The organism is Ralstonia sp. NFACC01 (assembly GCF_900115545.1).
GTDB lineage: Bacteria > Pseudomonadota > Gammaproteobacteria > Burkholderiales > Burkholderiaceae > Ralstonia > Ralstonia mojiangensis.
Window position 1 is genome coordinate 459,066 of sequence record NZ_FOWV01000003.1, and the last position, 111,749, is coordinate 570,814.

Annotated in this window: 110 protein-coding genes, 3 tRNA genes, 1 pseudogene and 1 riboswitch (2 of these 115 cut by a window edge); of the genes and pseudogenes, 61 read left to right on the plus strand and 53 right to left on the minus strand. The window is 63.9% G+C overall.

Annotation, left to right across the window (positions count from 1 at the left end; translation table 11 throughout):
- The 5 genes from BM136_RS10110 to BM136_RS10130 all read right to left on the minus strand — a co-directional run.
- Positions 1–373: the 5' portion of an NUDIX hydrolase gene (locus tag BM136_RS10110; RefSeq protein ID WP_092971701.1), read on the minus strand. It extends 209 nt beyond the left edge of the window; the window shows 373 of its 582 coding nt (coding positions 1–373); its start codon is at positions 371–373; its stop codon lies off the left edge, out of view.
- 14 nt (positions 374–387) lie between these two features.
- On the minus strand, positions 388–1,425 hold the full coding sequence (locus BM136_RS10115; RefSeq protein WP_092971890.1) for a threonine aldolase family protein: 1,038 nt from the start codon (positions 1,423–1,425) through the stop codon (positions 388–390).
- 40 nt (positions 1,426–1,465) lie between these two features.
- Positions 1,466–1,654, minus strand: a complete 189-nt coding sequence (locus BM136_RS10120; protein ID WP_004629375.1) for a 4-oxalocrotonate tautomerase — start codon at positions 1,652–1,654, stop codon at positions 1,466–1,468.
- Positions 1,655–1,709: 55 nt separating this feature from the next.
- Positions 1,710–2,495: a class II aldolase/adducin family protein gene (locus tag BM136_RS10125; RefSeq protein ID WP_092971702.1), complete on the minus strand. Its 786-nt coding sequence runs from the start codon at positions 2,493–2,495 to the stop codon at positions 1,710–1,712.
- 75 nt (positions 2,496–2,570) lie between these two features.
- Positions 2,571–3,785: a YbfB/YjiJ family MFS transporter gene (locus BM136_RS10130; protein ID WP_092971703.1), complete on the minus strand. Its 1,215-nt coding sequence runs from the start codon at positions 3,783–3,785 to the stop codon at positions 2,571–2,573.
- 102 nt (positions 3,786–3,887) lie between these two features.
- Between BM136_RS10130 and BM136_RS10135 the strand changes: the two genes are divergently transcribed.
- The 3 genes from BM136_RS10135 (at position 3,888) to BM136_RS10145 (ending at position 7,036) form a co-directional block, all read left to right on the plus strand.
- Positions 3,888–4,796, plus strand: a complete 909-nt coding sequence (locus tag BM136_RS10135) for a LysR family transcriptional regulator (protein ID WP_092971704.1) — start codon at positions 3,888–3,890, stop codon at positions 4,794–4,796.
- Positions 4,797–4,871: 75 nt separating this feature from the next.
- Positions 4,872–6,266, plus strand: coding sequence for an NfeD family protein (locus tag BM136_RS10140; protein ID WP_092971705.1), 1,395 nt, complete (start codon positions 4,872–4,874; stop codon positions 6,264–6,266).
- A gap of 11 nt (positions 6,267–6,277) precedes the next feature.
- A complete protein-coding gene (locus BM136_RS10145; protein WP_092971706.1) occupies positions 6,278–7,036 on the plus strand; it encodes a slipin family protein in 759 nt (252 codons plus the stop codon).
- Between the two features lie 6 nt (positions 7,037–7,042).
- On the opposite strand, the gene BM136_RS10150 is transcribed toward BM136_RS10145, so the two are convergent.
- The 3 genes from BM136_RS10150 to BM136_RS10160 all read right to left on the minus strand — a co-directional run bounded on the left by BM136_RS10150 (position 7,043) and on the right by BM136_RS10160 (position 11,545).
- The gene (locus BM136_RS10150) at positions 7,043–9,151 is read right to left on the minus strand and encodes a TonB-dependent siderophore receptor (protein ID WP_092971707.1); all 2,109 of its coding nucleotides are present in this window, start codon (positions 9,149–9,151) and stop codon (positions 7,043–7,045) included.
- Between the two features lie 232 nt (positions 9,152–9,383).
- Complete coding sequence (locus BM136_RS10155) at positions 9,384–10,433, minus strand: purine-nucleoside phosphorylase (RefSeq protein WP_092971708.1); 1,050 nt, start codon at positions 10,431–10,433, stop codon at positions 9,384–9,386.
- Positions 10,430–11,545, minus strand: coding sequence for a purine-nucleoside phosphorylase (locus BM136_RS10160; protein WP_092971709.1), 1,116 nt, complete (start codon positions 11,543–11,545; stop codon positions 10,430–10,432). Before BM136_RS10160 ends, BM136_RS10155 begins: the two co-directional genes overlap by 4 nt.
- A 411-nt stretch (positions 11,546–11,956) precedes the next feature.
- Between BM136_RS10160 and BM136_RS10165 the strand changes: the two genes are divergently transcribed.
- Positions 11,957–13,777: an ArnT family glycosyltransferase gene (locus BM136_RS10165; RefSeq protein WP_092971710.1), complete on the plus strand. Its 1,821-nt coding sequence runs from the start codon at positions 11,957–11,959 to the stop codon at positions 13,775–13,777.
- A 79-nt stretch (positions 13,778–13,856) separates the two neighbouring features.
- On the opposite strand, the gene alaS is transcribed toward BM136_RS10165, so the two are convergent.
- The gene (gene alaS / locus BM136_RS10170; protein WP_092971711.1) at positions 13,857–16,499 is read right to left on the minus strand and encodes an alanine--tRNA ligase; all 2,643 of its coding nucleotides are present in this window, start codon (positions 16,497–16,499) and stop codon (positions 13,857–13,859) included.
- 207 nt (positions 16,500–16,706) lie between these two features.
- On the opposite strand from alaS, the gene BM136_RS10175 reads away from it, so the two are divergent.
- The 10 genes from BM136_RS10175 (at position 16,707) to BM136_RS10220 (ending at position 26,045) form a co-directional block, all read left to right on the plus strand.
- Positions 16,707–17,927: a CaiB/BaiF CoA transferase family protein gene (locus BM136_RS10175; RefSeq protein ID WP_092971712.1), complete on the plus strand. Its 1,221-nt coding sequence runs from the start codon at positions 16,707–16,709 to the stop codon at positions 17,925–17,927.
- Between the two features lie 32 nt (positions 17,928–17,959).
- Positions 17,960–18,412 carry a DUF2214 family protein gene (locus tag BM136_RS10180; protein ID WP_092971713.1) on the plus strand — a complete coding sequence of 151 codons (453 nt, stop codon included), beginning with the start codon at positions 17,960–17,962 and terminating at the stop codon, positions 18,410–18,412.
- Positions 18,413–18,707: 295 nt separating this feature from the next.
- Positions 18,708–19,130 carry a tripartite tricarboxylate transporter TctB family protein gene (locus tag BM136_RS10185; protein ID WP_252693457.1) on the plus strand — a complete coding sequence of 141 codons (423 nt, stop codon included), beginning with the start codon at positions 18,708–18,710 and terminating at the stop codon, positions 19,128–19,130.
- 19 nt (positions 19,131–19,149) lie between these two features.
- Positions 19,150–20,652, plus strand: coding sequence for a tripartite tricarboxylate transporter permease (locus BM136_RS10190; protein WP_092971715.1), 1,503 nt, complete (start codon positions 19,150–19,152; stop codon positions 20,650–20,652).
- 191 nt (positions 20,653–20,843) lie between these two features.
- Positions 20,844–21,842: a lipase family alpha/beta hydrolase gene (locus tag BM136_RS10195; protein WP_092971716.1), complete on the plus strand. Its 999-nt coding sequence runs from the start codon at positions 20,844–20,846 to the stop codon at positions 21,840–21,842.
- 60 nt (positions 21,843–21,902) lie between these two features.
- Entirely contained in the window at positions 21,903–22,925 is a 1,023-nt protein-coding gene (locus BM136_RS10200; protein ID WP_254775648.1) for a lipase secretion chaperone, read from the plus strand.
- Positions 22,926–22,987: 62 nt separating this feature from the next.
- Positions 22,988–24,739 carry a glutamine--tRNA ligase/YqeY domain fusion protein gene (locus BM136_RS10205; protein WP_092971718.1) on the plus strand — a complete coding sequence of 584 codons (1,752 nt, stop codon included), beginning with the start codon at positions 22,988–22,990 and terminating at the stop codon, positions 24,737–24,739.
- A 44-nt stretch (positions 24,740–24,783) separates the two neighbouring features.
- Positions 24,784–25,347 (plus strand): YceI family protein, encoded by a 564-nt coding sequence (locus tag BM136_RS10210; protein WP_092971719.1) that lies wholly within the window; start codon positions 24,784–24,786, stop codon positions 25,345–25,347.
- Between the two features lie 16 nt (positions 25,348–25,363).
- Positions 25,364–25,585 carry an RNA-binding S4 domain-containing protein gene (locus tag BM136_RS10215; RefSeq protein ID WP_092971720.1) on the plus strand — a complete coding sequence of 74 codons (222 nt, stop codon included), beginning with the start codon at positions 25,364–25,366 and terminating at the stop codon, positions 25,583–25,585.
- Between the two features lie 76 nt (positions 25,586–25,661).
- Complete coding sequence (locus BM136_RS10220; protein ID WP_092971721.1) at positions 25,662–26,045, plus strand: MAPEG family protein; 384 nt, start codon at positions 25,662–25,664, stop codon at positions 26,043–26,045.
- Between the two features lie 61 nt (positions 26,046–26,106).
- Here BM136_RS10220 and BM136_RS10225 read toward each other — a convergent pair whose 3' ends face one another.
- Both BM136_RS10225 and BM136_RS10230 read right to left on the minus strand, forming a co-directional pair.
- Positions 26,107–27,429 (minus strand): DUF3999 domain-containing protein, encoded by a 1,323-nt coding sequence (locus BM136_RS10225; protein ID WP_092971722.1) that lies wholly within the window; start codon positions 27,427–27,429, stop codon positions 26,107–26,109.
- Positions 27,426–30,287, minus strand: a complete 2,862-nt coding sequence (locus BM136_RS10230) for a DUF2339 domain-containing protein (protein WP_092971723.1) — start codon at positions 30,285–30,287, stop codon at positions 27,426–27,428. The genes BM136_RS10225 and BM136_RS10230 overlap by 4 nt, the downstream gene beginning before the upstream one ends.
- A 172-nt stretch (positions 30,288–30,459) precedes the next feature.
- On the opposite strand from BM136_RS10230, the gene BM136_RS10235 reads away from it, so the two are divergent.
- From BM136_RS10235 to BM136_RS10255, 5 genes are all read left to right on the plus strand, one after another.
- A complete protein-coding gene (locus BM136_RS10235; RefSeq protein ID WP_092971724.1) occupies positions 30,460–31,011 on the plus strand; it encodes a YaeQ family protein in 552 nt (183 codons plus the stop codon).
- Positions 31,012–31,053: 42 nt separating this feature from the next.
- The gene (locus tag BM136_RS10240; protein WP_012761517.1) at positions 31,054–31,407 is read left to right on the plus strand and encodes an FKBP-type peptidyl-prolyl cis-trans isomerase; all 354 of its coding nucleotides are present in this window, start codon (positions 31,054–31,056) and stop codon (positions 31,405–31,407) included.
- A gap of 63 nt (positions 31,408–31,470) precedes the next feature.
- Positions 31,471–31,546, plus strand: a tRNA-Cys gene (locus BM136_RS10245).
- A 136-nt stretch (positions 31,547–31,682) separates the two neighbouring features.
- Positions 31,683–32,423: a gamma-glutamylcyclotransferase gene (locus BM136_RS10250; RefSeq protein ID WP_092971725.1), complete on the plus strand. Its 741-nt coding sequence runs from the start codon at positions 31,683–31,685 to the stop codon at positions 32,421–32,423.
- Positions 32,424–32,434: 11 nt separating this feature from the next.
- Positions 32,435–33,229 (plus strand): ankyrin repeat domain-containing protein, encoded by a 795-nt coding sequence (locus BM136_RS10255; RefSeq protein WP_092971726.1) that lies wholly within the window; start codon positions 32,435–32,437, stop codon positions 33,227–33,229.
- Between the two features lie 50 nt (positions 33,230–33,279).
- Here BM136_RS10255 and BM136_RS10260 read toward each other — a convergent pair whose 3' ends face one another.
- A complete protein-coding gene (locus tag BM136_RS10260; RefSeq protein WP_092971727.1) occupies positions 33,280–34,986 on the minus strand; it encodes a long-chain fatty acid--CoA ligase in 1,707 nt (568 codons plus the stop codon).
- 210 nt (positions 34,987–35,196) lie between these two features.
- Here BM136_RS10260 and trxA point away from each other — a divergent pair, with 210 nt between their 5' ends.
- The 4 genes from trxA (at position 35,197) to BM136_RS10280 (ending at position 37,635) form a co-directional block, all read left to right on the plus strand.
- A complete protein-coding gene (gene trxA / locus BM136_RS10265; protein ID WP_092971728.1) occupies positions 35,197–36,042 on the plus strand; it encodes a thioredoxin in 846 nt (281 codons plus the stop codon).
- Positions 36,043–36,051: 9 nt separating this feature from the next.
- The gene (locus tag BM136_RS10270; protein WP_092971729.1) at positions 36,052–36,717 is read left to right on the plus strand and encodes a DsbA family protein; all 666 of its coding nucleotides are present in this window, start codon (positions 36,052–36,054) and stop codon (positions 36,715–36,717) included.
- An 80-nt stretch (positions 36,718–36,797) separates the two neighbouring features.
- A complete protein-coding gene (locus BM136_RS10275; RefSeq protein WP_092971730.1) occupies positions 36,798–37,214 on the plus strand; it encodes a bacteriohemerythrin in 417 nt (138 codons plus the stop codon).
- Positions 37,215–37,311: 97 nt separating this feature from the next.
- Positions 37,312–37,635 (plus strand): thioredoxin family protein, encoded by a 324-nt coding sequence (locus tag BM136_RS10280; RefSeq protein ID WP_092971731.1) that lies wholly within the window; start codon positions 37,312–37,314, stop codon positions 37,633–37,635.
- Positions 37,636–37,647: 12 nt separating this feature from the next.
- On the opposite strand, the gene tcdA is transcribed toward BM136_RS10280, so the two are convergent.
- Positions 37,648–38,550 (minus strand): tRNA cyclic N6-threonylcarbamoyladenosine(37) synthase TcdA, encoded by a 903-nt coding sequence (gene tcdA, locus BM136_RS10285; protein WP_092971732.1) that lies wholly within the window; start codon positions 38,548–38,550, stop codon positions 37,648–37,650.
- Between the two features lie 81 nt (positions 38,551–38,631).
- Between tcdA and BM136_RS10290 the strand changes: the two genes are divergently transcribed.
- Positions 38,632–40,917, plus strand: coding sequence for an AsmA family protein (locus BM136_RS10290; protein WP_092971733.1), 2,286 nt, complete (start codon positions 38,632–38,634; stop codon positions 40,915–40,917).
- A 22-nt stretch (positions 40,918–40,939) separates the two neighbouring features.
- On the opposite strand, the gene BM136_RS10295 is transcribed toward BM136_RS10290, so the two are convergent.
- From BM136_RS10295 to BM136_RS10305, 3 genes are read right to left on the minus strand one after another with little or no spacing between them, the layout of a single operon-like run.
- Positions 40,940–42,223 carry a cytochrome c gene (locus BM136_RS10295; RefSeq protein ID WP_092971734.1) on the minus strand — a complete coding sequence of 428 codons (1,284 nt, stop codon included), beginning with the start codon at positions 42,221–42,223 and terminating at the stop codon, positions 40,940–40,942.
- Position 42,224: 1 nt separating this feature from the next.
- Complete coding sequence (locus BM136_RS10300; protein ID WP_092971735.1) at positions 42,225–43,847, minus strand: GMC family oxidoreductase; 1,623 nt, start codon at positions 43,845–43,847, stop codon at positions 42,225–42,227.
- Positions 43,847–44,332: a sugar dehydrogenase complex small subunit gene (locus BM136_RS10305; protein WP_092971736.1), complete on the minus strand. Its 486-nt coding sequence runs from the start codon at positions 44,330–44,332 to the stop codon at positions 43,847–43,849. Before BM136_RS10305 ends, BM136_RS10300 begins: the two co-directional genes overlap by 1 nt.
- Before the next feature lie 204 nt (positions 44,333–44,536).
- Between BM136_RS10305 and pdxH the strand changes: the two genes are divergently transcribed.
- The 3 genes from pdxH to BM136_RS10320 all read left to right on the plus strand — a co-directional run bounded on the left by pdxH (position 44,537) and on the right by BM136_RS10320 (position 47,682).
- The gene (pdxH, locus tag BM136_RS10310; RefSeq protein ID WP_092971737.1) at positions 44,537–45,175 is read left to right on the plus strand and encodes a pyridoxamine 5'-phosphate oxidase; all 639 of its coding nucleotides are present in this window, start codon (positions 44,537–44,539) and stop codon (positions 45,173–45,175) included.
- A gap of 196 nt (positions 45,176–45,371) precedes the next feature.
- A complete protein-coding gene (locus BM136_RS10315; RefSeq protein WP_092971738.1) occupies positions 45,372–46,592 on the plus strand; it encodes an SAM-dependent methyltransferase in 1,221 nt (406 codons plus the stop codon).
- 4 nt (positions 46,593–46,596) lie between these two features.
- Positions 46,597–47,682, plus strand: coding sequence for a DUF72 domain-containing protein (locus tag BM136_RS10320; protein WP_092971739.1), 1,086 nt, complete (start codon positions 46,597–46,599; stop codon positions 47,680–47,682).
- Positions 47,683–47,697: 15 nt separating this feature from the next.
- Here the strand turns inward: BM136_RS10320 and msrA are convergent, their stop codons facing one another.
- Positions 47,698–48,258: a peptide-methionine (S)-S-oxide reductase MsrA gene (msrA, locus tag BM136_RS10325; RefSeq protein ID WP_092971740.1), complete on the minus strand. Its 561-nt coding sequence runs from the start codon at positions 48,256–48,258 to the stop codon at positions 47,698–47,700.
- A 181-nt stretch (positions 48,259–48,439) separates the two neighbouring features.
- Between msrA and BM136_RS10330 the strand changes: the two genes are divergently transcribed.
- A complete protein-coding gene (locus BM136_RS10330; protein WP_092971741.1) occupies positions 48,440–49,018 on the plus strand; it encodes a flavin reductase family protein in 579 nt (192 codons plus the stop codon).
- A gap of 12 nt (positions 49,019–49,030) precedes the next feature.
- On the opposite strand, the gene BM136_RS10335 is transcribed toward BM136_RS10330, so the two are convergent.
- Together BM136_RS10335 and BM136_RS10340 are read right to left on the minus strand one after the other, a co-directional pair.
- Complete coding sequence (locus BM136_RS10335) at positions 49,031–49,237, minus strand: DUF3079 domain-containing protein (RefSeq protein WP_092971742.1); 207 nt, start codon at positions 49,235–49,237, stop codon at positions 49,031–49,033.
- An 89-nt stretch (positions 49,238–49,326) separates the two neighbouring features.
- Positions 49,327–49,854, minus strand: a complete 528-nt coding sequence (locus tag BM136_RS10340) for an Lrp/AsnC family transcriptional regulator (RefSeq protein WP_092971743.1) — start codon at positions 49,852–49,854, stop codon at positions 49,327–49,329.
- Between the two features lie 148 nt (positions 49,855–50,002).
- On the opposite strand from BM136_RS10340, the gene kynB reads away from it, so the two are divergent.
- Genes kynB through kynA form a run of 3 tightly spaced genes read left to right on the plus strand, consistent with a single transcriptional unit; the run spans position 50,003 to position 52,807 of the window.
- The gene (gene kynB / locus BM136_RS10345; RefSeq protein WP_092971744.1) at positions 50,003–50,632 is read left to right on the plus strand and encodes an arylformamidase; all 630 of its coding nucleotides are present in this window, start codon (positions 50,003–50,005) and stop codon (positions 50,630–50,632) included.
- Positions 50,633–50,676: 44 nt separating this feature from the next.
- A complete protein-coding gene (gene kynU / locus BM136_RS10350) occupies positions 50,677–51,930 on the plus strand; it encodes a kynureninase (RefSeq protein WP_092971745.1) in 1,254 nt (417 codons plus the stop codon).
- Position 51,931: 1 nt separating this feature from the next.
- Entirely contained in the window at positions 51,932–52,807 is an 876-nt protein-coding gene (gene kynA, locus BM136_RS10355; protein WP_092971746.1) for a tryptophan 2,3-dioxygenase, read from the plus strand.
- 10 nt (positions 52,808–52,817) lie between these two features.
- Here the strand turns inward: kynA and BM136_RS10360 are convergent, their stop codons facing one another.
- Positions 52,818–53,642 (minus strand): IclR family transcriptional regulator, encoded by an 825-nt coding sequence (locus tag BM136_RS10360; protein WP_092971747.1) that lies wholly within the window; start codon positions 53,640–53,642, stop codon positions 52,818–52,820.
- A gap of 102 nt (positions 53,643–53,744) precedes the next feature.
- Between BM136_RS10360 and BM136_RS10365 the strand changes: the two genes are divergently transcribed.
- Both BM136_RS10365 and BM136_RS10370 read left to right on the plus strand, forming a co-directional pair.
- Positions 53,745–54,938: an acyl-CoA dehydrogenase gene (locus BM136_RS10365; protein WP_092971748.1), complete on the plus strand. Its 1,194-nt coding sequence runs from the start codon at positions 53,745–53,747 to the stop codon at positions 54,936–54,938.
- Between the two features lie 472 nt (positions 54,939–55,410).
- A pseudogene (locus BM136_RS10370) lies at positions 55,411–56,730 on the plus strand (NCS2 family permease); the annotation flags it as partial.
- A 147-nt stretch (positions 56,731–56,877) separates the two neighbouring features.
- Here BM136_RS10370 and BM136_RS10375 read toward each other — a convergent pair.
- Positions 56,878–57,516: a peroxiredoxin gene (locus BM136_RS10375; protein ID WP_092971891.1), complete on the minus strand. Its 639-nt coding sequence runs from the start codon at positions 57,514–57,516 to the stop codon at positions 56,878–56,880.
- 282 nt (positions 57,517–57,798) lie between these two features.
- Between BM136_RS10375 and BM136_RS10380 the strand changes: the two genes are divergently transcribed.
- The 3 genes from BM136_RS10380 (at position 57,799) to BM136_RS10390 (ending at position 59,167) form a co-directional block, all read left to right on the plus strand.
- Positions 57,799–58,125, plus strand: a complete 327-nt coding sequence (locus tag BM136_RS10380) for an ElaB/YgaM/YqjD family protein (protein ID WP_004629476.1) — start codon at positions 57,799–57,801, stop codon at positions 58,123–58,125.
- 140 nt (positions 58,126–58,265) lie between these two features.
- Entirely contained in the window at positions 58,266–58,643 is a 378-nt protein-coding gene (locus BM136_RS10385) for a phage holin family protein (RefSeq protein ID WP_092971750.1), read from the plus strand.
- Positions 58,640–59,167 (plus strand): DUF3318 domain-containing protein, encoded by a 528-nt coding sequence (locus BM136_RS10390; RefSeq protein ID WP_092971751.1) that lies wholly within the window; start codon positions 58,640–58,642, stop codon positions 59,165–59,167. The genes BM136_RS10385 and BM136_RS10390 overlap by 4 nt, the downstream gene beginning before the upstream one ends.
- Before the next feature lie 62 nt (positions 59,168–59,229).
- Here BM136_RS10390 and BM136_RS10395 read toward each other — a convergent pair whose 3' ends face one another.
- Positions 59,230–59,595, minus strand: coding sequence for a hypothetical protein (locus BM136_RS10395; protein ID WP_092971752.1), 366 nt, complete (start codon positions 59,593–59,595; stop codon positions 59,230–59,232).
- Positions 59,596–59,905: 310 nt separating this feature from the next.
- Here BM136_RS10395 and BM136_RS10400 point away from each other — a divergent pair, with 310 nt between their 5' ends.
- The 3 genes from BM136_RS10400 to BM136_RS10410 are packed head-to-tail and all read left to right on the plus strand — an operon-like array spanning position 59,906 to position 61,849.
- Positions 59,906–60,580, plus strand: coding sequence for an ABC transporter ATP-binding protein (locus BM136_RS10400; protein ID WP_092971753.1), 675 nt, complete (start codon positions 59,906–59,908; stop codon positions 60,578–60,580).
- Positions 60,577–61,386, plus strand: a complete 810-nt coding sequence (gene fetB, locus BM136_RS10405; protein WP_092971754.1) for an ABC transporter permease — start codon at positions 60,577–60,579, stop codon at positions 61,384–61,386. The genes BM136_RS10400 and fetB overlap by 4 nt, the downstream gene beginning before the upstream one ends.
- A gap of 1 nt (position 61,387) precedes the next feature.
- Positions 61,388–61,849, plus strand: a complete 462-nt coding sequence (locus BM136_RS10410; protein WP_092971755.1) for an NUDIX hydrolase — start codon at positions 61,388–61,390, stop codon at positions 61,847–61,849.
- An 11-nt stretch (positions 61,850–61,860) separates the two neighbouring features.
- On the opposite strand, the gene BM136_RS10415 is transcribed toward BM136_RS10410, so the two are convergent.
- The 18 genes from BM136_RS10415 to ydfG all read right to left on the minus strand — a co-directional run bounded on the left by BM136_RS10415 (position 61,861) and on the right by ydfG (position 77,288).
- Positions 61,861–62,763 carry a TauD/TfdA dioxygenase family protein gene (locus tag BM136_RS10415; protein WP_092971892.1) on the minus strand — a complete coding sequence of 301 codons (903 nt, stop codon included), beginning with the start codon at positions 62,761–62,763 and terminating at the stop codon, positions 61,861–61,863.
- 213 nt (positions 62,764–62,976) lie between these two features.
- Positions 62,977–63,462, minus strand: a complete 486-nt coding sequence (locus BM136_RS10420) for a nucleoside 2-deoxyribosyltransferase (protein ID WP_092971756.1) — start codon at positions 63,460–63,462, stop codon at positions 62,977–62,979.
- Positions 63,459–64,523 (minus strand): LacI family DNA-binding transcriptional regulator, encoded by a 1,065-nt coding sequence (locus tag BM136_RS10425; protein WP_092971757.1) that lies wholly within the window; start codon positions 64,521–64,523, stop codon positions 63,459–63,461. The genes BM136_RS10420 and BM136_RS10425 overlap by 4 nt, the downstream gene beginning before the upstream one ends.
- A gap of 90 nt (positions 64,524–64,613) precedes the next feature.
- Positions 64,614–65,588: an NAD(P)-dependent oxidoreductase gene (locus BM136_RS10430; protein WP_092971758.1), complete on the minus strand. Its 975-nt coding sequence runs from the start codon at positions 65,586–65,588 to the stop codon at positions 64,614–64,616.
- A 4-nt stretch (positions 65,589–65,592) separates the two neighbouring features.
- Complete coding sequence (locus tag BM136_RS10435; RefSeq protein ID WP_092971759.1) at positions 65,593–66,873, minus strand: MFS transporter; 1,281 nt, start codon at positions 66,871–66,873, stop codon at positions 65,593–65,595.
- Positions 66,874–66,932: 59 nt separating this feature from the next.
- The gene (locus tag BM136_RS10440) at positions 66,933–67,922 is read right to left on the minus strand and encodes a sugar kinase (protein ID WP_092971760.1); all 990 of its coding nucleotides are present in this window, start codon (positions 67,920–67,922) and stop codon (positions 66,933–66,935) included.
- A gap of 29 nt (positions 67,923–67,951) precedes the next feature.
- Positions 67,952–68,722 carry a sugar phosphate isomerase/epimerase family protein gene (locus BM136_RS10445; RefSeq protein ID WP_092971761.1) on the minus strand — a complete coding sequence of 257 codons (771 nt, stop codon included), beginning with the start codon at positions 68,720–68,722 and terminating at the stop codon, positions 67,952–67,954.
- A 273-nt stretch (positions 68,723–68,995) separates the two neighbouring features.
- A tRNA-Lys gene (locus tag BM136_RS10450) sits at positions 68,996–69,071 on the minus strand.
- 52 nt (positions 69,072–69,123) lie between these two features.
- Entirely contained in the window at positions 69,124–70,239 is a 1,116-nt protein-coding gene (locus BM136_RS10455) for a YeeE/YedE family protein (protein WP_092971762.1), read from the minus strand.
- A gap of 6 nt (positions 70,240–70,245) precedes the next feature.
- Positions 70,246–70,920 carry a 7-cyano-7-deazaguanine synthase QueC gene (queC, locus tag BM136_RS10460; protein ID WP_092971763.1) on the minus strand — a complete coding sequence of 225 codons (675 nt, stop codon included), beginning with the start codon at positions 70,918–70,920 and terminating at the stop codon, positions 70,246–70,248.
- A 162-nt stretch (positions 70,921–71,082) separates the two neighbouring features.
- A complete protein-coding gene (gene ybgF, locus BM136_RS10465) occupies positions 71,083–71,868 on the minus strand; it encodes a tol-pal system protein YbgF (RefSeq protein ID WP_092971764.1) in 786 nt (261 codons plus the stop codon).
- A 68-nt stretch (positions 71,869–71,936) separates the two neighbouring features.
- Entirely contained in the window at positions 71,937–72,458 is a 522-nt protein-coding gene (gene pal, locus BM136_RS10470; protein ID WP_004629508.1) for a peptidoglycan-associated lipoprotein Pal, read from the minus strand.
- Between the two features lie 29 nt (positions 72,459–72,487).
- The gene (tolB, locus tag BM136_RS10475) at positions 72,488–73,792 is read right to left on the minus strand and encodes a Tol-Pal system beta propeller repeat protein TolB (RefSeq protein WP_092971765.1); all 1,305 of its coding nucleotides are present in this window, start codon (positions 73,790–73,792) and stop codon (positions 72,488–72,490) included.
- Positions 73,793–73,859: 67 nt separating this feature from the next.
- Complete coding sequence (gene tolA / locus BM136_RS10480) at positions 73,860–74,888, minus strand: cell envelope integrity protein TolA (RefSeq protein WP_092971766.1); 1,029 nt, start codon at positions 74,886–74,888, stop codon at positions 73,860–73,862.
- A gap of 37 nt (positions 74,889–74,925) precedes the next feature.
- On the minus strand, positions 74,926–75,360 hold the full coding sequence (gene tolR, locus BM136_RS10485) for a protein TolR (RefSeq protein WP_092971767.1): 435 nt from the start codon (positions 75,358–75,360) through the stop codon (positions 74,926–74,928).
- 12 nt (positions 75,361–75,372) lie between these two features.
- Positions 75,373–76,065, minus strand: coding sequence for a protein TolQ (gene tolQ / locus BM136_RS10490; protein WP_004629517.1), 693 nt, complete (start codon positions 76,063–76,065; stop codon positions 75,373–75,375).
- Entirely contained in the window at positions 76,062–76,466 is a 405-nt protein-coding gene (gene ybgC / locus BM136_RS10495; protein WP_092971768.1) for a tol-pal system-associated acyl-CoA thioesterase, read from the minus strand. Before ybgC ends, tolQ begins: the two co-directional genes overlap by 4 nt.
- A gap of 69 nt (positions 76,467–76,535) precedes the next feature.
- A complete protein-coding gene (gene ydfG / locus BM136_RS10500) occupies positions 76,536–77,288 on the minus strand; it encodes a bifunctional NADP-dependent 3-hydroxy acid dehydrogenase/3-hydroxypropionate dehydrogenase YdfG (RefSeq protein ID WP_092971769.1) in 753 nt (250 codons plus the stop codon).
- A gap of 138 nt (positions 77,289–77,426) precedes the next feature.
- Positions 77,427–77,556, plus strand: a riboswitch (ZMP/ZTP riboswitch).
- A 134-nt stretch (positions 77,557–77,690) separates the two neighbouring features.
- Here ydfG and glyA point away from each other — a divergent pair.
- Together glyA and nrdR are read left to right on the plus strand one after the other, a co-directional pair.
- On the plus strand, positions 77,691–78,938 hold the full coding sequence (glyA, locus tag BM136_RS10505) for a serine hydroxymethyltransferase (RefSeq protein WP_027677962.1): 1,248 nt from the start codon (positions 77,691–77,693) through the stop codon (positions 78,936–78,938).
- 125 nt (positions 78,939–79,063) lie between these two features.
- Positions 79,064–79,528, plus strand: a complete 465-nt coding sequence (gene nrdR / locus BM136_RS10510; RefSeq protein WP_004629525.1) for a transcriptional regulator NrdR — start codon at positions 79,064–79,066, stop codon at positions 79,526–79,528.
- 34 nt (positions 79,529–79,562) lie between these two features.
- Here the strand turns inward: nrdR and BM136_RS10515 are convergent, their stop codons facing one another.
- Genes BM136_RS10515 through BM136_RS10540 form a run of 6 tightly spaced genes read right to left on the minus strand, consistent with a single transcriptional unit; the run spans position 79,563 to position 85,944 of the window.
- On the minus strand, positions 79,563–80,042 hold the full coding sequence (locus BM136_RS10515; protein ID WP_092971893.1) for a type IV pilin protein: 480 nt from the start codon (positions 80,040–80,042) through the stop codon (positions 79,563–79,565).
- A gap of 2 nt (positions 80,043–80,044) precedes the next feature.
- Positions 80,045–83,470: a pilus assembly protein gene (locus BM136_RS10520; RefSeq protein WP_092971770.1), complete on the minus strand. Its 3,426-nt coding sequence runs from the start codon at positions 83,468–83,470 to the stop codon at positions 80,045–80,047.
- Positions 83,470–84,060 carry a pilus assembly PilX family protein gene (locus BM136_RS10525; RefSeq protein ID WP_092971771.1) on the minus strand — a complete coding sequence of 197 codons (591 nt, stop codon included), beginning with the start codon at positions 84,058–84,060 and terminating at the stop codon, positions 83,470–83,472. Before BM136_RS10525 ends, BM136_RS10520 begins: the two co-directional genes overlap by 1 nt.
- Positions 84,057–84,800 (minus strand): PilW family protein, encoded by a 744-nt coding sequence (locus BM136_RS10530; protein ID WP_092971772.1) that lies wholly within the window; start codon positions 84,798–84,800, stop codon positions 84,057–84,059. Before BM136_RS10530 ends, BM136_RS10525 begins: the two co-directional genes overlap by 4 nt.
- A complete protein-coding gene (gene pilV / locus BM136_RS10535) occupies positions 84,797–85,354 on the minus strand; it encodes a type IV pilus modification protein PilV (protein WP_092971773.1) in 558 nt (185 codons plus the stop codon). The genes BM136_RS10530 and pilV overlap by 4 nt, the downstream gene beginning before the upstream one ends.
- Entirely contained in the window at positions 85,345–85,944 is a 600-nt protein-coding gene (locus BM136_RS10540; protein WP_254775649.1) for a GspH/FimT family pseudopilin, read from the minus strand. Before BM136_RS10540 ends, pilV begins: the two co-directional genes overlap by 10 nt.
- Positions 85,945–86,518: 574 nt before the next feature.
- Here BM136_RS10540 and BM136_RS10545 point away from each other — a divergent pair.
- The 12 genes from BM136_RS10545 (at position 86,519) to BM136_RS10600 (ending at position 96,365) form a co-directional block, all read left to right on the plus strand.
- Complete coding sequence (locus BM136_RS10545; RefSeq protein ID WP_092971775.1) at positions 86,519–86,710, plus strand: prepilin-type N-terminal cleavage/methylation domain-containing protein; 192 nt, start codon at positions 86,519–86,521, stop codon at positions 86,708–86,710.
- A 1-nt stretch (position 86,711) separates the two neighbouring features.
- Positions 86,712–87,641, plus strand: coding sequence for a PilW family protein (locus BM136_RS10550; RefSeq protein WP_092971776.1), 930 nt, complete (start codon positions 86,712–86,714; stop codon positions 87,639–87,641).
- A 47-nt stretch (positions 87,642–87,688) separates the two neighbouring features.
- Positions 87,689–88,249: a pilus assembly PilX family protein gene (locus BM136_RS10555; RefSeq protein WP_254775650.1), complete on the plus strand. Its 561-nt coding sequence runs from the start codon at positions 87,689–87,691 to the stop codon at positions 88,247–88,249.
- Complete coding sequence (locus tag BM136_RS10560) at positions 88,246–90,054, plus strand: pilus assembly protein (RefSeq protein WP_254775651.1); 1,809 nt, start codon at positions 88,246–88,248, stop codon at positions 90,052–90,054. The genes BM136_RS10555 and BM136_RS10560 overlap by 4 nt, the downstream gene beginning before the upstream one ends.
- Complete coding sequence (locus BM136_RS25750) at positions 90,054–90,452, plus strand: type IV pilin protein (protein ID WP_092971779.1); 399 nt, start codon at positions 90,054–90,056, stop codon at positions 90,450–90,452. Before BM136_RS10560 ends, BM136_RS25750 begins: the two co-directional genes overlap by 1 nt.
- An 8-nt stretch (positions 90,453–90,460) precedes the next feature.
- Positions 90,461–91,000: a GspH/FimT family pseudopilin gene (locus tag BM136_RS10570; protein ID WP_302848164.1), complete on the plus strand. Its 540-nt coding sequence runs from the start codon at positions 90,461–90,463 to the stop codon at positions 90,998–91,000.
- A gap of 18 nt (positions 91,001–91,018) precedes the next feature.
- The gene (gene ribD / locus BM136_RS10575; RefSeq protein WP_092971780.1) at positions 91,019–92,131 is read left to right on the plus strand and encodes a bifunctional diaminohydroxyphosphoribosylaminopyrimidine deaminase/5-amino-6-(5-phosphoribosylamino)uracil reductase RibD; all 1,113 of its coding nucleotides are present in this window, start codon (positions 91,019–91,021) and stop codon (positions 92,129–92,131) included.
- 6 nt (positions 92,132–92,137) lie between these two features.
- Positions 92,138–92,794 carry a riboflavin synthase gene (locus BM136_RS10580; protein ID WP_092971781.1) on the plus strand — a complete coding sequence of 219 codons (657 nt, stop codon included), beginning with the start codon at positions 92,138–92,140 and terminating at the stop codon, positions 92,792–92,794.
- Positions 92,795–92,921: 127 nt separating this feature from the next.
- Positions 92,922–94,061: a bifunctional 3,4-dihydroxy-2-butanone-4-phosphate synthase/GTP cyclohydrolase II gene (ribBA, locus tag BM136_RS10585; protein ID WP_045204605.1), complete on the plus strand. Its 1,140-nt coding sequence runs from the start codon at positions 92,922–92,924 to the stop codon at positions 94,059–94,061.
- An 80-nt stretch (positions 94,062–94,141) separates the two neighbouring features.
- Positions 94,142–94,642 (plus strand): 6,7-dimethyl-8-ribityllumazine synthase, encoded by a 501-nt coding sequence (gene ribH / locus BM136_RS10590; protein ID WP_004629552.1) that lies wholly within the window; start codon positions 94,142–94,144, stop codon positions 94,640–94,642.
- A 27-nt stretch (positions 94,643–94,669) separates the two neighbouring features.
- A complete protein-coding gene (nusB, locus tag BM136_RS10595) occupies positions 94,670–95,137 on the plus strand; it encodes a transcription antitermination factor NusB (protein WP_092971782.1) in 468 nt (155 codons plus the stop codon).
- Between the two features lie 43 nt (positions 95,138–95,180).
- Positions 95,181–96,365 (plus strand): pyridoxal phosphate-dependent aminotransferase, encoded by a 1,185-nt coding sequence (locus BM136_RS10600; RefSeq protein ID WP_092971783.1) that lies wholly within the window; start codon positions 95,181–95,183, stop codon positions 96,363–96,365.
- Positions 96,366–96,445: 80 nt separating this feature from the next.
- Here BM136_RS10600 and BM136_RS10605 read toward each other — a convergent pair whose 3' ends face one another.
- Positions 96,446–97,633, minus strand: coding sequence for a lytic transglycosylase domain-containing protein (locus BM136_RS10605; protein WP_092971784.1), 1,188 nt, complete (start codon positions 97,631–97,633; stop codon positions 96,446–96,448).
- Between the two features lie 538 nt (positions 97,634–98,171).
- Here BM136_RS10605 and ubiD point away from each other — a divergent pair.
- From ubiD to BM136_RS10625, 4 genes are all read left to right on the plus strand, one after another.
- On the plus strand, positions 98,172–99,683 hold the full coding sequence (gene ubiD / locus BM136_RS10610; RefSeq protein WP_092971785.1) for a 4-hydroxy-3-polyprenylbenzoate decarboxylase: 1,512 nt from the start codon (positions 98,172–98,174) through the stop codon (positions 99,681–99,683).
- A gap of 129 nt (positions 99,684–99,812) precedes the next feature.
- Positions 99,813–101,324: an NAD-dependent succinate-semialdehyde dehydrogenase gene (locus BM136_RS10615; protein WP_092971786.1), complete on the plus strand. Its 1,512-nt coding sequence runs from the start codon at positions 99,813–99,815 to the stop codon at positions 101,322–101,324.
- 80 nt (positions 101,325–101,404) lie between these two features.
- Positions 101,405–103,459 (plus strand): acetoacetate--CoA ligase, encoded by a 2,055-nt coding sequence (locus BM136_RS10620; RefSeq protein ID WP_092971787.1) that lies wholly within the window; start codon positions 101,405–101,407, stop codon positions 103,457–103,459.
- A 129-nt stretch (positions 103,460–103,588) separates the two neighbouring features.
- On the plus strand, positions 103,589–104,302 hold the full coding sequence (locus tag BM136_RS10625; RefSeq protein WP_092971788.1) for a hypothetical protein: 714 nt from the start codon (positions 103,589–103,591) through the stop codon (positions 104,300–104,302).
- An 84-nt stretch (positions 104,303–104,386) separates the two neighbouring features.
- Here BM136_RS10625 and BM136_RS10630 read toward each other — a convergent pair whose 3' ends face one another.
- Positions 104,387–105,592: an amino acid aminotransferase gene (locus BM136_RS10630; protein WP_092971789.1), complete on the minus strand. Its 1,206-nt coding sequence runs from the start codon at positions 105,590–105,592 to the stop codon at positions 104,387–104,389.
- Positions 105,593–105,623: 31 nt separating this feature from the next.
- Positions 105,624–106,550, minus strand: coding sequence for a DMT family transporter (locus BM136_RS10635; protein WP_092971790.1), 927 nt, complete (start codon positions 106,548–106,550; stop codon positions 105,624–105,626).
- Positions 106,551–106,669: 119 nt separating this feature from the next.
- On the opposite strand from BM136_RS10635, the gene BM136_RS10640 reads away from it, so the two are divergent.
- The 3 genes from BM136_RS10640 to trmB all read left to right on the plus strand — a co-directional run bounded on the left by BM136_RS10640 (position 106,670) and on the right by trmB (position 108,184).
- On the plus strand, positions 106,670–107,176 hold the full coding sequence (locus BM136_RS10640) for an Lrp/AsnC family transcriptional regulator (RefSeq protein ID WP_092971791.1): 507 nt from the start codon (positions 106,670–106,672) through the stop codon (positions 107,174–107,176).
- 74 nt (positions 107,177–107,250) lie between these two features.
- Positions 107,251–107,324 (plus strand) — tRNA-Gly (locus BM136_RS10645).
- An 86-nt stretch (positions 107,325–107,410) separates the two neighbouring features.
- On the plus strand, positions 107,411–108,184 hold the full coding sequence (gene trmB, locus BM136_RS10650; RefSeq protein ID WP_092971792.1) for a tRNA (guanosine(46)-N7)-methyltransferase TrmB: 774 nt from the start codon (positions 107,411–107,413) through the stop codon (positions 108,182–108,184).
- A gap of 25 nt (positions 108,185–108,209) precedes the next feature.
- On the opposite strand, the gene BM136_RS10655 is transcribed toward trmB, so the two are convergent.
- From BM136_RS10655 to BM136_RS10670, 4 genes are all read right to left on the minus strand, one after another.
- On the minus strand, positions 108,210–109,322 hold the full coding sequence (locus tag BM136_RS10655) for an NADH:flavin oxidoreductase/NADH oxidase (RefSeq protein ID WP_092971793.1): 1,113 nt from the start codon (positions 109,320–109,322) through the stop codon (positions 108,210–108,212).
- A gap of 119 nt (positions 109,323–109,441) precedes the next feature.
- Positions 109,442–110,323 carry an undecaprenyl-diphosphate phosphatase gene (locus tag BM136_RS10660; RefSeq protein ID WP_027677989.1) on the minus strand — a complete coding sequence of 294 codons (882 nt, stop codon included), beginning with the start codon at positions 110,321–110,323 and terminating at the stop codon, positions 109,442–109,444.
- Between the two features lie 52 nt (positions 110,324–110,375).
- Positions 110,376–110,969 carry a DUF1439 domain-containing protein gene (locus BM136_RS10665; protein ID WP_092971794.1) on the minus strand — a complete coding sequence of 198 codons (594 nt, stop codon included), beginning with the start codon at positions 110,967–110,969 and terminating at the stop codon, positions 110,376–110,378.
- A gap of 6 nt (positions 110,970–110,975) precedes the next feature.
- Positions 110,976–111,233, minus strand: coding sequence for a YkgJ family cysteine cluster protein (locus BM136_RS10670; RefSeq protein WP_092971795.1), 258 nt, complete (start codon positions 111,231–111,233; stop codon positions 110,976–110,978).
- Positions 111,234–111,414: 181 nt separating this feature from the next.
- Here BM136_RS10670 and BM136_RS10675 point away from each other — a divergent pair, with 181 nt between their 5' ends.
- Positions 111,415–111,749, plus strand: the beginning of a protein-coding gene (locus tag BM136_RS10675; protein WP_092971796.1) for a TetR/AcrR family transcriptional regulator. The gene runs 409 nt beyond the window's last position; 335 of the gene's 744 nt are visible here — the first part of the coding sequence; it begins with the start codon at positions 111,415–111,417; the stop codon falls past the right edge of the window.

Consider the following 111,749-nt stretch of genomic DNA (forward strand, 5'->3'; position numbering starts at 1 on the left):
CGCCGTCGGCCACCACGTGGTACGCAATGATCAGCTCATTCTTGCGGATGAACTCATACACACCGATCAGCGAGATCGATTGTGCGTCCAAGTTCGTCTCTTCCTTCAGTTCGCGGGCAATGCCTTCTTCAGGCGTTTCATCGCGCTCCAGAAAGCCGGTGACAAGGGCAAACATGCCTTCAGGCCATAGCGCGTTGCGCGCAAGGAACATCTGCCCGCGATACTCGACCACCGCCGCCAGGACCGGCAGCGGATTGTTCCAGTGGACAAAACCGCAGTCCGGCATCGGACATGCGATGCGCAAGCGGCCGGCGTTGTGCTGCTCGACGAGCGGCGTGGCGCATTGAGGGCAGAAGCGGTAGTCGGAGCTCATGGCAGAGAGATGCGTTAGACAGCTTGCTCACAGGCTGCGCGGATGTCGGCGGCAAAGGCTTCCACCGTCTCGGCCTCCACGTCCCACGAACACATCAGGCGGCAGCCGCCGGAACCAATGAATGTGTAGAAACGCCAGCCGCGTGCGCGCAGCGCCTCGATGGCGGGTAGCGGCAGCTCAGCGAACACGGCGTTCGATTCGGTCGGGAACATGATGCGCACGCCCGGCACATCGGCAATGCGCGCATGCAGAAGCTGCGCCATCGCATTGCCGTGACGCGCGTTGCGCAGCCATACGTCGTTCTCAAGCAAACCCAGCCACGGTGCCGAGATGAACCGCATCTTCGAGGCCAGTTGCCCTGCCTGCTTGACGCGATAGGCAAAGTCCTCCGCCAGGCGACGATCGAAGAAGACCACCGCCTCGCCGACCGGCAGGCCGTTCTTCGTGCCGCCAAAGCACAGCACATCCACGCCTGCGCGCCAGGTGATCTCCGACGGATGCACGCCGAGCGACGCCACCGCATTCGCAAAACGCGCGCCGTCCATGTGCACGCGCAACTGCCGGCGCTTGGCAATCGCGGCAATGGCGCGCACCTCGTCGACGGTGTAGACGGTGCCGACTTCCGTCGACTGCGTCAGCGAAACGACCTTGGGCTTCGGGTAGTGAATATCGGAGCGCCGCGTGACCAGGGCTTCAATCGCATCCGGCGTGAGCTTGCCGTTCTCGCCCTTGGCGGTCAGCAGCTTGGAGCCGTTGGAGAAGAACTCCGGGCCGCCACATTCGTCCGTCTCGATGTGCGCCAGCTCGTGGCAAATCACGGAGTGATACGACTGGCACAGCGACGACAGCGCCAGCGAATTGGCTGCCGTGCCGTTGAAGACGAAGAAGACTTCGCAATCGGTCTCGAACAGATCACGGATGCGGTCGCATACGCGCTGCGTCCAGGAATCATCGCCATAGGCCGGCTCATGGCCGCTGCCGTTGGCCTCCAGGAAATACTTCAGCGACTCCGGGCAGAAGCCCGCGTAGTTGTCTGAGGCGAAATGCTGCATGGGCTGCATGGCGGGCCGGCAAATGGGAGTGGAAGACAGGTTACTTCTGTTCGGACCACAGCACGCCGCCGGTGGCCCAATTTTCGCGCTTGATGTCGGTGATGATGATGTCGACGGCGCCCGGCGCGCAGCCCAGCGATTCACACGTGACGCGCGTCACTTCTTCGACGAGCTTGCGCTTCTGCTCAACGCTGCGGCCCTCGAACATCTCAATATGGAAAGTCGGCATGGTGTCCCCTATTTAGTGAATCGCTTTGACAGTCGCGGCGGATGTGTCAGTCGCCTCAGTCACGGTATGAAGCGTCGATTTTATCCAGTTTGCGCAAGAGCGCCGGCCACTCGATCACGCCTTCAATGGCGCCGCCATCTTCAAGCTGTTCTGCCGCGCGATCTGCCACTTGCGGCGCGGGCGAGACGACCTCGCCGCCAGCAAGCGCCTGAATCTGGATCTCGCATGCCTTGATGAGCGTGGCCATCAGCACATGCGCCTCGGCCACGGTACGGCCGATGGTGAGCGTGCCGTGATTGCGCAGCAGCATGGCGAAATAATTGCCAAGCGATGCGGTGAGACGCGCGCCCTCTTCCGGCGTAAAGGCAAGCCCTTCGTAATCGTGATACGCAATGCGTTGGTGAAACCGCAGCGCATGCTGTGACAGCGGCAGCAGCCCGCGCTTCTGCGCCGACACGGCAATGCCCGCCGTGTTATGCAGATGAATCACGCACTGCGCGTCAGGCCGCGCGGCATGCACGGCAGCGTGCAACGCAAAGCCCGTCACGTTGACGGACGGACGCGCAGCCGCATCGGGCCAATCGCCGACAAGCTGGCCGCGGCCATTGATCTTGACCAGGTTGGATGCGGTGATCTCGTCGAACGCGAGGCCGAACGCGTTGATCAGGAAGTGATCGGGCTCGCCGGGCACGGTGGCCGACAGATGGGTGTAGACAAGATCGTCCCAACCGTTGAGCGCGGCCAGTCGGTACGCGGCAGCAAGGTCGACCCGCGCTGCGCGCTCGGCCTGGCTGATCTCACCGCCGGGCGCAACGGCATCGGGGCGCAAGGCAAAAGACATGAGGCTCCTCGAATGGAGGAGGCATTCTAGAACGGGTGCGCTGACCGCGTTGTACGCGCCTTCACATGCCGCGCATCACGCACGTGCCGGGGCCGCCCGCTTGACCACAAGAAAGGTCGCCACCCCCGCCACGAGCGACACCGCTGCCACGGCCAGCGATGCATTGAAGCCGCCCGTGGCCGCAAACAACCGGTTCGCCAGCGGCGGCCCAACGATCTGGCCGATGCCGTACACGGCCGTCATGAGCCCCATCAGACGCGGCGCGGCATGCGGCCAGAGCCGGCGCGCCTCGCGCATGGCAAACAGCGTGATCGCGGTGAACGGCAGGCCGAGCAGCGTGCTGGAAAGCGCCAGCCCCGCCACCGTCGGCCAGACGATGCTGATGGTCACGGCAACCGCTTGCATGGCGTAGGCCGTGGCCAGCAGCGATCGGTTGTCGCGCGCCAGGCTGATCCGTGTGGAAAGAAACGCCCCGAGCGCTACCCCCGCACCGAACATCGGCCAGAACAGATCGGGCCAGACCGAACCTGCTGGCAGCACCTTGCGCGCGATCACAGGCAGGAACGTGGCGGTGATGATGTAGCCGAAGCCCGCCAGGCCGTAGGCAATCGTCAGCGCGCTGGTAGGCGCATCCAGCCCGGGTGCCGTGCCGGATGGAACCGGCGCCGGAGCGGCATGCGCATGGGCTTCAGGCCGGATGGTCGACCACACGGCCGTCGAGAGCAGCGCCGACAGCACGCCAAACGCCATCCATGCCGACGTTGCGTGCCAACCCAGCGCCACCATGCCGCTGGCCGCCAAGCCCGGAATAGCGATGCCAAGGCCCGGCCCACAGAAGATGATGCCGCCGAGCGCCGCATGGCCCAGCTCGGTCAGCCGATGAAGGCACCAGCCCGCCGTAAAGACAAACACCAGCGCGCTGGCCATGCCGGCCGCAAAGCGCAGCAGAAGCCACGCAGGCTGCCCTTGCAGGACGCCCATTCCGGCAGTGAGCAGCACCGTCGCAACCAGACCGATGCGGATGAGGCGCGCCGCGTCGCCACGCACGGCCATGCAGGCCAGCGCGCCAACGAAATAGCCCAGGTAGTTGCCGGTTGCCAGCCAGCTGCCCTGCGCCAACGTCAGGCTGCCGTCGTGGAGCATCATTGGCAGGATCGGCGTGAAGGCAAAGCGGCCGATGCCCATCGCCACGGACAGCGCCACCATGCCCGCAATCGCCACGCGCCAGGCGGTGGCCCGCTGGAAACGCGCGGCGGACAAGGCAGAGGTAGACGACAGCGTGTGCTCCATGGAAGGGCCCGGATGAGGAAATCGGCACTTCATCGTACGCAAGGCCGCTCATCCTGAAAAATGAATTATATTGAACGAACCCATTAGCATTTGAGATACATCATGGATCTGTCCTCGCTGGAAATCTTTCGGACGGTGGTGCGGGAAGGCGGCGTCACCCGGGCGGCCCAGCAGTTGAATCGCGTGCAGTCGAATGTGACGACGCGCATCCGCCAGCTCGAGACCTCGCTTGGCGTGCAACTGTTCGTGCGCGAGAGCAAGCGCATGGTGCTCACGCCCGCCGGGCAGACCTTGCTGACCTACGCCGACGACATCCTCCGCCTGGCTGCCGAAGCGCGCCAGGCTGTGCAGCCGAGCGAGCCGCACGGGCGCCTGCGCATTGCCTCGATGGAAAGCACGGCGGCCAGCCGCCTGCCGGCCTTGCTGGCCACGTTGCATCAACGCTGGCCGCGCGTGCAGCTCGAACTGGTGACGATGACCACGCGCCAGTCGCTCCAGGCGCTGTCGAACTTTGAAGTCGATTGCGCGTTCGTTGCCGAGACGGCGTGCCTGAATAACACGCGCGCCGCAATGACGACGCTGCCGGCCTTTGCGGAAGAGCTGGTGCTGATTGCTCACCGCGCCCATCCGCCCATCCGCCGCGCTGCGGATGTGCAGACCGCCGGCCTGCTCGCGTTCGAACCCGGCTGCGCCTATCGGCAATTGATCGAAGACTGGTTTGCAGCAGACGGCGTGGCGCCGTCGCGCGTGCTGGAGCTTGGCTCGTACCACGCCATCATCGCGTGCGCGGCGGCAGGCATTGGCGTGGCGCTGGTGCCGCGCTCGGTGCTTGAGCTGTACACGAACGCGCCGGAAATCAGCATCCACGCGCTGGAAAAGCCGGGCCGTGTCGACACGCTGCTTGCCTGGCATCGCGACATGGCAGGGCCCGCTCTACAGGCGCTGGTTCAGGTGCTGAGCGAGCCGCAACCAGCGCCAAGCGCACCCGCGCGCGAGGCTATTGCCGCCTAAACTGAAAGCGGATATCGGGACCGTGCCGCAGGTCTGATCAGGCAACAACCGCGGCAATCACGGACGGAGGCGCGAATGCGACCGTCGTTGCGGATGCGGCGTTGGACAGGATGGTTGGCAGCGGTCATCGCCGTGGTCTGGACCAGCCTTGCCGTGGCAGCCGCGCCGGTCGTGGTGTTGCCTGTCACCGGTGCCATCGGGCCCGCCAGCGCTGCCTATGTGATCCGCGGCCTGCAACAGGCGCGCGCTCAAGGTGCGCAGCTTGTGGTGCTGCAGATGGACACGCCCGGCGGCCTCGATGCGTCGATGCGCCAGATCATTCAGGCCATCCTTGCGTCGCCCGTGCCGGTGGCGGGCTACGTGGCCCCCGGCGGCGCGCGGGCAGCGAGCGCGGGCACCTACATCCTCTATGCATGCCACGTTGCCGCGATGGCTCCCGCCACGAACCTGGGTGCGGCGTCTCCCGTGGCGATCGGCATGGGCGGCCACGCTCCCAGCCCCGGCGACAGTGCCAAACCGGCCAGCGCGCCAATCGCCCCTTCCAGCAACGAAGACACCCTCGCCCGCAAGCAGATGCACGACGCGGCGGCGTACATCCGCGGGCTGGCGCAACTGCGTGGTCGCAATGGGGAATGGGCCGAGCGCGCCGTGCGTGAAGCCGTGAGCCTCGACGCGCCCGAAGCCGCGAGCCAGCACGTGATCGATCTTGTTGCGGCAAGCCTTCCTGATCTGCTCAAGCAAGTCGACGGCCGCGCGGTGCGCACGTCCGCCGGCGTGGTCATGCTGCATACGGCAGAGGCCACGATCGTCACGCTGGAGCCGGACTGGCGCAACCACTTCCTCGGCGTCATTACCGATCCGAGCCTGGCGCTGTTGCTGCTGACGGTGGGCGTGTATGCACTCATCTTCGAGTTCTCGACGCCGGGCATGGTTGTGCCGGGCATCCTCGGCGCAGTGTGCATCGTGGTGGCGCTTTACGGGCTGCAGATGCTGCCGATCAACTACGCGGGTCTTGCCCTCATCGCGCTCGGCCTAGGTTGCATGGTTGCTGAAGCGTTCCTCCCGACGTTCGGCGCGCTCGGCGTGGGCGGCATCGTTGCGTTCGTGCTGGGCGCAGTGATGCTCATCGACACGCAAACGCCGGGCTTTGGCGTGCCGCTGCCGCTCATCATCGGACTGGCCTTCGTGAGCCTGACCGTTGTTCTAGCGCTCTCCAGCTTGGCGGTGCGTGCACGACGGCGGCCGATCGTGACCGGCGGCGATACGCTCATCGGCATGACAGGCGAAGTGGTGGACGTCGATACTCCGGACGCCGATGCCGACAACGATGGCTGGGCGCGCATCCATGGCGAGCGCTGGCGCGTGCGCTGCGAAGGTGGCATTGCGCGTGGCGATCAGGTGCGTGTGATCGCCCGGCATGGGCTGACACTGATGGTCGAACCCGTCGCCCCCCTCGCCGCGTCTTCATAAGGAGAAGAAAAATGCTTTACGGCTTCTTCAGCGCAGGCGGCCTGATCTTCCTGGCCGTGCTGCTGATCATCGCCTCGTTCCGGGTGCTGCGCGAGTACGAGCGCGGCGTGGTGTTCCTGCTCGGCCGCTTCTGGCGCGTGAAGGGGCCGGGGCTGGTGCTCATCGTGCCGGCCATCCAGCAGATGGTGCGCGTGGACTTGCGCACGGTGGTGATGGACGTGCCGCCGCAGGATGTGATCTCGCACGACAACGTATCGGTCAAGGTCAATGCGGTGGTGTATTTCCGTGTGGTCGACCCGGAACGCGCCATCATCCAGGTGGCCAACTTCCTGGAGGCGACGAGTCAGCTTGCGCAGACGACGCTGCGCGCCATCCTCGGCAAGCACGAACTGGACGAAATGCTGGCAGAGCGCGAAAAGCTCAATCTCGACATCCAGAAGGTGCTCGACATCCAGACCGACCCTTGGGGCATCAAGATCGCGAACGTGGAGATCAAACACGTTGACCTGAACGAATCGATGATCCGCGCCATCGCCCGGCAGGCCGAGGCCGAGCGCGAACGCCGCGCCAAGGTCATCCACGCGGAAGGCGAGCTGCAGGCATCGGAAAAGCTGCTCGAAGCCGCACGCATGCTGGCCCAGCAGCCCGAGGCAATCCAGTTGCGCTATCTCCAGACACTCACGCAGATCGCCGGTGACAGAAGTTCGACGATTGTCTTTCCGCTGCCGATGGATGTACTGGGCGCAGTAAAGAAAGCCGCCGGCGGCTGACGCGCATCACAAATCAATCTTCATGCCGAGCTTGAAGAGCCGCGGCGCGCCCATCGACAGACGGTTGTTGCCGGCGCCCGCCCAGTAGCGCTTGTCGGTCAGGTTGTCGACATTGAATTGCAGCGTTGCGCGCTTGCCTGAGATGCGTGTCACGTAGCGCACGCCTGCACTGAAGAGCGTCGTGCCGCCCAGCTCCGCTTGGTTGGCGTCATTCACAGGGCGCGGGCCAAGGTAATAGGCGCCTGCATTGAACGAGACCGAACGCTGCATCGGCAGCGTGTATTCCGCAAAGACACTGGCGGTGCTGCGCGGCGTGTTCTCCGGCGTTTTTCCGTCGAGGCCGTTACCGACACCACGGAACTTCGCGTCCGTCCAGCCGGCGGAGGCCAGCAGCGACAGGTCCTTGGTGACGCGGCCCTGGGCAGTCAGCTCGATACCGCGAATGCGCTCGCGCCCGTCTTGCACGAAGACGTTCGCGTCGTTGGTGTAGCTCGCCGCACGGTCGATGTCGTACACGGCAGCAGCGAGCTGTGTGCCGGCCGGCGTCTCGTAGCGCACGCCCACTTCCTTCTGTTCCGACAGCGCAGGCGGCATGGCCACGTTGGCATTGGCGGCCGTGTTGGGCGCGCGCGCACCGGCTTCGAGGCCCTGTGCGTACGACGCGTATGCCGACAGCGCCGGCGTGAACTTGTAGATGACCGCTCCCAGCGGCGTGGTCTTGCTGGCCTCGTAGCGATTGGGCGCCTGCTCGCTGGTGTAGCGCGTGTAGCGCAGGCCGGCGATCACCTGCCAGTGCTGCGACAGCGTCATGCGATCCAGCGCGTAGACGCCCGTATCCACGGCGCGCTGCTCGGCGGTGAAGCCCGTGCCCGTGGTCGGCAACCAGCCGAGGTCGACCGGGTTGTACAGATTCTGCGCGCCGGAGAAGCGGTCCGAGTACACGGCCGCCTGGCGCATGTCGGATCGCGCAACGCCAAAGGTCAGGTCGTGCGTGATCCAACCCGTCTTCTCGGTGCCGGAAACATCCACCCGCACGTGGCTGGTATTCCAGCGACCGCTCTGACGCTGGCCAGAGACTGTGCCCGCGCCCGTCACCGCGTTGGTGAGGCGAAATTCGGAGAACGCCCGCGTGCGCGCCGTCTCCGACATGCCGCCCTCCACCGTCAGCAGCCAGGTATCGGCCAACACGTAATCGGCACGCAGCAACGCGTTGGTGTTGTTGCCGTCAAAGTCGGCCCACCCCGGTGAAATGCGTTTGGCCGGGTCGGGCATGGTGGGCAATGTGATGACGCCGTTCTTGGCAGCAGGCAGCGTCACCACCGATTGCTCCGTGATGACCTTGCGCGAGTATTCCACGTCGGCCTTCAGGCTCAGGCGGCTGTTGACCTTCCAGTCGAAAGCCACGGCGGCAAACTGCCGCGTGCCGTCAATGCCGCTCGTCGGCGACTGCAGCGAGCCGCCCGCCGCGTTGAAGCGGATGCCGTACTGATTGTCTTCACCGAAGCGGCGCCCGACGTCGAGCGTGCCGACGACGGTGCCGTTGCTGTCGAACTGCATGCCGAGCGTCGTCACCGGCGTGTTGCCCGCCCTCTTGGTCACGAGATTGACCACGCCGCCCGGCGTCGTGTAGCCGTAATACAGCGCCGATACGCCTTTCAGCACCTCCACGCGTTCCTTGTCTTCCAGCGGGATCGCCGTGAGTGCTGCCATCGGCATCGAGCCGTTGAAGCGGAAGTTGGTGCGGTTCTCCAGCGTCACGCCGCGAATGGCGAGGTTGTCGAACGTCTCGCCCGAAAGCTGCTGGCGCGTCACGCCCGCCGTATTGCGCAGGGCGTCGTACAGCGACGTGTCCTGCTGCGCGTCGAGCGCCTCGCGCGTGACCACGTTCACGGTGGCAGGAATGTCGCGCAACGCCATGCCGCGGAACGCCCCAACCTGCGCCGTGCTGGCCGCAAAGCCCCGCTGGCTGCCTGCCGTGACGGTCGTCTCGTTGAGGTCGACGGTAGCGCCACCTGCGGCCGGCTGGCCGACTTCGGCATGCGCCAATGTGGAAACGGCAAGAGGACTGGCGGCGAGCGCGCAGGACAAGGCGCGGGCCGTGAGATGACAGTTCATCGCAGGCAACAGGGTCGATCAGGATTGGCGAAACCGGACGCGCGGCAATGCGCTGAGAGAAGAGAAAACGCGCCGCAAAACATCACGCGGCGCGTTGATCCGTTGGCTGGCAGGTGGAACCCGCTGGCTCGCCCGGCAAGAGCGATGGTCAGCGGTCAGCAAGTTGCCTATCGCCACCCATTAAATGAGAATGATTCGCATTATATAGATTGAAATGTGATGTCAGCAACTGTTAATTCGCCGGCACCCCCTGTTTCCACTGGGGCCAGTGCTGCACGATGTCGTCCAACAACGGCTTGGCCGCATTGACGAGATTGTGCGTGGCCGGCACGAAACCACCCTGCTGCGCGTAGTTGATGAGCCCGTCGGAAGCGCTCTGGCCGTCGTACGGACGGTCGAAGTCGGACCCCGCGCGCAGCAGTGCCACGCGGCTGAAGTCAACCTTCCCGGCACGGGCGCCGCGCGTCAGCACTTCCAGTGTGGCGTTGTCTTCCTGCGCCGTCGTACAGTAGGTGCCCTTGTTGTCGGTCATCGTCTTCACCCAGTCACGCGCGCGCTGGCCGAGGTTGCGGCCGGCCCACCATGTATCAGCGGAGGCCACGTCGCATTGGATGACGGCGGGTGGTTGGTTGGCCGGGGCGTACGCATAGTTCTTGCGGAAGGCGATGGCCTCGGGGCTGTCTTCCAGCGTCGCCGATTTCGACAGCGTGTAGGCCTTCTGCAGCAACGTCTCGTTGAGCTGGAACACTTCGGTGCGGTAGTCCATCGGTGGCTTCTCGCCCGGGCCCTTGGTGCCGATGCCGAAGTAGCCGTATGGCCAGCCTGCCGGCATCTCGCGCGCATCGATCTCGTGCGAAAGGCCGTAATCGACCGCGTATCGCGCCCACGCCGCCGAGCCCACCGTGCCCTGCCCCGGATCGATGCCTGCAATGCCGGCAATCACAAAGTAGGTGTGCGAGAGGTCTAGCTTGCTGCGATAGAGCAGCGCGGAAATCGTCGACGCGGCATTTGCGTAGCCCATGCCCGTGGTGACCTGGCAGATGCCGTCGTAGTTGCACAGCATGTTCGGCGCATCGGGTGACAGGCCGGAGATATAGACCTTCTCCTTCAGGTCGTAGCGGTCGATAAAGGGTTGGGCTTCGCCCTGGAACATGTTGATGACGATGACTTTCACTCCGTCATACGCGCAACTGTTCAAGGTGAGCGCCGCGGCACCGACGGCGCAGAGCTTGGCGATCGTACGCAAACGAGGCATGGGCATCTTGAGTCGGGAATCGATCATGGCGAAGGCACTCCGTGTTTCCACACGCTCCAGCGCGTGACGATCTCGTTGACCAGCGGACCGCCCGCCAGATACAGGTTGTTGAGCGACGGCACGAACCCGCCCGAGTTGCTGTTGACCAGCGAGTCATACGGCGTCTGCCCCGGATACGGCCGGTCGAAGTTAGACGCGGTGCGCAGCACCGCCACGCGTTGCAGATCGAGCAGCCCGGCCTTCGAGCCGCGGGTTAGCGCCTCAAACGTGGCGTTGTCTTCCTGCTGCGTGGTGCAGTAGGTGCCCTGCCCGTCCGTCAGCAGCTTGACCCACGCAGCTTCACGCTCGCCCAGCTTGGCGCCGTGCCAGTAGGTGTTGCCGGCAGCGGTGTCGCATTGCACGACGGAGGGCGGCTGGTTGGCGGGTGCGCTCGGGTAGTTGGCGCGATAGGCCCGCGCGGTGGCGTTGTCGTCCAGCACCGCGCCCTTGGAGAGCGCCAGCGCCTTCTGCAGCAGCGCCTCGTTCACGCGAAAGACTTCGGTCTTGTAATCCAGCGGCGGCTTCTGCCCGGGGCCCTGCGTATTGATTCCGATAAAGCCGTTGGGCCAGCTGGCGGGCACCTCGCGCGCGTCGATCTCCCACGCGATGTCGCTGTCGACCAGGAAGCGCGCCCACGCAGCGCTGCCGAGCGTGCCCTGCGACGGGTCGATCCCAGCAATGCCGGCCACAAGGAAGTACGTGCGCTGCAGATCGAACTTGCCGCTGTAGATCAGCGCCGACACCGACGACGCGGCATTGGCCTTGCCCATGCCCGTGGTGAGCTGGCAGACGTCGCTGGCGTTGCAATGCACGTTCGGGTAGTCGATCGACAGGCCCGGCACCGGCACGTCTTGCGTGAGGCCAAGCTTGTCGATCCAGGGCTGCGCCTCGGGCGCGAACATGCTGATGATCAGCACCTTGACCTTGCGCGCGTGCGACTCCGGCGCAAGTTGCGCAACCGGTTGTGTCGATGCACCGACGCCAGCCGCCAGCAAAGCGCCAACCGCGACGGCACGCGCCAATCGTTTGCCTTTGCGCCCGAGCAGCCGGTGCGGCGGCTGCGGTGGCGGGGCGTCGACCTTGTCAGATAGGACGCTCATGGTTCTCCTCGGATTTGGGGATAGGGATGGGATCAACCCGTGCTGTGGGGAACAGCACGCGCCACCGATGCAAATTGCCTGCCAAGCGGCACACAATCCCTACACAATCGGCAACGTTTTCCCGGTATAGGCCATGGCGGGGCCTGTCTCCAGCCGGGCCGCGTTCCCGAGCTTGTTCTCACGGTGCAGACAAGCCCCAACGCGGGGCGTGCCGTGCCCGGAAAGTCGCGCTGCTTGCCCCACGGAAATCCGTTGCTCAGATTTGCGCCCGCGGCTCAGGGTCTCCGTAAGTTGTGCGTGATGTACTGCACACCGCTCCACCCGGACCGGATCGGGGCGTTCTGTCTGTCATCCAAGCCGATCGGCCCGCCACCTTCCGGGCCGCATCCAGCAAACCGGAAACCTCGCACCATGCAGGAACCCACACGCCCTGGACGGCGGAGCGCACACACGCCCGCCGCGACCACGCACGTGCGTGACTTCACAGCAAATCCTGCCCTGCTCGCCTCAGGTGGGGTGATCGCACCCGCGGCCCCATCAGTGCGCGCGTGGCCATGGCAAGCGTTGCGCAAATGGCTTCTCGTCGCGTTGATCGCCTGCGCCTACCTGCTGCCCGGCACCCTCGGCCACGACCCCTGGAAGCAGGACGAAACCTATACGTTCGGCATCGTCCAGCACATGGTGGAAACCGGCGACCCGATCGTGCCGGTCAGCGCAGGCCAACCCTTTGTCGAAAAGCCACCGCTTTATGCGTGGGTAGCCAGCACGCTGGTCTGGTTGCTGGCCGACGTGCTGCCCGCGCACGATGCCGCGCGGCTCGCGAGTGCGCTGTTTGCCGGACTGGCTCTTGTGTTCACGGCGCGGCTCGCGCGGACCGCCACAGGCGCATCTTCATGGACGGACGCGCGCGTGGTCGGCACGGTGGCGCTGTGCGCAAGCTCGCTGATCGTCGTCAAGCACACCCACGAGATGATCACCGACGTGGCGTTGCTGGCCGGCACTGCCATCGGCTTCTGCGGGTTGTTCGAATGCGCGCTGCCGGCAACGCGTGCTCGTGGCTCGGCATGGCTGCTCGGCATCGGTATGGGGATGGCGCTGCTGGCCAAGGGCGTATTCATCCCGCTGGTGTTCTGCATCACCATCGCCAGCGCGTGCGTGCTGCTTCCCGCGTGCCGCAGTCGCGCGTTTGTGCGACAACTCGGCACGGCGGTGCTGGTCTTCCTTCCATTCGCCACGGTCTGGCCGACGCTCCTCTACCTGCGCGCGCCAGACCTCTTCCACGTCTGGTTCTGGGACAACAACATCGGCCGCTTCCTGGGCTTTTCCGTGCCGGTCCTGGGCGCGGAGAACGACGATCCGTTCTACGTCTGGCATTCGCTGCTGACCATCGGGTTTCCAGCCGGCCCGCTCGCGCTCGTCGCACTGGCTGGCAGCGCGTGGCGGGATTGGCGTAAACCGCGTGTGGCGCTACCACTGGCGTTCGCGGCTGTGGGGCTGCTTGCACTCCAGGTCTCGGCGACAGCCCGCCCGCTGTATCTGCTGCCGTTCATCGTGCCGCTGGCGATGCTGGGCCAGCAAGCGATCGCGCGGCTGCCGATGCGCGCGCACGCCGTGTGGGACTACTTCAGCCGCGCGCTGTTCGGCAGCATCGTGCTGCTTGCGTGGCTGCTATGGGCCGTCATGACGGAAAGCACATCGCGTGCAGGCCTGCTCTGGCTCGACCGCTGGTTGCCGGTCGACTGGACCTTGCCGTTTGACCCCACGCTGGTGTCCGCTGCGCTCGCCTTGACAGGGGGATGGCTCTGGCTGCTGCCACGGCTGAAACAAGCCGGCGCATGCCGCGGTGCGCTCTCGTGGGCAGCCGGTACCCTGGTCGGCTGGGGGTTGATCGGCACCCTGCTGCTGCCCTGGCTGGACGAGGCCAAGAGCTATCGGTCTGTGTTCGACAGCCTCAGTGCCAAGCTGGCGCCGGCATGGCGCCCCGATGATTGCATGGCGAGCCTGCACCTTGGCGAATCGGAAGCGCCTATGCTGCGCTACTTCACCGGCATCCTGCACCGGCCCGTTGCACAATCCTCCGCCCACAAGTGCCGATGGCTGATCGTCCAGGACAGCCATGCGCACGCGCGAACGCCCGGAGAGGAATGGACCGAATTCTGGTCGGGCGCCCGCCATGGCGACCGGAATGAGCGGCTGCGCGTCTTCCGTCTGGAAACTGCGCCGCCTGGCTGATCGCCCCCAAAACAAAACGGCGCGCGCCCCGTTGCCAGGAACGCGCGCCGTTCGGCGCATCCGGTGCGAAGGCGTTACATCAGACCTTCTGCTGCACCCACGCTGCCACACCGGCCAGCGCCTGCGGCAGGTTGTCCGGCTCCGTGCCACCGGCCTGCGCCATGTCCGGGCGGCCGCCGCCCTTGCCGCCGACTTGCTGGGCGACAAAGTTGACCAGCTCGCCGGCCTTGACCTTGGCCGTGGCGTCAGCCGTCACGCCGGCGATCAGCGCAACCTTGCCGTCAGTCACGCTGCCCAGCACGATGGCCGCGGTCTGCAGCTTGTCCTTGAGCTTGTCCATGGTCTCGCGCAGCGTCTTGGCATCGGCGCCATCCAGCTTGGCGGCCAGCACCTTGATGCCGGCAACGTCCACCGCCTGGCTCACCAGTTCGTCGCCCTGGCTTGCGGCCAGCTTCGACTTCAGGCGCTCCAGCTCCTTCTCCAGCGTCTTCACCTGATCCTGCACCTGGCCGATGCGCTGCGTCAGTTCCGACGGCTGTGCACGCAGCGCGGCTGCCGCTTCGTTGATGCGCGTGTCGAGCGTCTGCAGGTAATGCAGCACGTTGTCGCCGGTGATCGCTTCCACGCGGCGGATGCCCGCTGCCACGCCCGATTCGCTCACAATCTTGAACAGGCCGATGTCGCCCGTGCGCGCCACGTGCGTGCCGCCACACAGTTCCCTCGACGAACCAATCGACAGCACGCGCACTTCATCGCCGTACTTTTCACCGAAGAGCGCCATCGCGCCATTCTTGACCGCATCGTCAAAGCCCATGAGCTGCGCGCTCGTGGCCACGTTGGCAAAAATTTCTGCGTTGACGCGCGCTTCGACTTCGCGAATCTGCAGCGGCGTCATCGGTGCGTTGTGCGAGAAGTCGAAGCGCGTCTTTTCCGCATCGACCAGCGAGCCCTTCTGTTGGACGTGGCTGCCCAGCACTTCGCGCAACGCCTTGTGCATCAGGTGCGTCGCCGAGTGGTTGCGCATGGTGCGCGCGCGGCGCACCGCGTCCACTTCGGCGGCCACAGCGTCGCCCACCTTCAGCACGCCGGTGCGCAGCTCGCCGTGGTGGCCGAACACTTCCGGCTGCACCTTGAGCGTGTCGGCCACGTCAAACCAGACGGTTGCGGCCTTGAGCGTGCCCTGGTCGCCAACCTGACCACCCGATTCGGCATAGAACGGGGTGTGGTCCAGCACCACCACGCCCGTCTGGCCCGGGTGCATTTCCTGCACCGATGCACCGTCCACAAACAGCGCCGTCACCCGCGCAGTTTCGCGCACCAGCTGGTCGTAGCCGTGGAACGTGGTCTTGTCGCCGGTGTAGTCGAGCGTGCCGGCGGCCATCTTGAACTTGCCGGCGGCGCGTGCCTGCTCGCGCTGGCGGTTCATGGCGGCATCAAAGGCCGCTTCGTCGACGATCACGTCGTTCTCGCGGCAGACGTCTTGCGTCAGGTCCAGCGGGAAGCCGTAGGTGTCGTGCAGCTTGAAGGCCAGTTCGCCGTCGAGCATCTTGGCACCCGAGGTCTTCAGCTCGCCCAGCGCGGCGTCGAGAATCGACATGCCGTGCTCGATGGTCTCGAAGAAGCGGGCTTCTTCCGTGCGCAGCACTTCGACCACGCGGTCGCGCGCCTCACGCAGTTCCGGATAGGCTTCGCCCATCTGCGCAACGAGGTCGTCCACCAGCTTGTGGAAGAACGCAGCGCGGCAGCCGAGCTTGTAGCCGTGGCGGATGGCGCGGCGGATGATCCGGCGCAGCACGTAGCCGCGGCCTTCATTGCCCGGGATCACGCCGTCGACGATCAGGAACGAGCACGCGCGGATGTGGTCAGCAATCACGCGCAGCGAATTGTTGGCCAGATCCTTGGTGTTGGTCTCGCGCGCGGCGGCGGCGATGAGCGCCTGGAACAGGTCGATCTCGTAGTTGCTGTGCACGTGTTGCAGGATCGCAGCCAGACGCTCCATGCCCATGCCGGTATCGACGCACGGTGCGGGCAGCGGGGTCAGCGTGTATTCGCCGGTCGCCGGATCGAGCTGGCGATCGAACTGCATGAACACGTTGTTCCAGATTTCGATGTAGCGGTCGCCGTCGGCTTCCGGGCTTCCCGGGGGGCCGCCCCACACGTCCGGGCCGTGGTCGTAGAAGATTTCCGAACACGGGCCGCACGGGCCGGTCTCGGCCATCTGCCAGAAGTTGTCGGAGGCGTACGGCGCGCCCTTGTTGTCGCCGATGCGCACGACGCGCTCGGGCGGCAGGCCGATGACCTTGGTCCAGATGTCGTAGGCCTCGTCGTCGGTCTGGTAGACGGTGGCCCAGAGCTTGTCGGCCGGCAGCTTGTATTCCTGAGTCAGCAACTCCCACGCCCACACGAGTGCATCGCGCTTGAAGTAGTCGCCGAACGACCAGTTGCCCAGCATTTCGAAGAACGTATGGTGACGCGCGGTGTAGCCGACGTTTTCCAGATCGTTGTGCTTGCCGCCGGCGCGCAGGCAGCGCTGCACGGAGGCCGCGCGCACGTACGGGCGCTTGTCGGTACCAAGGAAGACGTCCTTGAACTGCACCATGCCGGAGTTGGTGAACAGCAGCGTCGGGTCGTTGCCCGGCACCAGCGGCGAGGAGCGCACCACGGTGTGGCCCTTGCCCTCAAAGAAGGTCAGGAATTTTTGGCGGATATCGGAGGCTTTCATGTCGCGGGGTGCCGGAGTCAGCAAGGCGCCTCGGAGCATCCCGCTCCTGAGCGCCTTGGATTAGTGCAAACCGTTGATTATACGGGGTTCGCGCCCGGGTCGCGTCCATTCTGCGCCGCATTTTCCGCGCTTGGTCGCAGGGGGCTGCGACGCCGCCGGGGCGTGGTGTAGAGTGCACCCGATCCAATCGTGTCGATTTGTCAATCCATGGGCGCTCTGAGCCATCTCCGTGTTCTCGACCTGACCCGCGTGCTTGCCGGCCCCTGGTGCGCGCAGAATCTTGCCGATTTCGGCGCCGACGTCATCAAGGTAGAACGCCCCGGCGCCGGCGACGACACCCGCACATGGGGCCCGCCGTGGCTCAAGGACGAAGCGGGCGACAACACCGCCGAAGCCGCCTATTACCTCGCGGCCAACCGCAACAAGCGCTCGATCACCGTCGACATCAGCACGCCCGAGGGACAGGACATCGTCCGCAAGCTCGCAGCACATGCGGACGTGGTACTCGAAAACTACAAGGTTGGCCAGCTCAAGAAATACGGCCTCGACTACGCATCGCTCAAGGCGGTAAAGCCGGACCTCGTCTACTGCTCCATCACGGGCTTCGGCCAGACGGGCCCTTACGCCGCGCGCGCCGGTTACGACTTCATCGTGCAGGGCATGGGCGGCTTCATGAGCCTGACCGGCGAGCGCGACGACCTGCCCGGCGGCGGCCCGCAGAAGGCTGGCGTGGCCATTTCGGATTTGATGACCGGCATGTACGCCACCGTGGCCGTGCTGGCCGCCCTTGCCCATCGGGACCGCACCGGCGAGGGCCAGTACATCGACATGGCGCTACTCGATGTGCAGGTCGCCATGCTGGCCAACATGAATACCAACTACCTCGCCAGCGGTCAGGCGCCCAAGCGCTGGGGCAATGCACATCCGAATATCGTGCCGTATCAGACGTTCCAGGCCGCCAATGGCTGGATCATCGTGGCGGTCGGCAACGACGGCCAGTTCCGGCGCTTTGTGGATGCGGGCGGCATGCCCGAGCTGGCCGACGACCCGCGCTTTGCCACCAACCCGCAGCGCGTGGCCAACCGCGACGTGCTGGTGCCGATCCTGACCGAGATGGTCAAACGCTTCGGCAAAGGCGAATGGATCGACAAGCTCGAAGCCGCCGGCGTACCGTGCGGCCCGATCAACTCGCTCGACGAGGTGTTCGACAACGAGCAGGTGCAGGCGCGCGGACTGCGCGTCGACCTGCCTCACCCGAGTGCCGGTAAGGTCAAGCTGGTCGGCAGCCCGGTCAAGATGAGTGCCACGCCACCCAAGGCCGCGAGCCACCCGCCACTGCTGGGCGAGCACACCGAAACCGTGCTGCGCGACGTGCTCGACTTCTCGCCCGAGCAGATCGAAGCACTGCGCGCGCAAGGCGTCATCTAATCGCAACTTCTTCCACCCAAGACGAGGTCCTCATGTGGCTTGATGCGTTGCTGGCTTACCTGCATTACATATCGATCTTCACGCTGATCGTCTTTCTCACCGCCGAGGCCGTGGTGCTTCGCCCGGACATGACGCCCGAGATCCGCCAGCGCCTGGCACGTTATGACGCTGTGTTCGGCTTCGCCGCGCTGGCGGTGCTGATCACCGGGTTGCTACGCGTGTTCTACGGCGCCAAGGGCTACGGGTTTTACGTTCACAATCCGGTATTCCACGTCAAGGTCGGGCTGTTCATTCTGGTCGGGCTGATGTCGATCGTTCCGACCATCAACATCCTGCGCTGGAAGAAGCAAGGCAAGACGCTGCCCAACTTCGTGCCGACGCCCGCGGAAATTGCGAAGACGCGGCGTTGGGTCATGATCGAATCGCACTTGATCATCTTCATTCCGCTGGCGGCCGTGTTGATGGCGCGCGGTATCGGCATGTAAATGCACGGGGCCGCGCAACCGCATTGTCCGGCCCCAAGTTTTCCCCAGGGCAACGCTAGGGACAAACCCTGAATCGTTTGCCCAGGCGCCGCGCCGGGCCATGACACGGTCCATCCTCCCCTCCGCAAGGTGCTTGAAAGCCGGTCTGCTTAGCGTGCAAACTTGGTCGCCTTACAAGGCACAAGGCGGCCTGCCACACCCGGCGCAGCACGCCACCCCCAGGAGACCAGACTTGCAGAACGATCCACGAGGTCGTCCGGTGATCCGCAGTCACCAGGACTTTGCATCCGGCGTCATGTTCATTGTCGCCGGCGCAGCGTTTGCCATTCTGGCGCGCAGCTATCGCATGGGGACGGCAGGCAGCATGGGGCCGGGCTACTTCCCGTTCTGGCTGGGCGTGGTCCTCGTGCTGCTGGGCGTGGTGGTGGTCGTGCAATCGCTGTCGCGCAAGGGCGTAATCGATCGCATTCCGCGCTGGGACGTCAAGACGCTGCTGTGGGTTCTCGGCTCGGTGGTGCTGTTCGGGCTGCTCCTGCAACCGCTGGGGCTGGTGCTCTCGCTTGTGGTGCTCGTGCTGGTCTCCAGCATGGCGAGTCACGAATTCACGCTCAAAGGCGCGGTCGGCACTGCCATCGTGATGGTGGTGATGAGCCTCGCGGCCTTCGTTTACGGGCTCAAGCTGCAGTTCCCGGTGTGGCCCGCCTTCATCGGCAATTGAGCGGAACGCGGACGACACCATGGATCTCTTTGCCAATCTCGCGCTCGGCTTCTCCACCGCACTCTCTATCCAGAACCTGATCTACGCGTTCATCGGCTGCGTGCTTGGCACGCTGATCGGCGTGCTGCCGGGCCTTGGCCCCATCGCCACGATTGCGATGCTGCTGCCCGCCACATACGCGCTGCCGCCGGTGGCCGCACTCATCATGCTGGCCGGCATTTACTACGGCGCACAGTACGGCGGCTCCACCACGGCCATCCTCGTCAATCTGCCGGGCGAATCGTCATCGGTCGTGACCACCATTGACGGCTATCAGATGGCCCGACGGGGCCGCGCGGGTGTGGCGCTGGCCACCGCGGGTCTGGGCTCGTTCTTCGCAGGCTGCGTGGCCACGCTGGTGCTGGCGGCGTTTGCCACGCCGCTGTCGGAATTCGCGTTCAACTTCGGGCCGGCGGAGTATTTCTCGCTGATGGTGCTGGGCCTGATCGGGGCGGTGGTGCTGGCCTCGGGCTCGCTCATCAAGGCGATCGCGATGATCGTTCTAGGCCTGTTGCTCGGTCTGGTCGGCACCGACGTGAACTCGGGCACCGCGCGCTATTCGTTCGACGTGCCGGAGCTGGCCGACGGGCTGAACTTCGTGTCGGTGGCGATGGGCGTGTTTGGCTTTGCCGAGATCATCGCCAACCTCGAACAGAGAGAGCACCGCGAAACCTTTGTCGAGCACGTGCGCAACCTCTGGCCCAGCCGCGAAGACTTCAAGCGCATGATCCCGGCCGTGCTGCGTGGCACGGCGCTCGGCTCGCTGCTGGGCATCCTGCCGGGCGGCGGCGCGACGCTGGCGTCGTTCGCGTCGTATTCGTTGGAGAAGAAGACGTCGAAGTATTCACACGAGTTTGGCAAGGGCGCCATCGAAGGTGTGGCCGGTCCGGAATCGGCCAACAACGCTGCCGCGCAGACGTCCTTCATCCCGCTGCTCACGCTGGGCATTCCGCCCAATGCGGTGATGGCACTGATGGTGGGCGCGATGACCATCCACAACATCCAGCCCGGCCCCCAGGTGATGACCAGCAACCCCGCGCTGTTCTGGGGCCTGATCGCCTCGATGTGGATCGGCAACCTGATGCTGATCGTGCTGAACCTGCCGATGATCGGCGTGTGGGTGCGTCTGTTGAAGGTGCCGTATCGCTTCCTGTACCCGGCCATCCTGGTGTTCTGCTGCATCGGCGTGTATTCGGTGTCGAACACAACGTTCGATATCTTCCAGACGGCGCTCTTCGGATTGATCGGCTACATGTTCGTGAAGCTGCGCTGTGAACCGGCGCCAATGCTGCTCGGCTTCGTGCTCGGGCCGATGATGGAAGAAAACTTTCGCCGCGCGCTGCTGCTCTCGCGCGGGGATTTCTCCACCTTCGTCACGCGCCCGCTGTCGCTGGGGCTGCTGATTGCAGCGGGCATCCTGATCTTGTTGGTGGCTCTGCCGGCTATCAACAGGAAACGCGAGGAGGCGTTTCAAGAAGAGTAAGAGGCGCGACGTTGCTGCATCGCACCCTACGAAACCGGAGGCCCGCCCTCCGGTTTTTGTTTGCGCACGCGGCAGCGCAGCATTAGAGCCAAACTTCCACTCCAGTTGACGTTGGACACGGCGCTTCGGATAACGGAGGGCGATCGGCCCACAGAGGTCGACCCCCTATCCAATGTCCAGGAGACAACCGAATGTCACAGACTTCCCTGCTCCATGCTGTCTATGGATCAGCGCGCAGCTTCCTGCGCACACACGCTGCAGCCGCCGTCTTGGCCACATCCGCGCTCACCTTGGGTGCCGTCGCGCCGGCCCAGGCCGCCAGCACGTATGCCGCCACCAAGTACCCGATCGTGCTGGTGCATGGCCTATCGGGCACCAGCAAGTTCCTCGGCGTGGTCGATTACTGGTACCAGATCCCCGAAGACCTGCGCGCCAACGGCGCCAATGTCTACGTGGCCGATGTCTCCGCCTTCAACGATGAAACCGTACGCGGCGAACAACTCGTCAGCCAGATCCGCAGCGTGCTGGCCACCACGGGCGCCGCCAAGGTCAACCTCATTGGACACAGCCAGGGCGGACTGACATCGCGCTACGCGGCAGCCGTGGTGCCCAACCTCGTAGCCTCCGTCACCACCATCGGCACACCGCACAAGGGGTCGGAGTTTGCGGACTTCGTGGAGTCGACACCGGCGCCGTTCCAGGCCCTCGTCAATCTCGGTGCCGACGTGTTCGGCTCGGTGCTCGGCTGGTTCAACGGCAATAGCAATCCGCAGAACGGTTTTGCGGCGCTGCATATCCTGTCGACGTCGGGCGCCGCCGATTTCAACAAGGCCTTCCCGAGCGCGGGCTTGGCCAGCGGGTGCAACACCGGCAGCGCCACCGACGTGCGCAACGGCAACGTGCAGAAACTGTATTCGTGGACGGGCCGCTCCACCGCCACCAACCTTCTCGACGTGTTTGATCCGGTGCTGGTGTTCAGCGGCAGCGTCATGCAGGCGCGTGGCTCCGGAACCAACGACGGGCTCGTCTCCGTGTGCAGCGCGAAGTTCGGGCAGGTCTTGTCGACGGATTACGCGTGGAACCACCTGGATGAGGTCAACCAGTTGCTCGGCCTGATCGGCTGGGGCGCGGCCGACCCCGTTGCTGTGATCCGCACGCAGGCCAATCGACTGAAGACGGCAGGTCTCTAACCCTCTAATCGCCTAACGCCGATCGCCACGATGAAGCCCCAATCGCCATCGATACAACCCATGACGTTTGTTGTCGCCGTGCTGGTGGCGGTGTCGGTCGCGGGCGGGGTCTACTGGTGGCACACGTCGGTTGCATCGGACACACCTGTGGCTTCGCAACCGCAGGCGGCCAAGGGCGCATTCATCGGCAGTGTGGGCGGCGAACCATTGACGACGGCCGCGGCCGCACCCGAGTTGGCCGACACCCAGGCGCCGGACGGCCTGCACGTCGATGCGCACGGCCACCTCATCGTCGAAGCCGCTAACCGCGCGGTGTTCGACTACTTCCTCGACGTGCCCGCGTCGCTGCCCGAAGCACAGCGTGTGTCGATGGCCGAGGCGCATCTGCGCGCCAAGCTGATCACGCCGGCGCTGGCGGAGGCGCAATCGCTGTTGCAGCATTACCTGGCTTATCGCAAGGCAGCGGGTGAAAACGGCACCACCGGCCGCAACAAGCCGAGCCTCGAACAAGTCCAGCAGCGGCCGGAGCTGATCGCCACGCTGCGCCAGCAGTTGAGCGAGCGCACCGCGTTGCGCCGCCAATACCTGGGGGCGGACGTCGCCCAGGCCTGGTACGGCGATGACGACGCGATGGACGCCGCCGCACTCGACCGCCTGGTCGTGATGGCTGATCCGTCGCTCACGCCGGAGCAGCGCGCTGCCAGGATCGCCGCCATCGATGCCAACCTGCCGCCCTCGGTGCAGCAGGCGCGCCGCGATGCCTCCGCCCCGCTCAAGCTCGCCAGCGACATGGAAACGTGGACCAAACAAGGCATGAGCGAGGCCGAGATGCGCCAGCGCCTGTCAGCGCGCGGCGTGGACAGCCTCGTGGCCGACCGCCTCATCCAGGGCAACCGCGAAGAAGCCGACTGGCGCAACCGCTACGACGCCTACACGCGCGAACGCGATCGCATCAACGCCTTTACCGGCCTTTCGGAAGCCGATCGCGCCGCGCAAATCGCGCAACTCCGTCAGCAGACCTTCACCGCCTCGAATGAGCTGTTGCGCGCACAAGCGCTCGACGGCCTGGCCCAGCGCAAATAGCGTCCAGGGGCGTAAGCCGCCGGGCACTGTAAAATCGCGGGATTGCCGAATCACGCACTCCCATGAGCCAAGACAACGCCACCGCCAACGGGTCGACTGCCGCCGTCCCCACATCCAACTTCCTGCGCCAGATCATTGATGGCGACCTCACGCAAGGCACCTACGCCAATCGCAAGGACGCCACCGGCCAGCCGATCCCGCCGGTGGTCACGCGCTTTCCGCCGGAGCCCAATGGCTACTTGCACATTGGTCACGCCAAGAGCATCTGGGTGAACTTCGGCATGGCCAAGGATTACAACGGCCGCTGCCACCTGCGCTTTGACGACACGAACCCCGTCAAGGAAGACACCGAATACGTCGATTCCATCATCGACGCCGTGCACTGGCTCGGCTATTCGTGGAGCGATGCCGGCGGCGAGCACCTCTATTACGCTAGCGACTACTTCGAGCAGCTCTACGGTTTTGCCGAAGTGCTGATCCAGCGCGGCGCGGCCTACGTCGACAGCCAGAGCGCCGAGCAGATCGCCGCCAACCGGGGCGATTTCACCCGCCCGGGCACGCCGTCGCCGTTCCGTGGTCGCTCGGTGGACGAAAACCTGGCGCTGTTCCGCGACATGCGCGCGGGCAAGTACAAGGACGGCGAGCACGTGCTGCGCGCCAAGATCGACATGGCCGCGCCCAACATCGTGATGCGCGATCCGGTGCTGTACCGCATCCGCCATGCGCATCACCACCGCACCGGCGACGCATGGTGCATCTACCCGATGTACGACTTCACGCATTGCATTTCCGATGCGCTGGAGAACATCACGCATTCGCTCTGCACGCTGGAGTTCGAGAACAACCGCCCGCTGTACGACTGGGTGCTCGACCACCTGCGCGACGCCGGCGCGCTGCCCGCGCCGTTGCCGCATCAATACGAATTCGCGCGCCTGCACCTGACATACGCCATCACCAGCAAGCGCAAGCTGCTGCAACTGGTGACGGAAAAGCGTGTCGACGGCTGGGACGACCCGCGCATGCCGACGCTCGTTGGCATCCGCCGCCGCGGCTATACGCCGGAATCGATCCAGCTCTTCTGCGAACGCGTTGGCGTGTCCAAGGCCGACAGCTGGATCGACATGAGCATCCTGGAAGGCGCCGTGCGCGACGACCTCGATGCGCGTGCGCCGCGCTCGGTGGCCGTGCTGGACCCGGTCAAGCTCGTGCTCGACAACGTGCCGACCGATTTCAACGAGCCGTGTTCCGCACCCGTGCATCCGAAGCAGCCGGAACTCGGCCGCCGCGAATTCCCGCTCACACGCGAGCTGTGGATCGAGCGTGAGGACTTTACCGAGACGCCGCCCAAGGGCTACTTCCGCCTCTTCCCGGGCAACAAGGTGCGCCTGCGCTACGGCTATGTGATCGAATGCATCGGCTGCGACAAGGATGCCGACGGCAACATCACCGCCGTGCACGCCAACATCATTCCGGATACGAAGAGTGGCACGCCGGGTGCTGACAGCGTGAAGGTGAAGGGCAACATCCACTGGGTGAGCGCCGCACATGCGCTGGAAGCCGAAGTGCGCCTGTACGACCGCCTGTTCAGCGACCCGCAACCGGATTCGGGCGACAAGAACTTCCTGGATGCGCTCAACCCGGACTCCAAGAAGATCGTCACGGCCTTCCTGGAGCCGACGCTGGCAACGGCCAAGGCGGAAGACCGCTTCCAGTTCGAGCGCCATGGCTATTTCGTGGCTGACCGCACCGACTCACAACCGGGCAAGCCCGTGTTCAACCGCGTGGTCGGTCTGAAGGACAGCTGGGGCAAATAAGCACGGGCCCATGCACGCCATGGGCCTCTGACAACGGAGGCATCATGCGTGCATGGATCGTATTGCTGGCGGGGCTGCTTTGCGCTCCCGCCTTCGCCACATCATTTGCACCAGACCTGGCGCATACGTCCGTCTACTTCGGCGCATCGCATTTTGATCGCAGCACGATGCGCGGCCGCTTCGACAAGATCGACGGCGCCATCAACTTCGATGAAGCCAACAGCCAGGGCGGCATCGATTTCACCGTCGATGCTGCATCCGTCAACACGCGCCTGCGGGTGCTGGACGGTGTGCTGAAATCCGAGCAGTTTCTCGACGCCGCGCAGTTTCCGGTCATCCGCCTGCGCAGCGATCGCTTTGTCGTGGAAGGCAGCAAGCTTGTCGCCATCGAAGCCAAGCTGACGCTGCACGGCGTGACGCAACCTGTGCGGCTGGAGGTTCGCCGCTTCAGTTGCGGAGACGAGAAGATGCCCGGCAGCACACGCCACGTCTGCGGGGGCGATTTCCACCTCTCCATTGCCCGCAGCGCCTTCGGCATGACGCGCTTTCTGCCCGACGTGGGCGACCGCGTCGACCTCGACATCAGCGTGGAAGCCACGCCTCAATAAACCTCGCAATCCATCCATGCCCAATATCGACTTCGCCCTGACCACCGAATACATCGAGCTGCACAAGCTGCTCAAGCTCACCGGCGTGGTGGACAGCGGCGGCGCCGGCAAGGCGGTGGTCGCCGAGGGTGCGGTCACGGTCGACGGCCGGCCGGAATTGCGCAAGACCGCCAAGATTCGCGCGGGCCAGGTGGTCATGCTCGGTGATGTGCGCATTGCCGTGCAGAGTACCGACTAGCGCCTCAGGTGTTTGAAAACGCACCTTGTGCTACGGTGCGGCACCCTCACAACCATCCACATCCAGGAGACTGACCATGCCGATCGCCCTCTGGTGCGTTCTGGTGGCAGCGGTGTTGCCGATCGTGTGCGTCGGCATCGCCAAGGCCAAAGGCCCGCGGTACGACAACCGCAATCCGCGTGCATGGCTCGCACAGCAGACCGGCGTCGCGGGCCGTGCCGGAGCCGCGCAGCAGAACCACTTTGAAGCGTTTCCTTTCTTTGCGGTGGCCGTGCTGGTGGCCATCCTGGGCGGGGGCGTCATCGACCGCATCAACCTGCTGGCCATCGCGTTCATCGTGGTGCGCGTGCTGTACACGGTGTGCTATCTCGCCAACTGGGCACCGCTGCGTTCGCTGATGTGGTTTGCGGGCTTTGCGTTGTGCGTTGCGCTGTTCGTTCAACCCGCCTTCGTGCACTGAACATCCGCTCTGCCAACAAAAACGGCGCCCAGATGGCGCCGTTTTTGTTGGGCAATGCGGTTTAAGTCGATGCATCCGGCGGCACGGACGGCGCGCGGAACAACCGCCAGGCCATCCCGCCCAGCACCGCCACCGCCGCCAACAGCGTGCCCCACAGAACCCACTGGCGCTTGCGGCCGCCCGGGGGTTCTGCCGTCAGCGCGTCGGCAGGCGAATCGCTCATCGCGCCAAGCTGTGCATGCGCAATGGCGGGCGACGCACCCGCGAGCAAATCCGCGCGGGCGACCGGATTGCCGCGCGCCACTTCCGCCACCGCCAGCGTGAACGGCACATTGCCGCGCGCCGCATACGTGACCGTGGCCGGACGCCAGCCGATCGCCAACTGCGGCGCGCCGGCACCCAGGCCGCCGCTGCGCGTGTCAACTTGCAGACGCCAATAGCGCTCCCCTGTAGCCGGCACGGTGATGGCCGCGTTTTCCTGCTCGCCCTTCCCCTCAGCGCCCGATAGCCGGAACAGACGCGCAGAGGTCACCGGCCGCCAGGGCGCCTGGGCATCGGCACGCGCATACAGCGTCGCCTGCGCGATGGTGTTGGCTTGTGGCAGATGGATCTTCACGCGCTCGACCGGGAACACTCCGCCGGTATCGAAGTAGTAATCGCCAGCGGCGGGCGTTTGCACTGGCGCCAGACCTGAGCGCCACTGGATCGCGTTATCCGCGAGCGCGACCGGCGCACCGGCAGCCAGTTCTGCGCGCACGGCATCCGGCACAGGCGGTTTGCCTTGCCATGTCAGGCGCAGGTATTTCGCCCGCAGGCCGGTGAATTCGATGCGATCCTGCACCAGCGTGCTGCCCTGATTGGACAGACGGAACAGCGTGGCCTGGGCGACCGGGCTCCAGTGCTGCAAGTCATCGCTGGCCTGTACGCTCACACCGCTCTGGAATTCCGCAGCGGGCAACGCGACGATCAGCGCCGTCACCGTGTCACGAAGCTGGCTAAGGTCGACCACCCACGCGCGGACAGACGCCAGCGATGGCTGAGCGCCCGTTGCACGCAGCACGCCATCGGTGCCGAGCACGACACCGGCGGCACCGGGCTTCTGCGTATCGTCGATGGGCGTGGCAAACCAGTGCACGTCGTGCAGCGTGCGCGCCTGCGGCGCCGGATCGCGCGGGATGTCGATGGTGAACGGCACGGGCTCGCCGTCGCCATTGAGGATGCGCAGGTCGGCCAGGCTGGCCTCGTGCGCATGGGCATAGACGTCTTCGCTGAGCGTGACGGCGTAGTAAGGCGCGCCGGGCGTGCCGGTCAGCGCAAAGCGCTCGGCCCAGGCGGGGGCAGACAACAGCGACGCCGCAGCCATCGCAAGAACAACCTTCTTCACAGAACCTCCCCGGTTTCAGCTTCGGCGCTGGTTTTGGGCTTCGGCGGCAACGGCGACAGATAGCCGATCAGCAACAGCAGCACGCCAATCCCGATAAACGACACGATGCGCTCAACACCCGTGACGCGTGACAGGTCGAACAGGAACAGCTTGACCACCGTCACGCCCAGCAGCGCCCCGCCGGTGAACCACAGCGCGCGGCTGGCGCGCCGCGTGGCAAACACCATCACCGCCAATGCCAGCACCGTCCAGAACATCGACAGCGATGCCTGCACCAGCATGGAGGCGCCCAGATCGTCCTGCGTGTAGGGCACATGCGCCCAATGGTGCAGCGTGCGCAGCAGCACCGCGTTAGCCCAGATGAACAACGTCGCGCCGATGGCGTAGCCGATCACCATCGGCTCGGGCATGAGCTTCTGCAGCGCTACGCGGCGCATCCACAGCGCGATGGCAAGGAAAACCAGCAGTTGCGCCACGTCCAGCGGGTTGAGAATCGGCAGGTAGAACAGCGGCGCGGCATTGCCATCGCTGGCGGCGCTCGCCAGGCTCCACAGCCACAGCAGGGCAGCCAGCGGTGCAGCACCCCACAGCAGGTAGGCGCGCTCGAAGCGGGCGATGGGCCAGCGGATGCGCCAGCCTGCGCCCGCCAGCAGGGCAAGCAACGCGCCGTAGGCGTAGGCCCAGGCTGCGAAGCTCCAGGTGCCCTCGGGCACGTAGGCATCGAGGCGCCAGTAGCCTTCCGTTGCCAGTACGCCGCAGATCAGCCAGAACAGCACGGTATGCAGCGGCGCGAGGATGGTGTCCTTCACGTCGCGCTCCTGGCAGCGCAGCAGCACGAAGGTCAGCACCACGGCCGCAATCCACACCGGCCCGCCCCAGCCGGCCAGCGGTGACGGCACCCAATGCTCGATCGCAGCCAGCGAAATCAACGCGAGCACCGGCGACAACGCCAGCGCGGGCCATTCGGCCAGTGCCCAATCGAGCTTGCGACGCAGGCCGTGCGCAGCCCACGCTGTCAACATGTCGAAGGCCGCATACAGCGGAATGTCGGGCCGGTCGACTGTCTTGCTGGCGATGCGCCAGGACCAGCGGTCAATCTCGTTACTGCCGCTGCCGAGCCACCACAGCAAGCCCCACACCGACGCAACAATGCCGAGCACCGGCGCTGCCTTCAGCCACGCCCGCGCCTCCTCCTTGCCATGCAGGCGCCAGCCGCTAAACACGCCCGCCGCCGCAATCAATACCCCGCCGATATAGCGGCTATTGAGCACAGCCCAGCCGTTGTGCGGCGCCCAATCGAACACGGCATCCACGGCGAATGCTGCGCCCGCCGCAAGCTGCAGGAGCAGGCCGGCCGCCAGCGCCAGTCGACGCTGCTGGCGCACGCCCAGCCACACCACGGCGGCGCCTTCCAGCGCCCACACCGCGCTGGTGGTGCGCCCATCGAAGGCCAGCGGGATCGCCAGCGTGATAAAGATCACGCCCAGCGCGAACATCGCCTCGTACAGCAGCCCAAGGTTCGCGCGCCTGGGCGCCAGCCAGCCCGCAATCGCCAGATAGAACGCGGCCAGCGCAGTAGCGCTCCACGCCATCGCAAACGGAATGTGGTGCACCAGCCCTGCCTGCAACCCCATCGCTACCAACGGCGTGCCGAACACCAGCGTGCCGTCAACGTAGTTCGTCAGGCTGATATGGCGGCGCAGCGCAGTCAACAGCGCAATACCCACATACATCAGGAAGAAGAGGATCAGGAACGGCTCAGTGCTCGCCAGCAACGACGGTTGGTAACGCAGCACGCCCCACGCCGTGGCAATGCCGAAGGTAAAGACGAAGCCCAGTAGATTCAGCGCTCGCCACGCCCGGAACCACGCAATGGCGAAGATGCCCGCATTCAGCAGCGCGTAATAGCTGAACAGCGCCACATGGCTGCCCTGCCCCGTCGAGATCAGGATCGGCGCCAGGAAGCCGCCTGCACTACCGGTAAAGGCCAGCGCCGGCGCGTTCTGCTTGACGGCCAGCCCGGCGGCCAGCGCGCAGATCAGCACCAGCAGCGGAAACGCCATCCCCGGGCTCAGCAGCGGCACCAGGCGAGTGGCTGCAAACACCGTGAGATACAGCACGCCGACCCCGCCGCCCTGCAGCACGAGCGCATAGCCCGGACGCTTTTCGCGCAGGCGCCAGCCGATGCCCAGCAACACAATCGCCCCGACGGCCACACCCGCCAGGCGGAACTCAACGGGCAGCAGGCTGTTGTCCGCTGCGTACTTGAGCAGGAACGCCACACCGAAGAACAGGATCAGGATGCCGACCCGCACCACGCTGTTGCCGCCCAGCAGCCAGTCGCGGGCAGCGCCGACGGCGCGCTCGACCCAATCGGGCTCGTGCGGGGCCAAGACCGGCAAGGGTTGGGGAACAGGCTGAGGAGTCGGCTGCGGAGCCACCACCTGCGGCGCCGGCGCAGGCACGGCAGGTGTCTCCATGGGCGGTAGGGCCTCGACCACGACGGGCGGCAGTTCAACCGCAGCAGCCTCCACGTTGGCCGGCGCTGCAAACGTTCCACCTTTGATTTCAGCCATCTGCCGGCGCAGGAGCGAAACCTCGTGCTCAAGCTGCGCCACGCGCTCCTGTAACGTCGCAGGCTGTGGCGACACAGCAGCCTGGGCGGGCGCATGGCCGTGCGCGGCGCCGGCTGCGTCCGGCGCGTCGGGTGGATTTGCCCACTGCGCGCTGGCCCGCTTGTCCATGTACAAAATCAGCGATGCCAGTCCCAGACCGATCAACGCTCCAAAGAACGCCCCGACGACGCCCCCCGACAGGCCTCCGAGCAACAGACCCACGATTCCGAATATCCAACGCATCGTTCTGATTGTCCTGGTTTGGATAGGAAAAACATGCGCCGACTAGCGCACGCACCGCTCATATACCGCAAACAGCCGCCGTTGGGAATGCGCCAGGCCAATGCCGTCAGCTTCACCGGCCCGTGCGACAATGCGCGCTTTGCCCAAAACGGCCCGTCCGCCGACCACCCGCATGGCCCTGAAATCCACGATCTACAAGGTCGATCTGCAGATCGCCGACATGGATCGCCACTACTACGCCAACCACGCGCTGACCGTTGCTCGCCACCCCAGCGAGAACGACGAGCGCATGATGGTGCGCGTGCTCGCCTTCGCCCGCCACGCCAGCGAAACGCTTGCCTTCACGCGTGGCCTGTCCGAGCCTGACGAACCCGAACTCTGGCAGCGTGACCTGACCGACGCCATCGAGCTGTGGATCGACCTCGGCAACCCCGACGACACTCGCATTCGCAAGGCCAGCAACCGCGCCGAACAAGTCGCCGTCTATACATATAGCGGCAACGCGAGCCGCGTGTGGTGGCAACAAATCGAGACCAAGATCACGCGCTTTGCCAACGTGTCGGTGTACGAAATCGCAGCGGACACCGTGGCCGCGCTGGCCGCCATGGTGGAACGCACCATGCGTCTGCAAGTCACCATCCAGGACGGCGACATCTGGATCGCCAACGACGCGGACAACGTCCACGTCCAGCTTGAAACGCTCAAGGCCGCAGACGCTGCCTGAGCTTTTTCCGCTTATCACCCACGCCACTCCACGAGGCTCATCATGACCATCGAAACCACCGCAAGCGGCCTGCAATACGAAGATGTCGTCGTCGGCGACGGCGCTGAAGCCACGGCCGGCAAATACGTCACCGTGCACTACACCGGCTGGCTCTACGAAAACGGCCAGGCCGGCAAGAAATTCGACTCCAGCAAGGACCGTAACGACCCCTTCGCCTTCCACCTGGGCGGCGGCATGGTCATCAAGGGCTGGGACGAAGGCGTGCAAGGCATGAAGGTCGGCGGCACGCGCAAGCTGATCATTCCTGCGGCCCTGGGCTACGGCGCACGCGGCGCGGGCGGCGTGATTCCCCCGAACGCAACGTTGCTTTTCGAGGTCGATCTGCTGGAAGTCTGATCCTGCGCTAGAATCCGCCCCGGCTTGCGATGCGCCACACGGTGCATCGCGGCCGCGTCCCCCGGCGGGGTGGCAGAGTGGTCAATGCTGCGGCTTGCAAAGCCGTATAAGACGGTTCAATTCCGATCCCCCGCCTCCAGTTTTCCGGCTGCGCACGCCTCACCGTTGCGGCCGCGCCATAGTCAAACGTCCCCCGAGCCTCGCAACGCCCTGTTTCCGGGCCGTCGTCCGTCCGCCTGCGTGACCACTCGTAACGATTGCTCTATGCTTGCGACATGGCCGTCACCCGAGAGGATCTCGAACAGAACCGGTTGCGCGCCGCCCTGGGTGATTCGCCCGTCGCGTCGTCGTTGCTGACCGAGGCTGCGCTGGAAGCGTCGCTTGCATCGACGCTCGCGCGGTTGTCGGCTGCGCACGGCGAATGCCAAGACGCTTGGGTGTTCGGCTACGGCTCGCTCATCTGGAACCCGATGATCTTCCACACCGAGGCCACCCGCGCCACGGTGCACGGCTATCACCGCGGCTTCTATCTCTATTCCCGCATCAACCGCGGTACCTGGGACAACCCCGGACTCGTGCTCGGCCTGGACCGCGGCGGCAGCTGCCGAGGCGTAGCCTTCCGCGTTCCGCGCGACCATGCGGAGCATGAATTCCGCGTGCTCTGGCGCCGCGAAATGCTGACCGGCGCGTACCTACCCCGCTGGCTGCCCACCGAAATCAATGGCCGACGCGTCATGGCGCTGGCTTTTGTCATGAACCGCGCGCACGAGGCCTATGCCGGCCGCCTGCCCGACGAACGCGTGGTCGGTTGCCTGCGCGAGGCGGTCGGGCTATACGGCCCGGCACGCGAATACCTGCAGCGCACGCTGATCGGCCTGGCCAGCAATGGGCTGCGCGATCCGTACCTGGACCGCCTGTGGTCGCGCCTGCAGGCCACCGATGCGGCAAACGCGCCCTCTGTGACAACGGACGCAACGGACACCGCGCCGCTGCCCGATCCCTATCTCAGCGCCTGAACCCGCCCGCCATGCTTATCGCCCCGCATCCCGCGCTCAACCAGCTCATCGGCGTCATGCTGGGGATGGCACTGGCCGTGGGCGACATGGCCAATGCGTGGCAGGAGCAGCATCTGCCGATCCTGCATGTCGCAGCCAACGCCAGCGCCAAAGTGGCGCCCGGCGGGGCACGCCCGGCCGACGCCCGGCCCGTCCGCCACAGCGACCCCGCTACGCGTGACCGCGACCTGATCCTCGCCGCACAGGCCGGCAACACCATGGCCATCCAGTCGTTGCTGGCCGAAGGCGCCAGCCTCAAGGCGCGTGATGCCGACGGCCGCACCGCGCTCATCGTCGCCGTCATGGCGCACATGGGTGCGGCGGCCCGCTTGCTCATCCAGGCCGGCGCCGACGTCAACCTGCAGGACAACACGCAGAACAGCGCCTTCCTGCTCGCTGCCATCCAGGGCGACGCGGAAACGGTGCGCCTGGCCCTCTCGCACGGCGCCAACCTGCGCGCCACCAACGCTGACGGCGACACCGCGCTCATCCCGGCCGCACGCCGTGGCTACGTCGAAGTCGTCAACGAACTCGTGAAGGCCGGCGTACCGCCCGATGCCACCAACAACCTGGGCCTGACCGCGCTGATTGAAGCCGTGGCCTTGGGCGACGGCAGTGACAAATACGAGAAAACCGTGCAACTGCTGCTCGACGGCGGAGCCGACCCGAACCTGGCCGACCGCGGTGGCGTCACGCCGATGCGGCATGCGCGTCAGCGTGGCTTCCACGGGATCGGCGCACTCTTGTTCAAGGCGCGCGGACATTGAAAAAGGGGCCACTGAGGCCCCTTTCTCTTGATGCATCTCGGATGCTCTCTTTAGGCTGCCGCCGGTTTCTCGGCCGCTTCATTCCTTGCGTTTTCCTGCTCCTGCAGCGTGCGCCACATCACCTTGCCAGTGCCGGACTTGGGCAGCGCATCCACAAACTCCACCACGCGCGGGTACTTGTAGGCGGCCATGTTGTCGCGCGCCCAGTTGATGATGTCGTCTTCGGTGGTCTTGCCCTTGGCGTGGGCCTTGAGCACCACCACCGCCTTGACCGACTCGCCGCGATACGCATCACGCGTGCCGATGATGCAGGCCTCCTGCACGTCGGGGTGCTTGTACAGCAGGCTTTCCACCTCGGCCGGCCAGACCTTGAAGCCTGACGCATTGATCATGCGTTTCAGGCGATCGGTGAGGAAGAAGTAGCCGTCTTCGTCCATCCTGCCGAGGTCGCCCGTGCGGAAGAAGCGCTTGCCTTCGAACTCGATGAAGACTTCGGCACTGGCCTGCGGCTTGCCCCAGTAACCCAGGAAGACTTGCGGGCCGCTGACGATAATTTCACCCACCTCGCCAATCGCCAGCTCCTGCAGCGTCTGCGGATCGACGATGCGGGCGTCGGTGTTGAATACGGGAATGCCCAGGCACTGCTGCTTGGCCCGATCCGCCGGGTTGCTGTGCGTAGGCGCGATCGTTTCCGACAGGCCGTAGCCTTCCTGGTAAGCGAGGTTGAAATCCTTCAGCAGCCGCTCGGCCACAGCCTGCGGCATCGCCGCGCCGCCGCCGCCGATGTAGGCCAGGCTCGACAGGTCGAATTCCGCCAGCTGCGGGCTCGCCAAGAAGTCGATCACCATGGTCGGGATGTTCGTCCAATGCGTGATCTTGTAGCGCGAGATCAGCCGCCCCGCCACTTCGCGATCCCAGCGCGGCAGCATCACGACCGTGGAGCCCATATAGATCGGCGCATTCATGCCGTACTGCATGCCGGTCACATGGAACAACGGGATGATCGACAGGCTCACGCCTTCCTTCGTACCGTTCGACCACATCGAACCACCGACGATGTTGTGCATGACCGTGCGATGCGGGTGCATGCAGCCCTTCGGAAAGCCCGTGGTGCCAGATGTGTACGGCATCACGGCCAGGTCGTCCGGTCCGGCGGTATGCGGGCCGGGCACGAGGCGCTGTGCGAGCGCATCCTTCCATGCAACGGCACCGGGCTGCGCCGGATGCTGCGCAGTAATCCACGCGGGGGGGGCATCTTCGGGATATTCGTACTGGGCGGGCAGCGCATCGGCGTACGACGTGACCAGCAGGTGCTGGGTGCGTTGCGCCTCCGGCAGCTCGGCGTTGGCCGTGGTCACGTTGACGGCCAGATCTGCACTGCAGATGACCGTGGCTGCGCCCGCATCGGTGATGTAGTGCTTGAATTCTTCCGGCCGGTTCATCGGATTGACCGGCACGACCACCGCATCGGCGCGCAGGATGCCGTAATACGCGGCCATGAACTGCGGACAGTTCTGCATGTACAGCAACACGCGGTCGCCCTTCTGCACCCCCGCCACCTTCTGCAACCAGCCCGCCACGGCCACCGCATCGTCGTGCAACTCACGGAAGGTGGTGTGGCGACCGTAGAAGATGATCGCGTCCTTGTCTGGATAGCGTCGGGCAGACACTTCCAGGTTGTACCAAAGGCTCGTTTGCGGCGAGCTGATGTTGTGCGGCAAACGTCGGGGCCAGAACTGGAAGTGCGGTCGTGTCATGCCATGTCTCCGTGAATCTGTGTGTTGTTTTTACCGGATGGTATCCGAACGATCGTTCTATTTTCAACCGTTGCCCTGACATACGTTATTGCGGCGGACAAAAGGCAGGCAAATCGCCTGGAAACGGTCTGCTTCACCCCCAAGTAAAATGCACGATACCTCTCGCCGGTGTGTGTACCGGCGCCCTTGCCCCTCAGGAGACCCCCGACGATGAGCGACATCACCTCGCAGAATTTCGCGCAAGAAGTGATCGAAACCTCTCGGCAGGTCCCGGTGCTGGTTGATTTCTGGGCGCCATGGTGCGGTCCGTGCCGCACATTGGGCCCGATGCTGGAAAAGCTGGAAGCCGAGTACGCCGGCAAGTGGAAACTGGCCAAGGTCAACTCAGACGAAAACCCGGAGCTTTCCGCCCAGTTCCACGTACGCAGCATCCCGTATGTGGTGGCGTTCGTGGATGGGAAGCCGGTTGACCAGTTCGTCGGCGTCTTGCCCGAAGCACAATTGCGCGCATTCCTGGACCACGTGATTCCGCAACCCGCAGAAGTCGCCCATCGCGAAGGGCTGGCCGCGAGCCAGGCCGGCGAAACCGCCCACGCGCGCGAAGCGTTTCAGAACGCGCTGGCATTCGACCCGGGCTTCGATGCTGCCCGCTTTGAACTGGTGAACCTCTTGCTGGACAGCGGCGACGCGCATGCCGCACAGGGCGAATTCGCATTGCTCTCCCCAAAGGCGCCGCAGGACACACGCTATGCCCCGCTACAGACGCGGCTGAAGGCGACCGAACGCGCCGATACGCTGCCCGATGCCGGCGCCCTGCGCACGGTCGTGGAAGCGGAGCCCGGCAATCTGCAGGCGCGGCTCGATCTGGCGCAACAGTACATCGCCGGCCAGGATTACGAAGCGGCTCTGGAGCAATTGCTCGCCATCGTTGAGCGGGATCGCACATTCCGTGACGACGTCGCCCGCAAGACGATGGTTTCGGTATTCGACATGATGCGCGACGCGCCGCAAGCGGTATCGCACTGGCGCCGGCAACTGGCGTCCAAACTGAATTGAGGAGTCGTCATGCGACTGATCTACGTAGCCGATCCGATGTGTTCCTGGTGCTACGGCTTCGGCCCGCAGTTGGCTGACCTGCGCAAGCGGCTGGCCGACACGCTCGGCGCGACCGTGCCCGTGACGCTCATCACCGGCGGCCTGCGTCCCGGCCAACGCGAACCGATGGCCGCAGACAAGCGCGACGAAATCCTGCACCACTGGCATGCCGTAGCCGAACGCAGCGGCATGCCGTTCGACCAGTCGCCCGAGGTGGCCATGCGCCGCGACGGCTTCGTCTACGACACCGAACCCGCCTGCCGTGCCGTCGTCATGGCGCGCGAGCACTGGGCCGAAGACGACGAACGCGTGCTTACCGTCTTCCACGCCATCCAGCACGCCTTCTACGCCGAAGGCCGCGACACGACACAAGCCGACGTCCTGCGCGACGTTGCGTTGGCCAAAGGCGTTGAAGCGGAACACTTCGATGCTGTGTTCGACACGGACGCGTTGCGCGACGAAACGCGCGAAGACTTCCGCCTGTCGCGCCGCTGGGGCATCAACGGCTTCCCCAGCCTGCTGGCCGAACAGGGCGGCACGCTGTATCAGATTGGGCGTGGCTATGCGCCGTCGGTGGCGCTGTACACGCGGGCGGTAGAAGTGCTGCAGCAGCATCCCGCGGCGGACGCCAGCTAACACGTTTGCCCGACGTCAAACTGTGGCGAGGTGGCCGTCGCTTAAGCTGACCGCCTTGCCCATCCAATTCCTCACCTGCCATGCCCGTGATCGAATGGTCCGAGGCGCTCCAACTCGGAGACGCCGCCACCGACGCCAACCACGCCGAATTCTGCGCGCTGCTCAACGCGATTGCCGATGCTTCGGACGCTGAATTCATCCCCGCGCTCGACACCTTCATCGACCACACTGAGCACCATTTTGGTGAGGAAAACGCGTGGATGGACGCCGCGGACTTCCCCCCGCGCCACTGCCACCGCGGTGAGCACGACAACGTGCTGGCGCTGTGCCGCGAGGTGCGCAAGCGCGCCGCCTCCGGCGAGATGGATCTGGGCCGGCGGCTGGTGGCGGAATTGCCAGAGTGGTTTGCCCAGCATGTGGACGTGATGGACCGCATGATGACGACGTACCTGGCGCAAATGGGCAGCGCGGTGCGCAACATCGAGCACGTCGGCTGAATCCGGGTTGTCGACCGGCGGTCTGCTGCCTAGAGTCAAAGTGGCCCTGCCCGCTGGCCTTCGTTGCGCGGGCCTCCACTCCACCCTGGGAGCGCCCATGAAGATCGTCAACGATGCCTCGTTTCAATCCGATGTGATCGACGCCTCGCAACGCAACCCGGTGGTGGTGTGTTTTGCCGCAGAGTGGAGCCATCCGAGCCAATCCGCCGTGGCAAGCCTCGAACAGATGGAATCGAGCTACGCCGGGCGCGCCACATTCGTCACCATGGATTTCGACGAGAACCAGCACACCGCTGATCGATACGGCGTGTCGGTCATGCCTGGTTTTGTGGTCTTTTCCGGTAGCCAACCGCGCGACGGGTGGTCGGGCGTGTACGCCGACACCATCCGCGAGAAGCTGGATCAGGTGATCCCGCGATAAAGCAGCACGCCGTCAAACACCGGCGATCGCACGCAGCGCCGTTGACGCGGCCACCATCCCGAACACCGCCGTCACGCATACGGACGAACCAAAGCCCGCGCATGCAAGGCCTTGCGGCCCCTGCGCAGGCTGCGGAGCGGGCGGCGCATTAACCACTGCAATATCCCCAGCCGCTGCAAGGTCGTCGATGCCGGCGTGGCTGGACTCGACCGGCAACTCGACGGCGCACGCCTGCTGCTCGGCCTCGGGGTAGCGCAACGGCTCATCCGAGAAGACTGCATCAATACCGAAGCGTGACTTCGGGTTTTTGGGAAAGCCATGCTGGCGGCGGAGGTTGCCGCGCACCTTGGCGAGCAGCGGGTCTTGAATCGTGCGCGAGAGGTCTGTCACGCGAATGCGTGTCGGGTCCAGTTGCCCGCCTGCGGCGCCGCACGTCACCACGCGTTTGCCCGTGCGTTTGCAGAACGCGATGATGGCCGTCTTCACCTTCACCGCATCGATCGCGTCGATCACGTAATCGAACGGGTGGCCGAGCAATGCCTCGACGTTCTCGATCGTCACGAAATCATCAATGCGGCTGATCTCGGCGCGCGGATTGATCTGCAGGATCCGCTCGGCCATGGCGTCGACCTTGGCCATGCCATAGGCGTCGCCGAGCGCGTGGATCTGGCGGTTGGTGTTGGACACGGCGATGTGATCGAGGTCGATCAGCGTGAACTTGCCAACACCGCAGCGCGCCACCGCCTCGGCCACCCAAGACCCCACACCGCCGATGCCGATCACGCACACGTGCGCCGCCGCAAAACGCTCAAGCGCTTGCGGACCGTACAAACGGGCAACACCGCCAAACCGGCGTGCGTATTCGTCATCGAGGATGGGCGGGTGCGCAGGCGCGCTGATTGCTACTTGGCTCATGACACAATTGAATCGTGGTTGCGCCGAACTATATATCAACGTGCGCGGTCGCATTTTTGTGCCAATACCAACAAAAACACGATGCGTACATCCGGCAAACTCGCCCTCGGACTGGTCATCACACCCGTCGTCATCGTGGCAGCGGCGGTCATCTTTGTGCTGACGTTCGACTGGAACCGCGCCAGGCCCTATCTGAATGATCGCGTCTCGCAAGCCATCGGGCGCCCCTTCGCCATCAATGGCGACCTGATGCTCACGTGGAAGAAGCCCGAAGGCGAATCCGGCTGGCGTGCGTATGTACCCTGGCCGCGATTGATTGCCAACGACATCACCGTCGGGAACCCGGATTGGGCCAAGCAGCCGAACGTGGCCACCATCCATCAACTCACGTTTGTGCTGGAGGCGCTGCCGCTGCTGGCACACCGCATCGTCGTCCCGAGCGTGACACTGGACACGCCGGCCATCGCGCTGGAACGCGACAAGCAGAACCGCAACAACTGGACGTTCGATCTGACGGGCGGCGAAGGCGACAACAAGAAGCCGTCGGACTGGAAACTGGACCTCCGCGAGATCGCATTCAGCAAGGGCTCGCTGGCCCTGGACGACGACATCAAGCGCATTCACCTGACTGCGACCATCGACACCGTCGACAACCAGACCCTGTATACCGCCGCCAACGGCACGGCCATCAAGAGCGAGGACCAGCCCGCCAAGGTGCCGACTGCGTCCGGCGCGGCAGCGCCCGATACCACGGCACAGACGCCGGCCGCGCCGGATCCGCAGCAGCCTTATGGCATTGCGTGGACGGTCAAGGGCACCTACAACAACGCCGCCATCGCGGGCAGCGGCAAGGCGGGTGGTGTGCTCCGCCTGCGGGATGCACAACGGCCCTACCCGCTGCAGGCCGATGTGACGGTCGGCAAGACACGCATTGACCTGGCCGGCACGCTCACCAACCCCGCCAGCCTGACGGCGATCGACTTACGCCTGCACCTATCGGGCGCGAGCATGGCACAGTTGTATCCGCTGACCGGCGTGGTGCTGCCGGATACGCCGCCCTTCGACACACGCGGCCGGCTGATCGGTGAGTTGCGCAAGCAAGGATCGACGTGGCGCTATGAGAAATTCACGGGCCGCGTGGGCGGTTCCGATTTGGGCGGCACGCTGGCGTTTGCGATGCGCCAGCCCCGTCCGCAATTGACGGGCGAACTCGTTTCGCATCAATTGCTGTTCGCTGACCTCGCGCCGATCATTGGCGCCGACTCCAACGCCAGTAAGGCCAAGCGCGCCGACCCAAGCGCCGATCCGGGCGACAGCAAAACCGTGCGGCAGCCCCCCGACAAGGTGCTGCCGGTCGAGCCCTTCCGCACCGATCGCTGGAACGCCATCGATGCCGACGTGAAGTTCACCGGCGAGCGCATCGTCCACACAGCAGACCTCCCGATCAATCACCTCGTTACGCACGTCAAGCTGCAGGATGCGGTGCTTACGCTCGACCCGCTCAACTTCGGCATTGCGGGCGGCACGCTCGCCTCCAACATCCAGCTCGACGGACACGTCACGCCGATGCAGGCCCGCGCAGCGCTGGCAGCACGGCACTTCAAGATCAAGCAATTGTTCCCGAAGATCGAATCGGTGCGCGCCAGCGTGGGCGAGATCAACGGTGACGCGCGGCTCTCAGCCACGGGCAACTCGGTGGCGGCGCTGCTCGGCTCATCCAACGGCGAGGTGAAGATTCTGGTGGAGCAAGGCACCATCAGCAAGTTCATCCTGGAAGCCATGGGGCTGAACGTGGGCAACGTGATCCTGACCAAGCTCTTTGGCGACAAGCAGGTCACCATCAACTGCGCGGCGGGCGACTTCGCCGTGAGCAATGGCCTGGCGCAGGCGCGTACGTTTGTTGTGGATACGCAGGATGCCGTCATCGACGTGACCGGCGCGACGAGCTTCAAGCAGGAGGCGCTGGACTTCACCATCCACCCGGATTCAAAGGGGCTCCGCGTGTTTTCGCTGCGCACGCCGTTGTACGTGAAAGGCACGTACAAGCATCCGGATGTGTCGGTCAACCCGGCCGTCGTTGCGCTGCGGGCGGGCGGCGCCGTGGCATTGGCGTTGACGGCGCCGGTGGCGGCAGTATTGCCGGTGCTCGAACTCAAGCCTGCACCCGAAAGCGCCTGCGGCAAGCTGCTCGCCGATGTGCGCCAACGCCCGAGCGCGCCGCCGCCGGGCAAGACGTATCACAGCAAGAACCCGGGCCGCACGCCGGAAGGCGATTTGAAGTCGACGCAGCCCGCCCCGGGCAAGACCGTTGCGCCCCAGCGTCCCGCAGCACCCACTTCGCGTGACCCGCTTACGACCGGCGGCTAATCCGCCGCCGGCACCATCGCCGCTACTTCGCTGACCGCCGCTTTGCGATGGCTTCCGCCGTCACTGCCGGCGTGGCCGGATCGCCAAACTGGCGCGTGACGTAGTTTGTGAGCGCGGCGAGTTGTTCGTTGGACAATTGAAGTCCGAAGGCCGGCATGCCGATGTGCTTGTCGCCCGCCTTGCGTTCAATGCCGAACAACATCACCTGCACGAGGTTGGTTGTGTCCCGCGTGCCGACCGTGGAGTTGTGCAGCAGCGGCGGGTAGTAGCCGTCGGGCGTGCCGCGTCCATCAGCCTGGTGACACGTGGCGCAATTGCCAAGGTACAGGCGCGCGGCGTCAATCGTGGTTTCGATGGGCTTGCCGCGCAGGGCGGTCACATCGGTGGCGGGCTTGCCCCAATCTTGTCGTGCGCGTTCAAGGTTATTGCTCACGGCTGGCACGGTGCGCAGGTATTCGGCGATGGACTGGACGTCTTGCATCGTCATCCGCGAAAAGCTGTGCTGCACCGCTTCGCCCATCGGCCCCGCGGCTTGTGCCACGCCGGGTACGCTGCCGGTTCGCAGGTATTGCACGAGCTGCTCGGGCTTCCACGCGCCGATGCCGCTTGTGGGGTCCGACGTGATGTTGAATGCCGTCCAGCCCGCGAGGGTTGAGCCCGCAAGATAACCGCTGCCGCGCTCGTCCAGCGCCTTCTCCTGCATGGCGAAGCCGCGCGGCGTATGGCACGTGCCGCAGTGTGCGAGGCCTTGCGTAAGGTACGCACCGCGATTCCACGTCGGGGACTTGTCATCCTTCGGGGTGTACGGCTCGCTCTTGAGGAAGACGAGGTTCCACAGCTTGAGCGGCCAGCGCATGTTCAGCGGCCAGCGGATCGTGCTCGGTGGCGGATCGTTCTGCACGGCCGTCACGCCGTTGTGGAAATACGCATAGAGATCGCGCATGTCCGCATCGCTTATCTTTGCGTACGACGGATACGGCATGGCCGGATACAGGTTGTTGCCGTCGTCGTCCACGCCCTTGCGCACGGCGCGCTCGAATTCTTCGTAGGTCCATTTGCCGATGCCGGTCTTTTCATCTGGCGTGATGTTGCTGCTGTAAATGGTGCCCAGCCTCGGAATCTGCATCGGCAAGCCGCCGGCAAACGGCTTGCCGCCTGGCGCCGTATGACAGGCCGCACAATCCGCCGCAATGGCGAGGTATTCGCCGCGTTTGATCTGCGCAGCGTCAGCCGGCGTGTCCTTCGCCCACGCATTGGCCACCAGGCCGGTCAGCAACAGCAGCGAGAAAGAAGCGATCGTTTTCATCTCACGCCTCCTTCTTCAGTTGATCGGCAATCCGCAGCGCCAGCGCCGCAATGGTCAGCGTCACGTTGACGGTGCCCACCGTCGGCATGGTCGAACTGCTGCTGATGAACAGGTTCGGGTGGTCAAACGTCCGGCAATCCTTGTCGACCACGGAGTCTTTCGGATCGGCACCCATGATCGTGGCGCCGGTGATGTGATTGTTGGGCGCGAAGTCGTCGTGGAATTCGACATTGGTGCCGCCCATCACCTGAGCTGCCGTCGCGTAGACCTCTCGCGTATGGACCGCGCTGCGTTTGACGTAGTCGTCGATGTGATACGTGATCTCGGGGCGTGGAATGCCGATGGCATCCACTTCCGTCGCACTCGGCACGATGCGGTTCTCGGGCAGCGGCAGGATCTCGTGAAAACTGTCGAATTGCACGTAGCGCGCAGCCTGGTCGCGGATGCGCGCATCCAGTTCGGCGGGCTTGATGAGCTTGCCTTCCTTGAAGATGCGCTGTGTCTCCTGCTCGATGCGCGAGATGTTCGACAGGTGCAGCTTCTTGCCAGCCTGCGTGGCGCGGAAAGGCCCATCGCGAAAGCCGATCAGCGACGTCATTTCCTGCGGCCCGCGCCCCGGCCATAGCTTGCGGTCGGCATAGAAGCTCACGCCGGTGCCCGGGTGGTCCATCAGATTGCGCCCCACCATGTCGGAGCTGTTGCCCACGCCCTTCGGAAAATCCTGGCTGGTCGACATCAGCATCAGCTTGGGCGTTTCGATGCCGTTGGCGGCCAGCACGAACCACTTGCCCTCCACGCGGTGCTCGACACCTTTCGAGTCTTTGTAGCGTGCGGCCACGATGCGCTTGTTGGCGCCGACTTCGAGCTTGAAGACCACGGCGTTCTCGATCAGTCGTGCGCCGGCTTGCTCAGCTTTCTCCACATGGACGATACCGTTGTACATGGCACCGATCGGACAGATGGGCATGCAGTTGTTGTTGCCGCAGCAGGTCGGCCGGCCATCATATGGGCGGCTGTTGCGCGCCACGGGTTCGGTCACCACGTGAAAGCTCGCATCGTGCGCATTGAGCGCTTCCTTGATCGTGCGTTCATTGAACGAGAGCGGAGGCGGCGCCATGGGATACGGCTGGCTGCGCGGCGAGCCGAGGTCTTCGTCGTTCGGGCCCCATACGCCCAGTGCCGCTTCGGCCAGACCGTAATAGCGCTCCAGATCCTGATACTGGATCGGCCAGTCGCGCGCGATGCCGTACAGGCTGCGCAGCTTGAAATCATTCGGCAAGAAGCGCCACGTCGACGCGGCCCAGTGCCACGTCGTGCCGCCCACCGCCCGGATGTACTGCGAGTTGAACTGATGCTCGCCCTTGAGCACGAGGTAGTTGTTGGGCGGCCCATATTCCGGGTGCGGCGCCCATGGCGTCGAGGGATACGGCGCCATGAAATCCATCTTGTCGGCCTGGTTGCGGAAGCGCTCCACGATCTCCCAGCGTGGCAGGCGCGGACCCGCTTCGAGCATCAGCACCGACTTGCCTGCACGCGCCAGCTCGTACGCTACCAACGCTCCGGCCACGCCGGAGCCCACCACCACGATATCGGCTTGTTGGCGAGTTTGTTCAGATTGGGCCATCAGGCTTGCCTCTCGACAGGGGGCTCGGCCCAGAAGCCGGGCTGGTTGGGGCAATACGTGCGGATGACTAGCGTGTCGGAGACCACGCTGTACATCAGCGCCTGCTCGTACGTGACGACATTGCCGTCGACCACGCCCAGGTACCACGCTTCCAGAATCTGCAGCGCGGTCTTCTGCTGCGCATCGGAAAGCGAGCTCGCCGCCAATGCCTGCGCCAACGGCCGCAATTGCGCCGCAAAGTCGGCGCTGGATTTGCCCAGCGCCGCCAGCAACCGCGTGCCGACGCCACGATCCAGCGCCGGCCGCGCCGTCAGCGCCTGTGACAACGCCATGAACGCATCCAGCGATTCAGTCGGGGCCTGGGCGATCGCACGCAGCACCTGCGAACCAGCCAGCCCGGCCGCAGCCAATGCCAGCGTGCCCTGCAGCCACTGGCGGCGAGTCAGGCCAGCGGCGGTGTCGGGAGAATGGGAACGGGGGGCCATTTCGACATCCTGTTGAAATTTTTGTGGGGAACATGGCAGGCGGCGCCAGCCTGACGCCCTTGACTAGCCAATATAGGCGGCGCGGGACAGATCGCCAGCCCCCCGCCCGAAGCGCAAACCGTGCCAGCCCTTGCGCGCGAGCAAAGGACAGTTGGCAGCGTTTGTCTATACTCGGCCCGTTCGCATGCTGCTTCCGCCACGCTCATGACCTCCATCGCCGATATCCGCACTGATTACGCCCGCGCTTCGCTCGACATCGCCGACGTCGACGCCAACCCCCTGCGCCAGTTCCGCCGCTGGTTCGACGAGGCCCTGAAGGCCGAGGTGGCTGAAGTCAACGCCATGACACTCGCCACGGTAGACCCGCACGGCCAGCCCGCTGCCCGCATCGTGCTGCTCAAGAACCTGGACGAACGCGGCTTCACCTTCTTCACCAACTACGCCAGCCACAAAGGCGAAGAACTGGCGGCCAACCCGCGCGCTGCGCTGCTGTTCCACTGGATCGGGCTGGAGCGGCAAGTACGCATCCAGGGCATCGTCGAAAAAGTGAGCGACGCCGAGAGCGATGCCTATTACCACTCGCGCCCGCTGGGCTCCCGCCTGGGCGCCTGGGCGTCCGAACAGAGCAGCGAAGTGCCTGACCGCGCCACGCTCGAAGCCCGCGAAGCCGAGTACAGCCAGCGCTTTGGCGATGCCCCGCCGCGCCCGCCGCACTGGGGCGGCTACCGTTTGCTACCGCAGCGGCTTGAATTCTGGCAAGGCCGCCCATCGCGCCTGCACGACCGGCTTGAGTACCGCAAACAGGCAGATGGCAGCTGGACGATCGTCCGCCTCGCCCCTTAGCCGGACGGACATACGCGCAATACGTTATTGCGCATCGCGTCATGCCGGCACGGCGCTTGCTGCCAACGGATTGACCCGGCACGCGCCCGTAAGACCCGCACAGCACAATGGGAAAGTTTGTCGTAAGCTAATGTGATCCGTTCGGGCCGCAATCCGATGGCCGTCCCGAACATTTGCACATCAGGGAGGCGTCGACATGTTTTTCCAACAGGCGATTGACCGCAAACTCGAGCAGTGGATCCAGGACATCCGCGAGTCTGCCAACCTTCCTGTACGCCTGCGGTTATGGAACGGTGACCAATACGAACTGGGCCGCTTCGAGCAGCCCCGCGTCACGCTCACCGTGCGCGAAGCGAGCGCTCTGCCGCTGCTGCTGTCCCCCACGCTCAACAACCTAGGCGAGGCGTATGTCCAGGAGAAGATCGACCTGGACGGCAAGCTGGCCGACATCATCAACGTGAGCTACGGCCTGGCTTCTGCGGCTGCGGCCCGCAGCGGCAATGCGCTGGCCCGCGTGGTGCGCCACTTCGCCCACACGAAGGAAGGTGACAAGGAATCGATCCAGTATCACTACGACGTTTCCAACGATTTCTACAAGTTGTGGCTGGACCAGAACATGGTCTACTCCTGCGCCTACTTCGAAAACGGCGATGAAACGCTCGACGAGGCGCAGCTCAAGAAAATCGACCATATCCTCACCAAGATCCGCTTGCAGCCCGGGCAAACGCTGCTCGATATCGGCTGCGGCTGGGGCGCGCTGGTGCTGCGTGCTGCACAGAAGTACGGCGCGCGCTGCCTGGGCGTAACGCTGTCGCAAAACCAGTACGAGCTTGCCACCGAACGCGTGCGGGCGGCGGGCTTGCAAGACCAGATCGAAATCCGCATTCAGGATTACCGCGATCTCACGGGCCAGTTCGATCGCATTACGAGCGTCGGCATGTTCGAACACGTCGGTCGCAAGAACCTGCCCGGGTATTTCCGCCGCATGCACGATCTGCTGGCTGACGATGGCGTCGCCATGAACCACGGCATCACGTCGTCGGACTCGGCCGGCGGTGAAAGCTCGATGGGCGGCGGCGATTTCATCGATCGCTACGTCTTTCCGCAAGGTGAACTGCCGCACATCTCGCTGGCACTGAGCGCCGCGCAGGATGGCGGCCTGGAAGCGCTTGACGTTGAAAGCCTGCGCCGCCACTATGCGCGCACGCTCGAACACTGGGCCGAGCGTTTCGAGACCAACGGCGAGACCATCCGCGCAATGGTGGGCGAGAAAAAATACCGCATCTGGCGCGTCTATCTGGCCGGCTGCGCGCACGCTTTCGACGCCGACGAAATCTCGATCTTCCAGACCGTGCTGCAGAAGGCCGGCAAGTCGGCGACGTCGATCCCGTGGTCGCGCCGCTATATCTACGCGTAACCATTTGACCGCCAGTTCCCCCATCGACGATCTGTTCGGCGCGCCGCCAGGAACCACCGGCGGCGCGGCCGCCGATCCCGGCACGTCCACTCCGAAAATCAAACGTTCGCCCACCCGCCAGGGCGTGCTGCCAGCCACGGTCGCACCCGAAGTGGCCGAGCTCGCGCAACGCTTGCCGCGGGGGCTACGCATTGGCACGTCATCCTGGTCGTATCCGGGGTGGGACGGGCTGGTATATGCCGGCGAGTATTCCGATTCGATGCTCGCGCGCAAGGGCTTGGCGGCTTATGCCCAACATCCGTTGCTGCGCACGGTCAGCATCGATCGCGGTTTCTATTCGCCGATCCCCTTGGCGGACTACGTCGCTTACGCGGCCAGCGTGCCGGAAGATTTCCGCTTTGCGGTCAAGGCCACCTCTGCCGTATGCGACGCGTGGATTCGGGAATCGGATGGACGCGGGCGCATTGCCAATCCCGCCTTCCTGAATGCTGAATTTGCGATACGCGATTTTGTCGAGCCTGCCGCTCGGGGGCTGGGAACGCGATGCGGGCCGCTGGTGTTTCAGCTTTCGCCGCTGGGCGCACTGGCCGAAGATGCGGCCGGTTTTGTGGAACGGCTTGAGACGTTCCTGGCCGCCCTGCCGCCGCTCGATCCGCAACTCAATCCCGATGCCGTCTACGCGGTGGAATTGCGCGACGCCACGCTGCTCACGCCACGCTTGATCAAGATGCTGCGCGCAGCAGGCGTGCGTTATTGCGTCGGTCTGCATGAGCGGATGCCGGCTGTGGACCGGCAAGCCGCCGCCGTTGCTCTGCTGGATGAAGGCGCGGGCGGTCCGTTGGTGGTGCGCTGGAACCTGAACAGCCGCTATCGCTACGCGCAAGCCGAAGCGGCATACAAACCGTTCAACAAGCTCGTCGATGAAGACCCGTTCTCGCGGGAGACGTTGGCCGAGATGGCGGTCGCCGCGCTGGCGGCCGGGCGCAAGGTGACGATCCTGGTCAGCAATAAGGCGGAAGGGTCGTCCCCGTTGTCGTGCATCAAGCTGGCCGAGGCCATCGCCGCGCGCGTGCCGGCAGACGCAGCGTAGCCTCGGCGCCCTCTCCTAGCCCTGCAAGCGGTGCGCGAACTGCTTGCGGAACTTCGCCACCTTGGGCGAGATCACGAACGCGCAATAGCCCTGGGCCGGGTGGTCGCGAAAGTAGTTCTGGTGCTCGTCTTCCGCGCGCCAGAAGGTCACCTTGCCGTCAGCGGCATCCACCAGCTCCGTCACGATGGGCGCTTCAAAGATGTCACTGGCGCTGAGTTCGGCAATGGCCGTGCGCGCCGTCGCCAATTGCTCGGGCGTTTGCGCAAAGATGGCTGAACGGTATTGCGGACCGACATCGTTGCCCTGGCGATCTACGGTGGTCGGGTCGTGGATGGCGAAGAAGATGTCGAGAATCTCGCGATACGGAATCACGGCCGGATCGAACTTCACGGCCACCACTTCGGCATGGCCGGTATTGCCGTTGCATACGGCATGGTAACTTGGGCGATCGACATGGCCGCCGGCATAGCCGGAGACCACGCTTTGCACGCCTTGCACCTGCTGGAACACGGCCTCCAGGCACCAGAAGCAGCCTCCGCCCAGAACGGCGGTCTCAAGGGCGCGTTGTTCAGTCATTCGGATTCTCCTGTGGTTGATTGGGCTGCCATTGGTCGGCCGAAAGCACGAATCCTGACACAGGCACCACCGTGTGGCTGCAGAATCACGCAAAGCCCTACCCCGGCGCGGCCTATCGGGCGTCCGTTACAATTGAGCATTACTTTCGGTAGTTTTCATGGATCAACACGGAGCCATTCCCATGGATGCGCGCGCCCCGGAATCTTTCGCGCGCGAAGCGTCAGCACATCGACGCGCACATGGCCGCGCCACCCCGCCCGATTTTGACGCCGCGCACTTCCGGCATGCACTGTCCCAGTTTGCCACCGGCGTGACGGTAGTCACCACGCGCTCGGAAGGTCGACCAGGTACGCCGGCGTTTGTCGGCGTAACGGCCAGCTCGTTCAATTCGGTGTCGCTCGACCCGCCGCTGGTGCTGTGGAGCCTTGGCACGCAGGCGAATTCATTTCCGCTGTTTCATGCCGGCTCGCACTACGTCATCAATATCCTGGCGGCCGAGCAGTTGGACCTGTGCAAGCGCTTCGCCACGCTCAAAGGCGACCGCTTTGCCAACATCGATTACCGCCTGAGCCCGACCGGCCTGCCGATCCTCGCGCAATCGCTGGCGTGGTTCGAGTGCCATAACCGCAGCCGATACGACGAGGGCGATCACGTCATCTTCGTGGGCGAAGTTGAGCGCTGCGGCGTGATCGACGCGGATGGCGCACCGCTGGTGTTCCATCGCGGCGCGTTTTCGTCTCTCACACGCATCGGCGACTGACACGCCGCCACATCACGTGGAAGTGGCTGCCTTGGGCGGCGCTTCCGCGTCGATGCCCCAATCCCCAAATTCATACCAGTCGTCGCCGAGCAGTTCAGCAGGATGCTGCGTGCGGCCCGAGCCGTTGCCGCAGCCCAGGGCGTCGGTGGAGCAATACTTGTCGCAGCCCCAGCAGATGCGCTCGGGGTGCACAGGATGCAGCGGAAACTTCTTGGCCATGGCCCGCTCCGGTCGACAACACGGGGGCCACTATCTGCGCATGCTTGCAGTAGGGGATTGATTCTCGTCAGAAAGTCCAGCACTACCTTCTACTTTGCCTTCCCGCGCTTGCCTACCCCTCCGCCTTCCAGCGGGCGCACGCCCCGCGCTTCCATCAGCAGCGCCAGGCCGCCATCGCGATCCTTGATCGTACGCAGGACGATATTCGAACGGATATCCATCACACCGGGTGTCTTGTACAGCCGCTCAATGATGAACTCCGAGTAGTGCTGCAGGTTGGGGGCCTGCACGCGCAGGATGTAGTTGCAGTCCCCGGTGATGATGTAGGCGGCAACGATCTCGGGCCAACTCTGCACGGCCGCCATGAAGGTCTCGTGCCAGCCCGTCACGTCCTGGCGCATCGACACCTGCACGATGGCTTCGAGTTCCAGCCCGAGTGCCGCGCGCCCCAGCTGCGCCCGATAGCCGGTGATGGCGCCGCACTCTTCCAGCATCCGCACACGCCGCAGGCAAGCGGACGGCGACAGCGCCACACGCTCGGCCAAATCCTGGTTGCTAATGCGGCCGTCCTCCTGCAACACCTGCAGAATGCGCAGATCGGTGGTATCGAGTTGCATCTGTCGTCGTTCTTTGCGTGATTTCTTTGATACGTTGAATTTTATGTGAATTCATTAAGATAGCACGCACGATTATGCACACCCATTGCGCGTGGTTTTCCCTATCATTTCGGCACGGATTCATCGAATTTTCCGCCCTGGAGCCGCCTTGGAACGCACTTTGTGGGACATCAGCCCCGCCCTTTCGCCCGCCACGCCCACTTGGCCCGGCGACACGCCGTTTTCGCAGGAAATTGCGTGGAAGTTGGAAGGCGACTGCCCGGTCAACGTCGGGCGCATCACGCTCTCGCCGCACACGGGCGCGCATGCCGATGCGCCGCTCCACTACCGCGCCGACGGAGCCGCCATCGGGCAAGTGCCGCTGGATGCCTACCTTGGCCCGTGCCGCGTCATCCACTGCGTGGGTGTGGTGCGCGTCGAACCGGAACACGTGCGTGATGCGCTGACTGACACACCGCCGCGCGTGCTGCTGCGCACGTACGCACAGATGCCGCAGACCGCGTGGGATGACCACTTTGCCGCCGTTGCGCCCGAAACCATCGCGCTGCTCGCTGCCTACGGCGTGAAGCTCATCGGCGTCGACACCGCCTCGCTCGACCCGCAAACCTCCAAGACCATGGACGCGCACCACGCCGTCGGCAAATACGGCCTCGCCATCCTCGAAGGGCTGGTGCTCGACGACGTGCCTGCCGGCGATTACGAACTGATCGCCCTGCCCCTCAAGTTCGCCACCCTCGATGCAAGCCCGGTGCGCGCCGTGCTCCGCAGCCTGCCCTGATCAATACCACGACAGAACACCAATCACTTCGCCCCCGCATTCACATGACAATCACCCGCAACTCCTGCCTCGAACGCGACGCGGCCGATCCGATCGGCTCGCTGCGCGACGCCTTTGCACTGCCCGACGGCGTGATCTATCTGGATGGCAACTCGCTCGGCGCACGCCCGAAAGCTGCCCTTGCCCGCGCGCAGGAAGTCGTCGCCAACGAATGGGGCGACGGGCTGATCCGCAGTTGGAACCAAGCCGGCTGGTTTGAGCTGCCGCGCCGCCTCGGCAACAAACTGGCGCCGCTGATTGGCGCGCGCGAAGATGAAGTCGTCGTCACCGACACCACGTCGATCAACCTGTTTAAGGTGCTTGCCGCGGCGATTCGCGTGCAGCGCGAAGACGCGCCAGACCGCAAGATCATCGTTTCGGAAACGCACAACTTCCCGACCGACCTGTACATCGCGGAAGGACTGGCCGATCTGCTGCGCGACGGCTACAAGCTGCGGCTAATCGATTCGCCGGAGGAGCTGGAAGGCGCGCTGGGTGATGACGTCGCCGTAACCATGCTTACACACGTCAACTACAAGAGCGGGCACATGTATGACATGGCGGCCGTCTCCGCGCTGGCCCACAAGCACGGCGCCCTCGCCATCTGGGATCTCGCGCATTCGGCCGGCGCGGTACCCGTGGACCTGCATGCAGGCGGCGCGGATTACGCCATCGGCTGCACCTACAAGTATCTGAACGGCGGCCCAGGCTCGCCAGCCTTTGTGTGGGTGGCGCCGGCGCTGCGCGAACGCTTCTGGCAACCGCTGTCGGGCTGGTGGGGCCATGCGCGCCCCTTCGCGATGGAGTCGCGCTATGCCGCCGATGCCGGCATTGGCCGCTTCCTTTGCGGCACGCAGCCAATCACGTCGATGGCGATGGTGGAATGCGGGCTCGACGTCTTCGCGCAGACGTCGATGGCCGCGCTGCGGGCCAAATCGCTCGCGCTCACCGACCTTTTCATCACGCTGGTGGAAACGCGCTGCGCGGGCTTCCCGCTCACGCTCGTCACGCCGCGCGACCACGCCATCCGCGGCAGTCACGTCAGCTACGAGCACCCCAACGGCTATGCCGTGGTGCAGGCACTGATCGCACGAGGCGTGATCGGCGACTACCGCGAGCCGCGCATCATGCGCTTCGGCTTCACGCCGCTGTACACGAGCTTTGCCGATGTGTGGGATGCCGTGGAGGTGTTGCGCGATGTGCTGGAAACCGGCGCATGGCAATCGGCCCAATTCAACGAACGTACGCTGGTGACCTGAGATGTCGAACCCGAATCAACCCGCAGCATCGGGCTGCCCAATGCATGCCGCCCAGGGCGAAGGCTGGCACGACGCACAGCTCGATTTCTCGAAATCGATGAGCTATGGCGACTACCTCGCGCTCGACCAGATCCTGAACGCACAACATCCGCGCTCACCAGATCACAACGAGATGCTGTTCATCGTCCAGCATCAGACCACCGAGCTGTGGATGAAGCTGATGCTGCACGAGTTGCGTGCCGCACGGGATTGCGTACGCAATGACAATCTGCCGCCTGCGTTCAAGATGCTGGCGCGTGTGTCGCGCATCATGGATCAGCTGGTGCAGGCGTGGAACGTGCTCGCCACGATGACGCCGCCGGAGTACTCCGCCATGCGCCCGCACCTGGGGCAATCGTCGGGCTTCCAGTCGTATCAGTACCGCGAGATCGAGTTCATTCTCGGCAACAAGAACGCGGCGATGCTCAAGCCACACGCGCACCGCACCGAGCATTACGAACAGGTCAAAGCTGCATTGGAAACGCCGTCGCTGTATGACGAAGCCGTGCGTTACATGGCGCGCCACGGCTTTGCATTCGACGCGGATTGCGTCGAGCGCGACTGGTCGCGCCCGGTCACTTACAACGCCTCGGTGGAAGCAGCGTGGCTGGAGGTCTATCGCGACCCGACGCACCATTGGGAGCTGTACGAACTGGCTGAGAAATTCGTCGATCTGGAAGACGCGTTCCGGCAATGGCGCTTCCGGCATGTGACGACGGTGGAGCGCGTGATTGGCTTCAAGCGCGGCACGGGCGGCACCGAGGGCGTCAGTTACCTACGAAAGATGCTGGATGTCGTGTTGTTTCCGGAGCTTTGGAAGCTGCGCACCGACCTTTGATCGACGCAGCTCAGGCTGGCTCGCCCACTTGGCCGAGCCGCGCCGCAAACTCACGTAGCGCGGGAGCCAGTTCGTCTCGAATGCGCTCTGCGTCGGCGGCCGTGTAAGGCGCGCTGCAGCTCACCACGTAAGGCTCGCGCTGGCTCGGCGCGAAGAACGCCACCGCGCACGCGTGGATGGCGGGATGCCAGTCGCGCAAGGATACGGCGTAGCCATTGCGTATGCCGGCTTTCACTGCGTCATCTGCTGCGGCCCCTTCTGCCGCCCACTGCGCCGGCTGCTGCGTGCGCAATGCTTCGTACAAGCGCTCGCGCCGCGCTGCGGGCAACGAAGCTAGATACGCCCGTCCCATCGAACTCGACAGCAGCGACAGCCGCGAGCCCACGCCCAGTCCCGACGAACCGCTCATCGAGGGGCTGTCGTGGCGGATCGTCTCCAGATACACCATGTCCAGCCGATCGCGCTTGCCCAGCGAGATCGATACGCCAAAGCGCTGCGCAAACGCGCTCATGTGCGGCCGCGCGAGCTGGATCACGTCGCTCGAGGCCAGATAGGCGAATCCGAGCGCGAGCACACCGGCGTCGAGTCCGTATTTGCCGAGGGCCTCGTCGTAACGCAGGTAGCCGAGCGAGACCAACGTGCCGGCCAGCCGGCTGACCGTGGCTTTGGGAAAGCCCGTGCGCCGCACGAACTCCTGGTTGCCGAGCAGCGTGTCGCCCGGGCGGAATGCGCGCAGCAGCTCCAGCCCGCGCGCCAGTGCCGTGACGAAATTCGGATCGCTCGACTCGGCGGGCGCCGTGTCGAATTCGGGGTCAGGGAGACGGGTTGTGCTCATGGCAAAAAGCTCTGGAAATCGTCGGTGGTTGCGCTATGATAGCTCTAAATTTCGAAACTGTGTTCCGCATATCGGAACAACAACGACTCGGAGACTACCGCTGTGACCGCTCGCAACGCCTTCAATTGGGCCGACCCCCTGCTGCTCGACCAACAGCTGACCGACGACGAGCGCATGGTGCGCGACGCCGCCGCGTCGTATTGCCAGGACAAGCTGATGCCGCGCGTGCTGGAGTCGTTCCGGCATGAGAAAACCGACGCATCGATCTTTCGTGAGATGGGCGAGCTGGGCCTGCTGGGCCCCACGATTCCCGAGCAGTACGGCGGCCCCGGCCTGAACTACGTCAGCTACGGTCTGATCGCGCGTGAAGTCGAACGGGTGGATTCGGGCTATCGCTCGATGATGAGCGTGCAATCGTCCCTTGTGATGGTGCCGATTTATGAATTCGGCAGCGAAGCGCAAAAGCAGAAGTACCTGCCCAAGCTGGCGACCGGCGAGTGGATCGGCTGCTTTGGTTTGACTGAGCCGAACCACGGTTCCGACCCGGCCTCGATGATCACGCGCGCCAAGAAGGTCGACGGCGGCTACTCGCTGTCGGGCGCCAAGATGTGGATCACCAATTCGCCCATCGCCGACGTGTTTGTCGTGTGGGGCAAGCTGCCGAATGACAACAGCGAGGATGAAATCCGTGGCTTCATCCTGGAGAAAGGCTGGAAGGGACTGACCGCACCAGCCATCCACGGCAAGGTCGGCCTGCGCACGTCGATCACCGGTGAAATCGTGCTGGACGAGGTGTTCGTGCCCGAAGAGAACCTGATGCCGGGCGTGCGCGGCCTGAAGGGCCCGTTCACGTGCCTGAACTCGGCGCGCTACGGCATCGCGTGGGGCGCCCTGGGCGCTGCAGAAGCTTGCTGGCACATCGCGCGCCAGTACGTACTGGATCGCAAGCAGTTCGGCCGGCCCCTCGCCGCCAACCAGCTCGTGCAGAAGAAGCTGGCCGACATGCAGACCGAAATCACGCTCGGCCTGCAAGGCTGCCTGCGTCTGGGCCGCATGAAGGACGAAGGCACTGCAGCGGTGGAAATCACGTCGATCATGAAGCGCAACTCGTGCGGCAAATCGCTCGACATCGCCCGCGTGGCGCGCGACATGCTGGGCGGCAACGGCATCTCCGATGAGTTTGGCGTGATCCGCCACGTGGTGAATCTGGAAGTGGTGAATACGTACGAAGGCACGCACGATATCCACGCGCTGATCCTGGGCCGTGCCCAGACCGGCATCCAGGCTTTCTTCTGATTGCGCTTTGTTTTTCCGGCGAGTTGGGGCACACTCGTGCACCACTCGCCACACCCGCTGCCGCACCTCTCGCCCGTCCTGGGCACCGTTGTTCTCCTTCCCTCGCGATATACCAATTTGCAAATGACCGGGATACGCCACGCCGCATGAATCGGCGGTAGCGCGCGTCTATGCTTCGGTCCAAGTGTCGGCGGATTGTTGGGCCGCACGCCCTCACACCGATAAAACGAGCGCGCGATCCACACGCAGATTGCAGCGCCACGCGACAAAACCAATCGCGAGACAACGGTCTGGAGAATGCCGGCGCGCGTACGCAGGCACCCGTACCGATATCAAAACCAAAACAGGGCACCTTAGGCGGACGACCAAGATCGGCCGGCGCGGAGTCCTGCCAGGAGACAAACCCACCATGGCTGAACAGTCCATTCCGTCGTCGACGGAACTTGGCGCCGCTGGCATCGCCGATGCGCGTGCCATTGATCGCTATTTCCAGATTTCTGCACGCGGCAGCACGCACAAACGCGAGGTCGTGGCTGGCATCACCACCTTCATGGCAATGGTCTATGCCGTATTTGTCGTGCCGGGCATGCTGGGCAAGGCCGGCTTTGATACCAGCGCAGTCTTCGTCGCGGTGTGTCTGACCACCGCCTTCGGTTCGCTGCTGATGGGTTTATGGGCCAAGTTGCCGATCGCTATCGGCTGCGCAATTTCGCTGACCGCGTTCATGGCCTTTGGTCTGGTGCTTGGGCAAAAGCTGACGCCAGAAGTCGCGCTGGGCGCCGTGTTCCTGATGGGTGTCGTCTTTACCGCCATCTCGGCTACGGGCGTGCGCTCCTGGATCCTGCGCAACCTGCCCTCGGGCGTGGCGCATGGCACGGGCATCGGCATCGGCCTGTTCCTGCTGCTGATCGCCTCCAACGACGTCGGTCTTGTGGTCAAAAACGCCGGCGAGGGCCTGCCTGTTGCACTGGGCCACGTCACCGCCTTCCCAGTCATGATGTCGGTGCTGGGTCTGGCCGCTATCTTCGGCATGGAACGGCGCCGCGTGCCGGGCGGCATCCTGATCGTGATCGTCGCCATATCGATCCTGGGCCTGATCTTTGACCCGGCCGTGAAGTTCGCCGGCGTGTTCGCCGTGCCTTCACTCGCCTCTGCAGGTCATGCCTCGCTGATCGGCGCAATGGATATCCGCGGTGCTCTCACCGCCGCCGTGCTGCCGAGCGTGCTGGCGCTCGTGATGACCGCCGTGTTCGATGCCACCGGCACGATCCGCGCCGTGGCCGGCCAAGCCGGTCTGCTCAACGACAAGGGCCACATCATCAACGGTGGCCGAGCCCTCACGGCCGATTCCATCAGCTCGATCTTCTCAGCGTTCTTCGGCGGTGCTCCGGCCGCGGCTTACATTGAGTCGACGGTTGGCGTGGCAGCAGGCGGCAAGACGGGCCTGACGGCAGTCGTGGTCGGCGTGATGTTCCTGGCGGTGATGTTCTTTTCGCCGCTGGCCGGCCTGGTGCCGTCGTACGCAACGGCCCCGGCGCTGATGTATGTCGGCCTGCTGATGCTCTCCAGCGTGAGCAAGCTGCACATGGACGACATGGTTGACGCGCTGTCCGGCCTGGTCTGCGCCGTGTTCATCGTGCTGACCTGCAACATCGTCACCGGCATCATGCTCGGCTTCAGCACGCTGGTGATCGGCCGCCTGGTGGCCGGCGAATGGCGCAAGCTGAACATCGGCACCGTGGCGATTGCCGGTGCCCTAGTGGCCTTCTACGCAGGCGGCTGGGCGATCTGATCGCACACTGAACCGTCTTCACAAAAAACAAACCGGCCAGACCCGAAAGGGCTGGCCGGTTTTGTTTTGCCTAGGAACCTGAACCGGTTCCAACGAAAAAAACGCCCGGCACAGGGCCGGGCGGCAATCACACTACCAAGGAGACTGTCACTTGTTGGGCTGCGGCGTCAGGCGCAGATACGGCCGCACCGCCTTGTAGCCCTTCGGGAATTTCTGCTTGAGGACTTCCTCGTCCTTCAACGACGGCACGATGACCACGTCGTCGCCGTCTTGCCAGTTACCCGGTGTGGCCACGCTGTGGTTATCGGTCAACTGCAGCGAGTCAATCACGCGCAGCACCTCATTGAAGTTGCGCCCCGTCGAAGCGGGATACGTAATTGTCAGGCGAATCTTCTTGTTCGGATCGATCACGAACAGCGAACGCACGGTAAAGGTCTCGCTCGCATTCGGATGGATCATGTCGTACAGCTGCGAGACTTTACGATCGGGGTCAGCAATGATCGGGAAGTTGACGCTGGTGTTCTGGGTCTCATTGATATCGTTGATCCAGCCCTTGTGCGACTCGACCGAATCGACCGACAGCGCAATCGCCTTGACATTGCGCTTGGTAAATTCATCCTTCAGCTTGGCGGTCAGGCCCAGTTCGGTGGTGCAGACCGGCGTGTAGTCGGCCGGGTGCGAAAAAAGCACGCCCCAGCTATTGCCCAGCCATTCATGAAACTTGATGCGGCCTTCGCTGGAATCCTGCTCGAAATCAGGGGCGATATCGCCCAAACGTAGAGACATCGTGTCCTCCATACACAGATTGGGAACCACTATAGCCAGATTGCCATCCAACCAAAACGACTATAAATTCACAACAACATCACTTTTCGTCATTAGGCGCGGCATTTGCTGACAACAGGGTGGAAGGCGTGCGCACATTGCCGGACAATGGCCGAAGCATTGATCCATCGCAGGGCGCGCGACGCGAGCGCTTGAAGTTTCGCGGCGCCCACACATATGCTAGCGAATAAGCGCGTCGACATATTGACGATTGAACTACCCCCCGACACCGAGGACCCGACCATGACGAACACTTCCCCCAACCTGGCCGATTCCGTCAATAAGGAGAAACTGATGACCGACGTGAAGACTGTACTGTCCGACGCTGAAACCCTGCTCAAACAAGCTGCGTCCACCAGCGGCGAAAAGGCCGCGGAACTGCGCGAGCGCGGTATGGGGATGCTCCGCCAAGCCAAGGAAAAAGCGCAGGACCTGCAAGACGCGGTCGTCCACAAGAGCAAGGCTGCCGCACGCGCCACCGATGACTACGTCCACGATCACCCGTGGCAAGCCGTGGGCGTGGCGGCCGGCGTGGGCCTACTGATCGGCCTGCTGCTCAACCGCAAGTAAGCCGCAGCACCCTGTCTGGCCGATGGCGCGCGCCCTGTGGATCGCGCCATCGGCCAGTTGCGTTTTAGCGGCTCCATTCCGGGCATGGCGCGTGCTGCGTTGGCAGCGGCGCTATCGGCTTTGCACCATTTCCACACTCCATGACCGACGACACCAGCCCAAAGCTGTTCGCTTCCCTGAAGAAATTGGCCGGCACGGTCGTCTCGATGCTGCAGACGCGGCTCGAGCTGGCAAGCGTCGAACTGGCTGAAGAAAAAGAACGGCTGCTCGGCACCGCCTTCCTGGGCATGCTGGCCGTGAGCCTCATTGGCCTGTCCATCATGACGCTGACGGCGTTGGTGGTCATCCTGTGCTGGGATACGTATCGTTGGCAATCCCTTGCCGTGATGGCGGCGCTGTATGCGCTGGGTGCGGCGGCGTGCCTGTGGAAGGTACGCTCGCTGCTGCGTGACGCACCGCCGCTGTTCGAGGCCACACTGGCCGAACTCGACAAAGACCGGGAGATCCTGCGCCGATGACTGACCCCACCGAACACGCACCGTCGCCCGGCACGTCCGTGAACGAACCCGCAGCGAGCGCGCGACATCATGTCCGTCCGTCACGCCGCGGTGGCGAGACACGCCTGCCACTGAGCGTTCGCAAGGAATTGCTGCTGACACGCGCCGCCCTGGAGCGCTACGACTACGCTCAAGCCCGCAACGATGTACATCGCGCCACCGGCCGCACCTTCAGCCTGGGCGGCCTCGGGGCGTTGCTGCCGAGCCTGCTCCGCCCGCTGGCGCGACCGAACAGCCTGATGCGGACGCTAGGCATTGCACGTGAATACCCGCTGGTCGGCACTGCGCTGTCACTCGCGTATGCAGGATTGCGCCGCACCGTCATCGGCCGGATCACGCGCAAGCTCGGCAAGGTGGGAATCGTGGCCGGAGCGGCCTGGTGGGGCTACAAAAAATGGCAAGAAGCACAAGCTGATCCTGCCAGCGCCCCAACTCCCGCCTCGAATATCGATCCTGACGAGATCATTCCTGGCAGCACCTCCTGAGGGCGACACACCCACCAAAAAGGCCGGACAATCCGGCCTTTCTCGTTTGCGGCAGTGCAATATCAGTGCAGCGGAATCGGATGGCGCATGCGTTCCCAGCGCCGAGCCATGTTCTGGCGCAATCCAGCGAGCCCGTGCGGCTGCTCGGGGGCGTCAACCTCGGCTCGAACGGGCTGCGCTGCCACATCCGCTTCATGCCCGATGCGCCGCCGACCATGCCACATCAGCGCGCCGCTGGCGGTCCAGCCGATCACGAACAGCGTGTCACCAACATGCCGAAGGGGATCGGGCGACGTGCCCGCATGGAAGATGGCGCCGAGCATATCGGGAGGCAACTCCGCGCAGATCCAGAGAAAAATGGCCGGCGCCGATGCAAAGACTCCCGGCTGCCACCACGGGTGGGCAACTTGCACATTATCGGTCTCCATGGCGCCCTCCGTCGCTTCTTCTAGTGATGTTTCGATCCTATGTCTCGCATGCGCAAATGGCGACCCTCCCGTCGCTGAATGGCATGTCGGATTCGTCCGACATCGGCCACCCGTCAACGCTTTGAGGCTGCTCCGTTTGGGCTAAGGGCCACTCCGCATGGCACGCGGATGGCGTAACCATGCGGCGACGGCACTGCGCCTGCGCGGGTGTGTTCAGGATTACGGCGGAGGAGCGCCACACCCGCTCATATGCATAATGCATAAAAGCGGCGCATTGATGCCGCACCGTATGCAACACACTCGCCCCACCATGCTTGCCGCCACCCACCTCCAACGCCGCGACGCACGCACCGATGTCACGTTGCTGCACCCTGCCACCCTTGCTGTGCGGGCCGGTGATCGTATTGCGCTATCCGGGCCATCGGGCGCAGGCAAAAGCGTGCTGCTGCGCGCGCTGGCATTGCTCGATCCGCTCGATGGCGGGCACGTGACATGGCACGGCCAGGCGATTGGGCCGCGCGCCGTTCCGGCTTATCGCTGTCACGTGGCGTACGTGCGCCAGCGCCCTGCGCTCCTGCCCGGTACGGTGGAAGACAACCTGCACATGCCGTACCGCCTACACGCGCGGCGACACAGCGCCGGATTCGATCGCGATGCCGCCATCGCCCTGCTTGCGGGTGCCCAGCGCGACGCCAGCTTTCTCGACAAGAACGCCATCGATCTTTCCGGCGGTGAAGCGCAGATCGCAGCGCTGGTCCGCACGCTGCAGACTCGGCCGACCGTCCTGCTGCTCGACGAACCTACGGCCGCCCTTGACCCCGCCTCCGCTCGCGCCGTTGAGGCGCTGTTGCAGCATTGGTTCGCTCAGGCGCCCGAGCGGCATGCGTGGATGTGGGTGACGCACGATCCGGCGCAAGCGGAACGCATCGGCAGTCGGCATTGGCGCATGGTTGCCGGGCAGCTCGACACGGAGCCCACGCGATGAACGGGCAGGACCTCTCGCTTTCCGCCTGGCAGGTCGGCATTGCGGCCGCGCTGATCCTCGTGAACGGCGCGTTATCCGTCGGGCTGGGGCTTGGGCTGGAACGCCGCTTGGCGTGGGCGGCCGTGCGGACCGTCGCGCAGCTGCTGGCGGTGGGCTTCGTTCTCGAATGGGTATTCGCTCACGCGTATTGGCCGGTGGTATTGGGCATCGTGGCCGTCATGACGTTGATTGCAGGGAATGCAACCGGTAGCCGCGGCGCGCGCGGCTATTCGGGCCTGCGATGGGACGGCACGTTGTCGGTCTTCGGCAGCACTTGGCTGATCGGGGTGATCGGACTGATGGCCGTATTGCAAGCGCGGCCGTGGTACGAGCCGCAATACGCCATCCCGATCATGGGGATGATTCTGGGGAACACGCTCACCGGCGTGGGGCTTGCCCTGGAGCGCATGACCGGCGAACTCACGGCCACGCGAGACCAGGTGGAGACCATTCTTGCGCTGGGAGGCACACGCTGGGAGGCGGCGCGCAATGCCGCACGGGCGGCCGTGCGCGCCGGCATGACACCGATCATCAATCAGATGACCGTCGTGGGCGTGGTGAGCTTGCCCGGCATGATGACGGGCCAGGTGCTGGCAGGGCAATCTCCGCTGGAGGCCGTGCGCTACCAGATCGTCATCATGTTTCTACTGGCGGCGTCTTCGGGCTTGGGGACGGTCGCGGCCGTGCTGCTGGCCTATCGCCGGCTGTTCAGCCGCGAACACCAGCTGCTGAGCGCACGCATCACGCAACGCGTCGGAGCGAAATAACATGCCCATCGCCCTATCCTGCGGCCTCGTGCTGCTCAACGAAGATGGCGATGTGCTCCTCGCCCACGCTACTGAAACGCGTCACTGGGACATCCCCAAAGGTGCGCCCGACCCCGGCGAGGACCACCGCGACACCGCCCTGCGCGAGACGCGCGAGGAAACCGGTCTCGTGCTCGACAGCCACGCCCTGATCGAACTGGGCAGGTTTCCGTATCGCCGTGACAAGGAGCTGCACCTGTTCGCCACACGCGTGCGCCGCGCGGAAGTTGCACTCAACACACTGACGTGCACGTCGATGTTCAACAGCTATCACAGCGGCCGGCTCATCCCCGAGATGGATGCGTACCGCTGGGCCACCGCAGACGAGGTGCCGAAGTATGCGAGCCAATCGCTCACGCGGTTGTTTGCGCAGACGTTGACGCTGGCGAGTATTGATGCCCGCCTGGCCGAGGCCGGGCTGTAGACGAACGGCACCTAAATCGGCACATCGCCTTCAATCGTCGTGCGATGCAGCGTGCGCCGAAATTTATCCGGGCACCCTGGCGCGAAATGGATGGTGGATCTGTTATCCCAGAACAGCATGTCGCCGGCGCGCCAGCGGTGCGTGTAGACGTTGTCGGCGCGGACGCTGTGGGCGAAGAGCTGCTCCAGCACGCTCGTGCTCTCGTCTTCCGGCAAACCCAGGATGTGCGAGGTGAAGCCTTCGTTGACGAAGAGCGCGCGCTTGCCCGTTTCCGGATGCGTGCGCACGACGGGGTGGTCAACCGGCGGCACGGCGTCGCGCTGCGCTTGCGTGAGTGGCGGGCGCCAAGTCGACAGCGCGCGCAATCGCTCGTAACGGTACACATACGAATGCACCGCGCGGCGGCCTTCGATAATGCGCTTGAGATCAGCGGGCAGCGTTTCGTATGCGCGGACCATGTTGGCAAACAGCGTGTCACCGCCCTCTTCCGGCAACTCGCGCATCAACAGCATCGAACCGAGGCTCGGCAGCGGCTTGTATGACAGATCCGAATGCCAGTCGCGCCCCGCATCGCCCAGACCGATCGGCTGGCCGTTCTCGACCACGTTGGAGACAACGAGGATCTCCGGGTACCCGGTCAAATGAAATTGGTTCAGCACGTGCACCTGCTGCGGCCCGAAAAGGCGGCTGAATGCCACCTGCGCCTGCGGGGTGAACTGCACATCACGGAAAACGAGCAAGCCATCGTGTGCCAGCCACGCTTGGCGGATAGCGGCGATGTCGGCGGCAGAGAGGTCCGCCGCATCGCCTAGGCCCAGGATCTCTGCACCCAGCGGTGCACCCGGCAAGCGGCGAACGTGGAACCGGGCCGTGTGAACGGCAGGTGCATCAGCGGCAAGAACAGCGTCGGACATGATGTAAGCGCGCAGCAATAGACGAATTCCACATTACACCGCCCGCACCCGTCGCGTGCCAACGAAGGAATGCTCAGATCGATACGCGTTCAGCCGCCGACGGTGGCGCCAGGCAGGGTGCCTTCCACCGCATAGCAGTCGATGGGGCGGGCACTATACAGACCGTTCCGCCCCCCGAAGGAAGCAATCTGCATACGCATGTCGAGCGCACGACTATGCGTAGTGCACGCGCATGCGCTCCAGGCACGCGCGCACATCACCCACGACGAGGTGGCAGCTGCAAGCAATCATGAGGTTGCGCGGCAGGCCGAAATCTTCCACGGCCCAGCCGTCTGCATCGTTGCCGTTGGTGTTCGGCACCTGCCCCAAGAGTGGCACCGCCGGTACGTTGTAGCACCACACATCTTTGCCACGGGCGATGGCGTAGCCGATTTCAAAGCACGTGCCGGAATCGGGTTCATAGCCACGAAAGTCCGCTACGTTGGCAAGCACGGCGTCGGCGGAGTCGATCAGCGCGATGTTCTGGCGGTAGATTTCCGCGGCGGTCGCAGGGCCATCGGCCTGGGGCGCGATCGTGTTATCGAGCGGATACAGGCCGATGTAGCCGAACTCCGCACACAGCGTCTTGAGCGCTTCGCCATGCGCGATGGGATCAGGACGGAAAACGTCCGGCCCAGCAAGATACAGGCGCAACGTCATGATGCCTGCTCCACCGAGCGCACCGTCGAAGCACGTTCGACCAGCGTACCCGGGAGCAACACGACTCGGGCATCGCCGCTCACACCTTCGATGCGTTCATGCACGAATTCGACCGCCTTGTAACCGATGTCGTATGTCGGTTGCCGGATCGTGGTGATGCCGATCAACTCCGCCCACTCCGGATCATCGATCGACAGCAGCGCCGCCCGCTCCTGCCAAGCTGTGCCAAATCGCGTGCGCAGATGCCGCGCGACGACCAGCGCAACCGGCGCGTTGGCAACAAACAGCGCCAGTCGTTTTCCGCTCCGCTGGTGCACCGCCTCGATGCGTGCATCGATCTCTGCCAGCGCACGCTCGACTGAGGCCGGGTCGTTCAGGTCCAACACCACAGCCGGCTCCGCTGGCTGGCCTCGCGCTGCCATCGTCTCTCGGAAGGCGAGTTCGCGCTCACGCCGCGAACTGACCTGCTCGAACGGCTGCACGATGAACTGGATGCAATCGAAACCTTGATCCAGCAAATGCTGCACCCCCAACCTGACGGCGTCGCGGTTATCGAGGCCCACCAGGTCAGCGTCGAACCCTTCGACCGTGCGATCCACCAGCACGGCGGGAATACCGCCGCCCCGCAGCGGACGCAACACGGCCTCTTCTGCACCGAGCGCGTTGACGATCAGCCCCTCGACCCGGTACGTCGTCAGCAACTGGACGAACCGGCGCTCCATCTCGATCTCGTTTGCGGCATGGCAGATGAGCGGCATGTAGCCAAGCGCATGGCAGGCCGCCTCCACGCCTTGCAGCACTTCGATCGTATAAGGATTGGTCAGATCGGCCACCAGCATACCGAGCAGGCGATTGCGCCCGCGCTTGAGGCCGCGTGCCATCTGGTTGGGCCGGTAGTTCAACCGCTGGATGGCGGCTTCGATGCGCTGTCGCAAATCGTCGGACAGGACTTGTGTCTCGCCATTCAGATAGCGGGACACGCTGGTCTTGCCGGTTCCCGCTTCGCGGGCTACGTCGGTGATAGTCGCAGGGCGCGAGGAGGAGGATGGGAAATCAGTCACGATGCGCTTCAGAACGGGCCGTCGGCGCGGGGGCCGGAGCCGGAGCCGGAGCCGGAGTGCGAGGATCATAGCGCAATCCCCACGCCCCGCTCATGAGCCGCGGGCCCGCTCCAGCACCTGCGGATTCACGAGGTTCTCACGCAACGTTCCAGCCAGCGCCCTGACCAGGTTGTCGGCCGCGCAGCGGGCCATTGCGTGTCGTGTCTCGTGCGTTGCAGAGCCGATATGGGGCAGTGCCACCACGTTCTTCATCGCCAGCAATGGCGAGTCGGCGGGCAGCGGCTCCTGCTCGAACACGTCCAACCCCGCGCCGCGGATCGTGCCGTTGCGCAATGCATGGATGAGCGCTGCCTCGTCAACGACGGGCCCACGCGATGCATTGATCAGGATCGCACTGTGTTTCATTTTCGCCAGTTCCGCCGCGCCGATCAGGTGCTGCGTTTCGGGCGTTAGCGGCACCTGCAGGCAAACAAAATCGGCTTCGGCCAACAACGTGTCGAGCGTCACACGGCGCGCGCCGTACTGTGCTTCGGCTTCCGGATGCGGATTCCGGTTCGTGTAGAGCACATGCATCCGGAACCCGAGCGCTGCGCGGCGCGCCAATGCCGCACCGATCCGACCCAGCCCGACGATGCCGATCGTCTTGCCCTGGACGTCCGTGCCGTAAAGTTCTGGCCCGATGCTGCGCTGCCAATTCCCGGCCCTGACCCACTCGGCAAGCTCCACGACACGCCGCGCCGACGCGAGAATCAGCGAAAACACGGTATCGGCGGTCGACTCGGTCAACACATCAGGTGTATGCGCCAGTGCAATGCCTCGGCGCGTGAGATCAGGCACGTCGAAATTGTCATAGCCGACCGAGATCGTGGACCACGCCTTGAGCCGTGGCGCGCAGTCGAGCATCTGAGGCGTGATCTTCAGGCTCGCACCGATCGCGCCGTCGGCGTTGGCAAGCGCCTCGGTCAACGCCGCAGCACCGTCGACCTGCACGAGTTCGACATGCTGGCGCAACTGGGCGGCCACATCATCGGGCAACGGCTTGTACGCAACGACAAGAGGTTTCATCGGCTCACTTTCCAGGCATGGGGTGGGCGAGCGCGTAAGCATCACGCGGTTGCGGCTTGACGCAGAGCGTGAGGATCACGGCGGCCAACAGCGCCGCGCTCATGAATGCGTAAGATGCCAGCGGCGAGCCCGTGGCACCGTTGAGGTAGCCCACGAAGTACGAACCGACAAACGAACCGAGGGCGCCCATGCTGTTGATCAGCGCCATCGCGCCACCCGCGACGTTCTTCGGCAGCAACTCCGGCACGATCGCGAAAAACGGGCCGTACGGCGCATACATCGCCGCGCCGGCAATGACGAGCAGCGCGTACGACATCCAGAAATGCGTGGACCCAAGCCCATACGATGCAGCGAACGCCGCCGCGCCCACCAGCAGGAACGGCCAAACGAAGCCGCGCCGCGAGCCCAACTTGTCGGATGCCCACGACGCAGCGAGCATCGCGATGGTGGCCGCAAGATATGGCAGCGCCGACAGCCAGCCCGTCTCGACCATGCCAAGCGACGAGCCGTTCTTCACGATCGATGGCAGCCACAGCACGAAGCCATAGACGCCGATGCTCCAGCAGAAGTACTGCGCGCACAGCTTGATCACGACAGGCGAGCGGAATGCCTCGCTATAGTTGCGCATCGGCTTGATGGCCGCCTGCTCCGCCGCCAAAGCCTGTTCCAGGTCGCGCTTTTCCTGTGTGCTCAGCCACGATGCCTGCGCGGGCTTGTCCTGCACCAGACACCACCAGCACACGGCCCAGATGATGGCGGGCACGCCCTCCGCGATGAACATGTGGCGCCAGCCAAACTCGCGCACGAGGTAACCCGATACCACCGACATCCACAGCACCGTCACGGGATTGCCGAGGATCAGAAACGTATTCGCGCGCGAGCGTTCTTGCTTGGTAAACCAGTTGCTGATGTAGATCAGCATTGCCGGCATGACGGCCGCCTCGACCACGCCCAGCACAAACCGAATCGCCAGCAGCGAGGGAATGTCACTTACGACACCCGTCAGCGCGGCGCACAAGCCCCATAACACGAGGCTGATGAACACCAGCTTCTTCACGCTCCGGCGCTCGGCATAGATGGCGCCCGGAATCTGGAAGAAAAAGTAGCCAAGGAAGAACAGCGCACCGATCAACGACGACAGACCCTGGCTGATCCCCAGATCGTGATTGATGCCGGCCGCCGCCGCGAAACCATAGTTGGCGCGGTCGAGGTAGGCCAGGCTGTAGGTGATAAAGACGATCGGCATGATCATCCACCAGCGCCGCGCCGCGAGTTGCGTTGCCATGGTCGTGTCTCCTTTGATGGTTTGCGTCGCCCGCGAGGGACGGCAGTCGAAGCGCTGCGTTACACGCTGGAAATGGGTTCCGGCACGCGCATCATGCGAGCCGGTCGCTCAAGCACATTGAGCTCGGCGCGAGTCGGCAGGCCTTCGGAATCTCCGATCACCTGGATTGCCAGCGCGCCAATACGGTTGCCGCGCGCCACGGCCAACCCGGGGGACTGCCCTTCAAGCAGCGCGCTGACAACGCCCACTGCAAAACCGTCACCCGCGCCCACCGTATCGACGACGCGCTCCACGCGCACGCCGTCGGCGATGCCTTCTGCGCCGTCGGCGGTCCGGTAGTACGCGCCGGCAGCACCCAGCTTGATGGCAACACCACGGGCACCTTGATCGAGATAGAAGCGCGCGATATCGGACGGGCTGTCATAGCCGGTCAGTTGCTGCCCCTCGGCCAAGCCGGGCAGCACCCAATCGGAAAGCGCCGCCAGCGCGTTCAGCGTGCTCACCATCTTCGCAGCGGACGGCCACAGCGTTGGGCGCAGATTCGGATCGAACGAGATCGAGCCACCGGCCGCGCGCACCTCTCGCGCGAGGTGGAACGCAAATTCACACGACGACGCCGAAATGGCGGGGGCCACACCCGTGAGATGCAGATGGCGAGCGCCGAGCACATAGTCGGCCACATAGTCGGCGGGGGAGAGGCGGCTGGCGGCCGAGCCTTTACGGAAGTACTCGACACGCGGATCACTACCGTCGTCGGCCCGTGACTTCAGTTGGAAGCCGGTCGGAAACTGCGGGTCCACCGCCACACATGAGGCATCTATCCGTTCGCGTGCCAGTGTTTCCAGCACGTATTCGCCAAACGAGTCCTGCCCCACCCGGCTCACATAGCCGACGCGAAAACCCAGCCGGCTCAAGCCGATGGCCACGTTCAGATCGGCACCCGCAATGCGCTTGGTGAACTGCGTGGCGTGCGCGAGCGGCCCAGGCGCCGTCGCCACGAACATCGCCATGGCTTCGCCGTAGGTGATGACATCCAACATCTGTGACATGCGTAAGCTCCTTTGATGTCGAGCCACAGTCAGGCGGCCTTGAGCCACGTGACATGCCGATGCGCATCGACAGCGAGATCGACCGCGTCGAACGGAAATTCGATGCCGCGCGGAACATCACCCGGCAATGCCGCCAGCACGGCGGCGAACCGCGCATCGTTGCCCGCGGGCGCCACCGCAAAACGGCGTGCTCCCTCGCCCGCGACGCTTTTGCAATGGATGTATTCAACGTACGGAGCTAAGGCCCGTGCGCACGCCAGCGGCACTTCGCCCGACCATTCCCAGTTGCCGATGTCGAACGTCATGCCCAGCATGTCCGCCACGCCCGCCCCTTCCAATGCGTCGAACAAACCTCGAAACTGCGCCAGCGAGCCGCCCACGGCCTGTTGACCGTTCTCAACCAGCGCCCGTGCGCGCCAGCCTTGCAGCAGTTGGGCCAGCACGCCTGCTGAGGCATCGCCTGAAAAACCGCCAAGCTGAAACTTCACGATGCGCGCGCCCAGACTTTGCGCTTCGAGCAGCGCGCCCCGGATAGCGACCGCGTCCAGAGCACCGTCGTTCGTGTACAGCGTGGCCGGCGTCGAATAGACCGCCCAGAGACCATGCGCGGCAATCAGCCGACCCAAGGCAGCGAGAAGCGTTGTCGATACCGTCCCATCGAGCCCCGCGGGCAACAGTTCACGCCGCACTTCGAAACCGGCTGCACCCACCGACGCGGCTACGGGAACATAAGCGTGATGCCCCTGCTCAAGCACCTGAGCGGCGCCAAACGCGCTTGCCACGATCACGATATCTGCCATTTGTGCACTTTTCTCTGCATGGAACCGGTTCCAATAGAGGATATGGTGGTGGTTGGTAGCTATGAGCGCTATAGAGGAAATCCCTAGCGGCGCCGGCAGAATGCGACGCGCCGGCCATATGACCGGCCGTAATCAAGGGGATGCGCTAAGGGAAAATCGCAGCGTGCTATCGATGTGGGGAGCTGCGTCCACGCAGAGCGCGAGGAGATGAAGTTGGCCGGGAGGACAACCAAACAAAAAGGGCCGACAGTTGCCTGTCAGCCCTTCGAATTTTGGTGGGTCCTGCGGGATTCGAACCCGCGACCAATAGATTAAAAGTCTACTGCTCTACCGACTGAGCTAAAGACCCCAAAGACCGCGATTATAGGAAGATATCGGCGATTCTGTCAACGCCCATCAGATCAAACCAGACGCTCCATCCGCCACATCTGATAGCGGAACGCCAGCACCGCGCCGATCACGATCCCGGCCAGCGCGATGAACGAGCCAATTGCCAGCGTCGACACGCCCGACAGCCCCTGCCCGATCGTGCAACCGAGCGCCGTGACGCCGCCAATGCCCATCAGGACGCCGCCAATGATGTGGTTGCCCGTGTCCTCGGCATTGGCAAAGCCCTCCCAGCGGAACGAGCGCGTGCCCAGTGCCACCGCCGCCGAGCCGGCAATCACGCCCAACACGCTCACGATGCCGACTGTCAGCACCTTCGACGTATCGCTGAAGAACATCAGCCACTCCAGCGTGTACGACACCGGCGCCACGAAGCTCAGCGCTTCCATGCGGCCGCTGTTGGTCGCCACGAACGCTTCCTGCAGCGTGTTCGGATCTTCCTGTACGTAACCGAGATGCCCCGACACGTACCACATGCCGACGATGATGAGGCCAACGCCGATGCCTCCCAGCAGGTTGTCACCGGTGCGGAAATCGCGCGCGAGTAGCGCCCACAGCGACAGCGCCCCGCCGATCACCAGTGCCAGCACCAGACGCAGCATGCGCACATCGGCAGAGAACGCGTGGCCCAGCACGCTCGGTAGATCCTGCGACGTCGGCAGCGCAATGGCTACGCTGTCCACCGTGGCCACACGCACCACGCCAAAGACGCCCTTGAGCGTCATGTACGCCGCCAGCCCCAGAAACACAAAGACGACGACCGACTTCAGATTGCCGCCGCCAATGCGCACCAGCGTCTTGCTGCCGCAGCCCGAGCCCAGCACCATGCCGAAACCGAAGAGCAGGCCGCCCACCAGCGACGACAGCCAAAGCAGCTTGCTCGCCGTGTAGATCGTCTTGCTCGTATCGATCAGGCCAAGCCAGCTCAGGCAGCCCGTGCCGATCATGGCCACGCCGATGGCCAGCGCCCACATGCGCAGCCTGTTCCAGTCGCCGATATTGACGACGTCGGACACCGCGCCCATCGTGCAGAAGTGCGTGCGCTGAAGGATCGCGCCAAACACAAACGTAAGCGCAAACGTGGCCCACAGCACCGTGTGGGACAACGCGTTGAGGTCAATATCGGGCATGGTTCGTCAGGCGTAGCGGGTGGGGTCGGGCACGCCAGCGGCGTCAAACCCGGCCTTGCGGATGCGGCACGAATCGCACACGCCGCACGCGCGGCCGTCGTCGTCGGCCTTGTAGCACGACACGGTCAGGCCGTAGTCCACGCCCAGCCGCACGCCGGCCTGGATGATTTCCGCCTTGGTCATGTTGATGATGGGTGCGTTCACGCGGATGCGCTCGCCTTCCACGCCGGCCTTCGTCGCCAGATTGGCTAGCGCTTCATAGGCGGCAACGTATTCGGGACGGCAATCCGGATAGCCGGAGTAGTCCACGGCATTCGCGCCAAAGAACAGGTCACGTGCGCCCATCGCCTCGGCCCAGCCGAGCGCCAGCGACAGCATGATCGTGTTGCGCGCCGGCACATACGTGATCGGGATGCCCGATTGCGCACCGTCGGTCGGCACGTCAAGCGCATCGTCCGTCAACGCCGAGCCACCGAACTTACGCAAGTCCAAATCGACGATTTCATGGCGCACTGCGCCCAGCGTCGCCGCCACTTTCTTGGCCGCTTCCAACTCGGACGAGTGGCGTTGGCCGTAACGCATCGACAGCGCGTAAGTCTCAAAGCCGTCGGCATTGGCCATGGCGAGCACGGTGGCAGAGTCCAGCCCGCCGGAGAGCAGGACGATGGCGCGTTTTTTCATGGGTGAAGCCTTGCAAAGCAAATCGGGAAGGCCCGCATTTTAGCGTGCCGCCGCCCAGCTTGCGCCCGACGCGGCATATGCCCGCCATTCGGCGCCCCATGAAAAACGCCCGCCGGTGCAGCCACGGGCGGGCGCTGGTCCACATGCTGGGCGGCTTGCCGATCAGCGCATCGTCTTCAGACGGCTTTGGGCGGTCTTGGCCTGCTCGGTACCGGGATACTGCGAGGCCACCGTTTCGAGCGTCTTGCGTGCAGCCGCCTTCTGGCCCGACTCGCCTTGGTTGGTCGCCACCTGCAGCAGCGCATCGGGCGCCTTCGGATGCTGCGGATTAGTGCGGGCCATGTTCTCCAGCACGTAGCTCGAGCCCTTGTAGTCGCGCTGCGCATAGAGCGCGTTGCCCAGCCAGAACTGCGCCAGCGGCAGATACGGGCTTTGCGGATACTTCTTCACGAACGCCGAGAACTGATTGCCCGCGCCCTTGAAGTCGCCGCCCTGGAACGCCTTGAGCGCAGCATCGTATTCCGGCTTCTCGTTCGGCTGGACCATGCCTTCGCGACCATCCACCGTTGCTTGCTGCGGCTCGAACTTCTTCAGGCGCGCATCTAGGTCAGAGTAGTAATCCTTTTGTTGCTTGGTCAGCGTATCGACGCTGTTCTGCAACACTTCGTTCTGCCCGCGCAGGCGCGCCACTTCGGATTTGAGCGTCTCGATCTGGTTTTGTGCGTCGATCAGGTTCTTGCTGTTCTGATCGATGCGCTGGGCCGCCGTCGACTGGAAGTTGTTGAACTTGTCGCGCATGTCGATGATGGCGCGGCGCGCCTCATCGTCGTCAAACACCCCCGCTGCCGCCGGGCCGGCCATGGTGAGGGCGCCACCCGCGACGAGCGTCGCCATCAGGATGGCCCGACGCGTGGCCCCATAAGCGCGCTGTTTCATCATCGTATTCATGTGATTGCCAACGTAAGAACGCCGGCCGCAACCTCGCAGCCGGCGCGTTCCACTTCAAACCATACCGATTAGTAGACGATGTCGGCGCGGCGGTTCTGTGCCCACGAGTCTTCGTCGTGGCCGGTCGCTTGCGGCTTTTCCTTGCCCAGGCTCACGGCTTCCATCTGGCTGTCAGGCACGCCCATGGACGACAGGGCGCGACGCACGGCCTCGGCACGCTTCTGGCCCAGTGCGAGGTTGTATTCGCTGGTGCCGCGCTCGTCGGTGTTGCCCTGGATCAGGACCTTACGCTGGTTGTGCGACTGTAGGTAGCGCGAGTGCTGGCCCAGGAGGCCTTGGTACTCCGACTTGACCGAGTAGCTGTCGAAATCGAAGTAAATGCTGCGCTTGGCCAGCGGGCTGTTCGGGTCGGTCAGTTCGTCGCGGCCCACGTCCACCGGGGTCACCGTACGGGCATCAGCGCCCGTGCCAGCAGCACCGCCCGTACCGTTCTTGGCGGTGTCATCGAGCTTCACGCCCGAGCTGCAAGCGCCCAGGGCCAGCAGCGCGGCAATGGCTGCGAGTTTGATCATGGTTTGGGACTTCGACATGTCCGATTTCTCCTAGTGGAACAGCTTCGTTATTGCATGAAAGGACCCCACGCCGGCTCACGAACTTCGCCGGCCTGGAGGGAAAGAACCTGACGCGTACGGCCATCGGTCGACACCGCGGCCAACACCGATTTGCCGCCAACGCGCGTGGCATACAGGATGAACTTGCCGTTGGCCGCAAAGCTCGGCGATTCGTCGTTCGAGGTGTCCGTCAGCGCGTTCACATCGCCGTTGGACAAGTCCTGCGTGTACAGGCGGAAGGCACCCCCCACGCGCGAGATGTACGCGAGCAGCTTGCCGTCCGGCGACACACGCGGGCTCGTGTTGTAGCTGCCCTTGAACGTCACGCGTTGCGCACCGCCCGACTCCTCTCCGTCAACCGACATGCGATAGATCTGCGGAGCACCACCACGGTCGCTCGTAAAGTAGATATAACGGCCATCCGGCGAGAACGACGGCTCGGTATCGATCGCGCTGCTGCGGCTCAGGCGGCGCAGGCCCGAGCCATCGGCGTTGACCAGGTAGACCTGCGTATTGCCATCGCGCGAGAGCGACACCGCCACGTGGCGGCCATCCGGCGACCAAGCCGGCGCCGAGTTGTTGCCCTTCTGGTTCGAAATGACCGTGCGGCGGCCTGCCACCAGGTCATGCACGTACACCACCGGCTTCTTGCTCTCGAACGACACATACGCGACCTTGGTGCCGTCCGGCGACCACGACGGCGAAATGATCGGCTCATTGCTCGTCAACGCGATCTGCGGGTTGGCGCCGTCCGAATCGGAAATCTGCAGCTGGAACCGGCGGCCGACCTTGGACACGTACGACAGGCGCGTCGCAAAAACGCCGCGCTCGCCAATCAGCTTCTGATAGATGTAATCGGCAATTTCGTGTGCAGCCAGGCGCAATTGGCCAGGGCCACGCGTAAGCGACAGGCCGCCCAGGCTTTCGCCCTTTGCGGTGTCGTACAGGCGGAAGCGGATTTCGTAGCGATCGCCGTTGCGGGTCACGGTGCCGCCCACGAAGGCTGCGGCCCCCTTGGACTTCCAGGCACCCAGGTCAGGCGCCGGGCTTTCCGGCACGACCGCCCCGGCCACATCGACGTTTGAGAAGCGGCCGCTGCGCACCAGGTCTGCCCGGACGATGGCCGAGAGGTTTTGCGGAGCCTGTGCCTCGCCCTGGAAGTTGGCGATCGCGATCGGGTACTGGCTGGCGCCAACGCCCGAGATCTCCACGTTGAGCTGGGCATGGGCCACGCCGGCGCTTGCCGCGGTCAGCAACAACGCCTGCGCCGCGCGTCGAAACATCGGGATCCACATCGTTCGCATCATGTTCATCTTCCCTACTATCAAATCCGGAATCTGAGTACCGTCGGCCGGCGCCGCCTGCGCGAGCACCGACCCGTTATTCCTTTGGCCGGAACGTCAGGATGACGCTCGACGGCGCTTTGCCATTGGTATCGCGTGGCAGCGGGTCAGAACGCTCGACCGCGCGCATGACAGCCTCGTCATAGGCGCCGTTGCCGCTCGATTTGGTCAGGCGCTTGGACAAGATCGAACCGTCTGGCGCCATCTGCACCGACACGACCGCCGACGGGTTGCCATTGACGGCCGAAGGATCGAACAGGATGTTCGGCTTGACCTTGGCCCGCACACGCTCGGCATACCCTGCCGATGCTGTACCGCCCGTGCCCTGGGCATTGCCAACACCACCGCCGGAGCCCGCCACCGTGCCAGTCGCGCCCGCCCCCGCCATTGCGCGCAACCGATCCAGTTGGGCCTGACGCTGTGCATTGGCACGCGATTCATTCGCCTTACGCTCGGCATCGGCCTTGGCCTTGGCTTCTGCGGCAGCCTTGGCTTTCAATTCCTTCTGCTTCGCTTCGGCTTCCGCCTTGGCCTTGGCTTCGGCCTGGGCTTGCAGTTGCGCATTCTTGCGAGCCTGCGCCGCGTCGGCAGCAGCCTTTTCAGCCGCTTTTTCCTTGGCCTGCTGTTCGGCCAAGGCCTTGCGTTGGAGTTCCGCCTGACGGGCTTGTTGCTCTTCCTTCAGACGGGCCTGACGCTGTGCTTCGGCGCGGTCTTGCGCGGCGCGCCGGGCGAGCTCGGCCTCACGGGCCGCCGCAGCCTCCTGCTCACGCTTGCGCTTCTGCTGCTCAAGCGCGATATCGGCTTCCTCTTCCACCTTGGCCGGCGGTGCTTTGATCACCGGTTCCGGCTTGACCTCAGGCACCGGGGCGGACTGCTGCACGGCCTGCTGAACCGCCGCCTCGTCCCACAACTCGGCCTCTTCGCCGCGCGGGGTGCTGCTCTGCCACTGCACGCCAAAGTACAGAAAGATGAGCAGCAGAATGTGTGTCAGGACCGCCAGCCCGAACGCGCGCAGCGTGCCGCGCTCGCGAACAGGCTCGTAACGGTGCAACGACGTCGTAGCCATGACGATCAGGTTGCCTCGCCCGGATTCTTCAACGTGCTCATGACGATTTCACCATCAGGCCGACGCGCTTCACGCCATCGCCCTTGAGCACGCTCATCACGGTCAGCACGCGGTCGTACTGGACCGACTTGTCGGCGGCAATCACGACGGGCTGATCGGGGTTTTCGTCAGTGCGCTGCTTCACAAATGCGCGCAGCTCGTTGTTGTTGGCGAGCTTCTGCTCGATTGCTCCCGAACCTGTTTTGACGCGAGCAAGGATCGTGCCGTCACCCTTGATGGTCACGACGATGGGTGGCTGGGTCTGCTGCGGCGTGGCGTTGGCCACCGACGGCAGATTGACCACCCCCGGGTTCACCACGGGCGCCGCCACCATGAAGATGACCAGCAGCACCAACATCACGTCGATGTACGGAACGACGTTGATGTCGGCCTTGGCCCGTCGGGCGCGGCGCGTTCGCTGGATGGTAGCCATGAGCGCGGCTCCTTAGCGCGTCTGGCGCTGGAGGATGTTCGAGAACTCTTCCATAAAGCTCTCGAAGCGGTTGGCCAGGCGGTCCATCTCGGTGGCGTAGCGGTTGTAGGCAATCACCGCCGGAATGGCCGCAAACAGGCCGATGGCCGTGGCGACCAGCGCTTCGGCAATACCAGGCGCCACGGCCGATAGCGTGGCCTGCTGCACGTTGGACAGGCCGCGGAAGGCGTTCATGATCCCCCATACGGTACCGAACAGGCCGATATACGGACTGACCGAGCCAACCGACGCCAGGAATGGCAGGTGAGATTCAAGCGAATCCATCTCGCGCTGGTAGGCCGCACGCATGGCACGGCGCGAGGCATCGAGAATGGCGCTCGGATCGCCGCCGCCGCGCTGCAGCTCGCGCGCCTTGAGGTATTCGCGCATGCCGGCTTCAAAGATGCGCTCCAGCGCACCGGTCGTGTGGCGGTTGTTGGCAGCGCTCTGATACAGCGCCTGCAGGTCGCCGCCGGCCCAGAAATCGCGCTCGAACGATTCGGTCTGGCTGCGCGCGGCGCGCAAGGCAAAGGCTTTGCGGAAGATGTACGTCCAGGAGAACAGCGACATCACCAGCAGCAGGCCCATGACGAATTGGACCAGGAGGCTGGCGTGCAGCACCAGCGAGACGATCGACAGATCTTGTGTGACCTCGACGGGATTCATGCGGCGGCTTTGATGGTTGCGAGTACGGGAGCGGGAATCGGGGTCGGCCGGAAAGTGAGCCGGTCTACACATCCAACACGAATCGTGCCTGATGCGAGCAAAACGTCGCCGCGCCAGCCTTCTTGGGCGAATTGGACCGACGCGGAGCCGACCCGTTCCATACGCGAACGGATCTGCAGCAGGTCATCCAGGCGTGCTGGCGCGCGGTAGTCCACGGCGGTGCTACGCACCACGAAAATGGCCCCGGTCGTGTCGGCCAGCGCCTGCTGGTCGACCCCCAGTGCGCGCAGCCACTCAGTGCGTGCGCGCTCAAAAAATTTCAAATAGTTGGCGTAAAACACCACGCCACCCGCGTCGGTATCTTCCCAATACACACGCAGGTTCCAGTCAAAAGAAGCCATCGGGTAATTTTACCAACACGCAAGTGACGGCCAGCCATCCACCGACCGGCCGAGGGCTTGCGCTGGAATTCAGGCCATGCCTCGCGTCACGCTGGTGGCCGAGAATGACTGGCAAACGGGCATCAGCTCCATCGCGTTGACATTGAAGTGCGCGGGAAGCGCCGCCATCCAGTAGACGGCCTCGGCGATGTCGTCGGCGGTCAACGCTTCCGTGCCCTCGTAGACCTTCTCCACGCGGGCATCGTCGCCCTTGAAACGCACGTTGGAAAACTCCGTACCGGAGCAAAGGCCTGGCTCGACGTTCGATACACGTACGCGGGTACCGGTCAGGTCTGCACGCAAATTCAACGAAAACTGGCGCACGAACGCTTTGGTAGCGCCATACACGTTGCCGCCCGGGTACGGGTACGTCCCGGCGATCGAGCCAATATTGATGATGTGACCACGATTGCGTTCGACCATGGCCGGAAGCAACGCACGCGTCATATGCACCAGCCCGGAGCAATTGGTGCCGATCATGCGGTCCCAATCGGTCAGGTCAGCACGCTGGGCGGGTTCGAGGCCCAGCGCCAGACCGGCGTTGTTGACCAGCACGTCGACTTCGCGCCACCCCTCGGGCAGCGTACCCGGCAGCGCAGCAACGGCGTCGGCATCCAGCACGTCCAGCACGAACGGCAGCACGGCGTCGCCCAATTCAGCCTTGAGCGCATCAAGGCGGTCCTGGCGGCGGCCTGCCGCGATCACACGATGGCCTTCTCGCACAAAACGCCGCGCGATGGCCGCGCCGAACCCAGCCGTTGCGCCGGTCACGAATACGATCATGGAAGTGTCTCCGGGCCTGAAAAAACGAAAGGTCAGAGTTTACCTGAAGCGTTGTGTGGTATTGCACCGCAATGTGCGCGTCGGCACGCCCGCTTCTTGCAGCGGCCATGGGGCTGTCGTACACTCGCGGGCAACCATTCCACCTTGCGCGACTGGCGAATCCTGAAGCTGCTTTGAGCGGCTTCGACATGTGGGCAGCGACCACGAGGAAGCGCAAGGTTTCTGGCGTCATGCACAACGGCGCCTGCCGCTCGCCTGGGCAGCGAATGGGAAGCACAGGGTGACTTGGACACCCGCTGCAATCGGCCAACCCCGAGCGCAGTCGTTCAAGCCGCGCGCATGTTTCCCCACGCCTCGCCCGATCTCCGCCATTTCCGTTTCGTTTCAGACCAGACACTCGCCATGTTCGAACGCAGCCGCTATACGATCGACCAGATCGATCCCGAAATCTTTGCCGCCATCCAGAAGGAAAATCAGCGTCAGGAAGACCACATCGAGCTAATTGCCTCCGAGAACTACACCTCCCCGGCCGTGATGGCCGCGCAGGGCTCGCAACTGACCAACAAGTACGCCGAGGGCTATCCCGGCAAGCGTTACTACGGCGGTTGCGAATATGTGGACGTGGTGGAACAGCTCGCCATCGACCGCGTGAAGCAGCTCTTTGGCGCGGAAGCCGCCAACGTGCAGCCGAACTCGGGCTCGCAGGCCAACCAGGGCGTGTTCTTCGCCGTGCTCAAGCCGGGCGACACGATCATGGGCATGAGCCTGGCCGAAGGCGGCCACCTGACGCACGGCATGGCGCTCAACATGAGCGGCAAGTGGTTCAACGTTGTGAGCTACGGCCTGAACGCGCAGGAAGACATCGATTACGACGCGCTCGAAGCCCTGGCGCAAGAGAAGAAGCCGAAGCTGATCATCGCGGGCGCATCGGCATTTGCGCTGCGCATCGATTTCGAGCGCATCGGCAAGATCGCCAAGTCGATCGGCGCGTACTTCATGGTGGACATGGCGCACTACGCCGGCCTGATCGCCGCTGGTGTGTACCCGAACCCGGTGCCGCACGCAGACTTTGTCACGACGACCACGCACAAGAGCCTGCGCGGCCCGCGCGGCGGCGTGATCCTGATGAAGGCTGAACACGAAAAGGCCATCAACTCGGCGATCTTCCCGGGTATCCAGGGCGGCCCGCTGATGCACGTGATCGCCGGCAAGGCAGTGGCGTTCAAGGAAGCCCTGTCGCCGGAGTTCAAGGCTTATCAGCAACAGGTCGTGAAAAACGCTGCCGCCATGGCCGAAACGCTGATGGCCCGTGGCCTGCGTATCGTGTCGGGCCGCACCGAAAGCCACGTGATGCTGGTCGATCTGCGCGCCAAGAAAATCACCGGTAAGGAAGCTGAGAAGGTGCTGGGTGACGCACACATCACCGTCAATAAGAACGCGATTCCGAATGACCCGGAAAAGCCGTTCGTGACGTCGGGCGTGCGCCTGGGTTCGCCGGCCATGACCACGCGTGGCTTTAAGGAAGCGGAGGCCGTGAAGGTCGCCCACCTGATCGCCGATGTGCTGGACAATCCGCACGACGAAGCGAACATCGCCGCCGTGCGCGCCAAGGTGGCCGAGCTGACCAAGCAGTTCCCGGTCTACGCCTAAGGCATCCGCCGATGGCCGGATCTTCCGGCCACGTAGTACCCTGCCGCGATGCGCCTGCCCAGGCCATCGCGGCGTTGTTCTTTTAGCGCAGTGCGTTCTTTGAGGTTGCCGAGGAGACCACCGGCATGAAATGCCCCTTTTGCGGCCACGCGGCCACCCAGGTGATTGATACCCGCATGTCGGAAGAAGGCGACACCGTGCGCCGCCGCCGTCGTTGCGAATCCTGCGACCGCCGCTTCACGACCTACGAACGTATCGAGCTGTTCTTTCCGGCCGTCGTCAAAAAGAACGGCAGCCGCGTCGACTATGACCGCAACAAGGTCAAGGATTCCATGCGGCTGGCGCTGCGCAAGCGCCCCGTATCCGCCGAGGCCATCGACGAGGCCATCGCCCGCATCGAAGAAAAACTCCTCAGCCACGGCGAGAAGGAAATCGGCAGTGACCGCGTGGGCGAGCTCGTGATGCGCGAACTCAAGCGGCTGGACAAGATCGGGTACATCCGGTTTGCGTCGGTGTATCGGAGTTTTGAGGATCTGGCAGAGTTTCGGGACGTGTTGGATGAGGTTGCGGCGACGAATGTGCGGAAATAGAAAAGGGCCCAGATGGGCCCTTTCTTGTTTTCTGTTACCAACACTGTGCTGACGTGGTACCCGCAGCCATGTTGGCGTTGCCTTGCACGCCGAGTTGGTTGATGGTGTATGTCCCACACGCATCGGCCGTCTGCGGACTGACCGGAACAGCGGAAGCGGAATAGCCGGGCGCTGCAGCACCACTCGCGCCGGCCGTGCCCGTTACCGCAACATTGAGCTGATAGTACGACTGCGTGCCAGACTGAATGGCGAACGGAAAACTCGCCGCCGCATAGCCGAGTGAAGCGGGTGACGCAGCGTAGTTATTCTGCAGCGTAAAAAACCGCTCCTGACGCACTGCCAAATCCAGCAGTGCGGTCTTCGCGTCTGCCCGGTGCGATTTGAGGATGTATTGCTGGTACGACGGATAGGCAATACGGGCCAGGATGGCGATGATCGCTACCGTGATCATCAATTCCATCAGTGAGAAACCGCCTTCGCTACGCGACAGGGCAGACGTTGCATTTCGGCTCATCATTAGCGTAGCTTGGTCCAAGTCATGCGCGAGCCGACACCAGCTGCGCTCGGGTTGATCTGGTTCACAGTACCTGTTCCGCTCACAGTTTGCTGCACCAGATACGGCAGCTTGTTGGCGGTCACGATAGACGGTGTGCCGGTACCACTCAAACCGATACCGCTGACAATGCCGCCGTTGAGAGTCGGGAAGTTATTGTTGTTGTCACCGAAGAACGAGGCAGTGCCCGCCCCACCCGATGCGACAGAGATCGCCATGGTGTAGCCAGACGCAGGCGTCGAGGTACAGGACAAAACCTGTTGGGTTCCTGGCACCGTAGTGTTGACGATGAACATGCCATAGGCCAGCGTTGGGTTATAAACCACCTGCTCATAGTTGGTGACCGCGCTCGAACCAGAGCCCGTGGTGGTGCTTGGCAACGCGAGCTTCCAGCCGAACTGGGTATTGGCAGTACTGCTGGTGCCACACGTTGTCGAACCCACCCAGCACACCTTGTTGTTGCTCACAGTCCGGTACGACGGCGTCGTGCCCGAGCTGACCGAGGTGTTCGTAATGCTCTGCGTCTGCAGAGTCGACGCAGTCACTGTCTGCGGGCCCGTCAGAGTTGCATAAACCTCAGCCGCCGGTGCGATCGCGTTCCAAGCGTTCATGTTCCAGTCCCAGACACCATACAGAGACTGCGCAGTGTTGCTGGAATAGGCGGCAGCGCTGGTCTGCGTTACGGGGAAAGCCTGACCCGTGCCGAAGCTGACGAGCACACGCGGCGCGCCCGTGCCGCTACCCGGGATGGCGGCGACCGCCACCTTGCTGGTAATCGGTTGACCGGCCGGCGTTGAGAACAGCGGCGCGCTGGAAACGCTCCACGATGCAGGATTTTGCGACGTCAGATCGAAACGCCAGACGTTGCCGAACGCATCGCCTGCGTACACGTAGTCGGTAATGTGGTCGCCATCAAGATCCGCTGGCGTTACATAGGCGATGCCGTTCTTGTTGTTCGCTTTCAGGGGGTCCTTGCTCGGACCGTAGCCAGTGTCGAGGTAGTAGAAGGATGTGGTTCCATCGCTTGCCACCAGCATGATGTACAGACCTGCGCCACCGCTCGAGCTATTCAAACCATTTCCGAACAGCACCGCCCAATTGCCATTGTGGAGACGCCGGATCACTGGGGTCCCGTAGGTGTTACCAAGATAGCTGGCACAACCGGCGACGTTGGTGCACTTGAGGTTGGCGGACGACCATTCGCCGATAACCAGCGAGCTGGCGTTGCTCTCACTAAAGTTCGCGGGATTAGTGATATCAAGGGCATAAAGAGCGCCCGTGCCTACGCTCGTGTTGTCCGCAATCGCCCCGGCGGCATTGCCACCACCACCCAGCCCACCGACCAGCCACGTATGCCAGGCATTGTTGTAGTAAAGCTCGCCTGTACCGGGAGTCGCATCCACATACAGATTGTGGGCATACGACGGGGAGCTGAAATCCAGTTTGCCGTTGGTGTTGTAGATGGTGTTCAGGGCCGCCGCCGGCATGTAGGCAAGAACTTCCTTCCCGTCGTTCGGTGTCGTCGCCGTGGTGAACTTGCCGTTGGCATCGTAGCCCCCAGCACGGAAACCATGCAGCATGCCGTCATTGGCGCCCACGTACACAACATTGGCACGCTGAGCATTATTGGTCTTGAAGACGGCATAGCTACCGGCAGGTTCGGACGGTGTTGCCGACGAGTAAAGAGAATCCACCCAAGGCCCGGTATACGGTGCCGATGGCGCACCGACCCAGGTCGGGCTGGAATTCATAATGTCGCCCATCACGCCAGTACGGGAGCGGAATGACCCACCATTGGCGACTTCATTGGTGCGATCACCGCGCAAATAAGCCTGGCGAGGGCTGCTTGCACCACTGGCTGAGGCGCTGTCTAACGCAGACTTTTGCGCAGACGTAAGGTTTGACCATTGGAACGGAATGCCGCTGGTGCCATTCCACGTCAAAATGTTCCGCGCTGACGGGGCCTGCGCCGTCACAGTCGACGTAGAGCTGATAGCCGGGCATGCCCCGCCGGTCAGGGTGCAACTGGCATTCCAGTTGGCATTGGTCGCGATGGAGACAATGCCCGTGGTCGGGTCCATCACTAGGTTCTGCGCGGTCAGCTCCCCCCACCAGTTCGTCGGATGGTAGTAGGCCAGATACACCTGCGTCCCAGCCTCCACGCGAGCCGATTGCTGCACGTTGGTACCCGCCGAACTGTTCGCCTGCCCGACTGGCGCAGCCTTGAAACAAGTAATTTCGTGCACGTTGCTGCCCCCGCCCGTACCGGCTGAGAAGCCGAAGCGGAATGACGCAGGCAACGGCCCATTCGACGCGGTAATGCTCTGGTTTGTGATCACAGGCTGGGCCGTGCCGCCATTCACGCTATATGAGAGGCTCAGCAGACCGTCTTGCGTGATGCTCAGCGCGTAGGTGATGGGCGTCGCGTTCCCGCGCACCGCCTTGCTTCCGCCGGCCGAGTTTTTCCCAGCAGCCTCCTGGCTGTACAGGGTCACGTTGCTGCCAAGCGTATCGCCCGAAATGTAGTTGTAGTTGTAGGTCAGCTTGTCGTTGGTTTTAGCGCCATTTTTGATGCTGGCGCCGGTCGAGTCTGTCTGCGTCGTGCCACTAAAGTTATAGAGATTGCCTGCAGCACAGGTTTTTTGCACGGCGCTCATCTGCGACGTCGCATTTAGGCCGGAAGGATAGTACTTGGGGTAAGTCGCCGACAGGTTCGCCCAGTTGGTATTGCCCGCGCCTCGCAAGCTGATGCGATTGGGGATCGCGCCGACACCAGAGTTCGTGTTGTCCCCGGCGTTCGAAAAGTTGCCAAACTCGTCGATCCCCAGGCCGATATAACCACCCTGTACACCGTCGTACGTGGGGTTGCCGTTGGAACAGCTGTAACCGAGACTCCCCCCCAGCGCACCGACTGTCGCCGGTTTTGAGCCGTCGGCGAGAAAAAAGCTGATACCGTCCGCCCCAGACGCTTGGCCTGCGGCATTGTTGTAAGCGTTACCGCCGTAGGTCACCGTAGTGAACGTCACCTGAAGACCTTGATTGGTCGGGAAGGTGAAGTTAGAGACCACGGCACCCGTCTGGTTGTTACCGTTGCTACCGTTGGCAGTCGTATCACCGTTGGTCAAACGTAGAGCGCCCGAACCTACTGCATCCGGGAGCGTACCAGTGACACCGCCCACCAGGGTCGTACCACTGTAATAGCTGAGACCCGAACACGCCGGAATTGTGCCGCTGCCATTGCCCGCAGTCAGGCAGGCACCATTAAGGGCCTTCCAATTATACGAAGACGAGGCGCCCGTCAACGTGTCGCTGATCACCAACTGCGCCCTGGCAACCCCCGGCAGCAGCGCAGCGGTTGCCAGCAAACCCACCCGTTGAATTGTTTTCATCACTGTTGTCCCAGATCTTTGGCGCCAGAACTGATGCGATAGGTGCTCTGCACCACTGCTGCTGTCGTCGCATCACCGCCAAAGCCATAGGCGGTGACTTGGTAAAGCTGTGCGAGCCCGTTCGGGCTCATACCGATGTAGTTGATGTACAAGCCTGGGACACCTGCGTAGTTGATATCCCCCGCCGGAGAGCTCGCACCGGCCATGCCTCCCCCGCCATTCGCCGTCATGGAAGGCGGCAGATAGGTTGAACCAACGCCCCACGGCAAAGTGGAAGGAGACGCCAGAGCGGTGTTGCACACCCGCATATTCGCAAGCGTGTTGCCGTTGTTTACACCCGAGCACGCGATGCCACTCGAGCCGTTGCCCTGCCCCAGCCACCATTCGCCGTACTGAAGGGCGCTCTGTGCTGCCTCAAGGGCACGCTGCTTATCGCGCGTATTGGCCGCAATCTTCTCTTGCAAGCCAAAGCTACGAAACATGCCAATAGCAAACAGCGTGAGAACCACCAACAGCAGCAGTCCAACAACGAGGGTGTACCCGCGGTCGGCGCGATTTGGCAGCTTGGGAAAACGCATGGTGGTGCTCATGACTGATTCTTCAGGCTGATGTTCTGCACCCACGTTGTGCTCTGCGCCTGCCCAACTTGGTTACCAAACTGTGTCGAAAAAGTGAGCTTGACCTGAACGGTATGGACTTGCGACCAATAGCCGGACGCCGCCACCTGTGCGGCAGTCAGATAAGAATCGTCATAGCCGTTGGTGTTGGTATCGGTGCCATACAGTACGCTCAGTCCGGTGACCCCACTCACCAGCGGTACCGTGGTCGTTACACCGCTGGACACAAGCGTCATCGCGCATTGCAGTTCGTTGTTGGCATTGACGGACAACGTGTTGATGTAGACCTGCTGAGCGCCGCTCGTGTTGGTCTGGCCCAAGCAGTTCATGGTGCCGTCGCCGCTGGCAGTCGCAAACTGCGTTGTTACCGTATCGGTACCTGCAGTGGCACCCGACGTACCTGAAATCACCTGGCCGGCGGCCAGCGAGCCATTCGCCGGGAATGCCGATAGGGCCGTGTTGACTGTCGGGTTGGGGAAATACCCCGCCTGCTGTACAACATTGGTAAAGATGGTCAGCGCCAGTCGCTCATTGTCTTGCAACTGCGCAAGCTGATCCTGGCTCGTGAAGCTCTTCTGCATGTTCACGAATACAACCACCACGCCAGTCATGATGAACAGCGCGATGACCATGGCGATCAATATCTCGACTAGGCTTGTACCGCCCTGGTTGCGAGCCGGTCGCATCCGGTGAGTCATCGAATTGGCGCTCATGGCTGGACGTAGACCGTAAAGCTCTGGGTGGACGCCGTGACCACCCCAGACGCTGCCGTTGTGCTGTTGACCGCGACGTACTTTTCATTCCAGCTCACCGTGATATTGCAGCTCACTGGCACACCTGTTGCCGTCGTGCAGTTGACCGTGGCCGAATAGCCTGGGAAGTTCGCGTTCATCGTGCTGGCCCATTGCTGGACATCGTAAGCAGCCAATTGAGCCGGGGTGCAGGACTTCCCCGAAAGGCAAGCGCCCGCGGTCAGTGTCTGGTTCAACACATTCGAACTGTCTGTGATAGTCGTGCCCGTCACACTAAACGTCGCCGGGGCGGTACCTCCTGCAGCCCAGAAAGCGCTATTTCCGTGCATTGCCGCTGCCAGGCTTTCGGTCTGCAGCGCCACGAGCGAACGTACGCGCGAGATCTGCGTATTGCCCACTGCCGCCGCCTGAATTTTCGCCAAACCCAACAGGCCTACGCCGACCACCACCATCGTGATAAGCGCCTCAATCAACGAAAAACCGGCGGCTTCACGGCGCTTCATACTCAGTTGCATGAGCCGGACCCCTTCGTCTGTACGACTTGCCGACCGACAATGTTGATCGCCACGCAACGGGTCGCACTGTCATTCACAGGCGCCGCGGTATGCAACGTCATCGTGACAGTGCCATTGGCCAAATTGGTCGCGAAGCCATCGCGGTTATATGTCACCGCTGAAGCCGCCGGACTCGGCCTAAACGTATCGCCGCTCGGAAGAGCGGCACGCACACGCAGCGGTACATCGTTGGTGGAATCCGTCGTACCTGAGCCGTTGACATCATTGAAGACGATCCAGCCGACTTCCCAATTACTCGTATTGGTCGTGTTGCATGCGGTGCCGTTGGATGACGGACAAAGGCTCACCGGCTGTCCACGCTTGATCGCCTCGCTGCGGGCGAATTGCAGATCATTCACCAGAGAATTGGCTTCGGCCTGCAACCGCGTCCGCTGTGTCAGCCCGACATACGATGGTGTCGCGATTACCGCAAGAACCGCTACGATCGCCAGCGTCACCATCAGTTCAACCAGCGAGATGCCTCGGATGCGGTTCGAACGAATGCAACCGGCGCGCCCCCGCACGCCGCTTTCCCCATTCGGGTACGACATATCTGTATCAATTTGGCTGTGACACGACACGTTGTCAGCGCGAACGCCAACGACTTCGCCACGCCGCGTCCGTCGGCATTGAGACCAACGGTTGCGTGACGATTGAAATTGATGCGCGGTAAGGTGATTGCGGACCGCTGCCGCCATATCAGTCTAGGAAACGGCTGACTAGAAACCCGCATCGCCCAATGGGCGAAATCCCGTTAAGCATGACTCGAACCCCCGACTATTGTTTTATGCGGCAGTCACGACGCAATCGATTTCGCGCGCTGCCGATTCGAAACTGATTTGAGTTCTTCTACGCTGGCTCGCGTCCGACCCCCGTGAACGCGCCATCTGCTGGCCAAAAACGCCTAGGCAGATGCAACCCCGGAATAGTGGGGAATTAGTCAAAAAGTGTCAACAACCCCCTCCTTCAACCGCAAGATTGGGAAGGCGCATGTTGGCGAAAAACCAACGATCCGCCACATCACGGAATCCCGGACGCTCAATTCTCGAGAGGGTATTGACGAGATATGACAGTTATACGGCCCACTTCGCACTAACTTGAACGGCTGACCAGTACCAGCCGATCATGCCTGTCCGCCCGCACGTTACCCACCAACACGGCGTCATCCTGCTCGAGGCCCTTGTGGCCTTGGCCGTCCTCTCCCTGGCCGCTGCAGCCATGTTCCGCGCGCTCGATTATCTAGAGGCCTCCAGCCAAGCCGCCCGCGCGTTAGCAGCTGAGGCCCGCGCTCAAACCAACCAGATGGAAACCCGCTGAGATGCCGCGCCCGCTCCCACGGCATACGCGAGGCGCGTCGCTGGTCGAACTGTTGGTCGGCATGGTCATCGCCTTGATGGTGTTGGCAATCGCATTGCAATTAATGCTGATCGCCCGGGCACATTACCAGCGGTTGGCCGACGAAGCCCTCATTGAGGATCGCGGAATGCGTGCATTGGAGTTGATTGGCAAGGCGGTACGCCAAGCGGGGTGGATTACTGACACGCCCACCGCTTCCGCCGTCCGTCGCTGGGCGGAGGCAACATCGCCATTGTCACTTGTCGGAGCGGACGACTGCGGCCAGCCAAAGAAAACTGTCGAACTGGAATGCGGTCCGCACGGAGTACAACACAGTGACGCATTGCTCGTCCGCTTCTCGGGCCGCAACCACCTGTCACCAACCCCCGACGAATCTGACGGCGCCACGCTGGACTGCGACAACTACGGCGTACGAGAGCGTGGTGGAACGGAAGCCGATCCGCGCTTGGGAAGCATGTTGCTGTTCATCTCCGTCAGCACTGACGCCGAGCAGGCTCCGCGACTCATGTGCCGATCCTTGTCACGCAACAGTGGCGATGCCCTTGTTGCGGTGAACGCGAGCGAAGTCGTACGTGGAGTCGAGACGCTACAACTGCTGTACACGCTTGCACCCACATCGCAAGCCGAAACCGTATCCGCGCGGACCATGGCGGCCACAGATTGGTACCGCGTAGAGCAAGTCCATGTTGCCATCGTGGTACGCGGCGACTGGTATTCGCTCAGACCGTCAACACCAGACAATATCGCCCTATTCCCCGCATTTGAGTCCGTACTAGGCGCAAGCCCAGAAGACCTGTCCTTCCAGCCTGAAGATCCGCGCCGTAACCGCGCCCTCTTCACCGCCACGTTCGCCGTACGCAACCCACTCCGCTGCGAGGTCGACGCATGCTGATCCAACAAACAAGCGTGCGCGGCTTCTCGATCATCGCAGTGACAGGCATGCTGATCATCATCAGCTTGCTGACGGTTACGGCCTTGCAACTCGTGCAAGACAACCTCCGCCGTACCGGTATGTCTGCAGACTATGCGATCGCTTTGCACGCGGCCGAGACTGCATTTGGCGCGGCCGAATGCGAACTTGCAGTGGCGACCGGTACACCAATCCGCAGAAACTGCCCCGTCACAATGGATGCGGCGCGCATTGCGGCACTTGATCCCGTGACTTTGGCTGGCTTTGTTCCCGGCATCTGTGGGCAAGGCACCGAAGCCGGCCTGTGCTGGCCACTGCAGGGGCAATCGGCGTCGAAGCTCGCCAATCTGGTCCAGAGCGGTTCGCGCAGTGTGACGCTCACAACCGCTGCGCAGCGTGACGGACTCAGCGCAACGCCGGCTCGCTATGTCATCGAGCCGATTCCTGACGCATTGCCGGGCCAGTGGCTACAAGCCGGCGCGGGGCGCCCGCCTTCGCTATTTAGGATTACAGCCGCAGGCTTTGGCATCAACCCGCAGATCAATGTGCTGCTGCAAACCGTTTTTCGCCCACGGGCAAACGAGCCATGAAAGCATGTCAAATCTGTGTAGGGATCGTCATAGCGCAGGTCAGTTCAACGCTTGCCGCCACGGGCAGCAATCCCGCCGGTCAGCTGCCGACTCACATTGTCGTCGCGCCCGGCGCTGACCCTTGGAGCGGCAAACTCCGTGGGATGCAGTTTCTGCCCACACTCGGCACGCTCGATGCCCCGGCACCGCCGGATCTTTGGGAGGCGAGCCGCCAGCTCCATGATGTCTCACCAGATGCGAGACAGCTGTGGACGTTTCATCGCAGTCAATCCGGCGTTCGCACGCCAGTCCGGCTGCGTTGGGCAACCCTATCGCCTGACCAGCAGACCGAAATTGCCACAAGCGACGAGCTTGGTACCCGACGCGTCGATTATCTGCGTGGCGTACGGCAGCAGGAGCACGACGATCCCACGCTGCGGCCCCGCAAATCCGTGCTAGGCGCAATGCGGGGCGCACGCGTGCAATTGCTCGGCCCGCCGGGCTTCGCTCTCGATGCAAGTCACGAACCATTTCGCCAGCAGCACGCGCGCCGCCCATGGATGGTCTACATCGGCGCGAACGACGGCATGTTGCATGGCTTCGATGCGCTAAGCGGTATAGAGCGCTTCGCCGTCATCCCCGACGCCGCCCTGCCCACGGCTGTGCGCAATATCTCTCTCGGGCAACCGGTACCGGCGCCAATCTGCAGCCGACCCTTCGCAGCCGATGCGCTAGTCGGAAAGCAATGGCGGTCACTACTCGCTTGCCCAAATGGTGAAATGGGGTCGGGCATGTTTTTGGTAGACGTCACCGATCCGACCTCGTCCACGCCGCCACCCATGCTGGCCTATGACGCGAGCAACGATCCCAGTGTCGGCCACATGGCAGGCCCCATCCCTATCGTCCCCGTTAACAACGGCGGCGACGGACAACGCCGCTGGTTTGCCATCAGCGGTAATGGCGAAGGCAGCGAGCATGCGGAAAGCCGCCTGTTGCTCCTAGCGCTGGACCAACCCGGCACAGCTCTGTCGATCCAAGTGCCTCCAGTTGCCAGTCGGGGGGGCCTTGGAGCCCCTGCGGTGGCACTCGGGCCGCACGGAACAGCCACCTTCGCTTACGTCGCGGACACGCATGGCCAACTCTGGCGCTTCGACCTGACGGGCGCGCCGCCTTGGTCGCACGCGCTGGGATTCAACGATACCGAGCGCCGCACGCCATTCTTCAAGGCCACCTCACGCGGCGGCTCCATCCAGCGCATTCTGAGTCCGATCCTCCTGGCGTCCACCGCTGGCGGTCCACTGCTTGTTTTCACCGCGGTCGGTACCGACGGGCATGCCACGCTGTATGGCGTCGCAGATACAAACATGTCTCGACGCAATCTATCGCGCGACAGCTTCGAAGGCTTGAGTACCAGCGAAGTATTAGATGGCGTGGTCATCAAGCCGGGAAGTAACAGCGTCGCAGGCTGGCGCATCGATCTGCCCACTGGCCAAAGGCCAGACGACCTGACCGCAGCCGGTCTGAACAGTTTGCTGCTCACCACACGCGACGCTACCGACCGGGAACGTACCTATCTGTTGGACGCGAAAACCGGCCTCCCCGTGAGCAAAGATGGGCGAACAGGCCGGGTTGTCCTCGGCGCACCGCTCATTACCGTACATAGCGCTCCGCCCGCCGAGACGCCTCGCGGTGGCGCCACGCAGGCGACACACACCGTCCTGTGGCAACTGGATGGCGAACGTGTCCAGCAACTGGAATCGCGCACATACACGCGCCAACTCGGCCGACTCAGCTGGCGCGAAGTGACCGAAGCCGGGGCACGCTGATGCGTCCCACGCGTGCATTCACCTTGGTCGAGTTGATGACAGTGCTTGTCGTCGTGGGGTTGCTAGCTTTTTTCGCGACATCAAGCTGGTCTGCGTATTGGCAGCGTGCACATCGCGTCAGCGCGGGCGGCGCCTTAATCGGTGCCCTATCGCAACTGGAACTCCGGCGTGCGCGCACAGGTACGTACGATGGGGAGTCACCATTTCACGGCCCGGTCCCGCATGCGGGCGGTTACTCCATCCGCCCCCAGGCGTGCTCCAGCGCGGGTATAGAGCGGCCGAAGACTCAATGTATTGAAGTGGTCGCCGTTCCGGATAGAGCAGATGCCTCCTGCGGCAGGCTCGTTCTACGAAGCACCGGCGAACGCGAACCGCGCGACGCGGCATGTTGGCCATAACACTACCAATGCTAGCCACCCGGAAAGCAGGCGTGACCCTCTTGGAATTGGTGATCGTGCTTGCCATCCTCACTTTACTGGCCGTGATGGCAGTGCCATCGACCATCGACCGCTGGCAGCGCGAGACCGTGACGCTTCTCGCCGAACGCTTGGCCAGTACGATATCGCTCGCTCAGCGCACGGCTCAGCATCGACATCTTCAGACAGAAATCGCCCCTCGAAACGCCTCAACAGGCTGGGCTAGCGGGTGGGAACTGACAGTATTGGGAACGACAAGTACGCCCGGCGCAGCTACCGCGTCGGAGAGAGAAATCATGGTGTCCGTGCCATTGCCTACGGTGCCTGCGGTCCGGCTCAGCGTGCCTCGCGGCACGCTTTCCTACGAGGCTGTGGGATACTCACGGATGACCGAAGTCACCGGCAACACAGTGACGATCTCTAGCGGACGCCATACGCGTCTAGTACGGATCAACACAGTTGGCCGCCCCCGAATCTGTGACCCAGATACGGACCGCAACAGTTGCCGAGCTTCCAATACTGATCCGTAACCAGGCCGCATTACACCCATGTTCTCCGACTTCGACCACGCCATGATGCAGCGCGCCCTGGCGCTGGCCGAGAAGGGCTTGTTCACCACGACGCCCAACCCGCGCGTCGGATGCGTGATCGTGCGTGACGACACCGTCATCGGCGAAGGTCATACGCAACCCGCCGGCCAAGACCACGCTGAAATCCAGGCCATCAAGGATGCACAGTCGCGCGGCCAGGACGTGCGTGGCGCCACCGCCTATGTGACGTTGGAGCCTTGCAGCCACTTTGGCCGCACCCCACCCTGTGCAGACCGACTGGTCGAAGCCGGTATTGCGCGCGTAGTCGCGGCCATGGAAGACCCGAACCCCGCGGTTTCCGGTCGTGGCTTGCAGAAGCTGCGAGACGCCGGCGTCGACGTGCGTTGCGGTCTTCTGGAACGCGAGGCGCGCGAGCTGAACATCGGTTTCGTTTCGCGCATGACGCGCGGCACGCCGTGGGTGCGCGTGAAGGTCGGTGCATCGCTGGACGGCCGCACCGCGCTGGACAACGGCATCAGCCAGTGGATTACCGAAACCGAAGCACGCAACGACGGCCACCGCTGGCGCGCACGCGCCTGCGCCATCCTCACCGGCATTGGCACGGTCCGCGAAGACAATCCGCGACTGACCGTGCGCGCCGTCAATACCCCGCGCCAGCCGCGGCGTGTGCTGATCGACTCGGCGCTGGACGTGCCGCTCGACGCGCACATCCTCACCGCAGATGGCCACCACGAGCCGACGCTGATTTTTGCCGCCCAGCCCGAAGCCGGCCGCATGCGTGCGTTGAGCGAGCGCGGCGCGGAGGTCATCCTCCTGCCCAACGCCGCTGGAAAGGTCGACCTGGCCGCGGTCCTGCGCGAGCTGGGCCGCCGCGAAATCAACGAGCTGCACGTCGAGGCCGGCTTCAAGCTCAACGGCTCGCTGCTACGCGAAGGGCTGGTGGACGAGATCCTCGTCTATCTGGCGCCCAAGGTGCTCGGCGCGGGCCAGGGCATGTTCAATATGGGGCCGCTGCAGACGCTGGAAGGCGCGGCCGAATTCTTCTTTCACGACATCTCGCGCATCGGGGGCGACCTCCGCATCCTCGCGCGCCGCAACCCCACGGATTGATTGCTTATGTTCACCGGAATCGTCGCCGCAGTTGGCCGCATTGAAACCGTCTCGCCGCTTGGCGACAACGCCGATGCAGGCGTGCGCCTGTCCATCGACTCGGGCGGCCTGCCGCTCGCGGACGTGGCGTTGGGCGATTCGATCGCTATCCAGGGTGCGTGCATGACGGTCGTCGCCAAAACCGAGAACCGCTTCGACGTGGATGTGTCGCGCGAATCGCTGTCCAAAACGGTCGGACTGGAACGCCCGGGTGAGGTGAATCTGGAGAAGGCCCTGCGCCTGGCCGATCACATCGGCGGGCACCTCGTATCCGGCCACGTGGACGGTCTGGGCACGGTCACGCATTTCGCGCCGGTCAACGAATCACACGAACTGCGTGTGCGGGCGCCGGCGGAGCTGGGCAAATATCTCGCCTACAAGGGCTCCGTGGTGGTCAACGGCGTGTCGCTCACGGTCAATACCGTCCGGGACGACGCCGACGGCTGCGAGTTCTCGATCAATTTGATCCCGCACACCGTGGCGGTCACCACGCTCAAGCACTTAAAGGCCGGCAGTCAAGTCAACCTGGAGATCGACCTGATCGCCCGGTACGTGGAACGCATGCTGACCCACGCCGCCATCGGCGGCCTGCCCGTGGGCACCCAACCTCTGGCAGCCGTTTGAACCGCTGGCCCCACTGGCTTGGGGCCGCCTTGGCGTACAATAGCGGGCTTCCCATTTACGCAGTCGCACGGCCCCCGAAATTACGGATTTACGGGAGTTGGCCGGCGGCGCGCACCCCTGCTACGCCATGTCGATCGCCACAGTCGAAGAAATCATTGCCGAAATCCGCGCCGGCCGGATGGTCATCCTGGTCGACGAGGAAGACCGTGAGAACGAAGGCGACCTGATCCTGGCGAGTGATTTCGTCACGCCGGAAGCCATCAACTTCATGGTCACGCACGCGCGCGGCCTGGTGTGCCTGACGCTCACCGAAGAGCATTGCGATCAGCTCGACCTCCCAATGATGGCCAGCCGCAACGGTACGCAGTTCGGCACCAATTTCACCGTGTCGATCGAAGCGGCCGAAGGCGTAACCACCGGTATTTCCGCGGCCGACCGCGCACGCACCATTCAGGTAGCCGCCGCCAAGAACGCCAAACCGTCTGACTTGGTGAATCCGGGGCACATCTTCCCGCTGCGGGCTCAAAAGGGCGGCGTGCTGATGCGCGCCGGCCACACCGAAGCCGGTTGCGACCTGACCGCGATGGCTGGCTTGACCCCCGCCGCCGTGATCTGCGAAATCCTGAAGGACGACGGCACCATGGCGCGCTTGCCAGACCTGGTGGAGTTCGCCAAGAAACATGGTTTGAAGATCGGCACGATTGCCGACATGATCCAATACCGAAGCCGCACCGAGAGCATCGTCGAGCGCGTCGGCGAGCGCACGATGGAGACGCAGTTCGGCACATTCCACGCCGTCGCCTTCCGCGATCGGGCAGCCGGCCGCGCCCATCTGGCGCTGGTCAAGGGCACGCCCACGCCGGACACCGAGACGCTGGTGCGCGTGCATGAGCCCCTCTCGGTGCTCGACCTGCTCGAGTGCCAGCGCACGACACACTCGTGGAGCGTGCCCGCCGCCCTGCGCGCCGTCCAAGCCGCCCCGACCGGCGTGGTCGTGCTGCTCAATTGTGGCGATTCGGCTGACCGGCTCTTCACCCAGTTCTCCGCGCTGGACGCGCCGCATGAGCGTCCGCGCACCAAACCCGATCCGCGCATCTACGGTATCGGCGCGCAGATCCTGAAGGAGGTGGGCGTCGGCAAGATGCGTGTGCTGGCCTCGCCGCTCAAGCTGCCCAGCATGGTCGGCTACGATCTGGAGGTCACGGCGTACCAATCGATGGCGGATGCGCCGGACGTCACTTCCGCATCGTCCGCTGCCACACATTGATTTTTTCCGCCGGCAGCCTAGGCTGCCGCCCCAGCTTTCTTTTTTGACGTTGCCTCACCGGCACCCAACCGGAATACACCATGGACCACGGCTTCTACCCGACCAATCTCAACGGCGAAGGCCTGCGCATCGGCATCGTCCAGGCGCGTTTCAACGAGCCCGTGTGCGAAGCGCTGCGCGAAGCCTGCGTCGCTGAACTCGAACAACTCGGCGTGGCCGGCGAAGACGTGCTGCTGGTGACCGTGCCGGGCGCGCTGGAAGTCCCGCTGGCCCTGCAGAAGATGGCCGAATCGGGCCAGTTCGACGCGCTGATCGCGCTGGGCGCAGTCATCCGCGGTGAGACGTACCACTTCGAGTTGGTGTCCAATGAATCGGGCGCCGGCATCACGCGCGTGGGCCTGGACTTCAACATCGCCATCGCCAACGGCATCCTGACCACCGACACCGACGCACAGGCCCACGCCCGCACCCGCGAAAAGGGTCGCGACTGCGCCCGCACCGCCGTCGAAATGGCCAACCTGACCAACGACCTCGACGGTCTGCAGGATCACGGCCAGGACGACGACGGCGAGAATGAATAAGCGCTTCCTCGCGCAAAGGCTTTTCCCATGACGCAAGACAATTCCCAAGCCAAGACCAAGGCGCCCGCTAAGAGTGCGCGCCGCCGTGCGCGCGAACTGGCGCTGCAAGGTCTGTATCAATGGCTGCTCAATCGCAACGACCCGGGCGTGGTCGAAGCGCATCTGCAGGACGCGCAAGGCTTCAACAAGGCCGACCGCGCGCACTTCGACGCGCTGCTGCACGGCGCCATCCGCGAAGAATCCACGCTGACCGAGGCGTTCACGCCGTACCTGGATCGCCCGGTTGCCGAACTGTCACCGGTCGAACGTGCCGCCCTGCTGGTCGGCGCGTACGAGCTGGTGCACTGCGTGGACATCCCGTACAAGGTCGTGATCAACGAGGCGGTTGAACTGACCAAGACCTTCGGCGGCGTGGAAGGCTACAAGTACGTCAACGGCGTGCTGGACAAGCTGGCTGCGCAAGTGCGCGCAGTCGAGGTCGCTGCCCGCCGGTGATTCGGCGTCTGCTCTTCGCTTTACCTTTTCACTTCGTTTCAAGATGGACGCCCACCGCCTGCAGACAGCCGCCCGGCTGGCCAATATCCGCGCCTTTCACGTGATGGAGTTGGCCAAGCAGGCCCGTGAGCTGGAACTGGCGGGACGCAGCATCATCCACATGGGCATCGGCGAGCCCGACTTCACCGCCGCCGAACCGGTCGTGCAGGCCGCCGCCGATGCCATGCGGCGTGGCGTCACGCAGTACACCGGCGCCTTGGGTATCCGCCCACTGCGCCACGCCATCGCCCGCTACTACCAGACCACTTACGGCCTCGACATTGCGCCCGAGCGCATCATCGTCACGGCGGGTGCGTCGGCAGCGCTGCTGCTGGCGTGTGCGGTGCTAGTGGAGATTGGCGGCGAAGTCCTGATGCCTGATCCGAGCTATCCGTGCAACCGTCACTTCGTGGCTGCCTTCAATGGCGAGGCGAAGCTGGTGCCGTCGGGGCCGGAAGAACGCTTCCAGTTGACGGCAGCCCAGGTCGAAGCGCACTGGGGGGAACGCACGCAGGGCGTGTTGCTGGCCTCCCCATCCAACCCGACGGGCACGTCGATCCTTCCGGATGAGCTGCAGCGCATCGTGCAGACGGTACGCGCGCGAGGCGGATTTTCGATCGTTGACGAGATCTACCAAGGCCTGTCGTACGACCAGGCGCCGGTCTCGGCACTGTCGTTCGGCGATGATGTCGTCACGATCAATAGTTTTTCCAAGTATTTCAACATGACCGGCTGGCGGCTCGGCTGGCTAGTGGCCCCCGCCGAACTGGTGCCCGAGTTCGAGAAAGTCGCGCAGAATCTGTTCATCTGCGCGTCAGCGGTGGCGCAGTACGCGGCGCTCGCGTGCTTTGAGCCGGAAGCGCTGGCGATCTACGAACAGCGCAAGGCCGAATTCCGTCGCCGCCGCGATTTCATCGTGCCGGCGCTGGAGTCGCTCGGCTTCAAGGTACCGGTCAAGCCGGATGGGGCGTTCTATGTTTACGCCGATTGCCGTGGCGTAAACCACCCGCACGCCGCCAATGCCGACGCCCTCACCCAGTCGATGCTGCATGACGCCGGCGTGGTGCTCGTGCCTGGCCTGGATTTTGGTCCGCACACGGCGCAGCACTACATCCGACTGTCGTACGCCACATCGATGGCGCATCTGGAAGAAGCGGTCACAAGGTTGGGCAAGCTGTTCGGCCCGTAAAGCCCCCTTACGCCTCGCCCAGACAAGAAAGGCCGTCCCTAAGGACGGCCTTTCTTATATAGCGCAGCGAAGCAAGTCGATCAGGCCTGGCCTTGGGACTTGTCGTCCAGCCGTGCCTCTTCCTGCTGACCCGCAGCCGGTTGTTTGTCGGCCGGCTTGGCGGCTTGCGTCTTCGCATCGGCCTGCGTCACAGGCGTTGCCGTCGCGACCGGCTTCACCGGTTCGCGCTCCGACGCCGCCGTCATGGGCGAACGATGTCCCGTCGCCACCATGCGGAGTCGCGAACGCTCTTGCAGCACCTTGCCGCCGTAGCCGCCGTCACCTTGCGTGACCGCACCGACATACAGCTTCAGGCCACCTTCGATCGAACCTGCGCGCGCGATGCAATCCTTCAGCACGAGCGCACCGACCTTGATGTTGGCGTACGGGTTGAGCGCGGCACCAACACCGCCCATCACCTCGTACTTGTCCTGGTGGACCTTGGTCATGACCTGCATCAGGCCCTGCGCACCCATACCGCTTTCGGCGAACGGGTTAAAGCTGGACTCGATCGCCATCACGCCCAGGATGAGCAGTGGATCCAGGCCGACTTCCTTGCCGGTCTGGTAGGCCGCCTTCACCAACTGGCCAGTGGCAGTGGCCGCCACGCGGTATTTGCGGGCGATGTATTCCGCCACGGCAGCCTGCTCTCGCGGGGTACCGGTGGTTGCCGACTCACGCGCGTCGCGGACGACTTGCGCGTTCGGAATCTGCGCAGCCAACTCGGCCACAGACGGCACCTTGGATAGCGTGTCCCAACCAGCAGCCGCGACCGTGCCGCCTTGGGCCGTAGCCGGGGCCACAGCCTGGGCGGCGCCCGTACCGGCAGACGGCGCAGTCGGCGCAAAAGCTACCGGCTGGACGCCCGCCGCAATCGCGGGTGACGGATTGGCCAAGGCGACACTGGTGTCGATACCCGGCGTGAAATGCAGCACGCGTTGAGCGACCGTGGCACGCCACTCGCTGTTGAGCGAGAGTGCAACTGCGGCGGCCACCGCCAGCAAGCCGATGCTGTTGAGCACGACATGCCCGCTGCGGAAAACCAGCAGTACGCCAGGATGCAACTCATTGCGGGACGCGGCAGCGCCCCCTGCGTTCAACTCCATGCGCAGCTTACGAGGCAGCGCAACTTGACCTGCACGCGCGAGGCGGCGGCCAACCGGGGCTACGAGCCGGCGTTGCAGCGCCGATCCGATCCCGGAAGAATGAAGGGTTTTCCAACCGTTCATACTTACCTCCGTCCGCTGCGCAGATCCGGTAGACGCCTTTCTTTTGCCTGGCGCCGTGCGTTTCGAATCGCAACGGTTTTTAGTAAGGATGCCGCGCTGTTGCAGTCAGCCGGCATCTGTTGGGGGCACTCCCCTAGTGCCCAGAGAAATGCGGGGCGTGTCCTTGGGGAGGTCACGTCCCGCAGCGATGCTGATGTGCTCTGGTGTCGCCCCTCATACGTCGAAGAGTTAGGCGAAGGCATTAGCCGAATACATGTTGCATTGCAACAATTACCAGATCGGATTGGATTGTAGGAAGCGCGTTATTCCAAGTCAATCATAAAGAAGTGAGTTTTCATATCTAAAAGTTATGATTTAACCTGCATTGTTGGGACTAGCTGACCTGCGATGCGTTCTGTCATCAGGGAGCCATGGGGTTTTGGCCGTACAATCGCGGCCACCCTGCCTACACCAAAAAAATGTCTCCCGGACGACCGTTCGGAGGGCCAGCCCCTCCACGTGATAGGCGATCCACCTTACCTTTGGTTACAAAATCTCCATGCAATACAGAGACTTACGTGACTTTCTCGCCCAGCTCGAGCGCACGGGTGAACTGCGCCGCGTGCGCCAGCCGGTGTCGCCGCGCCTGGAAATGACCGAAGTCTGTGACCGCCTGCTGCGCGCCGAAGGCCCGGCGGTCGTCTTTGAGCAACCGGTGGACGGCGCGCAGAAGTACGACATGCCGGTGCTGGCTAACCTGTTTGGCACCACGCGTCGCGTGGCGCTGGGCATGGGCGCGGAGTCGCTCGAAGAACTGCGGGACGTCGGTCGCCTGCTCTCGGCGTTGAAAGAGCCCGAACCGCCGCGCGGCCTGCGTGAAGCCGGCAAGCTGTGGACGATGGCCAAGGCCGTGTGGGATATGGCACCGCGCAAGGTGTCGTCGCCGGCGTGCCAGGAGATCGTATGGGAAGGGAATGACGTTGACCTCTCGCGCATTCCCGTACAAATGTGCTGGCCTGGCGATGCAGCGCCGCTCGTCACATGGGGGCTGGTCATCACGCGCGGGCCGCACAAGAAGCGGCAAAACCTTGGCATTTACCGGCAGCAGGTCATCAGTCGCAACCAGGTCATCATGCGTTGGCTGGCGCACCGGGGTGGCGCGCTGGATTTCCGTGAGCACGCCATCGCCAATCCGGGTCAGCCGTTTCCGATTGCGGTCGCGCTGGGCGCCGACCCGGCCACCATTCTTGGCGCGGTAACGCCGGTGCCGGATACGCTCTCTGAGTATCAGTTTGCCGGGCTGCTGCGCGGCAGCCGGACTGAGCTTGCGACATGCCTGACGCCTTCGCTGGCGCAGGCACAACTGCAAGTGCCGGCCGGCGCGGAGATCATCCTGGAAGGCCACATCCAGCCGGATCCAACACACCCGAGCGGCTACCAGCACGCGCTCGAAGGCCCCTTCGGCGATCACACCGGCTATTACAACGAGCAGGACTGGTTCCCCGTGTTCACGGTCGAGCGCATCACGATGCGCCGCGACCCCATCTATCACTCTACGTATACAGGCAAGCCGCCCGATGAGCCGGCCGTGCTCGGCGTGGCGCTCAATGAAGTGTTCGTGCCGCTGCTGCAGAAGCAGTTTCCGGAGATTGCCGATTTCTATCTGCCGCCCGAGGGCTGCAGCTACCGCATGGCTCTAGTCAGCATGAAGAAGCAATATGCCGGCCACGCCAAGCGCGTAATGTTTGGCGTGTGGAGCTTCCTGCGGCAGTTCATGTATACGAAGTTCATCGTGGTGGTGGACGACGACGTGAACCTGCGCGACTGGAAGGAAGTGATCTGGGCGATCACCACTCGCGTGGATCCGGCGCGCGACACGGTCATGGTTGAGAACACGCCGATCGACTACCTCGATTTCGCCTCCCCGGTGTCAGGCCTGGGCTCCAAGATGGGCATCGATGCCACCAACAAATGGCCTGGCGAAACCACCCGCGAATGGGGCCAGCCCATCGTCATGGATGCCGCCGTCAAGGCCAAGGTCGACACCATGTGGGACACGCTCTTCCAATAACCACAAGGCCCGGCGGCTCAGTCTGCGAGCGAACGATCGTTCGGTTATTCTTAGCGAGTTAAGCGACTGCTGCATCTAAAAGGCGGGCCCTCTTTGTCGACTGGGCCCGCCTTCCTTATGGAAAACGCCATGGCCGAAGCACTCGACTCATCACGCACCGCCGCCAACGCGCTGGAGCGCATCACAGACCGCACCCTCGTCAAAACGCAGTCCTATGTCGACGGCGCCTGGGTGGACGCGGCAGACGGCGCGACCTTCCCTGTCTACGACCCAGCCACCAACGCACACCTGACCGACGTCGCCAACCTCGGGCATGCAGAAACGCTGCGCGCGATCGACGCGGCCAACGCGGCGTGGCCTGCGTGGCGCGAGCTGACTGGGAAGGAGCGCGCAGCGCTGATGCGCCGCTGGTTCGACCTGCTGATTGCCAACGCCGACGACCTCGCCGCACTGATGACGGCAGAGCAAGGCAAGCCGCTGGCCGAAGCCAAGGGCGAGATCGTCTATGGCGCATCGTTCATCGAGTGGTTTGCCGAAGAAGCCAAGCGCATCTCGGGCGACGTGATGGCCAGCACCTGGCGCGACAAGCGCATGGTCGTGTTGAAGCAGCCGGTGGGCGTGTGCGCCTCCATCACGCCGTGGAACTTCCCGCTGGCGATGATCACCCGCAAGGTTGCGCCGGCCATGGCGGCAGGTTGCACCATCGTCATCAAGCCGGCTGAACAGACGCCGCTGTCTGCGCTGGCGATGGCCGAACTGGCGCACCGCGCGGGCATTCCCAAGGGCGTGGTCAACGTGGTGACGGGCGATGCGGACCGCTCGATCGCCATCGGTAAAGCCCTGTGCGAATCGCCGATCGTGCGGCATCTGTCGTTCACGGGCTCGACGCCGGTGGGCCGCATCCTGATGCAGCAGTGCTCGCCGACGGTGAAGAAGGTAGCGTTGGAACTTGGCGGCCATGCGCCGTTCATCGTGTTCGACGACGCCGATATCGATGCCGCCGTTGAGGGCGCGGTGCAGTCGAAGTACCGCAATGCCGGCCAGACGTGCGTGTGTACGAACCGTTTCTACGTGCATGCCTCGGTGTACGACGTGTTTGTCGAGAAGCTCTCGGCCAAGGTGCGCGGCATCAAAGTCGGCAACGGCTTCGAGTCGGGCGTGGTGCAAGGCCCGCTGATCGACGATCAGGCCGTGGAGAAAGTGCAGCGCCACATTGACGACGCGACGCTGAAAGGCGCGCGCCTGACCGCCGGCGGCAAGCTGATGCAGGGCTTCGGCTCGCAGCGTTTTGTCGAGCCCACGGTGCTGGCCGACGCCACGCCCGACATGCTGATCGCGCGCGAAGAAACCTTCGGCCCCGTCTCCGCCATCTTCAAGTTCCAGGACGAAGCGGAAGTCGTGCGCCTGGCCAACGACACCGAATTTGGCCTGGCGTCGTACTTCTTCAGCCGCGACATCGGCCGCATCTGGCGCGTGGCCGAGCAGCTCGAATACGGCATGGTCGGCATCAACACGGGGCTGATCTCGAACGAGGTCGCGCCGTTTGGCGGCATCAAGCAATCGGGCCTGGGCCGCGAAGGTTCGGTCTACGGCATCGACGAGTATCTCGAACTCAAGTATCTGTGCATGGGCGGCATCTGAAACGCCATCCCCCCTTGGCCGACCTGCCACATCGATAGAGCGGGCGGCCTTCCCCCTTGCCTGACCGGCGGAGGAGACACATGAGCACCATCCAGGAAGGCGCCCTGCTCTGGACGCCATCGGCGGACTTCATCGCACGCGCGCGCCTGACGCATTACCTCGACTGGCTTGCGCGCGAACGCGGGCTGCGCTTCTCGGCAACCACGCCCGAGGGCTACGCGCAACTCTGGGAATGGTCTACCACTGAACTTGAAGCGTTTTGGACGTCGGTCTGGGATTACCTCGACCTGCGCGCCTCGACACCGTTCACGCAGATGCTGGGCGACCGCACCATGCCGGGCGCGCAGTGGCTGGTAGGCGCCAAACTGAACTACGTCGATCAGGTCATGCGTCATGTGGAGGAAGGCGGCAGCCCCGACCGCACCGCCATCCGCTACGCCAGCGAGACCAAACCGCTGGCCGACCTGTCATGGCGCGCACTGCGCCAACGCGTTGCCTCGCTGGCGGATGCGCTGCGCAAGATGGGCGTGGTGCCGGGCGACCGCGTGGCCGCGTATCTGTCGAATACGCCGGACGCGATTGTGGCGTTTCTCGCCACGGCCAGCGTCGGGGCGATCTGGTCCGTCTGCGCGCCCGACATGGGGCAAGTGGCCGTGACCGACCGCTTCCGGCAGATCGAGCCCAAAGTGCTGATCGCGGTGGACGGCTATCACTACGGCGGCCGCGCATTTGACCGCACCGACGTGGTCGCAGAGATGCTCGCCGCGCTGCCGACGGTCGAACACCTCGTCGTCGTGCCGCAGTTGCTTGGCGATATCAACCGCGCGCGCTTCCCGGACGCCCACGACTGGCGCGACTTGACGGCCAGCGACGTGCCGCTCGTCATCACACCGGTCGCCGCAGACCACCCGCTGTGGATTCTGTATTCGTCCGGCACCACCGGCATGCCCAAGCCGATCGTGCACGGCCACGGCGGCTTGCTGCTCGTGCAGACGATGATGGGCGCGCTGCATCTCGACCTCGGCCCCGACGACGTCTACCACTGGTACAGCAGCACCGGCTGGGTCATGTGGAATTCGCAGGCGAGCGGCCTGCTCGGCGGCGTGACGCTCGCCATCTACGACGGCAATCCCGGCACGCCCGATCTCAATACGCTGTGGCGTTTCGCGCAGGATGCAGGCGTGACCTTCTTTGGCGCCGGGGCGGCGTTCTTCGCCAATTGCCTGAAGGCCGGCATCGAACCCGGTCGCAATTTCGACCTGTCGAAACTGCGTGCGGTCGGCTCGACCGGTTCGCCGCTCTCTGCCGAGGCGTACGACTGGATCTACCACCACGTGAAGGCCGACGTCTGGCTCAATCCGATTTCCGGGGGCACCGACTTCGCCGGATGCTTTGTGGGAGGCGTCGCCACGCTGCCCGTCTATGCGGGCGAGATGCAATGCCGCAACCTCGGCTCGCGTGTGGAAGCTCTGGACGAAGCTGGCCAACCGCTGATCGACGCGGTGGGCGAACTGGTGTGCACGGCACCCATCCCGTCGATGCCGCTCTTCTTCTGGGGCGACACCGATGGCAGCCGCTACCGCGACAGCTACTTCGATATGTACCCCGGCCAGTGGCGCCACGGCGACTGGATCAAGATCACCCCGCGCGGCGGCGCCATCATCTACGGCCGGTCCGACGCCACCATCAATCGCCACGGCATCCGCATGGGCACAGCCGAGCTGTACCGCGTGGTGGAAGACCTGCCCGAAGTGCTCGACAGCCTTGTCGTCGACCTGGAATTTCTCGGCCGGGAATCGTTCATGCCGCTGTTCGTCGTGCTGCGCGAAGGCGCGACGCTCGACGACACGCTGCGCAGCACGATCAACGCGCGCATCAAGGCAGGGCTATCGGCCCGGCATGTGCCCAACGTGGTCGTACAGGCGCCCGGCGTGCCCCGCACGCTCTCGGGCAAGAAAATGGAAGTGCCGATGAAGAAGCTGCTGCTGGGCGCGCCGCCCGAGCGCGTTGCCAACCCTGATGCGATGGCCAATCCAGACGTTCTGGCGTGGTATGCGAGCTACGCCCAGTCGTTGGCTCAGAACAGCGGCACCGCCGGTGAGCCCGCACCAGCACTGGAATCGTGGCGGAGCTAGACCAATCGTTGGTCCCTCGGTTCACAATCTCCGCCAATTGAACGATGGCACGGCCCGGATGTGATGACTAACGTACAGCTTGCACCGGTACATCAAGATGCCGGGCGAGCTGTTTAACGGGGAATCACTATGCTTGCAACGACGAACGTCCTCGTCAAAACCGAGGACGGCCGTGAAGCCTTGGCCGAGCGCCGCCACGACATGCAGATGCGCCAGCGCCATCTGCTGATCCTCATCGACGGTGCCCGCACGGTCGGCCAACTGCATCAACTGCTGAGCGACTGGCCGGACCTAGATGAACTGCTGGTGGGGCTGCAACAGGCTGGCATGGTCGACGTTCTGCCGGGGTTCTCGCTTGAGAACGCAACGGCCGCACAACCGTTCGACCCCATCGCCCACTTCAACCGTCCCTTGCTCGACGATGACGGCGACAGCGTCCCTGCTGCCCTGTCGCTCATCTACGACGAACTGCCGCCGTTGACGGGCATGACGCTCGGTCTGCAAGCGGTAGCTGCCCCCATCGACGAGCCTGCGGCCAATGACCCAAGCGCGCCGCCTGCGGCTCCGGTCCAGACTTTTTCTGTGCCACAGCCTGCCGTTCCGCCGGAGTTGGCCGACGTGTTGCCCAACGTGGTCAAGGTCGAGTTGATGCGTTTGGCTGTGCAGCACTTCGGTTCGGCTGCGGGTGCCGCCATGCCGCTGCTGCGCGCCTGCAAGGAAGACCCGCAATCGCTGTGCGAAGTGGTTGCGGCGTGCGCGAAGGCTGCGGCCCCAACGGCAGGCGAACACGCCGCTGCGAAGTTCGTGGATGCGGCCATGCGGGCGATGGCGCTGCGGCGCTAGGCAACGGCACCGATGTGAGCGCGACCAGCTTCCAGACAGTGCAGAGCGCGCTGCCTGGGTTCAAAGCGAAGTCATCCAGGTCGTTCAGGCCAACGCACAAGCCATGTCCGAAGCCACGGTGACGAGCGCGCCGGCCACCCGGTCGATCTGCTCCGGTGCGAGTCCCGCAATATTGATCCGGCCGCCCTGAGTGCCATAGATGGCGTGATCTGCGCGCAAACGCTCCATGGCATCAGCATCCAGCGGCAGCATGGAAAACATGCCTTTGTGCCGCGACAGATTCTGTAGCGAAACGGGAGCGCCCAGACTGGCCAGTGCGTCATCCAGACGGCGCCGGTTGCCCACAATGCGCTGACGCATGTGCTCCAACTCGTTACGCCAGGACGCCGTCAATGCGACATCGTCAAGGATGGCCGCCACGATGGCCGCGCCGTGGTCCGGCGGCATCGAATAGTTGCTGCGTGTGATGCGCTCCAGCACGCCGCCAACCGGCTGCAGAGCCGCCCTGTTCTTGCCAATCACCATCGCCGCGCCGGTGCGTTCGCAGTACAGGCCCATGCTCTTCGAGCAGCTTGCCGCCACCAGCACCGTATCAAGCGCATCGACGACCAACCGCAGGCCCGCGGTATCCTGCTCCAGACCATCGGCGAGACCCAGATACGCCATGTCGACCAGGGGGATCAGGCCCTGCTTCGCGCAGCGCTCCGCCACGGTTTGCCAGACCCCGACGCCCATGTCGATGCCGGTCGGGTTGTGGCAGCAACCGTGCAGCAGAACGATATCGCCAGCACGCGCAGCCCACAGGTCCGCGAACATGGCATCCGCGTCGAGCAGCCCGCCTTCGGCACGCCAGCGGTAGCGGTTCACTGCAAGCCCGGCCGCTCGCATGATGGGCACGTGGTTGACGTAGCCGGGGTCAGACACCCAAACACGAGCACCGGGCGAAGCCACGGCGATGAAGTCAGCGAGCAACCGGAGCGCGCCGGTCCCACCCACGGTCTGCATCGTGTGCTGGCGTGCCAGGCGACCTACGTCGTTGCCGAGCAGCAGCGTCGCCAATCCGGCATTGAAGTCGGTATTGCCAGCCAGCCCACGGTAAGCCTTGGAGGCACCGGTGGCGGCCAGGCGCTCTTCGGCGGCCTTCACTGCGGCCATGACCGGCGTCTGCCCGGTGTCATCGCGGTAGACGCCCACCACAAGATCAACCTTGTCGGGCCGAGGGTCCGCGCGAAAAGCAGCGGTTAGCCCCCATAGCGGGTCCGGGGCAACGGTGGCGAGACTTGCGAGCATGGTGTGGTCTCCGGAAGAGCGATGCGATGGTCTATGCGCGGTTTGCGAGGATCACGCCAGCGGTGATCACGGCAATGCCGCAGGCAACAGTCAGCGTCAGCGATTCACCAAGCAAAGGCACCGCGCCGAGGCAGGCCAGCGCGGGCGCCAGCGAGCCGATGGCGGAACAGCGCGGCGTATCCAGATGACGAATCGCCAGCGCATAGGACAGACTGGAAATCACGCCAACCCCCAAGCCCTGGGCCAGCAGGAAAGGCATAGCGTTGGCCACGGTGAAGTGCCCGACATGACTGTCGACCACGCCCAGGCTCACCAGCAGCGCCGTCAGCAAGAAGGACGGCACGCTCAGCAGCAATGCGCAACCGATGGCATCGAGCCCCGCCCGACGCAGCCCCAGCGTGTAGCTGCCCCAGAGCAGACTCGCCAGCAACAGCAATCCGGCACCGGCGACAAACGCGCCATGCGACACGTGCGATTGCGAGACCAACAGGAGCAGCACGCCTGCGAGGATGATCGCGATCGCCCGCCCGCGTGCCGCAGCGATGCGCTGGCGGTCGACCACATACGCGATCAGCGCCACCGACAACGGCGTCGTGCCCGCGATCAACGCAGCCACGTGCGCGGCCGATGTCACCTTGCCGCCGGCCGAAGCCATGAAGAAGAACGGCACGCCGCCGCCCATCAGGACCATCAGCGCGCTGAGCGGCTTCACCCGCCGCAGCATCGGCCAGCGGGCGGGCAGGAACGGCAACAGCAACAAGGTCGGCAGGCCGAATCGGATGAGCGCCACGTCGGCAGGCGCCAGCGGCGAAGCGCCAATGGCCCGGATCGACAGCGCGAACCCGGCCCAGATCAGCACCGTCAGCACCATCGCCGCATACCCGATTAGCGGGTTGGCCTGGAAGGCATTTCGCCCAGCCTGCGCGCCCACGCCCACCGTCAATGTCGAACCACGCATACCGCCCACCCTCGATTTCAGAATGGAGACAGAATGCCCCAGCATGAAAAGTAGTATCTTGCGATTTCCACTAATGCTGCGCGTCGCTTTGGCAGAACCTGCCACTCTGGAAAAATCACATGGATAAGAAAGACAGGCAGATCATTGCCGCACTTCAAAAAGAGGGGCGCTTGACCAACCAGGAGCTATCGGAGCGGGTCAACCTGTCGCCCTCACCCTGCCTGCGCCGGCTGCGGTTGCTGGAAGACGCGGGCATCATCCGCGGCTACACGGCTATCGTTGATGAAGAGGCGTACGGGCTGCCGGTCACGGCGTTCGTGCATATTCGTCTGCAGCAGCACTCGCGGGAGGTGGTCTCGACGTTCGAGAACCGCATCCGCGCCATCGACGCGATCCTCGATTGCTACGTGCTGACTGGCGAGGCGGATTACCTGCTGCGCGTGCTGGTGGAAAGCCTGCAGGACTATGAGCAGTTCGTGCGCGGACAATTGCATGCCATCCCGGGCATCGCCGCCATCGACACGAGCTTTGCGTATGGCGTGGTCAAGCGCTCGACGGTGTTCCCGGCGTGGGATGAGAACAAGAGGAGTACGGTGCGCAAACACAGGCCGGAAAGCGCACGCTAGCCCGCTTTTCTCGCTAACATCTACGTCCGGCCGCTTGCCGAATCTCTGCAACCCCGCATAAAATGACGGGCTACGCGGGCGTCGTATAATGGTAATACCCTAGCTTCCCAAGCTAGAGCCGTGGGTTCGATTCCCATCGCCCGCTCCACCGAACAGTCTGAAGCCGCCCTCGGCGGCTTTTTTGTTGCCTGCGCGCCCGCCATTCCATCAACGGGCAACCGGCACGGGATCTCCATGCAGCCCATCGAACAGCCGGGCACCGGCCCCGACGACATCACGCCGGAATCGCAAGACACCAATACAGCCGAAGGCGCCGAAACGGGCGAGCAAACCGGCCACCCACGCCGCATCCGCTCCTTCGTGCGCCGCGCCGGCCGCACGTCTACCGGTCAGCAGCGCGCCATCGATGAACTCGGGCCGCGCTTCCTGCTGCCTTACGCTGCCGAGCCCTTGGATTGGGACGCCGCGTTCGGCCGCGCCGGCGCCAAGCGCATCTTCGAGATTGGCTTCGGCATGGGCGAGACCACGGCCCACATCGCGCAATTGCGTCCGGACGACGATTTCCTCGGCGTGGAAGTGCATGAGCCGGGCGTCGGTGCGCTGCTCAAGCTGATCGGCGAACGCGAGATCGGCAACATCCGCATCGTTTCGCACGATGCCGTGGAAGTGCTGGCCCACATGATTCCGGAAGGCACGCTCGATGGCATCCATGTGTTCTTCCCGGACCCCTGGCACAAGAAGCGCCACAACAAGCGGCGCCTGATCCAGAGCCCGTTCGTCGCACGTCTGGCCGCGCACCTCAAGCCGGGCGGCTATCTGCATTGCGCGACAGACTGGGAGGAGTACGCCCACCAGATGCTGGAAGTGCTGTCCGCCGAACCGACGCTGGAAAACACCGCCGACGGCTTCGCGCCGCGCCCGGACTATCGCCCCGTCACCAAGTTCGAGAAACGCGGCCTGCGCCTCGGGCACGGCGTGTGGGACGTGGTCTTCCGCAAGCGCGCCTAACTACGTCCGCGCACGCTGACGCGAGTCAGCGTGCGCCGAAATGCGTATCACCGAAGAGGTTTTTGGCGTGGCGCGGGAAAGCGCGCCAATATTGCGGCGGCGCCTTGACCGTCGCGCCCAGCTCAGCGGCGGCCGCCCAGGCCCAGTGCGGGTTGTAGAGGAACGCCCGGCCGACAGCGACCAAATCTGCCCGCCCTTGCGCAACGATGGCCTCCGCCTCATGCGCCTCGTTGATGAGGCCGACGGCGATGGTTGGGATGTCGGCCTCGTTTCGGATCTTCTCGGCGAACGGCACCTGATAGCCGGTCGCCAGCGGAATCTGCTGCAACGGCGACACCCCGCCTGACGACGCATCGATCCAATCGCAGCCGCGCGCACGCAACGCCTGCGCAAATACCACCGAATCCTCCGGCGTCCAACCGCCCTCCACCCAATCGGTGGCAGACACGCGCACGCCAACCGGAATGTTGTCCGGCACCACGGCGCGCACCGCATCAAAAATCTCCAGCGGATAACGCATGCGGTTCTCACGCGAACCGCCATAGGCATCGGTGCGCTGATTGGCAATCGGCGACAGGAATTCATGCAGCAGATAGCCGTGTGCGGCGTGCAACTCGATGGCCGATAGGCCAAGCCGCACAGCGCGGCGTGCAGTCTCGACGAACTGATCGCGCACGCGGGCCAAGTCTGCATCCGTCATTTCGCGCGGGGCGCGCTCTTCGGGGCGCTGCGGCAACGCGGACGGACCCATCGTTTCCCAGCCGCCGGCATCGAGCGCCAGCAACGCGCCGCCTTCCCAAGGCCGAGCGCTCGAAGCCTTGCGGCCCGCGTGCGCGATTTGCATGCCGATCGGCACCAGTGCGTTCTCGCGAATGGCAGCCAGCGTGCGCTCAAGCGCAGCTTCGGTCGCGTCGTCCCACAAACCGAGGCAGCCGTTGGTGATGCGACCTTCCGGCGACACCGCGGTCGCCTCGATCATCAGCAACCCGGCACCCGAAAGCGACAGGCTGCCCAGATGTGTGTGATGCCACGCCGTGGCTTGGCCGTTGTCGGCCGAGTACTGGCACATCGGCGAGATGACGATGCGGTTCTCAAGCGTGAGACCGCGCAGGGAGAAAGGCTGGAAGAGAGCACTCATGATCGGGAGATTCGGCAGTCAGCGGCTGACGGAAGAAACCGCCAGTGTGTCCGAATCCACCCGATCGTGCAGACGGTGCGAAAGCCTCGCACCGAGGAAGGGAAATGCTCGCCGGTGGCTTAGGCCTGCCAGGCGATGAGGTGCGTATAGGCCGTCACCAGGACGATGATGCCGAAGATGATCCGGTACCACGCAAAGCCGCGGAAATCATGCGTGGCAATGAACTTCAGCAGCCAGCGCACGCAGAAGAACGCCGAGATGAACGCAGCTACAAAACCCACCGCGAAGATCGACAGATCGTCCGCTGACAGCAGCGCGCGCGACTTGTACAACTCGTACACCGTCGCGCCGAAAATGACGGGGATCGCCAGGAAGAACGAGAACTCCGTCGCCACCTTGCGCGACAGGCCGAACAGCAGGCCGCCGATGATGGTCGAGCCCGAACGCGACGTGCCCGGAATCAGCGCAAAGCACTGCGCGAAGCCCACCTTGATGGCATCGGAGATGCGCAGGTCATCCAGTGTTTCAATGCGCGGTGCGCCAGCCTTGGCGGCTTCAAGCAGCGCGTTGGCGCGCGGGTCGTGCGTCTCGCCGCGATGACGCTCACGCCATTCGGCCCACAGGATCACGAAGCCCCCGAGGATGAACGCCGACGCCACCACGATCGGGTTGAACAGATGCGCCTTGATCGCCTTGCCGAAGATCAGCGCAAGCGTGATCGCAGGAATCGTCGCCACGATCACGTTGATCGCGAAACGCTGCTGGCGCGGGTCATTCGGCAGACCCTTGATCACGTCGATGATCTTGTGACGGAACTCCCAGCACACCGCCAGGATGGCGCCGAACTGGATCACGATCTCGAAGATCTTGCCCTTTTCGTCATTGAAGTCGAGCAGTTGGCCAGCGAGGATCAGATGGCCGGTGCTGGAAATGGGAAGGAACTCGGTCAGACCTTCGACGATGCCGAGAATCAGCGCTTTGATGGCGAGTGCGATATCCATGCAGTAAGCAAAGAGGGAAAAAGAAAATGAAGCGCTGGGCGCGCAGCAGAATTCAGGGCCGCTTGGCCTGAACGTGCACCCCTTCGGGCAAAACCGTGATTGTACCGGGCTCCACGGCCATGCCAGCCACTTTCAACTGTTCGGGCTTGAACGTGTAGACGGCGTAGTCGTTGAGCAACTGGCCGGCAATCAATGAACCGATCGAACTGATCTGCGGGCCGATGCCGCCGGGCACGTTCTGCAAATCGAAGCGATCGACAGTGGGCTGATCCAGGCGAATCGAATGCGTTGGCGAGTCGTAATGCAAACCGCTGGATACGGCCAGCGGCCCCGTCAGCGGCTGGCGGAACAGACCGCTCTGCACCACGGCATCTGCCTGGATGGCGATGCGGTTGCGCGCGGGGTCGAGCGACACCTGCGGGTTCGACAGCGTCACATCAAAGAAGCCGAGAAAGCGCCGCTGGAACGGAAACTTGCGCGCAAGCGCGTCCTGCATCTGGCCGCGGGAAAAGGTGTAGCCGTCACCGGTCCAGCCGGTCGGCATACAAGCCACGAGCGTGACGGCAACGGCCACTGCAACAGCGGCCGCACCCGCCCACCAGCGGACGCGGTTGGAGCGGGCAGCAGGTTTCGTGGAATCGGTCATGACAAATCAGTGCGCTGCGGTAGCGATTTCAAGTCGGGTCAGAAACTGCATGGCGTGCGTGGTCGAGCCACCGCACATGTCGGGCTCGGGCTGCAGGCTGCTGCAGACCGCCGGACGTTCCGGCTGGCCAAAGATACGACAACGGTTCGCCTCGTCGAGTTGCGCACAGCGCACCCCCGCCGGTTTGCCGTTTGGCATGCCGGGAATGGGGCTGGAAATGGAGGGCGCGATGCAGCACGCGCCGCAGTGGGGTCGACAGTCCATGCTGTCCTAGTCAACGAAATCGAGGCGGAAACCGCTATTGTGCACCAGCACAATCGAGGCCCAGTCTGATTGACAATGCCGATGCCGCTTGACCCACCCTTGCGGCATGCGTACATTAATGACCGGAAAGTAAGTTATCTGTGAGTCAGTGACCGTGCGCACTGACTGACGCCCTACCGCCGTGACTGATCAAGATTCCGAGTCTTCCTCCAAACGCTGGACCCGCCGCAAAGAGGCCCGCCCCCAGGAACTGGTCGCCGCCGCGCTGAACCTGTTCGTGGCGCGCGGCTATGCGGCCACGCGACTGGAAGATGTGGCGTCGGCCGCCGGGGTATCCAAGGGCACGGTCTACCTGTATTTCGCCAACAAGGAAGAGCTGTTCAAGGCTGTTGTGCAAGAAAACCTGGTGCCCGCACTGGCTGAGGGCGAAGCCCTGATTGACAGTTTTGATGGCACCAGCGAAGCGCTGCTGCACGAAATCCTGATGGGCTGGTGGGAGTTGATCGGCGAATCGCC

Excerpts from the sequence above, each read along its gene's own strand:
- ubiD (WP_092971785.1), top strand. The coding sequence starts at position 98,172 with ATGCAATACAGAGACTTACGTGACTTTCTCGCCCAGCTCGAGCGCACG.
- BM136_RS10255 (WP_092971726.1), top strand. The coding sequence starts at position 32,435 with ATGCTTATCGCCCCGCATCCCGCGCTCAACCAGCTCATCGGCGTCATG.
- BM136_RS10175 (WP_092971712.1), top strand. The coding sequence starts at position 16,707 with ATGGGCGCTCTGAGCCATCTCCGTGTTCTCGACCTGACCCGCGTGCTT.
- BM136_RS10210 (WP_092971719.1), top strand. The coding sequence starts at position 24,784 with ATGCGTGCATGGATCGTATTGCTGGCGGGGCTGCTTTGCGCTCCCGCC.
- trxA (WP_092971728.1), top strand. The coding sequence starts at position 35,197 with ATGAGCGACATCACCTCGCAGAATTTCGCGCAAGAAGTGATCGAAACC.
- BM136_RS10420 (WP_092971756.1), bottom strand. The coding sequence starts at position 63,462 with ATGACGTTGCGCCTGTATCTTGCTGGGCCGGACGTTTTCCGTCCTGAT.
- BM136_RS10130 (WP_092971703.1), bottom strand. The coding sequence starts at position 3,785 with ATGGAGCACACGCTGTCGTCTACCTCTGCCTTGTCCGCCGCGCGTTTC.
- BM136_RS10330 (WP_092971741.1), top strand. The coding sequence starts at position 48,440 with ATGGATGCGCGCGCCCCGGAATCTTTCGCGCGCGAAGCGTCAGCACAT.
- kynA (WP_092971746.1), top strand. The coding sequence starts at position 51,932 with ATGTCGAACCCGAATCAACCCGCAGCATCGGGCTGCCCAATGCATGCC.
- BM136_RS10360 (WP_092971747.1), bottom strand. The coding sequence starts at position 53,642 with ATGAGCACAACCCGTCTCCCTGACCCCGAATTCGACACGGCGCCCGCC.
- BM136_RS10415 (WP_092971892.1), bottom strand. The coding sequence starts at position 62,763 with ATGTCCGACGCTGTTCTTGCCGCTGATGCACCTGCCGTTCACACGGCC.
- nrdR (WP_004629525.1), top strand. The coding sequence starts at position 79,064 with ATGAAATGCCCCTTTTGCGGCCACGCGGCCACCCAGGTGATTGATACC.
- BM136_RS10250 (WP_092971725.1), top strand. The coding sequence starts at position 31,683 with ATGGCCGTCACCCGAGAGGATCTCGAACAGAACCGGTTGCGCGCCGCC.
- alaS (WP_092971711.1), bottom strand. The coding sequence starts at position 16,499 with ATGAAAGCCTCCGATATCCGCCAAAAATTCCTGACCTTCTTTGAGGGC.
- tolQ (WP_004629517.1), bottom strand. The coding sequence starts at position 76,065 with ATGAATCCCGTCGAGGTCACACAAGATCTGTCGATCGTCTCGCTGGTG.
- BM136_RS10295 (WP_092971734.1), bottom strand. The coding sequence starts at position 42,223 with ATGAAAACGATCGCTTCTTTCTCGCTGCTGTTGCTGACCGGCCTGGTG.
- BM136_RS10615 (WP_092971786.1), top strand. The coding sequence starts at position 99,813 with ATGGCCGAAGCACTCGACTCATCACGCACCGCCGCCAACGCGCTGGAG.
- BM136_RS10290 (WP_092971733.1), top strand. The coding sequence starts at position 38,632 with ATGCGTACATCCGGCAAACTCGCCCTCGGACTGGTCATCACACCCGTC.
- BM136_RS10540 (WP_254775649.1), bottom strand. The coding sequence starts at position 85,944 with ATGTCGTACCCGAATGGGGAAAGCGGCGTGCGGGGGCGCGCCGGTTGC.
- BM136_RS10530 (WP_092971772.1), bottom strand. The coding sequence starts at position 84,800 with ATGAGCGCCAATTCGATGACTCACCGGATGCGACCGGCTCGCAACCAG.
- BM136_RS10155 (WP_092971708.1), bottom strand. The coding sequence starts at position 10,433 with ATGATCGATTCCCGACTCAAGATGCCCATGCCTCGTTTGCGTACGATC.
- BM136_RS10235 (WP_092971724.1), top strand. The coding sequence starts at position 30,460 with ATGGCCCTGAAATCCACGATCTACAAGGTCGATCTGCAGATCGCCGAC.
- BM136_RS10125 (WP_092971702.1), bottom strand. The coding sequence starts at position 2,495 with ATGTCTTTTGCCTTGCGCCCCGATGCCGTTGCGCCCGGCGGTGAGATC.
- tolB (WP_092971765.1), bottom strand. The coding sequence starts at position 73,792 with ATGAACATGATGCGAACGATGTGGATCCCGATGTTTCGACGCGCGGCG.
- BM136_RS10665 (WP_092971794.1), bottom strand. The coding sequence starts at position 110,969 with ATGACCGATTCCACGAAACCTGCTGCCCGCTCCAACCGCGTCCGCTGG.
- ybgC (WP_092971768.1), bottom strand. The coding sequence starts at position 76,466 with ATGGCTTCTTTTGACTGGAACCTGCGTGTGTATTGGGAAGATACCGAC.
- BM136_RS10660 (WP_027677989.1), bottom strand. The coding sequence starts at position 110,323 with ATGGATATCGCACTCGCCATCAAAGCGCTGATTCTCGGCATCGTCGAA.
- BM136_RS10570 (WP_302848164.1), top strand. The coding sequence starts at position 90,461 with ATGCTAGCCACCCGGAAAGCAGGCGTGACCCTCTTGGAATTGGTGATC.
- ribD (WP_092971780.1), top strand. The coding sequence starts at position 91,019 with ATGTTCTCCGACTTCGACCACGCCATGATGCAGCGCGCCCTGGCGCTG.
- BM136_RS10260 (WP_092971727.1), bottom strand. The coding sequence starts at position 34,986 with ATGACACGACCGCACTTCCAGTTCTGGCCCCGACGTTTGCCGCACAAC.
- BM136_RS10400 (WP_092971753.1), top strand. The coding sequence starts at position 59,906 with ATGCTTGCCGCCACCCACCTCCAACGCCGCGACGCACGCACCGATGTC.
- queC (WP_092971763.1), bottom strand. The coding sequence starts at position 70,920 with ATGAAAAAACGCGCCATCGTCCTGCTCTCCGGCGGGCTGGACTCTGCC.
- pdxH (WP_092971737.1), top strand. The coding sequence starts at position 44,537 with ATGACCTCCATCGCCGATATCCGCACTGATTACGCCCGCGCTTCGCTC.
- BM136_RS10545 (WP_092971775.1), top strand. The coding sequence starts at position 86,519 with ATGCCTGTCCGCCCGCACGTTACCCACCAACACGGCGTCATCCTGCTC.
- BM136_RS10395 (WP_092971752.1), bottom strand. The coding sequence starts at position 59,595 with ATGGAGACCGATAATGTGCAAGTTGCCCACCCGTGGTGGCAGCCGGGA.
- BM136_RS10300 (WP_092971735.1), bottom strand. The coding sequence starts at position 43,847 with ATGGCCCAATCTGAACAAACTCGCCAACAAGCCGATATCGTGGTGGTG.
- BM136_RS10275 (WP_092971730.1), top strand. The coding sequence starts at position 36,798 with ATGCCCGTGATCGAATGGTCCGAGGCGCTCCAACTCGGAGACGCCGCC.
- BM136_RS10435 (WP_092971759.1), bottom strand. The coding sequence starts at position 66,873 with ATGGCAACGCAACTCGCGGCGCGGCGCTGGTGGATGATCATGCCGATC.
- BM136_RS10280 (WP_092971731.1), top strand. The coding sequence starts at position 37,312 with ATGAAGATCGTCAACGATGCCTCGTTTCAATCCGATGTGATCGACGCC.
- BM136_RS10165 (WP_092971710.1), top strand. The coding sequence starts at position 11,957 with ATGCAGGAACCCACACGCCCTGGACGGCGGAGCGCACACACGCCCGCC.
- BM136_RS10620 (WP_092971787.1), top strand. The coding sequence starts at position 101,405 with ATGAGCACCATCCAGGAAGGCGCCCTGCTCTGGACGCCATCGGCGGAC.
- BM136_RS10270 (WP_092971729.1), top strand. The coding sequence starts at position 36,052 with ATGCGACTGATCTACGTAGCCGATCCGATGTGTTCCTGGTGCTACGGC.
- ybgF (WP_092971764.1), bottom strand. The coding sequence starts at position 71,868 with ATGAATACGATGATGAAACAGCGCGCTTATGGGGCCACGCGTCGGGCC.
- BM136_RS10410 (WP_092971755.1), top strand. The coding sequence starts at position 61,388 with ATGCCCATCGCCCTATCCTGCGGCCTCGTGCTGCTCAACGAAGATGGC.
- BM136_RS10190 (WP_092971715.1), top strand. The coding sequence starts at position 19,150 with ATGGATCTCTTTGCCAATCTCGCGCTCGGCTTCTCCACCGCACTCTCT.
- BM136_RS10525 (WP_092971771.1), bottom strand. The coding sequence starts at position 84,060 with ATGAGCACCACCATGCGTTTTCCCAAGCTGCCAAATCGCGCCGACCGC.
- pilV (WP_092971773.1), bottom strand. The coding sequence starts at position 85,354 with ATGCAACTGAGTATGAAGCGCCGTGAAGCCGCCGGTTTTTCGTTGATT.
- BM136_RS10195 (WP_092971716.1), top strand. The coding sequence starts at position 20,844 with ATGTCACAGACTTCCCTGCTCCATGCTGTCTATGGATCAGCGCGCAGC.
- tcdA (WP_092971732.1), bottom strand. The coding sequence starts at position 38,550 with ATGAGCCAAGTAGCAATCAGCGCGCCTGCGCACCCGCCCATCCTCGAT.
- kynU (WP_092971745.1), top strand. The coding sequence starts at position 50,677 with ATGACAATCACCCGCAACTCCTGCCTCGAACGCGACGCGGCCGATCCG.
- BM136_RS10220 (WP_092971721.1), top strand. The coding sequence starts at position 25,662 with ATGCCGATCGCCCTCTGGTGCGTTCTGGTGGCAGCGGTGTTGCCGATC.
- BM136_RS10305 (WP_092971736.1), bottom strand. The coding sequence starts at position 44,332 with ATGGCCCCCCGTTCCCATTCTCCCGACACCGCCGCTGGCCTGACTCGC.
- BM136_RS10380 (WP_004629476.1), top strand. The coding sequence starts at position 57,799 with ATGACGAACACTTCCCCCAACCTGGCCGATTCCGTCAATAAGGAGAAA.
- BM136_RS10520 (WP_092971770.1), bottom strand. The coding sequence starts at position 83,470 with ATGAAAACAATTCAACGGGTGGGTTTGCTGGCAACCGCTGCGCTGCTG.
- trmB (WP_092971792.1), top strand. The coding sequence starts at position 107,411 with ATGCAGCCCATCGAACAGCCGGGCACCGGCCCCGACGACATCACGCCG.
- BM136_RS10140 (WP_092971705.1), top strand. The coding sequence starts at position 4,872 with ATGCGACCGTCGTTGCGGATGCGGCGTTGGACAGGATGGTTGGCAGCG.
- BM136_RS10430 (WP_092971758.1), bottom strand. The coding sequence starts at position 65,588 with ATGAAACCTCTTGTCGTTGCGTACAAGCCGTTGCCCGATGATGTGGCC.
- BM136_RS10230 (WP_092971723.1), bottom strand. The coding sequence starts at position 30,287 with ATGCGTTGGATATTCGGAATCGTGGGTCTGTTGCTCGGAGGCCTGTCG.
- BM136_RS10180 (WP_092971713.1), top strand. The coding sequence starts at position 17,960 with ATGTGGCTTGATGCGTTGCTGGCTTACCTGCATTACATATCGATCTTC.
- BM136_RS10580 (WP_092971781.1), top strand. The coding sequence starts at position 92,138 with ATGTTCACCGGAATCGTCGCCGCAGTTGGCCGCATTGAAACCGTCTCG.
- BM136_RS10445 (WP_092971761.1), bottom strand. The coding sequence starts at position 68,722 with ATGGCAGATATCGTGATCGTGGCAAGCGCGTTTGGCGCCGCTCAGGTG.
- tolR (WP_092971767.1), bottom strand. The coding sequence starts at position 75,360 with ATGGCTACCATCCAGCGAACGCGCCGCGCCCGACGGGCCAAGGCCGAC.
- BM136_RS10555 (WP_254775650.1), top strand. The coding sequence starts at position 87,689 with ATGCTGATCATCATCAGCTTGCTGACGGTTACGGCCTTGCAACTCGTG.
- BM136_RS10240 (WP_012761517.1), top strand. The coding sequence starts at position 31,054 with ATGACCATCGAAACCACCGCAAGCGGCCTGCAATACGAAGATGTCGTC.
- BM136_RS10655 (WP_092971793.1), bottom strand. The coding sequence starts at position 109,322 with ATGAGTGCTCTCTTCCAGCCTTTCTCCCTGCGCGGTCTCACGCTTGAG.
- BM136_RS10145 (WP_092971706.1), top strand. The coding sequence starts at position 6,278 with ATGCTTTACGGCTTCTTCAGCGCAGGCGGCCTGATCTTCCTGGCCGTG.
- fetB (WP_092971754.1), top strand. The coding sequence starts at position 60,577 with ATGAACGGGCAGGACCTCTCGCTTTCCGCCTGGCAGGTCGGCATTGCG.
- glyA (WP_027677962.1), top strand. The coding sequence starts at position 77,691 with ATGTTCGAACGCAGCCGCTATACGATCGACCAGATCGATCCCGAAATC.
- BM136_RS10605 (WP_092971784.1), bottom strand. The coding sequence starts at position 97,633 with ATGAACGGTTGGAAAACCCTTCATTCTTCCGGGATCGGATCGGCGCTG.
- BM136_RS10135 (WP_092971704.1), top strand. The coding sequence starts at position 3,888 with ATGGATCTGTCCTCGCTGGAAATCTTTCGGACGGTGGTGCGGGAAGGC.
- BM136_RS10315 (WP_092971738.1), top strand. The coding sequence starts at position 45,372 with ATGTTTTTCCAACAGGCGATTGACCGCAAACTCGAGCAGTGGATCCAG.
- BM136_RS10640 (WP_092971791.1), top strand. The coding sequence starts at position 106,670 with ATGGATAAGAAAGACAGGCAGATCATTGCCGCACTTCAAAAAGAGGGG.
- BM136_RS10200 (WP_254775648.1), top strand. The coding sequence starts at position 21,903 with ATGACGTTTGTTGTCGCCGTGCTGGTGGCGGTGTCGGTCGCGGGCGGG.
- BM136_RS10375 (WP_092971891.1), bottom strand. The coding sequence starts at position 57,516 with ATGTCTCTACGTTTGGGCGATATCGCCCCTGATTTCGAGCAGGATTCC.
- BM136_RS10625 (WP_092971788.1), top strand. The coding sequence starts at position 103,589 with ATGCTTGCAACGACGAACGTCCTCGTCAAAACCGAGGACGGCCGTGAA.
- BM136_RS10160 (WP_092971709.1), bottom strand. The coding sequence starts at position 11,545 with ATGAGCGTCCTATCTGACAAGGTCGACGCCCCGCCACCGCAGCCGCCG.
- BM136_RS10515 (WP_092971893.1), bottom strand. The coding sequence starts at position 80,042 with ATGAGCCGAAATGCAACGTCTGCCCTGTCGCGTAGCGAAGGCGGTTTC.
- BM136_RS10120 (WP_004629375.1), bottom strand. The coding sequence starts at position 1,654 with ATGCCGACTTTCCATATTGAGATGTTCGAGGGCCGCAGCGTTGAGCAG.
- BM136_RS10335 (WP_092971742.1), bottom strand. The coding sequence starts at position 49,237 with ATGGCCAAGAAGTTTCCGCTGCATCCTGTGCACCCCGAGCGCATCTGC.
- BM136_RS10385 (WP_092971750.1), top strand. The coding sequence starts at position 58,266 with ATGACCGACGACACCAGCCCAAAGCTGTTCGCTTCCCTGAAGAAATTG.
- BM136_RS10150 (WP_092971707.1), bottom strand. The coding sequence starts at position 9,151 with ATGAACTGTCATCTCACGGCCCGCGCCTTGTCCTGCGCGCTCGCCGCC.
- BM136_RS10670 (WP_092971795.1), bottom strand. The coding sequence starts at position 111,233 with ATGGACTGTCGACCCCACTGCGGCGCGTGCTGCATCGCGCCCTCCATT.
- BM136_RS10205 (WP_092971718.1), top strand. The coding sequence starts at position 22,988 with ATGAGCCAAGACAACGCCACCGCCAACGGGTCGACTGCCGCCGTCCCC.
- BM136_RS25750 (WP_092971779.1), top strand. The coding sequence starts at position 90,054 with ATGCGTCCCACGCGTGCATTCACCTTGGTCGAGTTGATGACAGTGCTT.
- BM136_RS10630 (WP_092971789.1), bottom strand. The coding sequence starts at position 105,592 with ATGCTCGCAAGTCTCGCCACCGTTGCCCCGGACCCGCTATGGGGGCTA.
- ydfG (WP_092971769.1), bottom strand. The coding sequence starts at position 77,288 with ATGATCGTATTCGTGACCGGCGCAACGGCTGGGTTCGGCGCGGCCATC.
- BM136_RS10115 (WP_092971890.1), bottom strand. The coding sequence starts at position 1,425 with ATGCAGCATTTCGCCTCAGACAACTACGCGGGCTTCTGCCCGGAGTCG.
- BM136_RS10340 (WP_092971743.1), bottom strand. The coding sequence starts at position 49,854 with ATGCAACTCGATACCACCGATCTGCGCATTCTGCAGGTGTTGCAGGAG.
- BM136_RS10390 (WP_092971751.1), top strand. The coding sequence starts at position 58,640 with ATGACTGACCCCACCGAACACGCACCGTCGCCCGGCACGTCCGTGAAC.
- BM136_RS10600 (WP_092971783.1), top strand. The coding sequence starts at position 95,181 with ATGGACGCCCACCGCCTGCAGACAGCCGCCCGGCTGGCCAATATCCGC.
- BM136_RS10560 (WP_254775651.1), top strand. The coding sequence starts at position 88,246 with ATGAAAGCATGTCAAATCTGTGTAGGGATCGTCATAGCGCAGGTCAGT.
- BM136_RS10455 (WP_092971762.1), bottom strand. The coding sequence starts at position 70,239 with ATGCCCGATATTGACCTCAACGCGTTGTCCCACACGGTGCTGTGGGCC.
- BM136_RS10185 (WP_252693457.1), top strand. The coding sequence starts at position 18,708 with ATGTTCATTGTCGCCGGCGCAGCGTTTGCCATTCTGGCGCGCAGCTAT.
- BM136_RS10550 (WP_092971776.1), top strand. The coding sequence starts at position 86,712 with ATGCCGCGCCCGCTCCCACGGCATACGCGAGGCGCGTCGCTGGTCGAA.
- nusB (WP_092971782.1), top strand. The coding sequence starts at position 94,670 with ATGACGCAAGACAATTCCCAAGCCAAGACCAAGGCGCCCGCTAAGAGT.
- BM136_RS10215 (WP_092971720.1), top strand. The coding sequence starts at position 25,364 with ATGCCCAATATCGACTTCGCCCTGACCACCGAATACATCGAGCTGCAC.
- BM136_RS10440 (WP_092971760.1), bottom strand. The coding sequence starts at position 67,922 with ATGTCACAGATGTTGGATGTCATCACCTACGGCGAAGCCATGGCGATG.
- ribH (WP_004629552.1), top strand. The coding sequence starts at position 94,142 with ATGGACCACGGCTTCTACCCGACCAATCTCAACGGCGAAGGCCTGCGC.
- msrA (WP_092971740.1), bottom strand. The coding sequence starts at position 48,258 with ATGACTGAACAACGCGCCCTTGAGACCGCCGTTCTGGGCGGAGGCTGC.
- pal (WP_004629508.1), bottom strand. The coding sequence starts at position 72,458 with ATGTCGAAGTCCCAAACCATGATCAAACTCGCAGCCATTGCCGCGCTG.
- ribBA (WP_045204605.1), top strand. The coding sequence starts at position 92,922 with ATGTCGATCGCCACAGTCGAAGAAATCATTGCCGAAATCCGCGCCGGC.
- BM136_RS10635 (WP_092971790.1), bottom strand. The coding sequence starts at position 106,550 with ATGCGTGGTTCGACATTGACGGTGGGCGTGGGCGCGCAGGCTGGGCGA.
- tolA (WP_092971766.1), bottom strand. The coding sequence starts at position 74,888 with ATGGCTACGACGTCGTTGCACCGTTACGAGCCTGTTCGCGAGCGCGGC.